Annotated in this window: 104 protein-coding genes, 1 tRNA gene and 6 pseudogenes (2 of these 111 only partly in view); 57 read left to right on the top strand and 54 right to left on the bottom strand. The window is 59.1% G+C overall.

Annotated elements, in window-relative coordinates:
• Window positions 1-1483, top strand: partial view of a conjugative transfer ATPase gene (locus tag BLW22_RS08325; RefSeq protein ID WP_074845409.1) — the 3' portion only. 1271 nt of this gene lie to the left of the window's left edge; the window shows 1483 of its 2754 coding nt (coding positions 1272-2754); its start codon lies off the left edge, out of view; it ends in the stop codon at window positions 1481-1483.
• Window positions 1484-1524: 41 nt separating this feature from the next.
• Here the strand turns inward: BLW22_RS08325 and BLW22_RS08320 are convergent, their stop codons facing one another.
• Window positions 1525-1782, bottom strand: a complete 258-nt coding sequence (locus BLW22_RS08320) for a LasR-specific antiactivator QslA (RefSeq protein ID WP_074845407.1) — start codon at window positions 1780-1782, stop codon at window positions 1525-1527.
• Between the two features lie 160 nt (window positions 1783-1942).
• On the opposite strand from BLW22_RS08320, the gene BLW22_RS08315 reads away from it, so the two are divergent.
• From BLW22_RS08315 to BLW22_RS08295, 5 genes and pseudogenes are all read left to right on the top strand, one after another.
• Window positions 1943-2197, top strand: coding sequence for a helix-turn-helix domain-containing protein (locus BLW22_RS08315; protein ID WP_027603217.1), 255 nt, complete (start codon window positions 1943-1945; stop codon window positions 2195-2197).
• Window positions 2198-2312: 115 nt separating this feature from the next.
• Window positions 2313-3269, top strand: a complete 957-nt coding sequence (locus BLW22_RS08310; RefSeq protein ID WP_074845404.1) for a TIGR03756 family integrating conjugative element protein — start codon at window positions 2313-2315, stop codon at window positions 3267-3269.
• Window positions 3266-4646: pseudogene (locus tag BLW22_RS08305) on the top strand (integrating conjugative element protein). Before BLW22_RS08310 ends, BLW22_RS08305 begins: the two are co-directional and overlap by 4 nt.
• 3 nt (window positions 4647-4649) lie before the next feature.
• Window positions 4650-4955 (top strand): hypothetical protein, encoded by a 306-nt coding sequence (locus tag BLW22_RS08300; protein WP_074845400.1) that lies wholly within the window; start codon window positions 4650-4652, stop codon window positions 4953-4955.
• A gap of 10 nt (window positions 4956-4965) precedes the next feature.
• Entirely contained in the window at window positions 4966-6507 is a 1542-nt protein-coding gene (locus BLW22_RS08295) for a conjugal transfer protein TraG N-terminal domain-containing protein (RefSeq protein ID WP_074845397.1), read from the top strand.
• Here the strand turns inward: BLW22_RS08295 and BLW22_RS08290 are convergent.
• Window positions 6496-6894 (bottom strand): DUF3742 family protein, encoded by a 399-nt coding sequence (locus BLW22_RS08290; RefSeq protein ID WP_074845395.1) that lies wholly within the window; start codon window positions 6892-6894, stop codon window positions 6496-6498. The genes BLW22_RS08295 and BLW22_RS08290 overlap by 12 nt on opposite strands.
• 451 nt (window positions 6895-7345) lie before the next feature.
• Here BLW22_RS08290 and BLW22_RS08285 point away from each other — a divergent pair, with 451 nt between their 5' ends.
• Window positions 7346-7675, top strand: a complete 330-nt coding sequence (locus tag BLW22_RS08285) for a hypothetical protein (RefSeq protein ID WP_074845393.1) — start codon at window positions 7346-7348, stop codon at window positions 7673-7675.
• A 130-nt stretch (window positions 7676-7805) separates the two neighbouring features.
• The gene (locus BLW22_RS08280; protein ID WP_074845390.1) at window positions 7806-8768 is read left to right on the top strand and encodes an ArdC family protein; all 963 of its coding nucleotides are present in this window, start codon (window positions 7806-7808) and stop codon (window positions 8766-8768) included.
• A 133-nt stretch (window positions 8769-8901) separates the two neighbouring features.
• On the opposite strand, the gene BLW22_RS08275 is transcribed toward BLW22_RS08280, so the two are convergent.
• Window positions 8902-9096 carry a DUF7740 domain-containing protein gene (locus tag BLW22_RS08275; RefSeq protein ID WP_074845805.1) on the bottom strand — a complete coding sequence of 65 codons (195 nt, stop codon included), beginning with the start codon at window positions 9094-9096 and terminating at the stop codon, window positions 8902-8904.
• A 231-nt stretch (window positions 9097-9327) separates the two neighbouring features.
• On the opposite strand from BLW22_RS08275, the gene mobH reads away from it, so the two are divergent.
• The 5 genes from mobH to BLW22_RS08255 all read left to right on the top strand — a co-directional run bounded on the left by mobH (window position 9328) and on the right by BLW22_RS08255 (window position 15157).
• A complete protein-coding gene (mobH, locus tag BLW22_RS08270; protein WP_074845386.1) occupies window positions 9328-11052 on the top strand; it encodes a MobH family relaxase in 1725 nt (574 codons plus the stop codon).
• 191 nt (window positions 11053-11243) lie between these two features.
• The gene (locus BLW22_RS08265) at window positions 11244-11678 is read left to right on the top strand and encodes a hypothetical protein (RefSeq protein ID WP_143045107.1); all 435 of its coding nucleotides are present in this window, start codon (window positions 11244-11246) and stop codon (window positions 11676-11678) included.
• A gap of 387 nt (window positions 11679-12065) precedes the next feature.
• Complete coding sequence (locus BLW22_RS34845) at window positions 12066-12239, top strand: hypothetical protein (RefSeq protein WP_159440239.1); 174 nt, start codon at window positions 12066-12068, stop codon at window positions 12237-12239.
• Window positions 12240-12499: 260 nt separating this feature from the next.
• Window positions 12500-13801 (top strand): phosphoribosyltransferase-like protein, encoded by a 1302-nt coding sequence (locus BLW22_RS08260; protein WP_074845383.1) that lies wholly within the window; start codon window positions 12500-12502, stop codon window positions 13799-13801.
• 189 nt (window positions 13802-13990) lie between these two features.
• Window positions 13991-15157, top strand: a complete 1167-nt coding sequence (locus BLW22_RS08255; protein ID WP_074845380.1) for a reverse transcriptase family protein — start codon at window positions 13991-13993, stop codon at window positions 15155-15157.
• A 179-nt stretch (window positions 15158-15336) separates the two neighbouring features.
• Here the strand turns inward: BLW22_RS08255 and BLW22_RS08250 are convergent.
• Window positions 15337-15777 (bottom strand): annotated as a pseudogene (locus BLW22_RS08250) (IS66 family transposase); the annotation flags it as partial.
• A gap of 398 nt (window positions 15778-16175) precedes the next feature.
• Here BLW22_RS08250 and BLW22_RS34365 point away from each other — a divergent pair.
• Complete coding sequence (locus BLW22_RS34365) at window positions 16176-16400, top strand: hypothetical protein (protein WP_143045106.1); 225 nt, start codon at window positions 16176-16178, stop codon at window positions 16398-16400.
• An 80-nt stretch (window positions 16401-16480) separates the two neighbouring features.
• On the opposite strand, the gene BLW22_RS08240 is transcribed toward BLW22_RS34365, so the two are convergent.
• From BLW22_RS08240 to BLW22_RS08220, 6 genes are all read right to left on the bottom strand, one after another.
• Window positions 16481-17074 carry a Cap15 family cyclic dinucleotide receptor domain-containing protein gene (locus tag BLW22_RS08240; RefSeq protein WP_047739076.1) on the bottom strand — a complete coding sequence of 198 codons (594 nt, stop codon included), beginning with the start codon at window positions 17072-17074 and terminating at the stop codon, window positions 16481-16483.
• Window positions 17075-17521, bottom strand: a complete 447-nt coding sequence (locus tag BLW22_RS34360) for a diadenylate cyclase (protein WP_143045105.1) — start codon at window positions 17519-17521, stop codon at window positions 17075-17077.
• A 252-nt stretch (window positions 17522-17773) separates the two neighbouring features.
• Window positions 17774-18283, bottom strand: a complete 510-nt coding sequence (locus BLW22_RS08235) for a Mov34/MPN/PAD-1 family protein (RefSeq protein ID WP_074845373.1) — start codon at window positions 18281-18283, stop codon at window positions 17774-17776.
• Window positions 18271-19887: a ThiF family adenylyltransferase gene (locus tag BLW22_RS08230; RefSeq protein ID WP_074845370.1), complete on the bottom strand. Its 1617-nt coding sequence runs from the start codon at window positions 19885-19887 to the stop codon at window positions 18271-18273. The genes BLW22_RS08235 and BLW22_RS08230 overlap by 13 nt, the downstream gene beginning before the upstream one ends.
• Before the next feature lie 4 nt (window positions 19888-19891).
• Entirely contained in the window at window positions 19892-21031 is a 1140-nt protein-coding gene (locus tag BLW22_RS08225) for a CBASS cGAMP synthase (RefSeq protein ID WP_074845367.1), read from the bottom strand.
• A gap of 287 nt (window positions 21032-21318) precedes the next feature.
• Window positions 21319-21978 (bottom strand): hypothetical protein, encoded by a 660-nt coding sequence (locus tag BLW22_RS08220; RefSeq protein ID WP_074845364.1) that lies wholly within the window; start codon window positions 21976-21978, stop codon window positions 21319-21321.
• Window positions 21979-22262: 284 nt separating this feature from the next.
• On the opposite strand from BLW22_RS08220, the gene BLW22_RS34840 reads away from it, so the two are divergent.
• Window positions 22263-22421 carry a hypothetical protein gene (locus tag BLW22_RS34840; protein ID WP_159440238.1) on the top strand — a complete coding sequence of 53 codons (159 nt, stop codon included), beginning with the start codon at window positions 22263-22265 and terminating at the stop codon, window positions 22419-22421.
• A 364-nt stretch (window positions 22422-22785) separates the two neighbouring features.
• Here BLW22_RS34840 and BLW22_RS08215 read toward each other — a convergent pair whose 3' ends face one another.
• From BLW22_RS08215 to BLW22_RS08190, 6 genes are all read right to left on the bottom strand, one after another.
• Window positions 22786-24627 (bottom strand): tyrosine-type recombinase/integrase, encoded by a 1842-nt coding sequence (locus BLW22_RS08215; RefSeq protein ID WP_074845361.1) that lies wholly within the window; start codon window positions 24625-24627, stop codon window positions 22786-22788.
• Between the two features lie 222 nt (window positions 24628-24849).
• Window positions 24850-24925: transfer RNA gene (locus BLW22_RS08210), tRNA-Gly, on the bottom strand.
• Between the two features lie 60 nt (window positions 24926-24985).
• On the bottom strand, window positions 24986-25546 hold the full coding sequence (gene pgsA / locus BLW22_RS08205) for a CDP-diacylglycerol--glycerol-3-phosphate 3-phosphatidyltransferase (protein ID WP_027603207.1): 561 nt from the start codon (window positions 25544-25546) through the stop codon (window positions 24986-24988).
• 32 nt (window positions 25547-25578) lie between these two features.
• On the bottom strand, window positions 25579-27402 hold the full coding sequence (uvrC, locus tag BLW22_RS08200) for an excinuclease ABC subunit UvrC (RefSeq protein ID WP_074845359.1): 1824 nt from the start codon (window positions 27400-27402) through the stop codon (window positions 25579-25581).
• Between the two features lies 1 nt (window position 27403).
• The gene (gene gacA, locus BLW22_RS08195) at window positions 27404-28045 is read right to left on the bottom strand and encodes a response regulator transcription factor GacA (protein WP_003190387.1); all 642 of its coding nucleotides are present in this window, start codon (window positions 28043-28045) and stop codon (window positions 27404-27406) included.
• Between the two features lie 151 nt (window positions 28046-28196).
• Window positions 28197-28562 carry a helix-turn-helix domain-containing protein gene (locus tag BLW22_RS08190; protein WP_027603205.1) on the bottom strand — a complete coding sequence of 122 codons (366 nt, stop codon included), beginning with the start codon at window positions 28560-28562 and terminating at the stop codon, window positions 28197-28199.
• A gap of 81 nt (window positions 28563-28643) precedes the next feature.
• Between BLW22_RS08190 and BLW22_RS08185 the strand changes: the two genes are divergently transcribed.
• Window positions 28644-28883, top strand: coding sequence for a DNA-binding protein (locus BLW22_RS08185; protein ID WP_065947535.1), 240 nt, complete (start codon window positions 28644-28646; stop codon window positions 28881-28883).
• Window positions 28884-28918: 35 nt separating this feature from the next.
• Here the strand turns inward: BLW22_RS08185 and BLW22_RS08180 are convergent, their stop codons facing one another.
• Both BLW22_RS08180 and BLW22_RS08175 read right to left on the bottom strand, forming a co-directional pair.
• Window positions 28919-29350, bottom strand: coding sequence for a GNAT family N-acetyltransferase (locus BLW22_RS08180; RefSeq protein ID WP_074845356.1), 432 nt, complete (start codon window positions 29348-29350; stop codon window positions 28919-28921).
• Window positions 29350-30099, bottom strand: a complete 750-nt coding sequence (locus tag BLW22_RS08175) for a carbon-nitrogen hydrolase family protein (protein ID WP_065926221.1) — start codon at window positions 30097-30099, stop codon at window positions 29350-29352. Before BLW22_RS08175 ends, BLW22_RS08180 begins: the two co-directional genes overlap by 1 nt.
• Window positions 30100-30722: 623 nt before the next feature.
• On the opposite strand from BLW22_RS08175, the gene BLW22_RS08170 reads away from it, so the two are divergent.
• Window positions 30723-31787: a 3-deoxy-7-phosphoheptulonate synthase gene (locus tag BLW22_RS08170; RefSeq protein ID WP_065926222.1), complete on the top strand. Its 1065-nt coding sequence runs from the start codon at window positions 30723-30725 to the stop codon at window positions 31785-31787.
• Between the two features lie 171 nt (window positions 31788-31958).
• Window positions 31959-32777, top strand: a pseudogene (gene dkgB / locus BLW22_RS08165) (2,5-didehydrogluconate reductase DkgB).
• Here the strand turns inward: dkgB and BLW22_RS08160 are convergent.
• The 8 genes and pseudogenes from BLW22_RS08160 to BLW22_RS08125 all read right to left on the bottom strand — a co-directional run bounded on the left by BLW22_RS08160 (window position 32774) and on the right by BLW22_RS08125 (window position 43150).
• Window positions 32774-33196 (bottom strand): ANTAR domain-containing protein, encoded by a 423-nt coding sequence (locus BLW22_RS08160; protein WP_065926224.1) that lies wholly within the window; start codon window positions 33194-33196, stop codon window positions 32774-32776. The pseudogene dkgB and the gene BLW22_RS08160 overlap by 4 nt on opposite strands.
• 134 nt (window positions 33197-33330) lie before the next feature.
• Complete coding sequence (locus tag BLW22_RS08155) at window positions 33331-36945, bottom strand: transporter substrate-binding domain-containing protein (RefSeq protein ID WP_074845353.1); 3615 nt, start codon at window positions 36943-36945, stop codon at window positions 33331-33333.
• A 1-nt stretch (window position 36946) separates the two neighbouring features.
• Entirely contained in the window at window positions 36947-37576 is a 630-nt protein-coding gene (locus BLW22_RS08150; RefSeq protein WP_027603197.1) for a response regulator transcription factor, read from the bottom strand.
• A 268-nt stretch (window positions 37577-37844) separates the two neighbouring features.
• Complete coding sequence (locus BLW22_RS08145; protein WP_065926226.1) at window positions 37845-38561, bottom strand: MgtC/SapB family protein; 717 nt, start codon at window positions 38559-38561, stop codon at window positions 37845-37847.
• A gap of 16 nt (window positions 38562-38577) precedes the next feature.
• Complete coding sequence (mgtA, locus tag BLW22_RS08140) at window positions 38578-41283, bottom strand: magnesium-translocating P-type ATPase (RefSeq protein WP_065947539.1); 2706 nt, start codon at window positions 41281-41283, stop codon at window positions 38578-38580.
• Window positions 41284-41886: 603 nt separating this feature from the next.
• Complete coding sequence (locus BLW22_RS08135; RefSeq protein WP_065942148.1) at window positions 41887-42231, bottom strand: FKBP-type peptidyl-prolyl cis-trans isomerase; 345 nt, start codon at window positions 42229-42231, stop codon at window positions 41887-41889.
• A 279-nt stretch (window positions 42232-42510) separates the two neighbouring features.
• Entirely contained in the window at window positions 42511-42912 is a 402-nt protein-coding gene (locus tag BLW22_RS08130; RefSeq protein WP_065947540.1) for a type II toxin-antitoxin system HicB family antitoxin, read from the bottom strand.
• A gap of 54 nt (window positions 42913-42966) precedes the next feature.
• Window positions 42967-43150, bottom strand: a pseudogene (locus BLW22_RS08125) (type II toxin-antitoxin system HicA family toxin).
• Window positions 43151-43471: 321 nt separating this feature from the next.
• Here BLW22_RS08125 and BLW22_RS08120 point away from each other — a divergent pair.
• From BLW22_RS08120 to BLW22_RS08110, 3 genes are all read left to right on the top strand, one after another.
• A complete protein-coding gene (locus BLW22_RS08120) occupies window positions 43472-45466 on the top strand; it encodes a flavin monoamine oxidase family protein (RefSeq protein WP_074845345.1) in 1995 nt (664 codons plus the stop codon).
• A gap of 76 nt (window positions 45467-45542) precedes the next feature.
• The gene (locus BLW22_RS08115; protein WP_065927803.1) at window positions 45543-46430 is read left to right on the top strand and encodes a nitrilase family protein; all 888 of its coding nucleotides are present in this window, start codon (window positions 45543-45545) and stop codon (window positions 46428-46430) included.
• Between the two features lie 14 nt (window positions 46431-46444).
• Window positions 46445-47614, top strand: a complete 1170-nt coding sequence (locus BLW22_RS08110; protein ID WP_074845342.1) for a hypothetical protein — start codon at window positions 46445-46447, stop codon at window positions 47612-47614.
• A gap of 49 nt (window positions 47615-47663) precedes the next feature.
• Here BLW22_RS08110 and BLW22_RS08105 read toward each other — a convergent pair whose 3' ends face one another.
• Window positions 47664-47885 (bottom strand): hypothetical protein, encoded by a 222-nt coding sequence (locus BLW22_RS08105; RefSeq protein WP_137213029.1) that lies wholly within the window; start codon window positions 47883-47885, stop codon window positions 47664-47666.
• Window positions 47886-47907: 22 nt separating this feature from the next.
• Here BLW22_RS08105 and BLW22_RS08100 point away from each other — a divergent pair, with 22 nt between their 5' ends.
• Together BLW22_RS08100 and BLW22_RS08095 are read left to right on the top strand one after the other, a co-directional pair.
• Window positions 47908-49404, top strand: a complete 1497-nt coding sequence (locus BLW22_RS08100; protein WP_065947543.1) for a PAS domain S-box protein — start codon at window positions 47908-47910, stop codon at window positions 49402-49404.
• Between the two features lie 131 nt (window positions 49405-49535).
• A complete protein-coding gene (locus tag BLW22_RS08095; protein WP_027603187.1) occupies window positions 49536-49808 on the top strand; it encodes a DUF1652 domain-containing protein in 273 nt (90 codons plus the stop codon).
• On the opposite strand, the gene BLW22_RS08090 is transcribed toward BLW22_RS08095, so the two are convergent.
• Window positions 49771-50964 (bottom strand): MFS transporter, encoded by a 1194-nt coding sequence (locus tag BLW22_RS08090; RefSeq protein WP_027603186.1) that lies wholly within the window; start codon window positions 50962-50964, stop codon window positions 49771-49773. The genes BLW22_RS08095 and BLW22_RS08090 overlap by 38 nt on opposite strands.
• A 76-nt stretch (window positions 50965-51040) precedes the next feature.
• The gene (locus tag BLW22_RS08085) at window positions 51041-51349 is read right to left on the bottom strand and encodes an RcnB family protein (RefSeq protein WP_027603185.1); all 309 of its coding nucleotides are present in this window, start codon (window positions 51347-51349) and stop codon (window positions 51041-51043) included.
• Window positions 51350-51569: 220 nt separating this feature from the next.
• Here BLW22_RS08085 and BLW22_RS08080 point away from each other — a divergent pair, with 220 nt between their 5' ends.
• The 3 genes from BLW22_RS08080 to BLW22_RS08070 are packed head-to-tail and all read left to right on the top strand — an operon-like array spanning window position 51570 to window position 54597.
• Complete coding sequence (locus BLW22_RS08080; RefSeq protein ID WP_027603184.1) at window positions 51570-52127, top strand: helix-turn-helix domain-containing protein; 558 nt, start codon at window positions 51570-51572, stop codon at window positions 52125-52127.
• 11 nt (window positions 52128-52138) lie between these two features.
• Window positions 52139-53485, top strand: coding sequence for a glutamine synthetase family protein (locus BLW22_RS08075; protein WP_074845337.1), 1347 nt, complete (start codon window positions 52139-52141; stop codon window positions 53483-53485).
• A gap of 14 nt (window positions 53486-53499) precedes the next feature.
• Entirely contained in the window at window positions 53500-54597 is a 1098-nt protein-coding gene (locus tag BLW22_RS08070) for a DNA alkylation repair protein (RefSeq protein WP_074845334.1), read from the top strand.
• 42 nt (window positions 54598-54639) lie between these two features.
• On the opposite strand, the gene BLW22_RS08065 is transcribed toward BLW22_RS08070, so the two are convergent.
• On the bottom strand, window positions 54640-55533 hold the full coding sequence (locus BLW22_RS08065; RefSeq protein WP_065947546.1) for a LysR family transcriptional regulator: 894 nt from the start codon (window positions 55531-55533) through the stop codon (window positions 54640-54642).
• 128 nt (window positions 55534-55661) lie between these two features.
• Here BLW22_RS08065 and BLW22_RS08060 point away from each other — a divergent pair, with 128 nt between their 5' ends.
• The 6 genes from BLW22_RS08060 (at window position 55662) to BLW22_RS08035 (ending at window position 63470) form a co-directional block, all read left to right on the top strand.
• A complete protein-coding gene (locus BLW22_RS08060; RefSeq protein ID WP_074845331.1) occupies window positions 55662-57329 on the top strand; it encodes a GMC family oxidoreductase in 1668 nt (555 codons plus the stop codon).
• 113 nt (window positions 57330-57442) lie between these two features.
• Entirely contained in the window at window positions 57443-59065 is a 1623-nt protein-coding gene (locus BLW22_RS08055) for an MFS transporter (RefSeq protein ID WP_065927812.1), read from the top strand.
• A gap of 229 nt (window positions 59066-59294) precedes the next feature.
• Complete coding sequence (locus BLW22_RS08050) at window positions 59295-61244, top strand: DNA topoisomerase III (RefSeq protein WP_074845802.1); 1950 nt, start codon at window positions 59295-59297, stop codon at window positions 61242-61244.
• 119 nt (window positions 61245-61363) lie between these two features.
• A complete protein-coding gene (locus tag BLW22_RS08045; protein ID WP_027603177.1) occupies window positions 61364-61804 on the top strand; it encodes a CBS domain-containing protein in 441 nt (146 codons plus the stop codon).
• An 8-nt stretch (window positions 61805-61812) separates the two neighbouring features.
• Window positions 61813-62676: an NAD-dependent protein deacetylase gene (locus BLW22_RS08040; protein WP_074845327.1), complete on the top strand. Its 864-nt coding sequence runs from the start codon at window positions 61813-61815 to the stop codon at window positions 62674-62676.
• Window positions 62677-63140: 464 nt separating this feature from the next.
• On the top strand, window positions 63141-63470 hold the full coding sequence (locus tag BLW22_RS08035; protein WP_016977362.1) for a hypothetical protein: 330 nt from the start codon (window positions 63141-63143) through the stop codon (window positions 63468-63470).
• Between the two features lie 62 nt (window positions 63471-63532).
• On the opposite strand, the gene BLW22_RS08030 is transcribed toward BLW22_RS08035, so the two are convergent.
• Window positions 63533-64438, bottom strand: coding sequence for a LysR family transcriptional regulator (locus BLW22_RS08030; protein ID WP_027603175.1), 906 nt, complete (start codon window positions 64436-64438; stop codon window positions 63533-63535).
• A gap of 133 nt (window positions 64439-64571) precedes the next feature.
• Between BLW22_RS08030 and BLW22_RS08025 the strand changes: the two genes are divergently transcribed.
• The 3 genes from BLW22_RS08025 to BLW22_RS08015 are packed head-to-tail and all read left to right on the top strand — an operon-like array spanning window position 64572 to window position 67158.
• The gene (locus BLW22_RS08025; RefSeq protein ID WP_032886653.1) at window positions 64572-65270 is read left to right on the top strand and encodes a CoA transferase subunit A; all 699 of its coding nucleotides are present in this window, start codon (window positions 64572-64574) and stop codon (window positions 65268-65270) included.
• A gap of 35 nt (window positions 65271-65305) precedes the next feature.
• Complete coding sequence (locus tag BLW22_RS08020; RefSeq protein ID WP_027603173.1) at window positions 65306-65965, top strand: CoA transferase subunit B; 660 nt, start codon at window positions 65306-65308, stop codon at window positions 65963-65965.
• Between the two features lie 11 nt (window positions 65966-65976).
• A complete protein-coding gene (locus BLW22_RS08015) occupies window positions 65977-67158 on the top strand; it encodes an acetyl-CoA C-acetyltransferase (protein WP_074845324.1) in 1182 nt (393 codons plus the stop codon).
• A 98-nt stretch (window positions 67159-67256) separates the two neighbouring features.
• Here the strand turns inward: BLW22_RS08015 and BLW22_RS08010 are convergent, their stop codons facing one another.
• Entirely contained in the window at window positions 67257-67679 is a 423-nt protein-coding gene (locus BLW22_RS08010) for a PaaI family thioesterase (RefSeq protein ID WP_065927817.1), read from the bottom strand.
• A 156-nt stretch (window positions 67680-67835) separates the two neighbouring features.
• Here BLW22_RS08010 and BLW22_RS08005 point away from each other — a divergent pair, with 156 nt between their 5' ends.
• The gene (locus tag BLW22_RS08005) at window positions 67836-68630 is read left to right on the top strand and encodes a DUF4349 domain-containing protein (protein ID WP_074845321.1); all 795 of its coding nucleotides are present in this window, start codon (window positions 67836-67838) and stop codon (window positions 68628-68630) included.
• Here BLW22_RS08005 and BLW22_RS08000 read toward each other — a convergent pair whose 3' ends face one another.
• A complete protein-coding gene (locus BLW22_RS08000) occupies window positions 68631-69716 on the bottom strand; it encodes a DUF1615 domain-containing protein (protein WP_074845319.1) in 1086 nt (361 codons plus the stop codon).
• A gap of 332 nt (window positions 69717-70048) precedes the next feature.
• On the opposite strand from BLW22_RS08000, the gene BLW22_RS07995 reads away from it, so the two are divergent.
• Window positions 70049-74710 carry an RHS repeat-associated core domain-containing protein gene (locus BLW22_RS07995; protein ID WP_083381353.1) on the top strand — a complete coding sequence of 1554 codons (4662 nt, stop codon included), beginning with the start codon at window positions 70049-70051 and terminating at the stop codon, window positions 74708-74710.
• 1 nt (window position 74711) lies between these two features.
• A complete protein-coding gene (locus BLW22_RS34355) occupies window positions 74712-75095 on the top strand; it encodes a hypothetical protein (protein ID WP_141691296.1) in 384 nt (127 codons plus the stop codon).
• Between the two features lie 423 nt (window positions 75096-75518).
• On the opposite strand, the gene hemB is transcribed toward BLW22_RS34355, so the two are convergent.
• The 3 genes from hemB to BLW22_RS07980 all read right to left on the bottom strand — a co-directional run bounded on the left by hemB (window position 75519) and on the right by BLW22_RS07980 (window position 78153).
• Window positions 75519-76493 carry a porphobilinogen synthase gene (gene hemB / locus BLW22_RS07990; RefSeq protein ID WP_065926960.1) on the bottom strand — a complete coding sequence of 325 codons (975 nt, stop codon included), beginning with the start codon at window positions 76491-76493 and terminating at the stop codon, window positions 75519-75521.
• 118 nt (window positions 76494-76611) lie between these two features.
• Window positions 76612-77451: a PhzF family phenazine biosynthesis protein gene (locus BLW22_RS07985; RefSeq protein ID WP_074845316.1), complete on the bottom strand. Its 840-nt coding sequence runs from the start codon at window positions 77449-77451 to the stop codon at window positions 76612-76614.
• A 3-nt stretch (window positions 77452-77454) separates the two neighbouring features.
• On the bottom strand, window positions 77455-78153 hold the full coding sequence (locus tag BLW22_RS07980; RefSeq protein ID WP_065926958.1) for a glutathione S-transferase N-terminal domain-containing protein: 699 nt from the start codon (window positions 78151-78153) through the stop codon (window positions 77455-77457).
• Window positions 78154-78406: 253 nt separating this feature from the next.
• Here BLW22_RS07980 and BLW22_RS07975 point away from each other — a divergent pair, with 253 nt between their 5' ends.
• Window positions 78407-79108 carry a hypothetical protein gene (locus BLW22_RS07975; RefSeq protein ID WP_027603165.1) on the top strand — a complete coding sequence of 234 codons (702 nt, stop codon included), beginning with the start codon at window positions 78407-78409 and terminating at the stop codon, window positions 79106-79108.
• Between the two features lie 45 nt (window positions 79109-79153).
• Window positions 79154-80209: a permease gene (locus BLW22_RS07970; RefSeq protein WP_074845313.1), complete on the top strand. Its 1056-nt coding sequence runs from the start codon at window positions 79154-79156 to the stop codon at window positions 80207-80209.
• On the opposite strand, the gene mnmH is transcribed toward BLW22_RS07970, so the two are convergent.
• The 4 genes from mnmH to BLW22_RS07950 form a co-directional block, all read right to left on the bottom strand.
• Window positions 80199-81299 (bottom strand): tRNA 2-selenouridine(34) synthase MnmH, encoded by a 1101-nt coding sequence (gene mnmH / locus BLW22_RS07965; RefSeq protein ID WP_065926956.1) that lies wholly within the window; start codon window positions 81297-81299, stop codon window positions 80199-80201. The two genes, BLW22_RS07970 and mnmH, sit on opposite strands and share 11 nt — an antisense overlap.
• Window positions 81299-82333: a selenide, water dikinase SelD gene (gene selD, locus BLW22_RS07960; RefSeq protein WP_065926955.1), complete on the bottom strand. Its 1035-nt coding sequence runs from the start codon at window positions 82331-82333 to the stop codon at window positions 81299-81301. Before selD ends, mnmH begins: the two co-directional genes overlap by 1 nt.
• A 94-nt stretch (window positions 82334-82427) precedes the next feature.
• A complete protein-coding gene (locus BLW22_RS07955) occupies window positions 82428-83177 on the bottom strand; it encodes a TerC family protein (protein WP_065926954.1) in 750 nt (249 codons plus the stop codon).
• Between the two features lie 29 nt (window positions 83178-83206).
• Complete coding sequence (locus BLW22_RS07950) at window positions 83207-83458, bottom strand: hypothetical protein (protein WP_065926953.1); 252 nt, start codon at window positions 83456-83458, stop codon at window positions 83207-83209.
• 134 nt (window positions 83459-83592) lie between these two features.
• Between BLW22_RS07950 and nhaR the strand changes: the two genes are divergently transcribed.
• A complete protein-coding gene (gene nhaR / locus BLW22_RS07945; RefSeq protein ID WP_065926952.1) occupies window positions 83593-84495 on the top strand; it encodes a transcriptional activator NhaR in 903 nt (300 codons plus the stop codon).
• A gap of 4 nt (window positions 84496-84499) precedes the next feature.
• Here nhaR and BLW22_RS07940 read toward each other — a convergent pair whose 3' ends face one another.
• Entirely contained in the window at window positions 84500-85657 is a 1158-nt protein-coding gene (locus tag BLW22_RS07940) for an MFS transporter (protein ID WP_074845310.1), read from the bottom strand.
• A gap of 232 nt (window positions 85658-85889) precedes the next feature.
• Here BLW22_RS07940 and sstT point away from each other — a divergent pair, with 232 nt between their 5' ends.
• The 3 genes from sstT to BLW22_RS07925 all read left to right on the top strand — a co-directional run bounded on the left by sstT (window position 85890) and on the right by BLW22_RS07925 (window position 91000).
• Window positions 85890-87110, top strand: a complete 1221-nt coding sequence (gene sstT / locus BLW22_RS07935) for a serine/threonine transporter SstT (protein ID WP_065926950.1) — start codon at window positions 85890-85892, stop codon at window positions 87108-87110.
• 168 nt (window positions 87111-87278) lie between these two features.
• Window positions 87279-89012: a DEAD/DEAH box helicase gene (locus BLW22_RS07930; RefSeq protein ID WP_074845307.1), complete on the top strand. Its 1734-nt coding sequence runs from the start codon at window positions 87279-87281 to the stop codon at window positions 89010-89012.
• Entirely contained in the window at window positions 89009-91000 is a 1992-nt protein-coding gene (locus BLW22_RS07925; protein ID WP_074845304.1) for a 3'-5' exonuclease, read from the top strand. The genes BLW22_RS07930 and BLW22_RS07925 overlap by 4 nt, the downstream gene beginning before the upstream one ends.
• Before the next feature lie 57 nt (window positions 91001-91057).
• On the opposite strand, the gene BLW22_RS07920 is transcribed toward BLW22_RS07925, so the two are convergent.
• Entirely contained in the window at window positions 91058-91567 is a 510-nt protein-coding gene (locus BLW22_RS07920) for a DUF1993 domain-containing protein (RefSeq protein ID WP_065926947.1), read from the bottom strand.
• Window positions 91568-91740: 173 nt separating this feature from the next.
• Here BLW22_RS07920 and BLW22_RS07915 point away from each other — a divergent pair, with 173 nt between their 5' ends.
• Window positions 91741-92391, top strand: a complete 651-nt coding sequence (locus tag BLW22_RS07915) for a YceH family protein (protein ID WP_065926946.1) — start codon at window positions 91741-91743, stop codon at window positions 92389-92391.
• 58 nt (window positions 92392-92449) lie between these two features.
• Here the strand turns inward: BLW22_RS07915 and BLW22_RS07910 are convergent, their stop codons facing one another.
• Window positions 92450-93268 (bottom strand): shikimate 5-dehydrogenase, encoded by an 819-nt coding sequence (locus BLW22_RS07910; protein WP_074845302.1) that lies wholly within the window; start codon window positions 93266-93268, stop codon window positions 92450-92452.
• Between the two features lie 156 nt (window positions 93269-93424).
• Between BLW22_RS07910 and BLW22_RS07905 the strand changes: the two genes are divergently transcribed.
• The 3 genes from BLW22_RS07905 (at window position 93425) to BLW22_RS07895 (ending at window position 94477) form a co-directional block, all read left to right on the top strand.
• Window positions 93425-93778, top strand: coding sequence for a hypothetical protein (locus tag BLW22_RS07905; RefSeq protein ID WP_027603153.1), 354 nt, complete (start codon window positions 93425-93427; stop codon window positions 93776-93778).
• A gap of 233 nt (window positions 93779-94011) precedes the next feature.
• The gene (locus BLW22_RS07900; protein ID WP_027603152.1) at window positions 94012-94206 is read left to right on the top strand and encodes a hypothetical protein; all 195 of its coding nucleotides are present in this window, start codon (window positions 94012-94014) and stop codon (window positions 94204-94206) included.
• 91 nt (window positions 94207-94297) lie between these two features.
• Window positions 94298-94477, top strand: a complete 180-nt coding sequence (locus tag BLW22_RS07895; protein WP_065926944.1) for a hypothetical protein — start codon at window positions 94298-94300, stop codon at window positions 94475-94477.
• Window positions 94478-94494: 17 nt separating this feature from the next.
• Here the strand turns inward: BLW22_RS07895 and BLW22_RS07890 are convergent, their stop codons facing one another.
• Window positions 94495-95562: an AI-2E family transporter gene (locus tag BLW22_RS07890; RefSeq protein ID WP_027603150.1), complete on the bottom strand. Its 1068-nt coding sequence runs from the start codon at window positions 95560-95562 to the stop codon at window positions 94495-94497.
• Between the two features lie 161 nt (window positions 95563-95723).
• Here BLW22_RS07890 and trhP point away from each other — a divergent pair, with 161 nt between their 5' ends.
• On the top strand, window positions 95724-97043 hold the full coding sequence (gene trhP, locus BLW22_RS07885) for a prephenate-dependent tRNA uridine(34) hydroxylase TrhP (protein WP_065926943.1): 1320 nt from the start codon (window positions 95724-95726) through the stop codon (window positions 97041-97043).
• On the opposite strand, the gene BLW22_RS35890 is transcribed toward trhP, so the two are convergent.
• The 3 genes and pseudogenes from BLW22_RS35890 to BLW22_RS07875 form a co-directional block, all read right to left on the bottom strand.
• Window positions 97040-97795 carry a methyl-accepting chemotaxis protein gene (locus tag BLW22_RS35890; RefSeq protein WP_370671271.1) on the bottom strand — a complete coding sequence of 252 codons (756 nt, stop codon included), beginning with the start codon at window positions 97793-97795 and terminating at the stop codon, window positions 97040-97042. The two genes, trhP and BLW22_RS35890, sit on opposite strands and share 4 nt — an antisense overlap.
• A gap of 102 nt (window positions 97796-97897) precedes the next feature.
• Window positions 97898-98719 (bottom strand): annotated as a pseudogene (locus BLW22_RS35885) (cache domain-containing protein); the annotation flags it as partial.
• A 61-nt stretch (window positions 98720-98780) separates the two neighbouring features.
• Complete coding sequence (locus BLW22_RS07875; protein WP_161985740.1) at window positions 98781-100100, bottom strand: Na+/H+ antiporter family protein; 1320 nt, start codon at window positions 100098-100100, stop codon at window positions 98781-98783.
• A gap of 238 nt (window positions 100101-100338) precedes the next feature.
• Here BLW22_RS07875 and BLW22_RS35880 point away from each other — a divergent pair.
• Together BLW22_RS35880 and BLW22_RS35875 are read left to right on the top strand one after the other, a co-directional pair.
• Window positions 100339-101628 (top strand): annotated as a pseudogene (locus BLW22_RS35880) (methyl-accepting chemotaxis protein); the annotation flags it as partial.
• 102 nt (window positions 101629-101730) lie between these two features.
• The gene (locus BLW22_RS35875; protein ID WP_370671270.1) at window positions 101731-102486 is read left to right on the top strand and encodes a methyl-accepting chemotaxis protein; all 756 of its coding nucleotides are present in this window, start codon (window positions 101731-101733) and stop codon (window positions 102484-102486) included.
• A 158-nt stretch (window positions 102487-102644) separates the two neighbouring features.
• Here the strand turns inward: BLW22_RS35875 and BLW22_RS07865 are convergent, their stop codons facing one another.
• From BLW22_RS07865 to BLW22_RS07850, 4 genes are read right to left on the bottom strand one after another with little or no spacing between them, the layout of a single operon-like run.
• Window positions 102645-103964, bottom strand: a complete 1320-nt coding sequence (locus tag BLW22_RS07865) for a sensor histidine kinase (RefSeq protein WP_074845296.1) — start codon at window positions 103962-103964, stop codon at window positions 102645-102647.
• Window positions 103961-104629: a response regulator transcription factor gene (locus tag BLW22_RS07860; RefSeq protein ID WP_065926938.1), complete on the bottom strand. Its 669-nt coding sequence runs from the start codon at window positions 104627-104629 to the stop codon at window positions 103961-103963. The genes BLW22_RS07865 and BLW22_RS07860 overlap by 4 nt, the downstream gene beginning before the upstream one ends.
• Window positions 104629-104940 carry a PepSY domain-containing protein gene (locus BLW22_RS07855; RefSeq protein WP_027603140.1) on the bottom strand — a complete coding sequence of 104 codons (312 nt, stop codon included), beginning with the start codon at window positions 104938-104940 and terminating at the stop codon, window positions 104629-104631. The genes BLW22_RS07860 and BLW22_RS07855 overlap by 1 nt, the downstream gene beginning before the upstream one ends.
• A complete protein-coding gene (locus tag BLW22_RS07850) occupies window positions 104940-105242 on the bottom strand; it encodes a PepSY domain-containing protein (protein WP_065926937.1) in 303 nt (100 codons plus the stop codon). The genes BLW22_RS07855 and BLW22_RS07850 overlap by 1 nt, the downstream gene beginning before the upstream one ends.
• 194 nt (window positions 105243-105436) lie before the next feature.
• On the opposite strand from BLW22_RS07850, the gene BLW22_RS07845 reads away from it, so the two are divergent.
• From BLW22_RS07845 to codA, 6 genes are all read left to right on the top strand, one after another.
• Window positions 105437-106516 carry a patatin-like phospholipase domain-containing protein gene (locus BLW22_RS07845; RefSeq protein WP_074845293.1) on the top strand — a complete coding sequence of 360 codons (1080 nt, stop codon included), beginning with the start codon at window positions 105437-105439 and terminating at the stop codon, window positions 106514-106516.
• 76 nt (window positions 106517-106592) lie between these two features.
• Window positions 106593-106949, top strand: a complete 357-nt coding sequence (gene queD, locus BLW22_RS07840) for a 6-carboxytetrahydropterin synthase QueD (RefSeq protein WP_074845290.1) — start codon at window positions 106593-106595, stop codon at window positions 106947-106949.
• 96 nt (window positions 106950-107045) lie between these two features.
• The gene (locus BLW22_RS07835) at window positions 107046-107669 is read left to right on the top strand and encodes an NUDIX hydrolase (protein WP_027603137.1); all 624 of its coding nucleotides are present in this window, start codon (window positions 107046-107048) and stop codon (window positions 107667-107669) included.
• Between the two features lie 190 nt (window positions 107670-107859).
• The gene (codB, locus tag BLW22_RS07830; protein WP_065939378.1) at window positions 107860-109122 is read left to right on the top strand and encodes a cytosine permease; all 1263 of its coding nucleotides are present in this window, start codon (window positions 107860-107862) and stop codon (window positions 109120-109122) included.
• Complete coding sequence (locus BLW22_RS07825) at window positions 109119-110324, top strand: PucR family transcriptional regulator (RefSeq protein WP_065926933.1); 1206 nt, start codon at window positions 109119-109121, stop codon at window positions 110322-110324. Before codB ends, BLW22_RS07825 begins: the two co-directional genes overlap by 4 nt.
• Window positions 110325-110351: 27 nt before the next feature.
• Window positions 110352-111587, top strand: coding sequence for a cytosine deaminase (gene codA, locus BLW22_RS07820; protein WP_074845287.1), 1236 nt, complete (start codon window positions 110352-110354; stop codon window positions 111585-111587).
• Window positions 111588-111596: 9 nt separating this feature from the next.
• Here codA and BLW22_RS07815 read toward each other — a convergent pair whose 3' ends face one another.
• The 3 genes in view from BLW22_RS07815 to BLW22_RS07805 are tightly spaced (at most 12 nt apart) and all read right to left on the bottom strand, a layout consistent with a single transcriptional unit that may run on beyond the window.
• Window positions 111597-113747 (bottom strand): lipase family protein, encoded by a 2151-nt coding sequence (locus BLW22_RS07815; protein WP_074845284.1) that lies wholly within the window; start codon window positions 113745-113747, stop codon window positions 111597-111599.
• 12 nt (window positions 113748-113759) lie between these two features.
• Window positions 113760-114542 carry a hypothetical protein gene (locus BLW22_RS07810; protein ID WP_074845281.1) on the bottom strand — a complete coding sequence of 261 codons (783 nt, stop codon included), beginning with the start codon at window positions 114540-114542 and terminating at the stop codon, window positions 113760-113762.
• A protein-coding gene (locus BLW22_RS07805) for a DUF4123 domain-containing protein (RefSeq protein ID WP_074845278.1) crosses the window boundary here: on the bottom strand, window positions 114535-114748 show its 3' portion. The gene runs 623 nt beyond the window's last position; only the last 214 of its 837 coding nucleotides appear in the window; its start codon lies beyond the right edge, outside the window — the gene reads right to left on this strand; it ends in the stop codon at window positions 114535-114537. The genes BLW22_RS07810 and BLW22_RS07805 overlap by 8 nt, the downstream gene beginning before the upstream one ends.

Here is a 114748-nt window from a genome sequence, read left to right as displayed (position 1 = left end):
CGATGAAGTCGCCGCCTGCAACAGCTACCTGCGTTGGTTGCCGATGGCTTACAACCCGGCCCGCGACACGCGCAACTGGTACACCCGACTGATGTTTGCCCAGCACCTGGCGAATCTGATTCCGGTGTGGGGCCGCAACACGGGTACCGGCCACCCGGGCATCACCCTGTTCAATCGTGGCGGCTCTGCGTTGAGCTTTGATCCGCTGTCACGTCTGGACCGGGCCATGAACGGCCATTTGTTGTTGTTCGGCCCCACCGGCGCGGGCAAGTCGGCCACCCTGGTCACCCTGCTGATGCAGGTCATGGCCGTATACCGCCCTCGCCTGTTTATCATCGAGGCCGGCAACTCATTCGGCTTGCAGGGTGACTACTTCGCGACGCAGGGCCTGTCGGTCAACAAGGTCCAATTGAAACCTGGCGCCTCGGTCAGCCTCGCACCGTTCGCCGACGCTTGGCGCCTGGTCGAGCAGCCGGATCAGGTAGCGAGTCTGTCTATCGATGAGCTAGACGATGAGGTGGTAACCAGTCGCGAAGACCAGCGCGATGTTCTCGGCGAACTGGAAATCACCGCCCGCCTGATGATCACCGGCGGCGAGGCCAAGGAAGAGGCGCGCCTGAGTCGAGCCGATCGCAGTCTGATCCGCGAGTGCATTCTCGATGCGGCACAGACCTGTATCGCGTCGGGTCGCCAGGTATTGACCAGCGATGTGCGCGACGCGTTGCTGCGCGTCGCCGCCGACACGCACTTGCCGGAGAAGCGTCGTGAGCGTGCCCAGGAAATGGGCGAGTCCATCGACCTGTTTTGCCAGGGTTTCGAGGGTGAATTGTTCGATCGCGAAGGCACACCTTGGCCCGAAAGCGATGTGACCATTGTCGATCTGGCCACCTACGCTCGCGAAGGCTACGAGGCACAGATGTCCATCAGCTACATCAGCCTGATGAACACCGTGAATAACCTTGCCGAACGAGACCAGTACCTGGGCCGACCGATCATCATGGTCACCGACGAGGGCCATATCATCACCAAGAACCCGCTGCTGGCACCCTTCGTGGTCAAGGGCACGAAGATGTGGCGCAAGCTCGGCGCGTGGTTCTGGCTGGCGACGCAAAACCTTGCCGACTTCCCCACCGCCGCGCAGACCATGCTGAACATGATCGAATGGTGGATTTGCTTGAACATGCCGCCCGCGGAAATCGAAGAAATCGCACGCTTCAAGAAGCTCACGCCTGCACAGAAATCTTTGTTGCTCTCAGCCAGCAAAGAACCGGGGAAATATACTGAGGGAGTAGTGCTGTCGAAGAAGCTCGAAACGCTGTTTCGGGCCGTGCCACCCAGCCTCTATCTCGCCCTGGCCATGACGGAGCCCGAGGAAAAGGCCGAGCGCTGGACACTGATGCAGAACATTGGCTGTTCGGAGTTGGAAGCCGCTTACCGGGTAGCTGAACGGATCGATAGAGCGCGAGGCATAGAACCCGCATAAGGAAATCTATTCGGATATCGCGCTCTAAAGCGAGTGACAGGTTATTGCGATACACCTCGAAGCCGCTGCTGAATTCTCAACAAAAATCCGGCTTCAAAAGCATCCTGGCAGTCACCGACAGGAAAGGTCTTGCGTGTTTGCGCCAGCTCCCACCACAGTGGAATCTCACCGGGCGTATCGAGCCAGACCTGGGCGCATTGCACGCCACGTTCGATCATGGGCGCAAATTCGCTGCCCCACGGCGTCAAAAGACTCGGGCAGCCGTCCGCCGCCGGAATTGAAACGTAATTTTCGTCCATAGACACCTTAGCTTTCGATTTAATTATTAATGCTGGGTCTGTTCCAAGCAGCATAGAAACAAAACTGGCACTTCGCTTAAGGATCAAAAAAGAGCCAGAATCAGGCCAATGTAGACTATATCCCGTGGATTGAGAGTCCCTCAAGGCGCAGTTTGCGCGCATGACTCAAGACTTCGAACAGCTCCGTCTGCAACTCGCGGAAAACATCCGCTCGATGCGGCGCGTGAAGAACCTTACCCAGGAGCAATTGGCGCTCATGGCCGAGGTGGATCGTACCTACGTAAGTCAAATCGAACGAGGGGTAGGCAACCCGTCGTTATTGGTCCTCTGCAAACTCGCCAACATTTTCGAGATCAAAACGGATCAGCTGCTCATTGAGTCTGACGCGCTTGCTCGTACACTGAGCGCTGAATGACCATATGCTGATCTAGAAGGTACCTGTAAACCGACAATCCTGCGTTCGGCTTTCTCACTGACACCCCTCTCTCGATTATTGAACCTGTCCAGGCCATACACCCAGAGCCTGGATCATGTCTGCTGCCTGCCCGCACATTTCGCCCCAGAAGTTACATCCTTTGGTGCTGAGCATTCTGCTGGCATCCGGATCAAGCGTGGCGCTGGATACCGGCAACATTACCGCCTCGGTGCTTTCTCCGGACTGTCTTGAGTATAGGGTCGTCGGCATCTGTTTCTGGTTGCTCTGCACCCCCTTCGGCTGCACCGTGAAAACCTCAACCAAGGTTCGTCACTTCATTCCTGAGCTGGTGGTCTCGAGCTATGCCACCACCGGAGCCAATCCTTGGACCGAGATGGCCGCCCTATCCTCTCCTATCAGTGGTGCGGAAGGAGGCGGTAACCTGATCACGCCGAACACCCAGCGCGATAATCTGCCTCGTTTCAAAAACGTTGATGCCATCGGTCATCCAGGTGGCTGGGCCGCCACGCAACTGGCCTCGCAATCCGGCTACGCCTGCGCCAGCGGCGCCACTGCGTTCATGCCCTATTACCTGAGCACTTTGGACTCACTGGCCTGGCGTCATGGCATCCCAGAAAGCCTTTATCCCGAGTCGCTCGCGCCCGGGATCCGTGAAATCGGTCGTCAGCTCGCGGGCAACATGTGGGGGAACGTCTATCCCCGGCAAGGTTTTTTGGTGCAACCCGACGATTTCAAAGCCGCTGCGGTGATGGTGCAGCGGGCGGGTGATGTCATTACCCGCAACTGGCAACCGCACGTGTATGTCCCGCTCATGCCCGTACCACGCGAGGGGTATTGGCCGCCTGGCCCAATCGTTGAAAACGACGCTTCGACCCACAAATGGCAATTGCTCTCCCCCGTGGTTCAACCCACATGTGCCATCTTCCCCAGCGATTCGGTGCAGAGCGCGGATGGCGGCTACGCCTGGTCGCTGTGGCGTCCCTATAGCTGCTGCAAGCGTGAAGGACAGACCTTCTTGTTCAGCATCGACTTCGAAGGCGGTGCTTCATGAGCCTGCTTCTCACACGATCCTCGTTCGACGCGATGAGTCTGTTGCTCTGTGGACTGCTCGCAGTGGCCACTCATGCTCATGCAGTCGAGGACGATTACCGCCTAGGCACTCAAGGTGAAGTGCTCGACGACCGGGTGATGTACACCATCGGTGGCGGCTCGGCAGCGGGCTCGCCGAGTTCACTCTACCGTCCCAACGGGCTCGGTGTCGGCGGCTCATGGCAAGCCAACATGATGTGCGGAAACATGAGCCTCACCAACACCTTGCAAAACCAGTTGAACGGCGTCACCGAAGGGTTCCAGCAAATCATGGGCAGCATTGTGCAGAACGCGACCCAAGCGGTGATGTCGCTGCCTGCGTTGATCATCCAGCGCGCCAACCCCGGGCTTTATGAGTTATTGAGTAACGGGGTGATGCAAGGGCGCATCGACTTCGACCGTTCCAAACTGACCTGCCAGGCCATGGCCGAGAAGATGGCTGACAAGGTCGGCCAAGCCGGCTGGGGCGCATTGGCCAAGAACCAGGAGATGCAGGGCAACCTCGAACAAACTGGCGGTGATGCGGTGGCCGCGGTGAAAAACACCGAGGCCCGTAACGGCAATAATGGGGTGCCATGGGTCGGCGGGCAGAAGGCTGGAGGTAGCGGACAAACACCCATCCGGGCAACCTCCGATGTGGTGCGCGCGGGCTACAACCTGCTGCATAACCGGTCCGTGGATGACAGCGCCTCGATCAGTAGCAGTGATTGCCTGGGCGGCGCTATTTGCCAGGCATGGACCTCACCCCAAGAGGAATCCGAATGGGCTGTTCGAGTGCTGGGGGAGACCGAAGTCGCGACCTGCGACACCTGCGAGACTCTGCGGGCTACCGCTGGCAGCGGACTGACGCCGCTGATCCAGGAGGCCTACGGTGAACATCTCAAGACCCTGCAAGGATTGCTGTCCGGCTCTCTGCCGCCTACCCCTGACAATCTGAGCAAAGCCTCCAGCCCGATGCTGCCAGTGACCCGTGGTGTGATCGAAGCCCTGCGCGACGATCCTGATCAGGAACTCCTGGCGCGGCGCCTGGCCAGTGAGACAGCCCTGTCCAGCGTGCTCGACAAAGCGCTCCTGCTATTGCGCACGCTGCTGGCAGGCAGCCACGAACCTAACATCGCTTCCGCCGAACCGGCCCAAACGACCTTGACGAAAAACATCGACACGCTGGAGCGCGAGATACGCCTGCTGCAGACCGAGCTGCAGGTACGGCAAATATTGGCTACCAATACCGCCAGCCTCGTGCTCGATCGACATGCTGGAGGTGCCGATGCGTCGCGCACCGTCGAGCGGCGACCCCGAACCTGGCCGACTCAACGACGCTGACGCCAGGCGCAAGTGAGCCATGAAACGCTCACTGCTATTCACTTTGCTTTCAAGTCTAGGGATCGCCGCAGGGATGATCCTAACCGCCGCGCTGATCGCCTGGATCGGCTGCACGCTGGGCAGTTTCGGGGGCTGGCAGCAAGCCTTGGAATCGATACGGCCTTATCTGCGGTGGTGGCGTGTCCTGCTCTACGGCGTCCTCTTTGCACTCTGGTGGGACCTGCTGAGGCGCTACCGGTATCGACCACAGGACCGACTGCGCGTGAAACGCGCCGGGACATTAGGGCTCTTGCTCTTTACCTGCGTCGAGCTCACTCGATTGTGAGGTCACCACCATGCTCATGAGCACCAACAGCTACCTGGAGTTTTACCTCTCCCTGCTGGCATGGATCATCAACAACGGTATCTGGAACGTCCTGTCCGATACTGGGCTGTTCGCCGCGCCCTTTGGTGCAATCATCTTGCAAGAATGGTTGTCGGCCCGTCAGCAAGGCGCGGATGAAGGCAACAAAGGATTGCTCTCGGTACCTCGAATCGAGAACCGGCTTTGGCTGGCCTACATTGTCGTGTTGTTCGGCTGCGCGCCGGTCTTTCCGCTAAACCTCGCTTCAATGGCGTTCGATGATGCAGCCAGCCAGCGCTGCGGCACCAGTGTGGCCAAGCCAGCAGAGACCGCCTGGGGGACCACTTTCAACACCATCGGCGAACGCTCTGCCAACGTGCCAATCTGGTGGTTTCTAGTGCATGCCTTGAGCAAAGGAGTGACCGCAGCGGCCACCGCCTCCATCCCCTGCGCACCGGACATCCGGCAGATGCGCATGGAGATCGACAGTTCTCGCATCGATAACCAGGTACTGTTACAGGAAGTCGCCGACTTCACTCGCGACTGCTACGGCTATTCCCGTTCTCGGCTGTTCACCAACCGTCCTCAGTTGGACAAGGCACAAAGTCATGATGCATCCTGGATCGGCTCACGCTATTTTCTCTACACTCCCGGCTACTACGACACCGATCGCTCACGGACACCACGAGTCAGTTGGCCCTACGATGAAACCCGCGATATTTCCTTGCCACGGTTGGAGAATGGCGCGGGCTATCCCACTTGCAAACAATGGTGGAGTGACAGCGGTATCGGGTTGCAAGCTCGATTAATCGAGCAAGTTGACCCTTCGCTGCTGACTCAACTGAAAGGCTGGTTGACTGGCCGCTCAAGCAACGAGATCGAGGATGCCACCCTGCGCGAACTGGTCAGCCCGCGACAACAATCGATGTCCATGTCGCCCGGACAGGTGTTCCAAGACTATGGCTCCAGTGCTCGCGGCGGGTCGATCAATCAGGGGCTTAATAACCTGGCCACCAACACTGGGCTGGCTCTCGGCTCCTTCAGCAACTTTCCGGCAATGAATGCGCTACGCGCCGCCCTGCCGATGGTGCAGGCTTTCCTGATCATGGGCGTCATCATCAGCTTGCCGCTGATCCTGCTGGTCAGTACCTACCAATTGAAGACCGTCATGACGGTGACGTTCGCACTATTCACGCTGCACATGCTGACCTTTTGGTGGGAGTTGGCCCGCTGGGTCGACTCCAGCATGCTCGATACCTTGTACAACCAGGTGTCGGCGTCCGATCAGGCGCTTTTGTCCCTGCCGACATCCGGGTTTATGGATGGAACCGTGACGGCGCAGGTAATTGAGTACGTGATGGGCGCGATGTTCATCGTGCTGCCTATGCTGTTCCTTGGAGCTATGAGCTGGACAGGATATGCAGTAGGAAACGGGATTCAAGGCATGTTGGCGAACGGCAGCAAAGCAGCAAGTGATTCAGCAAGCAAAGGTACGGATCAAATAGTGGGGGCGGCTAGCCGCTCAATTAGATGATTTGCTGTCGCCGATGTAATGCCCGTTGTCGTCGAAGTCACCGATGTAGAGGTCGGCACCAAGGTAGTCTGGCCCGGGTGCCGCCTCTTTAATATCCGCATCAATGGCAGCCTTGGACACCAGAAGACCAATTACAGCAATCATCGTCACCACAGAAGCGACCAGCCAGAAACCGATAAAGAGCAACCCAAGGAGGAATGCCAGCTTCGTAATTAGAAAGGTCCCGCGAACCAATAGCCCACCCGCAGGTATACCTGTCGCTACCGCACGTTTAGCTACGCGGGACTCAAACTCTTTTAACTTGCGATAACCACGTTTTGCGAACATACAGCATGCATATGCCCAGCGGTGGGCGCGGGAGATTTGAAGTGGCTGCTGACCCGGCATGATTGCGCCCTCTTCTGAGCGTGTTCCTGTGGAAATCGAGCTTACAGCCTACTACTGAAAATCGCCCATGCTTAACCGTTTATCAGGTTGCTCGGTCGAAAAAACTTCACTGGAAGACAGAAGACGCAGCTCGTGCACCCGCGCCTCTATGGCCGTTGACCCATCCAGATCATCCAGCTACATAGAAGGTACGGATCGCTGTTATCGACAGCACCTTCCCAGGTAGCCAGAGCCTTCAAAGCTACGTCACTCCGGTGATGGTTCCCCCCAAGTGCGATTAGCGTTCGGTGGCTCGCACGGTCACGTTTCACGGTGATGAACGCCTACTCCTCTCCCGAGCGCCTTTCGAGCTCGGCTCGTCCCAAACCCTCTTGCTTTTCTTCAACCCACCGCGGGGAAATTCCTTTCCCCTAGGGGACAGGTTTCTTCGCGCTATCAACGGAGGCACACCATGTCCGACTCACTCACAAGCGAAGCACTGAACACTCTGCGCTTGCCCGTTGTGTTCACTCCAGACGCGTGGCAACACGCAGTATTGCTCGATGGTTCAAGTCATCCTGAAAAGCTGCAGCTCGATAGGCTGAGCAACGTCGTACGCGCAGCCTTCAAAGCTCACCTGGCCGATCCAAACACACCCTACGTGGTGTTCGAGGTAGCCAAGTTCGGCTCAGCGAGTGATGCAGATCATGAGCCATTACTGCTACTGAGCCTCAGCCTGCTTCAGGCATCAGACCAACCTAACGCCTTGCTGATAGCGCTTGCGGAAGAGCAACAACGCTAAACGCAAACGGCCATACCCGGCCACTGATCCAACTCAGGCTATACGCAGTCCTGTACCAATCCAATCAACACCCACCGGGGAACCTTCCCCGACGGGCAAGGCGTTCCTCCGGTTTTTCGAGGGAAATGCCATGCGCAATATCTACCAAGACGTGACAGACAAGATCGTTACCGCGTTGGACCAAGGCGTAGCGCCCTGGATCAAACCCTGGTCCTCAAATGGCTCAACTGACGTCGCTCATCACCAACCCTACCCCATCAACGCCATCACCCAGCGCCCCTATTCGGGCATCAATTTACCGTTGCTGTGGGCCGAGGCCAGGTTGCAGGGGTTCACTCAAGATCGCTGGCTGACCTTTAATCAAGCCAAAAAGGCCGGCGGGCACATTCGTAAGGGTGAGCACAGCACCCTGGCAGTGCTCTACAAGCCGATGGAGCGCGAGGAACAGACCGAGTCAGGTCAACCCGTACTGGATGAAAACGGTCAGCCCAAGGTCGCCCACTTTGGCATTCTCAGGACGCACTTTCTGTTCAACATAGAACAAACGGAGGGGCTCGAAACGCTCAACGAAACTTTGCTCGAGACGGAGCCGAGCGTTCCCTTCTTCCCCAACGCTGCTGCGGAAAGTTTGTTGCTAAGTTCGGGCGCAAATATCATTCATCGATTTGCCGACGAAGCCTTTTACCACCCGATCAGGGATCTCATCCAACTGCCGACAAAAGCGCAGTTTCACGACCAAGGTGGATACTACGCCACCGCGCTTCACGAGCTGACACACTGGACCGGACACCACTCTCGGTTGCAGCGCGAAGGCGTGACCTCTCCGTGTCCATTTGGCTCGCCAGGCTATGCATTTGAAGAGTTGATCGCCGAAATGGGTGCCGCTTTTTTATGTGCCTACGCCGGTATACAAGGAGAGCTTCGGCACGAGGGTTACATCGACCACTGGCTAGGCCTGCTCAAGGCTGACAACCGCGCGATTTTCCGCGCCAGTGGCCAGGCCCGATGCGCTTCGGAGTATGTGCTCAACCTGGAGCAGCAACGGAAGCAGACGGTAATGGATGACTCTCGATGCATGAAAGATGGAGCTTGATCGTCACCTCACCGCTGCAAACGCTTCATAGGGTCCAACACGAGTTGGACCCTTTTTCTATGCCCAGAAAAATCCCCACACTGCGGAGCTCTGACGCAAAGAACATGAGGTAATCCCGTACCGCAGTACACCGTTACGTATCCAGATTCTCCGCCAGGTAATCCACCAGATCGAGCGGACTCCGGCTGTCGATCACCTTGTAGATGAGGTCACGTTTGCTGCGCGGTAGCTTCTTGACGACGCTCTTCGCCGAGGCCCTGACGGCTTCGTGTGTTCCATGGATACGTGCTGCGAGCAGCAGTATGAGCGTGGCGTCAGTAAGGTTCATGGCAAGACCCGATAAAATTCGCACCGCAGTGTACCGACACTTTCCTTTTTCGTACCAGCATGCGCATCCAATAAAACGGCACCAGGACAAATCGATATTCCGATTGCCGCAAAAAAGGACACACGGCAAAAGGACCGGTAAGGGTTGGAAGGGAATGGGGAGTCAAGGGTAAGAGCCCTATCCGAAAAGGCTAAAAGGCCACTGACTCTGCCAGTTCCCGGGAGGACTATGATGCTCAGTCTGTTTCGGCACAAAAGGCAAAAGCCTCCTCCGCCACCCACCGTAAACGTCGCCGATGGGTACCTGCCCATCGAATCGTCCCAGAGCTTGTTAGCAGCCGAGCACCGCCGCCAGTTGCTCGATCGCATCTGGCAGTACACCGCCCTCTCCCATCAGCAGTTCAGGCAGCTCTATTTAAATCCGATCCATCGCTACGCCGAGCTGGTCCAACAACTCCCGGCCAGCGAGACGCACCACCATGCTTATCTCGGTGGCATGCTCGACCATGGCCTCGAGCTGGTTGCTTGCAGTTTGAAATTGCGTCAGTCGTATCTGCTTCCCACCGGCGCCGCACCCGAAGACCAAGCCGCCCAGACCGACGCTTGGTCTGCTGGCATCGCCTATGGCGCGTTGCTCCATGACATCGGCAAGATCGCCGTGGACCTGCTGGTCGAACGCCAGGATGGCCGTGTCTGGCATCCTTGGCAGGGATCGCTGGATCAGCCCTACCGTTTTCGCTACCTCAAGGATCGCGACTACCACCTGCACGGCGCGGCCGCAGGCTTGCTCTACACCCAGATTCTCGACTGCCCAATCCTCGATTGGCTCAGTGGATTTCCGCCACTGTGGGCCAGTCTGCTATATGTCCTGGCGGGTCAGTATGAACGTGCCGGCGTGCTCGGTGAGCTGGTAATGCAGGCAGACCGTGTTTCCACCGCGCAGAACATCGGTGGTAACCCGAGCAAGGCACTGCAAGCGCCCATTCATTCGCTGCAACATCACTTGATCAGCGGACTGCGTCATCTGGTTCAACACGAGCTGAAACTCAACCAGCCAGGTGCCGCGGGATGGCTGACCCAGGACGCACTCTGGCTCGTCAGCAAGACGGTCACGGACAAGCTACGAGCTTATCTGCTGTCGCAATCGATTGAGGGCATTCCCTCGTCCAATTTCGCGGTGTTTGACGAGCTACAGTCGCATGGATTGGTTGAGTCCACGCCGGAAGGCAAAGCCATCTGGACCGCGCTTGTGGCACAAGGAGACTGGCAGCAGACCTTTACCTTTTTGCGCCTTCAACCGGCGTTGATTTGGGGGAACGAAGACCGGCCTGAGGCTTTCAGCGGAACGGTGAGCATTGCAGCCCATGACCACTCAACTGATACCCCGGTACCAGTAGCAGCGCCCGACACAGGCAGTGCAGGATCAGGTCAAAGCCAACCGCAGCCGGATCCCTTGGCACGAGAGGATGCCGATTACCTCGGCACGCTGCTGGACATGTTCGAATTGAAAGAGCCTGAAGCCAGAGACGCACTGTCAGAAAGTGCTGTCGAAACTTCAACGCTTCAATCGGATAGCCCAGGCCAGGTATTCCTGAACTGGGTCAAGGAAGGCATTCTCAGCCACAAACTGATCATCAACGACAGCAAGGCCAAAATCCACACGGTGGGTGGCAGCGCATTTTTGGTCACGCCTGGTCTCTTCCAACGTTACGCGCAAGAGTTTCCCGGTATTTCTCAGGGCGCTTGCCAAAAGATCGAAGAATGGCGTTGGGTGCAAAAGCAGTTTGAGAAGCTGAAGGTTCACAAGAAGCGAGACAACGGTCTAAATATCTGGACATGCCAAGTGCAAGGTCCCAGGAAGAAAACGACCTTGAAGGGATATCTGATTGCGGAGCCGACGTCACTTTTAGAATCGATACCGTCAGATAACCCTTTTCTCGCGTTTGATGAAAGCTAACGAGGCTAATCAAACTCTTCACTTTTGTTATATCGAATCTGCTCCGCAGGTCGAAGTCGAGTGCAGTACGGCCTACCCGACGGTTACCCCAGCGCCCCCCTGGTGACCTACAAATCTGGTAACGAATTCTGAGCCCAGCACATGATCCCGTGTGAGACGATCCACGTCGAACTCATTGACGGGTGAACCCCATGATTGCAGCTCTGAGCCGTACTGCTCCGATAGATCGCAAAGACCCACCCAAGCGCGTTTTATACCTGTCATTGGTAGCGATATCCCCTTGCCTGGTACTCGGCGCGTTATGGAAGCAAGGTGACTTGACTATGGTGTCCAGCGCGATGACATTGGCCGCCTCTGCACTCCTTCTGCTCAATTTGGAGAGGATTCAGGACTACGTACGCCCAGAGTGGGCTCGCGAGTACGAAGCCAAGCTGGCTCCCCTGCAAGCACGTCTACTGGAGCAGGATCTGAGTGCCTCGGAGCGCGAGCTTGTCCTTAATCGAATCGAGGATCTCAACGATCGCTACCACCTGGTCACAAGCCCAGCTGTCACCTATCGCTGGATCAAAAGGATGGGCGCTGCCATGGGGAGTATCGCCCAGTTCTTGCGATCAAGCTCGCATTAAGTCCGGATTGCATCGTCCCAATGCTCGCAGCACCTGATTGGCGATAAGCCCAGGTAGCTGCGAACGATCAATCTGGTGGCTGCACGATCTCCTCCAAATCTTCTTCCGATTCGTCACAGAACGCATCTACCGGCCCCGCCTTGTAAGGTCTGACATCATACATACGCTTCTTGATATCTGGATTGAACCACCCTTGTACAAAAATGAAATCCCTTCAACGATCCAGCTGGACAGCTTGCCCGATCCAGCTCATCTGTGAGTGTCTGACCTTGCTCGCATCGATCACAGCACTCAGCATTTGAGTCATGTGAAGGTAGAGCTAACGTGCACCGGCGCTATCGTGTAATACCTGCAGGCCATCCTCTGCACAAACCCAGAACTTCGATCTTGCTCGAGTTCCACCAGCCGATCAAACTCAACCCCGACATCCTGTGCGACTTCGAACAGCCTGAGGTGGTTGAAGCACCACCAATGACATCCTTGCCTCTGGGTGGGTATATGGACGCTCAGCCGGTCAAGATTCTCGACGCAGCTCTCCCAGGCGGCCTTGAAGGCCTGTAACCGCTCTGCTGAGAGCGTCGCGTCGAGTGTGCGCCTCGCTGTGGTGGCAAGAGCAGAGTACCGCGGTTTGTCAGGAGTGATCTCGACTCTCCGACCAAGGCCGGATATGGTGAACCACAGGAAGGACGGCGTTCTGCATGCACTTTGTGCGGATGGGATTCAGCCTACGGGCTTAGCACCATGTTCTCACTCGATCAAACAACCTGTGACACCCCGTGTACCAGTGCAGACCACGTCGGCCGATAGGATCACGTTGAACAATGGACAAGCCAACCGCAATAGCCAGTGATGCTCTCGCTCGCGCCTGGCTGGAGCAGTTCAATCTTGGCGATCGCTCGCGCGCCCAGAAACTGCTAGAGGCGTTTGCCTTCGTATCTCGAGATGACTTCATCGATCAAATGCGTGCCATGCTTCTGCGGGAAGCAGAAGCTACACAGGGTACCGTTGCTCTGTATGCCGAGCGCGAGCTTAGGCATCGCCTAGGTAAGCCGAACCGTTTATTCAGCGAAACCCGACGCTCCGTCAGGCGTGCCACCGGCGCAAAAGGGCCTGACGCGGTGAAGCCAACGAAAGCCTATGACCCCTCGGTTGGCAGCGAAGGCATAGTCGCGCAGATGATTTCTCAGCTTTGCCAGGAGTATCCAAAAAAATTCTTAAACCATCCAGGCCCAGAGCAGATACGCAGAAAACGTGCACGGGCTTTCTGGGTCGTTACGGACCTGATTGGAAGCGGTGATCGAGCATCGAACTATCTTGAAGCGGCATGGTTAGTCAGATCCGTCCGCAGCTGGTGGTCAGGAAAACTGATGAGGTTTGCAGTCATGGCGTATTCCGCCACTGAATCTGGCGAGCGCTCGGTAGCCAGACATCCGTCCAAACCGACGATACATATTGTTCTGCCCTGCCCCACCATCGACATCTGTTTTTCCCTTAAAGAAGCCGAGCAGATGAAGACGCTCTGCACCACTTATGATCCCACTGATGGAGAGCCAGGCCACGGCCCTTGGTTTTGGAGCGGTTCAAGCCTTGGCTACGGCAACACTGGAGCTCTGCTTGTGTTCGCACACGGTGCGCCAAACAACGTACCACTCATGTTTCACAAAGCCTCAAAAGACAAGAAAAAAACCTGGACGCCTTTATTCCCTGCTCGGGTTTCAGCCGGTATCAGCAAGGAAGTGTTCGGGATTGACTTGACGGCCGAGAGCATCAGCGCTCGCTTGGCTAACCTCGGCGATAAGAGCCTGGCCAAGTCGAAGGCGATCTTGAAATCAGATATAGGCACAGGACAAGCTTTTCTGGTGCTGAGTGCGCTGTTGCAGCGTTCCCGCTTGAACGACCGGGCACTCGCCACTCGAACCGGCCTGAAAACGTATGAGCTGACGAATCTTCTCCGAAAAATGACTCAGTATGGCTGGATCGACTCACAACGCAGACTGACCGACCAGGGTTACGGCCAGCTCGCGCATGCCAGAAAACAGGAGCATCTTGCTAAAAAAACCACACCTGTTGGCAATCCGATTCCAGAACCGTACTATCCCTCCTCGTTGAGGCATCCAATCTAGATTCTAGCTCCGGCGTACGTTCCTAGAATGTTGCTGCCATGATGGGTTGGATTCTCAACTCATCACCGGGCGCAGATTACTGCTGCCCTATGTCTTAGCTCCTGCTTACGGTTAAGCGCTCACGCCACAGCCTAGTGGCGTAGCCTTCTGCCCGCGGCGCGAGCACTCACCCTGCGGGTGTCAAAGTAGATGAAGGATTGGACGCCTCAACACTACCGCCGAGACCAAGGCGCAAGTAGCATTGCCCCTCTGGTGATGGACGCTGCGATCGTGACCTCTCAGAAGACGGTCGCTGTTCACCCATCGCTGCCCCCAATACTGACCCTCAAGCACCTCGCCCACCTTACCCAAGTGTCTTATAAGCACCTGCGAGATTACGTTACTCGCGAAGTTGAGTCCTACAAGGTTTTTCGCGTTAGAAAGCGCGGCCGACTGGGCCAGCCCACTTCATTCCGTGTGATCTGCGTTCCACCTCCAAGCCTGTCGGTAGCCCAACAGTGGATCGCGCAACACGTATTAGCTAAAGCCAAGCCTCATGCGGCCAGCACAGCCTTTGCACCGAACTGTCGGCTAATTGACGCGGCCTCGCCTCACTGCACGAGTCGTTGGCTGATCAAGGTCGATGTGAAACGCTTTTTCGAGTCGATCTCTGAAATTGACTGTTACCGGGTCTTCCGCAGCCTCGGCTACCAGCCCTTGGTATCCTTTGAATTGTCACGCCTCTGCACCCGCACCGGTAACTTCAGTCGTATACGCCGCACGATCAAATGGCGCCGAAAAGTCTCCTTGTCCAAGTCAAAGATTCCCAACTATGCATCACGGAACATTGGTCATCTGCCACAAGGCGCCGCAACGAGTCCCATGCTCGCAAACCTTGCGATGAGAGAAGCCGACATTTTGCTGACCGAGCTAGCCGAGCGGCTTGGGCTGACCTACACGCGCTACGCGGATGACCTGACCCTCTCTACAACCGACGTTACATTCGATCGGGAGCAGGCTCGTCGGACAGTGAATGAGGTCTACAGGATCCTCCAGCGATTTGGGCTCAACCCGAATCTCGCCAAGACTACGATCGCCTCACCACGGAGTCGAAAAATCGTCCTGGGCCTACAAGTGCATCAGGAAACACCGAGGCTGACCCGCGCGTTCAGAATGAAAATCCGGATGCACCTACATTACCTAGAGCGCAAGGACGTCGGGCCTTTGACACATGCAGAGCGTCGAGGCTTTTCAGCAGTTGCTGGCATGCGCAACCATCTGATGGGGCTCGCTGCCTACGCCATTCAGATCGAGCCTGACTACGGCAGAGAGGTAAAAGCAAGACTGGAAGCTGTGGAGTGGCCGGTGCTGTACTGATGCCCCACCACCAAACGGGTATGACACCCGACGAAAGATGACAGCCGTGCAGGTTGAAAATTAAACCGTCCATCAAAGTCACCTTCCCTATTCCGGCCAATGCGAATGAACAACTGTTCGCCCTGGGTCTTTGCCCAGTCTTCCGCTGTGTGCGACACCGGCGGCAACTCGATGGGCGGTTGATGTGGCAACAACTTGCCGATTTCACTCGCCCACTGCGTCGGTAGGCGTGTAAGAACGTCCTTCAAATAAGCATGGGGATCATGCCCGTTGAGCCGGGCATATTGGATCGAACTCATAATTGCAGCCGCCCGTTTTCCGCTGCGTAGCAGCCCTGCAAAGAGCCGGTTCTTGCGTCCAAGAACCCATGGTCGGATCTGGTTCTCGCACCAGTTGTTGTCAATGGGGACGGCACCGTCATCAAGGTAGCGCGGCAGTGCTGCCCAGCGTTTCAGGCTGTAATCCAACGCTCTGCTGATAGCCGAATCATCCGGCACGAGGTCCCGCTGGCCGATCATCCAGACATGCAGCTTCTCCATCACCGGTACGGCTTTTCCTTGCCGTATTCGGCGCCGTAAATTTGGCTCCAGGTCGCGGCCTTCGCTCTCGCTTTCGTGAAGCAACTGGCTGATTTCACCTTCACGCGCTGCTTACCTCCGATGGGTCATCCATTAAGCCGCCGGCTAAAGCTCAATGTAGGAGGCTCACTGCTTGTTGCGCAGCCCACCCATAGCCTAGTTTCAGGATGCACTGGACGCTAAGTAGGGACGAAACCCAAGGCCGAACACGTCCTCGAGCATGAAGGCTTCCTTGAATTGGATTCCGGGATTCAGATGGAGGATTTGGTGAATTTCTGTTTTATGGGCATCAGGCATACGTGCACCAAAAATGATTGCTGAGAAAAGCAAATGATGTTCTCCGCCCATTCACCGTGTGTAGCGTTCCTCGTGATCGCTTCACTCAGTTTTTTTGGGTGAAAAGCCTCTTGCACTTTAAAATCGACGAACAGGTGTTCCGATTGTCCGAGCGTGACATCGAGAACCTCCTCGTCGAGCTGCATCCATCGTCGCGAGGAAAAGTGCGTTTCAAGGCTGGCAAGCAGATACACAGTGCGATGCTCGACGTCAAAAATGAGTCGCGAACCTACTTTGTCGAAGACTGCGCCCCCTTCAACCTGGACGATCAGGAAGCGATGGCTCTCGACGATTTGTTGATCTCGTACCTAGGGCCTGTACGTTATTAGGTAGCCACCGGCGATCTTTCTTACGATAGAAGGTGCAAGACAGAGTCGCGTCTATTCAGCCACAAGAGCGAAGTCAGCCACTATCTTCTCGTCAAAGAAAAATGCCCCTGACTTTTCCGACTTGTAAAATAGTTACCTCTCAAAACATTTCCTTCGTGCCCATAAAGCTTCAAAATGGAAGCCCCTTCATAACCACTTCCAGCCGAATCTTTTGAACCTTTAGGAACGATCCTATAAAAGTAATAAAGAACTGGGCGAGCAGAATTAACATCCTTGATAGTTTTTACCACGAGCGTTTCAGAGTCTGAGCTTTCAGAATGAACTTCCATGCTCACCGAAAACAAGCTTTGCTTGATATTGGCGACTGCCTTTTTCGTCCCCTCCGCACCGTCCCACAGATACGTGATATCCATATCCCACATACCATTCAAGTCGGGAAAAACCCAGTCATTCAAAATCGGAAAGCGATTCCATATTTTCCTCCAGAGGAAGCTGCTCAACACGAACAATGCCAATTCTAATAACACGGCCCCGCCAACCACCGCTCTGAGAGCTTGCTGCAGCGTCACCTCGAATCCACAGACAAACATTATAAATATCAATAATGTTACGAAAGCAGCATAGATCTTAGCAACGAGTACAATTGCTTTTAGCGGAGAAAGAGTAGAAAACATTCACACCTCCTGGAAATAGACTTCACTTCCATCTTTAAAAACCACTATCCCAAGCCTTGGCGTGGAAATACCGGTGAATATAACGCCGGGCAAAAGTGACCCGAATAGGGCCGCTAAATACCGACCACCAAATGCCCGACTTCGATTCGGTAAAATCCCAGGAGGAATCGGAGGAGAGAAATACTGCGTTAAGGAAACAATTCGCAGATCGGAATTTAAAATATGAAATCCATCATGCAAGTCATTATTGGGATTTGATATCTCAGCTAGACACCTAACAGAGTCTGTCATGCCATTTACTTCCAGGTCGACACGCATTGGAAATACCGGCAGATTAATACCATCTTCCAATACAATCACACCCAGCCCGGAAAACTCTTGCCCAGAAAGCGCGGTTATATCTCTGAGCAAATCAACCAATCGCTCTAACATTACTTCATCGCCCACGTAGTCGCACAATAAAAACCAATCCAAAGCTTACTTACGGCTCTGAATTACGCACCGAACTTCCCTACCCTATCTATCACCTAGCTATTAAGCACTCGATTTTTTAATAATTTATCAACTCGAGAAATCAGTACTTCGATGATATAAGCCACTCTTCAAGTATTACTGTATAGCTAGCATAGCGTCTCAGCTAGGCGTTCGAATTAACTTTTCTCGGAAGCGTACGGCTGGATAAATTTTCTAGAACCGGCTTCAATTGAGAAACACACTTTCCTCGCCTCGCCTAAAACTGGCAGGCTCGAGAATATTTCGCTTGCCTGCGCCAGACATGTACTCAACATGGATATCCTTACACCCGACGATGAGCGCAAGCAGCGGACGACCATCAACTCGGTCAGCAACCAGTATTTGCCACTCTTTAAGGTCAATTGAGGATGGACTCGGATAATTTTGGGGATGAGTGTGCCACTCCCCAATGTATCGCACCAGACCATTGCTTTCCTTCCACCGTTTCATGGCCAACCGGTGATGAAAGTACGGCATACGTTCAAAGAGAAACCTGAAGCGCTTGTCCCAAAATGAAGGTTCAGTCGCTTCGATAATTTCCAGGTGCTCACCGCGAACGTGGCCAAGTAATATCCCTCCCGCCTCCTTCGAATCCATGCCTTGCTGGATGTAGCGACTAAAAACCTCAAGCGGCTGTTGCCTTAGGTAAACCAAGTGCTCCGTGCCGGGCACAATCCAAGTTTTCACGAATGGCATGCCGGACATCCGGGATATGGCAGCGGCGAACAATCAGGGGTAGCGGGCTCATAGCTCTGATCGGTCAACCGGGTTGAGAGCGATGGCCATGGTTTACCTGCAACCCAAGCCAAAGCGGTGTCCAGTGCCAGGGCTGCGGCTTGAATCGACACCGATGCTGGGAACGGCACGTAGAGTCCCTCACACCCCTGCCCAGCAAAAATTGGCTGCACGCCTCCAACGACAGATAACATAATGCCTCGACTATTTGCCTCAGTAAGGCACCGGTAGCAACCCTGTCCAGTGCGCTGCTTAATCAGAGAACGCACGGCGGCGCCCGCCCCCTCAATCCAAACATGCATGGTTGGGCAGATGGCGACCTTGGCAAGCCAGTGCCCGAACGATTCCTCGCCCGTGGCATCAATGATCAAATCCAGCCCTCCCAAATTCACGTCCTTGGCGTCGCTAATAAAGGTACGCACCTGGGCAGCGGGCATGGATACCATCAGCTCGTCTGCCAGTGCAGCTGCCTTTTCCCGGAACAGATGGTTAAAGCCCAGACGATGCCGCCCGAGGTTTTGAGGCATCAGAATATCGTTATCAATCAGCGTCAATTCACCGGTGCTCGTTCCCGCGCCAGCTTTCACGAGCATCTCAGCGAGGAAGCCACCGATGGTACCGCACCCGATCAACCCGATACGCTTGCCAGCGAGTGTTGCCTGCCCTGGGATATTGCGTTCGCTCAGGTATTTGTCATCGAGGCGAAGCATTTGCAGTGGTTCGATAGGACAATCAAATATGGGCAGTCGTTGATCGATGGAACGCCGATCCTCAGGACGATTGAGCTGAAGGTCAAGTACGAGAAAGCCGTAGCTGTAACCCGTTTTTTCTGACTCAATTACTATCATTATTCCGAACCGCCCCTCGCGATACGCCGCGATAATCTTATCGCGTACCTTGCGTTTACAGGCGTCATCTATTTCATGTAGCCAGTCGAGAATTTGTCCAACTGATTTGGGTGGCCAGTTGTCCTGCAGCGGTCTTGGAGCTGCGCTGGACGTGATCATCGCAACATGCGCTGGGAATTCCTTGATCGTCCTACCCGCACGCGCAAACTTGAGCCGGCTTCGCCCGACATCGTCAGTGAGCACATACATTTTGTTGTCTGATAATTGGAGGATCTCAACCGCGCCGGAGGTACGACGCTCGATATCATGGAAGCAGTAGATACCGTCCCAATATACGAAGAACTCTTCCTGCAGATCCTCTTTCATATTTCCATCCAGAACCTGCTCAAGAACCTCAGTGGCTTGAAGCAAGGACGTACGGATTTGTCCTACTGGATCGTAAATGTCGATCACTTGAGTACCTGGCGCGGCGTAGCAAAGATAACCATCCGGGCCAAGATGCGGCACCAGCCTAGGCAGTGCCTTCGGCACTCCTGTAAGCCATAGCTTGAGAGGCCGCTCAAATGAGCGGTCTATCCATACCTCGCATTGGACAGTCCCCTGAGTGGCCGTCGACAACTCTCCGGCCATCACAAGCCACCCAACGTTCGACTGAGGATCTACTTTAGTAAATCCCCATTCGGTCATATGACGCAGCACTTCGGGCATCGCGTCCATGAATTTAGCCTGCCTTTGTACGCTTTACAGGCTCTGCGGGGCCCGCGAGAGGAGCAATTGCAGCCATGGACGCCGGCAGGCTCTCAGAATTCGGCTTCATGCGATAAGGTGCATTCGGGAACCGGTCACCCAGCATGCTGTGAAGCCAGTGATAAGCAGTTTGTGCATCAGTTGCCTTGATTGAACCTTCCAAGTGATTCGCGAAAACCTGAAAAAGCTCCACGGCTTCGGCAATCGCCTCCTTGGGCATATGCGCAGTGAGCGATGACTCGGGGTCAATGGGGCTCATGACGCCCTTGCGCAGGGCATCAGGAATTCCCTTTACGACGTTCAACAGCGCGTGGTCATCTCGCTTGTCGAAATACTCATACAGCGGGCAAGCTGCTGCCATCAGAAGGATTGAGCTTGGGCCTTTATCCTCCCATTGCTTGTCGCGGAATGCTTTTAGGTAACGCACGACACGGATGAGTTGATCACCCTTTTCCTGGCACTCCCGCTTGAACCAGTTTTTCATAGCCATTGGGTCGGATTTACGCCAGCCCTGCTTTCGATCTGCCAGCAGAATCTTGTCCGAGGGCAGGGTCTTCCAAGTGTCCCTCTCGGAATTGATCGCACTGTCGAATACGGCATGGCCACGGCTTTCCATGCTGGCTTTTATCAGCAGGAAAAGGGTATCCGGGATCACGTACAAAGGAAGGTCGATGTGAGCATAGGGGGAGATAGTTACCCGAACACAGGTATCCTTGCTCTCGGTGTTCCACCCTCTTTCGGCGCACATCGCTTGAAGTACGTCGATGACAGCGTCAAAGAACAAAGTGATAGCGAGCTTGGGGCTGCTCTCTTCACGCATGACACTCAGCGGAAGGTACACACCATCGTCGATATCTGACTGTTGGGGCGGGGTCGTGCAAGGACTGTTGAGCGTTTTGTAGGCACGCGAACCTTGGATGTAGAACCGCGGCTCACAGACCTCACCCTCGAGGCCTTTCTCACGAAGCGCCCGAGGCAGGTCAGCCTTCAAAGCCTCTCTGATATCTTTACGAGCGCCATCGATTTCAGTCAGCGCGTCAGGTGTGAGGTTGAGTTCATCAAGGAAGCAATCTTCCCCGGTAGTAGTGAATAGCAAGGGACTAAAATTCGGCATGAAGCCTCCGCTCAAGCGCTAAATGAACGGTGTCTCCAGCAATTGCTGACCTTCACATCAAGACTACCAAGCGCTTCTGCGCTCCCGAATCTCATCACTGCCACCCTACGCCAAATACGTAATCCAAAGGGTGCAGTCCTTCCCAAGTTGTCAGCTACCATGCTCGATGACACGTGCGAGATGACATAGTGCCACTCCACAACATATAGATCAAGCCAAGAAAAAAAATCCCACATGTAGTGTATTTTGATCCAATGGAATAAAGGACGGCATTGTGAGACACATAGTTAAGTGGCGTTAGACCTAGTGAATGTGACCTGCCCTGCCGTGTTGAGCCCTTCCGTCCACTTACGGTCGGTGAAATAGGTGCCATCCATGACAAAATCGTCACCAGACTCTTTGACGAAGACCCTAGCCGCCCCGGTGTGCACATTCGTATCAGTCGCCACCGGAACCTGGGTGTAGTTGATATACATGTAGTTAAGTTCGAGGATACCGACCTGATCACTGGGTCGGACGGAGACGCTGATCGTCTTGGATTCGGAGTATGGGATGTCCGAAGTGAACTCCATCTTAACGCTGAACAAACGCGCCTTAATCCTGACCTTTCCCTGAACGACGTAGAGCTCGGTCCCATCGCCTTGCCCAAGCCACTTCTGCATGATCCCCCAGTTGGACTGCAGCTTCATGTTCCACTCTCCATCGATGGGCGGGAGCAATTTGCGAACAAAAGGAAGCCTGCACAGCCACACAAAAACAGGGGTCTGGCCTAAAACGTAGAAAACAGCAGCACCAATTCCTACCGCTGATCCCACGGGCCGACGAAGATCGGTTAGCGGCCCAGACAGCAGCTCTGACATATCGTTGTAATGCAGAAACAGGAAGACGACCAGGCATGTTGTAGCGAAGTACCCGAGGGTTTTGGTGATCCCTATGACTTGATACATGCCAGCCCTCAGTTTGCGAGTGTTAGCGCTCTACCCTATACGCTCGCCGACATGCTGTACATGGCATCGAGTGTCGATGCCATGGCGGTCGCAAAACACCTCCTTCCATCCGCCCCCCCTTCGACATGGGCGCTACAGTAAGATCCGTGACAACGAAAAGCGCCATCAACAAGTAAGCCAGGCCGTCATTGGTTGCAGGTTTTCAGAACACCCGGATAACATGGAGTGAGCTGCATAACTCTTGCTCTTCGCGTATAGGCCGTCTGCTTCTAGGTGGCATTCCAATGGATTATCTCTTCGTGGTGGCACAGGATCTCGATGACGACGTTCTGACCGGGGCGGGCGCGGGCGTTATTCAGGGCGAATATCCGTGGGAGGAAATGTGGGAGTATTTTTTCAAGCATGAAAAAGCCCAACCGATGAAGATTGGGCTAAGTCATTGAATAATATGGCCGAGACGGAGTGATTCGAACACTCTCCCTTTAGCACCCCATACATGGGGTAGCTGGATATTCCAAGTTTGTCCGCCAGCCGTGCCTGCCGAACGAATAAAAAACCCGGCACGAGGCCGGGTGGGTTACCCGCCATCCCCAAGACGCAGCCCCCAAATGAGAGGGATGGAGAGCTGACAAGAGAGGGCGGGAGCGAGATGATGCCAAAGGGTGTCTTCCTGCGCAATAGAAGCCTCTTGCCGAACATCTCCGCCGCACCTCAGGCAACGCGTGAAGTTCACGCATTTACGGCAGCCCGAGCTAGATGGACCCAAGCAAGCAGCGACATCCATTATCACAGCAAAAAGACAGCACCTCAGCTTGAACCCAGCGCGCTGCAAACGATTTGTGCGGTCACATCGAAATTCTCCGTAGTAAGCACATCGATTGGCGCGCGACCTTTTAATCGCTCATGAGGCTTACAAAGGGCGCCATAAAGCCTCCATGCATCGACATCCGGAAACCGCGCTAACGCAGCAAGTACCAACTTGTGCCGCAGTGGATCAAGCTGCCAATCGGGAATACGCTGACCGCGATTCCCCAGACTCAGGGATAGCAGGCGCCGAGCCTTGATATCTCGGTTGATCTGATCTCTGGATTTGCCTGCCAGTTTGGCGAAGACAAACAGTGCCAAATTACTCGAAGCTTCATAGGTAGCTAGCATCTCGGCGCGCTGGCGTTGTATTTCAGATACTTGCGGGTCGCGCAGCTGTTCAGTCTGCGTAGGAGCAGGTAGGACTGGTGAATACTGAGCAGCGTTAAGGACCGGTTCGTTGCTGACGGACGTTTTGGAGGCTGGGACAGTCGTCTCTGGGAAGCCACCGCTGTACAGAACGGCGTTTGCATTCGCGCTTTCCAACGAAGGTAATGAAGCTGCGCCCTCTAAACGAATGGTCAGCGGAGAACTTGCCGCTTTCAGTTGTCCCTGCCCCCAAAGGTTCAGACGATTCGCCCAGTCCTGCATCATGGTCCGGCGCTGCTCGACATATTCCGCGTGATTGTAGGCCGCACTCACCTTGTCCGGATCCGCATGAGAAAGCTGAGCATCCACCCACACCTTCGGGTAGCCGATCTCGTTCAGCGCCGTCGAGATCGTCGCCCTCATGCCATGACCGGTGAGTTGATCGGCGTACCCCATTCGGCGTAGCGCGCCATTCAGCGTGTTCTCACTGATGCGCTTGCTGAGGTCGCTTCGATGCGCAAACAAGTAGCGTTGCGCAGGGACAACCTGGTCCTGCAAGTGACGCACGATCTCCAGCGCCTGAATCGACAGCGGCACGATATAAGGCGGTACATTTTGGGTCTGTTTACCTGGCTTCCGCATCGCTAGCTGAAGTTGTTTCACCACTTCCGCCGGTATGATCCACAAGCGCTTCTCCAGATCGAACTGATCGGGTGTTGCCAGCCGCAATTCGCCCGTGCGGACCCCGGTCAGCAGCAACAACCGAAGGCCAAGCCGAGTTTGGTTGGCGCCACCGTAATTTCGAAGAGCAGCCATCAATCCCGGAAGCTCGTCCATACGAAGAAATGGGTTGTGCGTAACAGGCGGTTTGGGGAGTGCGACCACATCAAGGTCTGAAGCCGGGTTGTGTTCCAGTCCCTCGATTTTCACCAACGCATAACGGAACAATTGGTTGAACCAGGTCCGACATTTTTCGGCGGTCGTTAAAGCCTTGCGCTGCTCGATCCTGCTCAATAAATCCAGCAAATCGTGACGATTGATATCGTAGATGGACCGCCCGCCCAGTATGGGCAGGACGTCTCTATTGAAGATTCGCAAGATCTGCGAGAGCGTGCTCTGGCGGCCCTCCTTCAGGCTCAGCCTGCGGAACTCCACCCACTGATTGAACATGGCCTCGAAGGTGTGCTCCTTCGCAGCATGAACAGCAAGCCGCTGTTGTTTACGATGCTCGTAGGGGTTGATGCCTTGGGCAACTAAGGCACGCGCCTCGTCACGTCGAGTACGTGCTTCTTTGAGGGAGATTTGAGGGTAACAACCTAAGGACATGCGCTTCTGCTTGCCCGCCCAGTAATAACGGAAGAGCCAGACTTTTCCGCCTCTGGCCGTCACATTGAGTGTGAGACCATCACTGTCGCCGAGGGTGTAGTCATTACCGGTGATTCGGGCGTGCCGAACTGTCATTTCTGAGAGTGCCATCGCGAGCTCCTGAACAGAGTCAGGGCCAGATGCTCATCTCGTTGCGCAAACTGCTCCAGCATCAAACCGATTCGGTACGCGTCAGGATTCTGGACTCAATCCTGGACTTAAACGCACCGGATAGTGCTGGATTTCAGTGGTTCCCGCCGGAACGAAAAAAGGGCCTAAAGGCCCTGATTTCAATCACTTACAGAATTCAGTGGAACTCTGTAGCGCAATATTTGGAGCGGGAAACGAGACTCGAACTCGCGACCCCGACCTTGGCAAGGTCGTGCTCTACCAACTGAGCTATTCCCGCTTGGTGATGCGCATTCTATAGAATCCTCAGCACCCGTCAACCCCTTGATTCAAAAAAGTTTTATTTCTTTTCAACGGTGGTGCGCAGATGCGGCCAGGCGGCGCGCAGATATTGGAGCATCGACCACAGGGTCAGGCCCGCTGCGATCAGCAGCAAGGCATAACCCGTGAGGACCCAGAACGAGAAGTCCGACGGGTTGGCCAGCAGGATAACCAGCGCGAGCATTTGCGCGGCGGTTTTCCATTTGCCCATGTTGGACACGGCCACGTGGGCGCGGGCGCCGATTTCAGCCATCCATTCGCGCAGGGCCGAGACGACGATTTCGCGGCCGATGATGACCGCTGCCGGCAGGGTCAGCCACAGGTTGCCGTGTTCCTGCACCAGCAGGACCAAAGCGACGGCCACCATGAGCTTGTCGGCCACCGGGTCGAGGAACGCGCCGAAGGGCGTGCTCTGTTCCAGGCGACGCGCCAGGTAGCCGTCGAGCCAGTCGGTGGCGGCGGCAAAGGCAAACACTGAACTGGAAGCCAGATAACTCCATTCGTACGGCAAATAGAACAACAGAATGAAAATTGGGATGAGCAGGACGCGTAGAACGGTGATCAGATTAGGGATATTCATCGGCACAACTGGCTACGAGGTGGAAAGGCATTCTATTCGCTATGCAGATTCGCATAAATCAGCTCAGCGAGCTTTTTACTGATACCGGGTGCTTTGGCTATCTCGTCAATGCTGGCACGGGACAGCTCCTGCAAGCCACCAAAATGTTTAAGCAAGTCGCGACGCCGCGTCGGGCCAACCCCTGCCACCCCTTCCAGGGTTGAGGTTCGCCGGGTTTTGCCACGGCGGGCGCGGTGGCCGGTAATGGCGAAACGGTGGGCTTCGTCGCGAATCTGTTGAATCAAATGCAACGCGGGTGAGTCGCCCTTCAAAGTGAACTCATGGGCGGCATCATTCAAGTACAACGTCTCGAAACCCGCCTTGCGCGTCGTTCCCTTGGCCACGCCCAACAGGATCAGGTCAGGCACCGCCAGCTCATTGAGCACGTCGCGGGCCATGGACAGCTGGCCCTTGCCGCCGTCGACCAGGAGGATATCCGGCAACTTGCCCTCGCCATCCTTCAACTTACTGAAGCGGCGCGTGAGGGCCTGGTGCATGGCGGCGTAGTCATCGCCGGCAGTGACGCCTTCGATGTTGTAGCGCCGGTAATCGGACTTGATCGGCCCTTCCGGCCCGAACACCACGCAGGATGCCACCGTGGCCTCGCCACTGGAGTGGCTGATGTCGTAGCACTCCAGGCGCTGGGGCGGCTCTTCCAGGTTAAGGACTTCAGCCAGGGCGTCAAAGCGTGCGGCGACGTGCTGTCGGTTGGCCAGGCGCGCGCTCAGGGCTTGCTCGGCGTTAGTCACCGCCAGTTGCTGCCAGCGTGCGCGGGTGCCACGCACGCGGTGGCTGATGTCCAGCTCGCGGCCGCGCAGTTCGTGAATGGCTTCGATCAACGCGGGGAAGTCTTCGTGCACCACATTGACGATCAACTCCGACGGCAGGTCGCGCTCGGGGCTGCTCACGTAGTATTGGCCCAGGAAAGCGGCCATGACTTCGGCGACCTCCTCATCAATACCGGTCTGCGGAAAGAAGTTCTTGCTGCCCAGCACTCGCCCACCGCGCACGCTGATCAGGTGCACACAGGCACCGCCCGGATTGACGAAGGCCGCGATCACGTCGACGTCGCCGGTGCCACCTTCCATGCTTTGCTGGTCCTGGACACGGCGCAGCAGCGAAATCTGGTCGCGCAGCTCGGCGGCCCGTTCGAAATCCAGGGTGCTGGCCGCCTGCTCCATGGCGGTGGAAAGCTCATCGGTGAGGGCATTGCTGCGCCCTTCGAGGAACATCACCGAATGGCGCACATCCTCGGCGTATTCGGCCGGCTCAACCAACCCCACACAGGGCGCCTTGCAGCGCTTGATCTGGTACTGGAGACAGGGCCGGGTGCGGTTCTTATAGAAGCTGTCTTCGCACTGGCGTACAAAAAAGGTTTTTTGCAGCAGGCTCAGGCTTTCCCGAATGGCCCCGGCGCTGGGATAAGGCCCGAAGTACTTGCCCTTCGCCTTCTTCGCCCCACGGTGAATGCTCAGGCGTGGGAAGCTGCCATCGGATAAAAACACATAGGGATAGGATTTATCGTCACGCAGCAGAATGTTGTAGGGCGGCCGCCATTCCTTGATCAGCGTCTGCTCAAGCAGCAGCGCTTCGGTTTCGTTGGCGGTGATGGTGGTTTCGACCTGGGCGATACGCGCCACGAGGGCCGCGGTTTTCGGCGCGAGACCGGTCTTGCGAAAGTAGCTCGCCAGACGATTCTTGAGGTTTTTGGCTTTGCCGACATACAGCAGGCGCGCCTCGCTGTCGAACATGCGGTACACGCCAGGGCGGCCACTGCAGGTTGAGAGAAAGGCACTCGGATCAAACGGTGTGGTCATGTCAGGCGCTGGCGTCCACCATGCCGTGGCGCACCGCGAGCAGGGTCAATTCAACATCACTGCTGATGGCGAGCTTCTCGAAGATGCGATAGCGGTAGGTGTTGACGGTCTTGGGCGACAGGCACAGCTTGTCGGAGATCGTCTGTACCTTCTGGCAACCGACGATCATAAGGGCAATCTGGATTTCCCGCTCCGACAGCGCATCAAACGGCGAGTCGCTGGTGGGCTGGAAGGACTTGATAGCCAATTGCTGGGCGATCTGCGGGCTGATATAGCGCTGGCCGGCAAACACCAGGCGAATGGCCTGGACCATTTCCGCCAGGCCCGCACCTTTGGTGAGGTAGCCGGCAGCGCCAGCCTGCAGCAGGCGTGTCGGAAACGGGTCTTCCTCGCACACAGTCACCACCACGACCTTGATGTCCGGATGGCTGCGCAGCAATTTGGTCGTCGCGCCAAGACCGCCGATGCCAGGCATCTTGACGTCCATCAACACCACATCGGGTTTCAACTCCCGGGCCTTGATCAGGGATTCCTCGCCTGACTCGGCCTGACCGACTACTTGCAGGCCATCGATGTCAGCCAGCATTCGTGTAATGCCTGTACGAACGAGATCATGGTCATCGACTACTAGCACCCTAATCAAGCAGACACCTCGCGAAATGGTCTTATAGGTTGCTGAACACCTTAGCAAAAAACCAAGGCACAGACCTAATAGCACGCGTCATATAGAGAGAGATTGATTGGGCGACAGCCATCCGCCGGGCGGCGGATGGCTCAATTTGCTGGGCGAAGGGTCAGGAATCCTGGGGCTGGGGCTTGGGTTTTCCATTCATCGCAATCGAATGCTCGGCCAACGTCGAGGTCAGGCGACGGATCGCAGCCTGGTCTTCCTTGAACATTGCGCGATAGTCCCCGAGGACTTTTTCTTCAATCTGGCTCAGATTCTCCAATTGAATCGGCGTGGCTGCGCCGGTCAACACGTAAAGTACATCCACGCCTCTTTCGGCGACACGAGACAGGTAATCCGCTTTAGGCGCACGCCCTCCACTTTCATATTTACCTTGTGCGTTGGCTTCAACGCCGCCGATTTCACCAAACACTTTTTGCGACAGGCCAAGTCGCTCCCTTTCTTGCCGTAAACGCGAACCGATTCCACTCATTTGGATGTATGATCCTATTTGGCACACCCCAAGAGGTGACACATTCATCTCTTATTAAACAAACTTGAACGGTTTTGAACTATGCCCGGAATCCGTACCGCTGCACAAGCCAAGGCCTGGCTGGAACATCAAGGAAAGTCAGTTCAAGCGTTCGCCCGTGAACATGGCGTAGATCCGGCAACCACCTATCAAGTGCTCGCTGGGCGCAAAAAGGGACGGCGTGGGGAAGCCCATAAGGTAGCGGTCCTTTTGGGCATGAAAGAAGGGATCATCCTTGCTGAGACGGGAGACCTGAACAACGATCAGGAAGTCGGCGCCTGAGGCCAGTATGCGCTTATAAGGAGTGGGTGCACGTTTTAGCTTGAGCGACAAACACGCTCCATACGCCAGAAGCAGTCTTCTTCACCTACGATGCTGAGCCCCATGCGCTGATAGAGCCTCCTGGCCGGGTTGGTCTTGAATACGGTCAAACGCAACAGTCCCAACGTTTGCGCCTTGAGCGCCATCTGCTCCAACACCCAGCCACCCGCGCCCAACCCGCGATACGCCTCGAGCAGATGCAACTCGCGAATATAGAGGGCCCGGCTGTCGCGGCTCAGGCTGATAAAACCCAAGACCCTGTCGTCCCGGCAAATCAGCCAGTTTTCCCGACCGGCCCAGGCAGTATCAAAGCCTTCGTTGGACCACCACAATCCGTACTGCACGTAGTAGCGGGCCATGGCCTCGTGGGTCAACTTCCGCGCAAAGGGAAGGTCCTGGTCCGTTGCAGCGCGCAGGTGAAAAGCCATTAGAGAGCCATCACGTGGCTGACCCACCCCCCGCCATCGCGACGGGCAATCAGCAACGCATCCCCCACGCCAGGTACAGCAGCAAGCAAACGGCCATTGGCGGCCCAGATCGCACTGCGACCGGCGCAGGCCCAGCCACCCGACGGGCCGCCATGATTGGCCATCAACACCAGCAGGCCATGTTCAGCGGCATAGCCTTGGAGCAGCGCACTGTCCGTGGCGTAGCCGCCCTCACTGATCAACACCCCGGCGGCATACACCGTGGCGCCCGCTCGCGCGGCGGTACGGGGATGGCTGGCATGGGAAAAATCTGCGCACACCGCCAGCGCAATCCGCTCATTCCCTCGCTCAAGTACCGCACCGCCCTGCCCTGGGACAAACACAGCCTCTTCGCCGGCATGCAGATGCTGCTTGGTGTAGACCGCCAGGGAGCCATCCGCTCCCAGCACCAACGCACCGATCAGCACGCCCGCCTCTGGCGTCAGTCGGATCGGCATCCCCACCACCGCCGTCAGTCGCAGCTCACGCGCCATCTCGCGCAGGGGCGCCAGCACCTTATCCCCCGGCGCAATCGCCAATTCAGCGGCCAGCGACGGCTCATACCCCGTCAACGACAACTCTGGGAACACCAGTAATTGCACACCCTGTTCCGCCGCCGCGCGCATAAATGCGAGGTGCCGTTCAATATTGGCCGGGACATCGCCCGCGATGGAAATGGATTGAGCAGCAGCAAGAGTGAAGGCAGTCATGGTCGCGTCCAAGCAATCAGTATCAAAGTGCAAACAGCATATCGGCACTCCCCCCATAGCCGTAAGTCCCCCACTGCAATAGAAATTACTGATTGAATCTGCCTGCGTGCCTCGAGTAAGCTCCCCCATACATTTGGAGACACACCATGTTGCAACTCACCCACACTCAGGTTTGCCCTGCTGCCAGCGCCCAGCGCTCGGTGTCGGCTACCCGTGTGAACGGTTCGAGTGCACTGGTCAGCTTTTATTTTGGGTATTGGTTTAGCCACTGGCGCGCCTGATACCTGAAATCGGCGCCCACTCACCAAGGGGTCGCCTACCAGAGAAATCTAACCCCCGGTCGGCTCCCCGACCGGGGGTTTTGTTTTTTCAGGTCCCCATAAACTTTTCAACTTGATCAAGAACACTTAAAGGAATCCCGACATGAACTACGCCACCTATTACCGCTACGACACGTGCACTGCATGGCGATTTAGCCAGCTCCGCTCGGGACAGCCTGCCGCCTCCGATCGGTCACCTATCGGTGGCAAACCAACACACGTCGCCGATACGGCGAATTGTCGAACACCCCAGTAGGCCGAGCGCGCGGGAATAGCCCGCCGCTTGCCCAGGAAGCCTTGAATATGAACTCCTCCGTCGCCGCTCTGCCCCTCTCTGCCTTGAACAGTGCCAATGAAGCCCTGACCCAGCGCCTGCCCAGCTCGCTTGAGCTCAAGCACCAGTTGCCCCTCAGCCCGTTCCTCAACGAACAGATCCACGCCCACCGCCAAGCCGTGCGCGCCATCCTCAATGGCGAAGATTCACGCTTGCTGGTCATCGTCGGTCCGTGCTCGATCCATGACCCGGAATCGGCGATGGAATACGCCCGCAACCTGAAGAAGCTGGCCCTCGACGTCGGCGACCAGATGCTGCTGGTGATCCGCGCCTATGTCGAAAAACCCCGCACGACTATCGGCTGGAAAGGCCTGGCCTACGACCCTCGCCTGGATGGCAGCGATGACATGGCCGCCGGCCTGACCCTGTCCCGCGAGCTGATGCGCGAAATGCTGCGCCTGGGCCTGCCGGTCGCCACCGAGCTGCTGCAACCCATGGCCGCCGGCTACTTCGATGACCTGCTCAGTTGGGTGGCGATTGGCGCGCGTACCACCGAGTCGCAGATCCACCGCGAGATGGCCAGCGGCCTGGGCATGCCCGTAGGCTTCAAGAACGGCACCGATGGCGGCGTCGCGATTGCCTGTGACGCCATGCGCTCGGCGTCCCACCCGCACCGCCACTTCGGCGTCGACAGCCAAGGCCATCCGGCGATCATCCAGACCCCGGGCAACCCCGACACCCACCTGGTGCTGCGCGGCGGGCATCACGGGCCGAACTACGATGTGCAGAGCGTGGCGCGGGTAAGACACGACCTGGCCAAGTCCAAGGTCACCCCGCGGATCATGGTCGATTGCAGCCATGCCAACAGCAACAAGGACCCGCTGCGCCAACCGGCCGTGTTCAACGATGTGTTGGAGCAGCGCTTGCAGGGTGATACCTCGCTGATCGGCATGATGCTCGAAAGCCATTTGTTCGAAGGCTGCCAACCATTGAGCCCGCCGATGAAATACGGGGTCTCGGTGACCGATGGCTGCCTGGGCTGGACCGCCACCGAGCAGTTGCTGCGTGCGGCTGCCGAGCGCCTGCGCGCTTAAGGCTGATGGATCGAGGCGCTGCTGCCGCAGGTACAGCGCCTCATGAGAACCTGCGGCACACAGGCCATTCGTGACGTGCAGGCAAGAGTCCTTTTCGGCGTCGACGGTGTTTCCGACGCAACGACGAGGGGATACTCAACGCCATTGCCTACGGCCCTATTGGAGTTACCGATGTCTACCCTCACGCCAAAAGTCCCTGCCTTCGGCCTCGGCACCTTTCGCCTGCAAGGCCAGGTGGTGATCGATTCCGTCAGCACCGGCCTGGAACTGGGCTACCGTGTCATCGACACCGCGCAGATCTACGAGAATGAAGCGGACGTTGGCCGAGCCATCGCCGACAGCGGCATCCCGCGGGACGAGCTGTTTATCACCAGCAAGATCTGGATCGCCAACTTCGCTGAAGGCCAATTGATCCCAAGCCTCAAGGAAAGCCTGCGCAAGCTCAAGACCGATTAGCTGGACCTGACCCTGATCCACTGGCCATCGCCAGAGAACCAGGTGCCCGTCACCGAATTCATGGGGCAGTTGCTGGAAGCCAAACGCCTGGGCCTGACGCGCCAGATCGGCATTTCCAACTTCACCATCGCCCTGATGAAGCAGGCCATCGCAGCCGTGGGTGCCGAGCACATCGCCACCAACCAGATCGAATTGCACCCTTATCTGCAAAACCGGCAGGTTGTGGATTTCGCAACCGCCAACGGTATCCAGATCACCTCCTACATGACCCTGGCCTACGGTGAAGTACTCAAGGATCCGGTGATCCAGCAGATTGCCGAGCGCCATCAGGCCACAGCGGCGCAGGTGAACCTGGCCTGGGCCATGCAATCGGGCTATGCGGTCATCCCGTCCTCAACCAAGCGTGCCAACCTGCAAAGCAACCTCAAGGCTCTGCAACTGACCTTGAGCGCTGCTGACATGGCGCACATTGCCGGGCTGGAACGGGGCCAGCGCTTGACCAGCCCCAAGGGCATCGCGCCGAAGTGGGACTAAACCCCCGCCACCGGTGTGCGGGATAACTCGCGCAGCCATGGCAACACCCGCAGGCCGGCAGTGGCCTCGGGTGGGTCGATGATGTCCATGAAGTGTTCGAGATTGACGTTGTCCGGCACGCCGGGCAGCCGCACCAGCACCGCCGGCGTTACGCCAGGGTGTGCCCCCACATCCAGGTGATCGTAGACCAATACATGGCGCACCTGGGGCTGGGGCCCACAGGCCTGGGCCGTCAGCCCCGCATTGATGATCAGCACGTCGAAGGGTTCGGCCGGGATGGCCGTGAGTATCTGGACTTCCTCGAAGGTTTGTACCGGCACGATCCGGTGGTACCCCAACTGATTGAGCATTTTTTCGATGTACAACCGTTGCAGGTGTTGTTCATCGGCAATCAGGATGGTCAGTGCTTTGTTCGGCATGGCAAACCCCTGGGCAGGCAGCGCTCGTCAGTGAGCGAGGCCCATTTTCCAGACATATCCCGAAGACAAAATCAGGCATGTTCCCCCTTCTTGTAGGAGTTCTCCCAAATCAACCGAATGGCCAGCTCCCGCAGTCAAGCCTGATTGCCATACCGGCTCAAGCTGTGATGCAACTGTTCGATGGCCGAAGCTACCGCCTCTACCGCAGCGTCCGATGCATCGTTGTCATGCCGCTCACACACGCTCTCCAATGTCTCGCAGCACGTGATCAACACCTGAGCCTTGACCATGCGCGCGCCCCCTTTAACGCGGTGAGCCAAGTCATGGAGCTTGGCGAAATCAGCCGGCGATTTCAGGGACGGCAACAGCGCACGGTCCTCCTCGAGGCTATTGAGCAACGGCGTCAGCAGCTCGTTGAGAGCATCCTTATCACCCTGCGTCAGCATGATCAGTGAACTTAAATCAAACGCCACTTCCACTTCATCCGTTAGCGCGCCAGCGGTCCGTGACGCCAAGGCCAGGCGTAAGTCCTCAAGCCCGGTCGGCTTGAACAGGCAACCGTCCATGCCTGCTTGCCGGCAGCGTTCGGCTTCCTGCGGCAAGGCATTGGCGGTGAACCCGAGGATCAGGCACGGCGCCAGCCCACGCTGGCGTTCCTGTGCACGAATATCACGCGCCAACGCGTAACCGTCCTTGAAGGGCATATTGCAATCGGTGATCACGCCGTCAAAATGCCCGGCCTGCCACAGTGAAAATCCTTGGGCGCCGTCCTCGGCCAAGGTGATGCGATGCCCCAGGAAACTCAGCTGTCGAGCCAGCAACAAGCGGTTGGCCGGGTAGTCATCCACCACCAGGATATTCAACCCGCGCGCTGGCGGAACGTGGGGGACCGGTACATTGGCAGGCACGGCCGAGGTCAGCGCCAGCGTCAACGTCACATCCACCCGCGTGCCCTTGCCCAGCACACTGCTCAAGTGCAATTGACCGCCCATCATCTCGCACAGGTTGCGACTGATCACCAACCCCAGGCCCGATCCGCTTCGCGCCGGCTGTTCGTTGTTGCTGCCCTGGATAAAGGGGTTGAACAAGCGCTGCTGATCTTCGGCACTGATGCCAATACCCGTGTCCTCCACCCACAACCGCAGGTGCAACTGGTCGTCGGTCAATACCGGTGCACCCTGGGCGCCCAGGCGCACCTGGCCGGAGGCGGTGAACTTGATCGCGTTACCCAACACATTGGACACCACCTGCTTGAAGCGCAGCGGGTCAACCAGCACCGGCCGGTCGATCAACGGGTCGAGTTCCACCTGCAGCACCAGGCCCTTGTCCCGCGCCAGCCCCTCAAACACCCGCGCCACTGAGGCCAGCAGTTCGTGCAGATTGTCCGGTTCCAGGCTCAGGGACAGGTGGCCGGATTCGATTCGCGCAATGTCGAGAATATCGCCGATCAACTCCAGCATGCTCCGGGACGCCACCGACGCAACCTCCAGCGCATCGCGGTCAGCCACGCCCTGCTCGGCGTTTTTCAGGGCCAGTTCGATCATGCCGATCACGGCATTCATAGGGGTACGGATCTCATGGCTCATGGTCGCCAGGAAGGTGGTCTTGGCACGGTTTGCGGCGTCGGCCTCCTCCTTGGCTTCCTGCAACTGCCCCAGCAAGCGCTGGCGCTCGCTGACATCCACCCAACCGGCGATCATGCCCACCACGCTGCCATTGCTGTCACGGTACGGGAGCATCCATTGGTAGATGGTCAACACCTCGCCGCCGGGCACCTTGAGCACGCGGTCATGAACCTGCGGCTCGCCCAACGCCATCAAACGCAAATAGTCGGCATGGAACGACTGGGCCTGGGGCGGGTTCCCCGTGTCGGTTTCCACCACGGTCTTACCGATGACGTCTTCCAACTTGAAGCCGAACACATCGAGGTAGGCATTGTTGCAGGCCATCAGGCGCCCCAGGCGATCGCGCACATAGATCGGGTGCGGCGTGCCGTCGATCAACACACTCATGAACCGCATCTGGTCGCTCAACGCACGCTCGGCCTGGGTGCGCTTGCGAATCAGGCTGCGCAGGTAGAACACCCATCCCAGGGTGACCAGCAGCAGCAGCGCGGCCAAGCCAAACCCCTGGAGGATGATGTTGCGGTGACGTATCCAGTAGTTGTCTTCGATGATGATCTCGCTGCGCCAATGGTTGGTCAGCTCGTCCATTTCTTCTGGAGTAATGCTCAATAACGCCTTGTCGAGGATCGAGTACAGCTCCAGTTGGCTGCGGTTGACCCCAAAGGCAATGCGTGCAGGCTCACTCCCGACAGTGCTGGTGATGCGCAGCCGCTTGCGGTAATTGCGGGCGATCATGTAGCGCGCGCTCATCAGTGAAACCGCAGTCGCATCGACACTGCCGTTGACCACCAATTCCATGGCCTGCTCCGGGTTCTCCACGTCGACAAACCCGATGCCTGGGTAGTCCCGGCTGATTTGCCCGGCCAGGCTGTTGCCGCGAATAAGCGCCATGCGTTTGCCAGGCATATCTTCCAGGGTCACCAGATGCTCGTCGTGGGTGCGCACCACCAATACATAGGGACTGGACAGATAAGGGCGAGTAAAGCGGATCTTTTCGGACCGCTCGACACTGGGGGTGACGACCGCCAGCATGTCCACGCGACCGGCACTGGCCTGTTCAATTTGCCGCGGCAGCGAACTGCCCCGTTCCACATCAAACCTCAAGCCTGTACGCAGACTGATACGCGAGAGGACCTCGGAGCTCAATCCCTCGAATTGCTCTTGTTCGTTGAAAAAAGACAACGGCACGAATTTATCGAGCACCGCCACTTTCACCCGCGGGTGCTTCTCCAGCCAGCGCTGTTCACTTGCGCTCAAGCGCAGTTGCTCCGCCTCCAGGAACCCGCTGCCGCCGGCACTCCAACGGCGCAGGATTTCCATCTGCTGGTTGGCCGGAACGGCGGCCAGTGCGCTATTGATGATGCCCAACAGGCGGGTATTGTCCTTGGCGAATGCGAACCCGAAAGGGTTGACCTCCAATGCGGAGAAGTCCGCCATGCGCACGTTATTAAGGTGGTTCTTGTTGATCAGGTAGCGGGTGCTGATGGCGTCACCCAGGTACACATCCGCCTGGCCGAACGCAACGGCGCCAATGGCTTCGAAGGTCGAGGCAAACAAGAGCAATCGCGCATCGGGGTAAAAGGCCTGGACGGCCTCGGGCTGCATGTAGTGGTAGAGCATCGCCAGGCGCTTGCCGGCAAGGTCAGCCTTCAGCGCCTGGTTTTCTCCCGCACGCGTCACCAGCGCGGGTTGGTCATTGGCGTAGGATCGGGACAGCACCAGCTCCGGGTCGGCCGCCTCGAACCCGTTGGCCGATCCCACAAAATCCACGGCCCCGGTCTTCAGGGCTTCGATCACCTCATCACGGGTGTCGTAGCGCTTCACGTCGATGGTGATATTCAGCGCCTGGGCAACCAGTGCCGCAAAATCGGCCGTGATGCCCTCGAGCTCGTCATTGTTGCTCAAGTCAAAGGGCGCGTAGTCGGGGGCCGACACCCCCATCAGGAGCGTGCGGCGCTCGCGTAGCCAGCGCCAGTCGGCTTCGTTCAACACCACCGAGGGATTTTCAAGAGTGGAGTGACCCAGCAGTTTCAGATCGTGGGATTCCTCCAAGGCCATCACCGCCCAGGGCAACAGCCCCATCAGCAGGATGGCCGCGCGTTTCACCCGCCGGGAGGTGAGCATTTCAGATCAGATGATTGCGCTGGGCGAACTTGGACAGATGCACCACCGACGACATACGCAACTTCTCCTTGAGCCGCGTCTTGTACGTACTGATAGTCTTGTGGCTCAACAGCATATCCTCGGCAATATCCTTGTTGCCCAGGCCCAGGGCCAGCTTCTGCAGCACGGTCAATTCGCGATCGGATAACGCCTCCACCAACTCCTGCTCGGTCGATTGCAGGTCGTCGCGACGCACCGAACTGGTGGGCAGGCTGGGGAAGCAACTGTAGCCGGACCTGATCGCCCTGATCGCCTTTTGCAGCTCATCCAGTTCACCGGTCTTGGCAACAAAACCCATCGCTCCGGCGCGCATGCAGCGAGTGGAAAAAAACACCGCCAGATACGAGGTCAGCACCAGGATCCGGCAGGGCAACTCAAGCGCCTTGATCCGGCTGATCACCTCCAACCCACCGAGCTTGGGCATCGCCAGGTCGAGAATGACCAGGTCCGGACGTTCTTCGCGAGCAATCTGCATGGCATCAGCGCCATTACCCGCTTCGTAGATAGTATCGAAACCTTCCTGCCTCAACAGATACTTCACGGTAGCGCGTATAAAAGGGTGATCATCCACGATTAAAGCTTTGTTGCTCATAAGACTCCCCTGGGAAGATCAGTACGCTTACATATCACGCGAGACCCCACTACCTGTGAAAAGTAACAGTTCCGACAAGCGGCACTGATTACTCAGTCAAACACCTCAGGCAGTACAGGCCCCTCCTTTTGAAAAACACAGTAAACATGTGAAGCCACGCCTTGATTCCTGAACAGGCGCAAGCGCGCAACCTTAGCAACCGCGTGTTTTTGCCAATGAAGGGATAATCTCGACTAAATGTAGGACTTTTCCTCAGAACTCTCCAAAGCTACTCGGTGGTGCTGGGGCTCCAGAAGGCCTGCACCACCAGGGTCGACCTGGAAATTCGCGCCACCAGGGCATCCAACTCGTCACCGTCTACCGAGGTCACCGCCAGTGTGGCTTCGATTTCAACTTCCTCAGTGCCGAACGGCCGCACATCGACATCGCTGGCCGGGTAGTTACAGCGCGCCAGTTCGGCTTCCAGCAACGCCAATACCGCGGTTTGCTGGGTGCGCCGGGCAATCACATAGAGGATGTTGGTGACCTCCGCCGACACCACATCCAGCGGTTGGCGGTTGATGTTATTGACGATGGGCCGCAGCAGCGTATTGGCCGCCAGCACAAACAGCGTGCCTAACAACGCTTCGAGGACCAGGTCGGCACCGGCGCACGCCCCCACCGCTGCCGACGCCCAGAGCGTGGCGGCGGTGTTGAGACCGCGCACATTGCCTTCTTCGCGCATGATCACGCCGGCCCCCAGAAAGCCGATGCCCGACACCACATACGCCACCACCCGCACGGCGCCTTCCGCACCGCCGAGGCGGTTGGCCATGTCGACGAAAATCGCCGCACCCACCGCCACCAGTACGTTGGTGCGCAGGCCCGCCGTGCGTTGGCGGTACTGGCGCTCGAAGCCGATCAGGCCACCGAGGATAAACGCGGCGGTGAGGCTGACCAGGGTATCGACCAGGGAGTTGAGGTTGATGTTGTCGATTGCTTGCATGGGAAACCGTCCCTGTTCACTGCCAGCCAAACTTACGGATGTAGTAGCCCTTCACCGCCTGGGTCAGCGCCATATACGCCAGCAGGATCACCGGCAGGAACACAAAGTACAGCGACGGCAGCGCCTGCAATTTGAAGTAATGCGCCAGCGGCCCCATCGGCAGGAAGATCCCCACGGCCATGATCACCGCGGTCATCACCATCAACGGCATCGCCGCGCGGCTTTGCAGGAACGGGATTTTCGGGGTGCGGATCATGTGCACGATCAGCGTCTGGGTCAGCAGCCCCACCACGAACCAGCCGGACTGGAACAGCGTCTGGTGGTCAGGGGTGTTGGCATCGAACACATACCACATGAGTGCGAACGTGGTGATGTCGAAAATCGAACTGATCGGCCCGAAAAACAGCATGAACCGCCCCACGTCCCCCGGCTGCCAGCGTTGTGGTTTGGCGAGCATGTCCTCGTCGACGTTATCGAACGGGATCGCGATCTGCGAGATGTCATACAGCAGGTTTTGCACCAGCAGGTGCATCGGCAGCATCGGCAGGAACGGGATAAACGCACTGGCCACCAGCACCGAGAACACGTTGCCGAAGTTGGAGCTGGCGGTCATCTTGATGTACTTGAGCATATTGGCGAAGGTGCGCCGGCCCTCCAGCACGCCCTCCTCCAGGATCATCAGGCTCTTTTCCAGCAGGATGATGTCGGCGGCTTCCTTGGCGATATCCACCGCGCTGTCCACAGAGATACCAATGTCTGCTGTACGCAGCGCCGGTGCATCGTTGATGCCGTCGCCCATAAAGCCCACCACATGCCCGTTGGCCTTGAGCAGGCGCACGATGCGTTCCTTGTGGCTGGGCGTCAGGCGGGCGAACACATTGGTGGTTTCCACGGCCTTGGCCAACTGGGCGTCGGTCATGTCCTCGATGTCGTTGCCCATCAACAGGCCTTGTTGCTCCAGGCCCACTTCACGGCAGATCTTGGCGGTGACCAGCTCGTTATCGCCGGTCAGCACTTTGACCGCCACACCATGGGCTTTCAGCGCCTTGAGAGCGGGCGCAGTGCTTTCCTTGGGCGGGTCGAGAAATGCGACGTAGCCGATCAGCGTGAGGTTGTTTTCATCCGCCAGGCTGTAAGTGTCGCGCCCCGGGGCCATCGGTTGCGCAGCCACGGCCACCACCCGCAGGCCCTCTTCGTTGAACGCGGCAGTGACCTGGCGAATGCGCGCCAGCAGGTCGTCGGTCAGCGCTTCGTTGACCTCGCCATGGCGCACGCTGTTGCACACCGAGAGGATCTCCTCCACCGCACCTTTGCAGATCAGCAGATGCGGCCGGCCCTGTTCGGCCACCACCACCGACATGCGGCGGCGGTTGAAGTCGAACGGGATTTCATCCACCTTCTGGAACGCGGTGCCGACCTTCAGTTCGCGATGCACCTCCACGTGCTCGAGCACCGCCACGTCCAGCAGGTTTTTCAGGCCGGTCTGGTAGTAGCTGTTGAGGTAAGCCATCTCCAGCACGTCGTCGGACTCCTCGCCCCACACGTCCACATGACGCGCCAGGAAAATCCGGTCCTGGGTCAGGGTGCCGGTCTTATCGGTGCACAGCACATCCATCGCGCCAAAGTTCTGGATCGCATCCAGGCGCTTGACGATGACCTTCTTGCGCGACAGGAACACCGCGCCCTTGGCCAGGGTGGACGTGACGATCATCGGCAGCATTTCCGGGGTCAGGCCCACGGCAATCGACAGCGCGAACAGCAGCGCTTCGGTCCAGTCACCCTTGGTGAAACCGTTGATGAACAACACCAGCGGCGCCATCACGAACATAAAGCGGATCAACAGCCAGCTGACCTTGTTAACGCCGTGCTGAAACGAGGTGGTCGCACGGTCGGTGGCGGTCACGCGTTGGGCCAGCGCACCGAAATAGGTGCTGTTGCCGGTGGTCAGAATCACCGCCGTCGCGGCGCCGGACACCACGTTGGTGCCCATGAACAGGATGTTCTCCAGGTCCAGCGGGTTGCGGGTGTTGGTGTCGTGCTGCTGGGCGAACTTCTCCACCGGCATCGATTCCCCGGTCATCGCCGCCTGGCTGACGAACAGATCCTTGGCGTTGAGCACGCGGCAGTCGGCGGGGATCATGTCCCCGGCCGAGAGCACGATCAGGTCGCCTGGCACCAACTGCTTGATGGGCAATTCAATGCGCTTGGCATCATCCCGGCGCAGCACCGTGGCGGTGTTGCTCACCATGGCTTTCAACGCATCGGCTGCCTTGTTGGACTTGGCCTCCTGCCAGAACCGCAGCAGCGTCGAGAGCACCACCATGGAGAAAATCACCGTGGCGGCCTTCATGTCTTCGGTCAGCCAGGAGATCACCGCCAGCAAGGTCAGCAGCAGGTTGAACGGGTTCTTGTAGCAATGCCACAGGTGCACCCACCACGGCAGCGGCTGCTCGTGCTCGACTTCATTGAGGCCGTATTGCACGCGCAGGGCGTCGGCTTCCAGGCTGCTCAAGCCCTCGGCATGGCTGCCCAACGTACCGAGCAATTGCACGGCACTGCTGTTGGCCGCGACCACCAGGGTTTGCGCCAGGGTGGGCGGCACTTCGCGGCTGACGCTGGCATCGGTGACGGTTTCGAGCATCGCCAGGCGGCGGAAATGCCGGGCGATATGCCGGGTCCGCAGGAAGCCGGCGAAGAACTCTTTCAACAGAGTGAGGTTCATGGTGTGTTACTCCTGCGCGAGGAAAAAACCTTCGTGCAGGTACTGCCTGTCCCACCGCGCCCGCTTCATAGGCACAGTCAGCCCGGCCCGCCTGCCGTAAAAGGCAGGCGCGTCCGTAGCATCCCGAGGTTAACCGGGTGCTGGTCAGCGTCGATGAGAGGGATCGCACAGGGGCCAGGACTGGCCGCTGTCGGGATGCCGCTTCTCGCTAGGTGGCGAGACAACGGCATCGAAAAAATGCGCGTTATCTTGCCAAGTATGTGCCGGTTACCGAGACCGGCCGACAACTGTCACTCGAACAAGTACCCACTGAGGGTCTCCGCTATTGATGAAAACGCGCGAAGCTTACGCCCCGATTTAAGGAGAGTAAACCGTAGGAAAGTTTCCATATGGTGAATAAGAGGATTCTTCAGGGAGGGTTCAGGAACCCCCATCCTGAAGCCGCCGATGCTTGAATGTGAGGTGGCAGGTTCGCCAGATCCCGTAGCAGCTGCCGAGCGCAAGCGAGGCTGCGTCAGCGGTTCGTCTGACACACCGCGAACGCAGCCTCGCTTGCGCTCGGCAGCTGCTACGTACGAGGTGGTGGGCCAGGTTTTTGCGAAATTAATCGTCCCGCGTCAGCACTTCCAACAACTCAATCTCAAAGCGCAGATTGCTGTTGGGCTTGATATGCGCGCCCATCGACCGTTCGCCATAGGCAAGGTGCGCCGGCACAAACAACCTGCGCACCCCGCCGACCTGCATGCCCATCAAACCCTGGTCCCAGCCCTTGATCACCCGCCCGGTGCCGATCACACACTGGAACGGCTTGCCCCGCTCCCAGGACGAATCGAAGACCGTACCGTCTTCCAGGGTGCCGGTGTATTGAGTGGTGATCAGTGCGCCCTTGACCACGGCTTTGCCGGTGCCTGGGCGGATGTCGGTGATCTGGAGTTCGTCGGGGCTCATGGGGTTCTCGTTGAAGGCGTAAAGGCTGGGGTTTTCCCAGAATCGGTGGGGTTTGGCAAGTGCAGGAACAGTCGCAGCCGTGACATTTCCCTTTAACTTGCAGGACGTTTCCGAGAGAATCCCAAGCGCTTGCGCCGCTCAAGCGAGGGAGCTTGCTTCCGTTGGGCTGCGCAGCGACCCCGTTGCTTTAGTACTGCCCCCCACAAAAATCCCGTAGATATAGCGTCGGCCCGACTTGAACACGCCATAAGCCGATACAGAGTGATCGCTTGTGCTTACTTACGCAGAGAGCTCACGCAGCGCTGCCGTCGCCAAAAAACCTGACCGCGATGCATAGCGATGATCCTTTTGCACACGCTCGTCAATCCGCTGCAAGAGGTGTTCCGGCAGAGAGGCATTGAACCGCACTGATTTCCCCAGATAAGGCGTGAGGTCAAAGTCGACTATCGCCCAGACACCACCGGCAAAATCCGGATTACCCAAATGGGCATCAACCTCCAGCGCCTGAGGAAGCTGTTCCTGATCGGCAACCAGGCCTTCGAGGTGCAGAGCCAATGCCTCACGTACATTGTCCAGCGCTTCGGAAAAAGACCCGCCCGCCGAGAAACACCCCGGCACATCAGGGACGGTCACGCTGTAATCCGAATCAGCATCTTTGTGTACTACCACTGGGAATTTCATTGTTCCTCCTCTGACCGAGCCCGTGGGAGCTCGCCCAATTCATCCAGCAGGCAATTATTTGAGACCGGCTGATTTGAAAATACTGTGCAGAGTGCCCTTGGCAATCTCTGACTTGGGATGAGGGACGGTGACTCTTCCCCGCTTCATGGGGTGCTTGAACTGATGATGACTGCCCTTCACTGCCACCTCAAACCAACCATCCGCAACCAGCAGGTCAATCACCTGCTCGACTTCTCATCGCCTCACCCTTGGGTGTGTATATACACCCCACTAAATGGTAATGCGTTTTTTTGCACACACGAGACACACGGATAAAAAATCTTGCGACTTGATGATGACGGCGGGCAAACCCCTTAGCCAGTGAAGTAATATCAATCTTTGTGCTCTGGATCGCTCTCACGCGGAGCGTGGAACAATCAAAACACTCGGGCCAGTTCCCCTTCACCTACAACAGAACACGACATACCCTAGCTAAAAATCACATCCTGCTTATTGTCTCTTCCAGAACCTATATTCAACCTATGAATAGAAAATCAATTCTGAACGAGAAAGATCAAAAATGACCATCGGCTCAAACTTTAATTATCCAGCAGATATAGCTCAACAAAGTCATCGTAAAAAGCGCACTGCAAAGAACAAATGGAGAGCACGGTTCCCTAGCCCGCCAGATTTGTGTTTCGATTACCGAGCATTGGTAGAGCAAAAAAACGGCGTTGCTCAAACGACCGATACTGATCACAAAATTTGCATTATTGGTGCGGGAATTACAGGTTTAACAACTGCACGCGAGCTGCATAGGTGCGGTTTTAAAAATATCACACTAATAGAAAAGTCAAAGCGTATAGGCGGTCGACACCTGACAGCCCTTGGTAGTAATAATACGAATACTGTTGGCCGCCCTCCTTTTGAGATGGGCGCAATGAGAATGCCGTTCTTCAATAGATCAAATGAGCAGCCCAAAGATGGTCGTTCGCTCATGGTTTATTACGCAAATGAATTTGAATTAGTTTACTCCGACTTCCCAAACCCCGGCAGCCCCAGCGTCCACTCAACTGGAATCTACCTGAGAGAAGGGAGCTTGGAAGGAGACAGTGAACCCACAATGCTTATCTGGAAAAACCCAAACGGAAAAACAGCACCACCCGGTGAAATCTTAGGGTCCGTTTTTGCGAAGTGGAAGGCATTTGCTGAACGGATGGCGCTGCACGTTTCCGAGCATTTCGGCTCTGACGCTTGGGAAGACATGTGGGACGCCATAGTAAAAAAATATGAGGGCATGTCATTTCGTGACTTGGTGAAGATGCCAACCATCGATCACTGGCGGCAAAGTGATCCTGGCAACTTTGGCGGAATGGGAATGACCGCACAGGAGTCGGCTGTTTTTTACTCAATCGGCATTGGTGATGGCAGTTGGGGAGCGTTCTATGATGTCTGCTCGATTTACCCAATACGCACGGCGATATTTGGTTTCAGCAGTCATTTGCAACTGATCCACGGCCGTGTGAACTCAGAAGGTGCCCCCATGGCGTCACCTTATCTTGACGTCACAGAGACAGTTGACTCGAGAGGCCTAAAATTTAATAAACCAAATTACATTGGTCTTGGCTCACTGGCCGAGTCCCTGCTTTTTATAAAAGCGCAAGAGACCACCGAATCACTATATGAACACTTACTGAAAAGCCCGTACGGTTTGCTGACCAACAGCGCTGCAACGAAAATAAAAAAACTTGAGAACGGAAAAATAAGGGTTTATTACGACTGGAATACTACACAGCCGAGTAAAACAAAAAGTGAATTTATCGATGTCGATTCACTTGTAATCACCCTTCCATCATGGCTGATAGAAACACAAATTCTTATCGAGAATTTCAGCCAAGATATGCTTCCCTTCGAAACAATCGCAGCCTACAAAACGGCTCATTGGGAAACCAGCTGCAAGGTGTACGCGCCCCTCAAAAAATCCTTCCTCTCATTCAATAAAAACATACCTCAAGCTATTGTAACCGACAGCTTCATACATGATATCTACACTTATCGATACAATGAAAACCACACTTACGACTGTATCCTCTTAAGCTACACGTGGGAGGATGATGCAACAAAGCTTTCGCTGTTCAGCGACGGAGAACTGGTCGACAAATGCATAGAAGAGCTGGACAGGATACTTCTGAAGTCAACAAATATTAAAAAACGCATTTCTCCCTATATAGGACGTGACCAAGCAATCGTTCAGCGCTGGATGAACGATAAACACGCCCTTGGCTGTGCAAAACTCTATCGCCCTGGCACCTACTACGACGCCGTAGGCCTGATGAAATACAACAGGGACTTCTCTCTCACATCCGGGCTTTATCTTTGTGGTGAATCTTTTTCTGTGGATGCTGGCTGGACAGAACCTTGCTTCAGAGGCGCCATTGATACTGTGATCAATATCTGCAACAAGACCCAAGCAAAATTCAATGGAGACTTTTGCATGCAAGATTATCCAGAGTACAAGACAGAGACTAAAACTACATCAAGAGAATCCGGCTACGTCACAACAGGAATTATCTGACTTTTCTTTAAACATTTCTTCACCTCTTATAAACATCCAACCAAAATCCGGTTGCATAACAATAAGAGGTCCCCCCATGAACGAACCAACAAGCCCTGCCCGCGTCGCCGTCATTCAGTTCAACCCACAGGTCGGTATAGCCAACCAAAGCGACAACCTGCGTCAAAGTCTTCTACTGGCGACTGAAGCAGTAAACGGCGGCGCCAATCTGATCGTGCTGCCGGAGCTTTCCAACTGCGGCTATTTCTTCAGCAGCCGCCAGGACGCGTTTGATCATGCAGAGGCAGTGCCGAACGGACCGAGTGTGCGGGAATGGATCGATTTTGCCTGCAAGCACCAGGTGTATCTGGTCGCCGGTCTTAGCGAAATCGATGGTATGCAGCTGTTCAACACAGCCGTATTGCTGGGGCCCGATGGGTTCATAGGCAAATACCGCAAAGCCCATTTATGGAACCTGGAAAAGCTTTGGTTCACCCCGGGGAATTCTGGCTTTCCAGTGTTTGAAACGCCGATCGGTCGTATCGGCCTGCTGATCTGCTGGGACATCTGGTTTCCGGAGGTACCGCGCATTTTGAGCCAGCAAGGCGCCGATATCATTTGCAGCTTGAACAATTGGGTGTGGACACCCCCACCGTTGTTCGATGAGGCAGGAAAGTGCATGGCGTCGTACCTGACGATGACCGCTGCACATGTGAACAACGTATTTATCGCGGCCGCCAGCCGCATTGGTGAAGAGCGGGATGCCCGCTATCTCGGATGCTCCTTGATTGCAGGGACAAATGGCTGGCCAATCGGCGCCGTGGCTTCGGCCAATCGCCAGGAGATCCTGTTCGCCGACATTGACATCACCAGCGCCCGCAGCGCGCCGATCTGGAACAGCCTCAATGATCTGCAACGGGACCGTCGCAATGATCTTTATGATCAGATGCTCGGGTATTCCCAGCACCCTGCCCTGCCTCGCTGAGAGGAGGGCAATCTATGGAACCGTTGTTTGCCAGGAAAACACCAACCCGCTCACGAGCGGATATCACAGTTGTTGTACTGGGACTCGTCGCTACCTTGCTCGCGGTATGGGTTGTATCCAGTCATCAAGGTTCATGGCCAGGATACAACGAGATGGTGACGGCCCTCCCCCAACCCGTAGCGTGGTTGCGGTGGGTAGTGGGGGATATAAGCGAAGTTGCCTTTTACAAGCATGAACTCGCGTCATTGGGCCTATTGAGTGGTGCCTATCTGGCATGGTGGGCAAACAAACGTGGCAAAGCCTGGCAGGGCTTTTCCATTTGCTATGGCACCGGATTGTGGCCTTGGGTGGTGACCAGTTCGTTGATCGGGCTGTTGCTGAGCAACCTGCTGTGGGGTTGGAGCGTTACCGCCGAAACCTGGCAGCCTACGTTTGCGGCGTTTGTTTCATTGCCAGCAGCGATGGTGCTTATGTTTGGCAGCGGTTGGAAGGTCGCCCTCAATGGTGCAGTGCTGGGAGCTTTACTGGTTACTCCACTGTGCTTGTTGATCGTCAATCTGGTGTGTGTGCCACTGGGTTTACCAGCCGTGGTCGGTAATGTGCTGGGCATGGCTATCGGAAGCGTCATCGCATTTGCCCTGTGTCGTCGGGTGCCCTCGCTGGTGCGTTCGGACTCTATCGCTCCAGACCGACCGATACCTGTTACCCCGCCCAGTTACGGAGTGTTCTGGAGCCTGCGCCGAGTGCTGGCGGACTTTTCCGAAGCACCCTTTTTTGGAAATGAGCTGGCCAGTCTTGGACTGCTGGCAGGCGTGTTGCTTGCCTATGCCCTCAACCCCATGAGCCCGGCTTATGGCTCTGGCCTGCTTTTGCACATGGTGGGAGCGCAGGCACTGACGTCGGCTTTTGGCGTAGTGATCTGGCGCCATCAATGGATAAAGCGGGGTTGGTATCCCACCTATGTACCGTTGGTATCAGTGGTGCCGGCAGCAGTGTTGACCCACGGTGGCAGTTGGATGGTGGTGACTTCAAGTGCATTGCTGGGCGCACTGATCGCACCGCCGTTGGCCTGTGCAATTGCGGCGAGACTGCCTGCCCATTTTCATCCGTACATTGGCAATGTAGTTTCAATGGCCTTGAGTACGTTGATGATTGTGCCGATCGTAGGTTGGCTGGCAACTTGAAAGGTGTGGTTAGGGGAACCCCCTAACCACCTTTGAACACAACAATCAATCAAGCCAACGGTATCCGACGCATCGTCTGCGCCATTCGCCCCACAAAGAAACTCAACGCCGCACGGGACAGCTGCTTGGGCGTCACTTCACGGTTTTTCTGCTCGGCCTGTTGCTTCAACTGCTCATCCTCGCGCAAAGGCACCAGGCCACCTGGTGCATTCGCACCCCACGCCGCGCAATTGCCCTGCACTATCCTGACACCGGGCTGTCGTACTTTCATGCGCCTAAAACCCGGAGAAATCATGACCCAGGATGTCCTCGCCAAAGAAACCAACCGCCGCCAGCTGCAGCAGATCATCTCCGGGCTGTCCGATGGGATCATCCTTGTAGAGGTGGACCAGACCATCCTCTGGGCCAATGAAGCCGCGCTGACCATGCACGGGGTGGATGACGTCGCGGCACTGGGCAGCAATGCCCGGGAGTACGCCGAACGCTTCGCCCTGCGCTATCGCAATAATCATCCCTTGCCCCTGGAGAATTACCCCCTCGCCCGCGCGGCGGCAGGCGATGAATTCAGTGACGTGGTAGTGGAGGTCATGCCCACCGCCGATGAAGAAAAAACCTGGGTGCACCGCCTGCGCAGCCTGGTCATCAGCGATTCCCATGGCACGCCTGAATTGCTGGTGCTGATCCTCAGCGACGCCACCGAGTGGGCCAGCGCCGAACAGCGCTTCGAAAAAACCTTCAACGCCAACCCGGCGCCGGCAGTGATCTGCCGCCTCAGCGACCTGCGCTATATCAAAGTGAACCAGGGCTTCCTGGAGATGACCGGCTACACCCGCGACCAGGTGATCGGTCGCTCCGTGTATGAACTGGACGTGCTGGAGCATGCCGAACGCAGGGAGCTGGCCGTTCAGCGCCTGGGGGAAGGCGCGACCATCCCGCAGATGCAGGCCGAGCTGAAACTGCCCGGAGGCGGCAGCAAACTGGTGATCGTCGCCGGCCAGCCGCTGGATATGAATGAGGAAGACTGCATGCTGTTTTCCTTCACCGACCTGGAGCCACGCCGCAAGGCCGAAATCGCCCTGCGCCAGAGTGAAGAGCGGTTCGCCAAGTCGTTTCGCCTGACGCCGGTGCCCACCTTGGTGTGCAACGCCGCCAACCGGCAGGTGGTGGATGTCAACGAAGCGTTCATGACCATTACCGGGTACACCAGCGAAGAGCTGATCGGTAAATCCATCGAAGACATCAACTTCATCGACAGCCAGGAGGCAGCCGCCCAGTTGTTCGCCACCCTGGAGAAAGCCGGCAACCTCGATGGCCAGGACCTCAAGGTGCGCAAGAAAGGCAACGAGGTCATCGACTGCGTGGTCTCGGCGGACACGGTGACCATTCAGGATGTCCCCTGCTACCTGCTGGTGATGATGAACATCACCGAACGCAAGCGCTCGGAACTGGAGTTGGTGGCGGCCATCGAGGAAGTGATGCAGGACGCGTCCTGGTTCAGCCAGACCCTGATCGAGAAACTGGCCAATGCCAAGAGCGTCAACAGCCCCAACCTGCCGAACGTGGCCTTTACCGACCTGACCGCCCGTGAGCGCGATGTACTCGGCCTGATCTGCGAGGGCCTGGCCGACAAGGAGATCGCCTCGCGCCTGAAATTGGCGCCCAACACGGTGCGTAACCATGTGGCCACGGTGTACTCGAAACTGGGGGTGCATAGCCGTAGTGCAGCGATTGTCTGGGCCCGTGAACGCGGGCTGTTTGCCGGTGAACTGCGGGTCAAGAAAACCCGATAAAAGTGCAAATGCACTAGTGCGGCTAGTGCGAATTCGCCTTATCCCGCGCAGTCCCAATCCCTAACCTTCAGGGTGTGAGTACAGGGCTTTCAACCTGTGCCGTCGTAAAACGACACCCTGAAGGAACCCACATGTTTACGCTCTCTCAACTGCGAAATTGCATCGAAGAAGGCCTCGCGCCGCTGACATGCGAGTTCACCCTGTGCCGGGATGCGTCGCTGACCCTCAAAGTCTACGACGCCGACACCGGCCGGGTGGACCTGGTGGTGACGGGGATCAGCACCAACCGGCTGCAGACCCCGCAAGACGTGGAAAAGATGGTGGAAGAACTGCGCTACGAACTGCAAAGCAACAACATGGGCAAGGTCACGCTGGAAGACGCGCCTTCAACGACGAACCAATGAAATAGAACACCCCGCCCGCGACGATGAACGCCCCCAGCATGTAGAACATGTAGTGGGCCGGCAGGCTGGCCAGCACCAGCCCGCACAACACCGGCCCCAGCGCCGCCCCCAGGTTGGACAGGTTCTGTGCGCCGTAGTACATGCCGCGCAGGTGGTCCGGGGCGATCCGGTCGATAAACATGTATTCGGCCGGGAACACGATGATTTCCCCCACGGTAAATACTGCCATCGCCAGCACCCACCACAGCACGCTGGTGGACAGCGCAAAACCAATCAAGCCCAGCATGAACATGCCCAGGCCGGCGATCAGCCATTGGCTGAGGTAACGGTGGGAAATACGTCGACCAATCACGTACTGCAAGGCGATCACCAGCACGGCGTTGGTGGTGAGCACGGCACTGATGACGGTGTAGGTGTATTCAGCACTGGTGGTGGTGACCAGGTACTGCGAGAGGTAGGCGGTGAACTGGCCGAACACCACGGCGCTGAGCACACCCCCAAGGGTGAAGCACACCAGGCGATGGTCACGCAGCAGCACGCGGCCGACGGCCAGGAACGGCACCGGCTTTTGCGTCACATCGATGGTCGCCAGGGTGCGATCGCCCCAGCGCCAGTACAGCAGGAAAAAACCCGCCCCCAACAACGCCGACAGGATGAACGGCAGGCTGATGTCCAGCTTGGCCACCATCGCCCCAAAGAACGGCCCCGCGGCATAGCCGATATTGGTCAGCGTGTACTTGATGGAAAACACTTCGCTGCGCGCATCTTCCGGCAACAAGCTGGCAAAACCGGCCTTTACCGCAATATCGATGACCGCGTAGGCCAGGTTGATCAGGATCAGGCAGCTGTAGAACGCCCAGATGTTCTGCGCCAGCACCGTACCGATAAAACCCAGCCCAAACAGCACGCTCAACCCCAGCAACAGTCGATAACTGTTGATGCGGTCGACCAGAAAACCGCCATATACGCTGAGCAGCGAGCCAAGGATCAACGAGCTGCCGATCACCAGCCCAACCTGGGTGATATCGAGGGCAAATTGGCGGGTGAGGTAGATCACCAGGTAGGGAAAGGTAATCGCCTTGGCCAGCGTCAGCAGCAACGTGGCGGACAACAGCAGGTTCACGGCGCGGGGGTAGTTTCTTATTGTGGCAAGCATCCTGCTCTCTTTCGTCTAAGGTAACGCGGTCTTGATGGCCGGTTACCTTAACGCAAGAGCGAGGAAAAAACGCGGGTCATTTCTTGACGGGCGTGATCTCCAGGATGGTGCCGTTGGTGGTTTTGAGCAGCACGAACCTGTCGCCCACACGGGCCCACTGGCTGTCGGCTTCAGGCTGCTTGAGACCGCGTTTCTTCCAGTCGCTGACCGCCGACTCCTTGCGCATCAGGATGTCCGGGGCACGGTCGCCTTCTTTCAAATCACGGGTATTGATGTTCGAAGGCTGCACGGTTTCCTGGGGAGTGTCGCCGGCCTGCACGACAAAGCTGGCGGTGGACAGGCTGGCGGCGACCAGGACACAGGCAGCGAGGGTTTTGGACTTCATGGGTGCTCCTTCAATGAATGATGCGTACCCAGGTTCCGACCGCAGGCGCATGAAATCATTCAGCCTGTTGAACCTTGATCCCCTGTGATGAGCATAGGTATCTACACAACTTTTCAGACCCTGACAAATCTCCCTGTGGTGAGCGGGCTTACGCGCCCTGCCCATTGCCGCCATGAAATAAATCCTGTAATTTTTCATGAAATTATTAGATATAAATTTCATGAACCAGCAAGAAGAACTCGACGCCCTGGCGATCCTGATCCACGACCTGCGCAAGTACAAGAAGCTCACCCTCGCCCAACTCGCACAGAAAATCGAGCGTTCGGTGGGCTTCCTGTCCCAAGTGGAACGGGGCTTGTCGCGTCCGACCGTGGCGGATCTCACCGCCATCAGCCATGCCCTCGACGTGCCCACCACCTATTTCTACAGCCTGTCCAAACCCAAGGCCGTGAGCTGGGTCACCCGCCCCAACGAACGCCGCACGGTGTATTACGCCAACGGCATCACCGACATCCTGGTGTCCCCCAGCATGAATGGCGCCTTCTCGATGCTCGACAGCCTGCTGGCCCCGGGTGCCAATAGCGGTGAACAAACCATGAGCGACCGCGCCGAGCAGGCCGGATTTGTACTGGAAGGGGAATTGACGCTGTGGGTAGAGGGCGAGGCCGATTCGGTCACCCTCGGCCCCGGTGACAGCTTCCACCTGGCCAGTTTCGCCCACTGCCGCTACGCCAACCTCACCGACCTGCCCGCCCGCGTGCTGTGGGTTTACAACTAGGAGCAACACCCGTGAAAAGCCAAGCCTCCACGTTACTGGCCGAAGTACGGACCTTTCGCCAGAACCATCCCGACGTGCGTTATGTCGACCTGATTGCCCTGGACATCCCCGGGCATTTCTACGGCAAGCGCTACCCCATCGAGATGCTGGAAAAGGTCGCCGCCGGCAGCCCCTTGAAGCTGCCGCAGAACGCCGTGCTGCTGGGGGTTCAGGGCGGGCTGTTCAAGATCGGCGACTACTGCTTCCACGACGGCGACCCGGATGCCAACCGTCGCCTGGTGCCCGGCACGCTCAAGCCGGTGCGCTGGGAGTCGCAGCCTTTGGGGCAGATGTTGATCACCTCGGACGGCACCGAGGCGCCGATCGAATTCGAACCTCGCGAAGTCCTGGCCAAGGTGCTGGAGCGCCTGCACCACAAAGGCATTCACCCGGTGGTGGCCTTCGAACTGGAGTTCTACCTGTTCGACAAAAAGCTCGACAACGGCCTGCCGCAATTCGCCCGTGACCCGCTCAGCGATGACACCGACGACCAACCCAACCTGCATATCGAACGGCTGTCGCGCTTCAGCGAAGTGCTGGACGACATGGCGCAGACCGCCAAGGACCAGGGCATCGACATCACGGTGATCACCGCCGAACTCGGCCCCGGCCAGTTCGAGATCAATTTCGGCCACCTCGACGACGGCCTGCGCGCCGCCGACTGGGCAGCCCTGTTCTGTCGCAGCACCCGCGGCGTGGCGCTCAAGCACGGCTACCGCGCCAGCTTCATGGCCAAGCCTTACCTGCAATTTCCCGGCAGCGGCATGCATGTGCATGTCAGCCTGTACGACGGTGCGGGCAACAATGTGCTCGCGGCGCACCAGCAGCAACCCCTGCGCCATGCCGTGGCCGGTTGTCTGGAATTGCTGCCCCACTGCATGCCGATCTTCTCGCCCAACCACAATGCCTTCCGCCGCCTGGGCGGTACGGTCAACGCGGCCACCCGCGCCTGCTGGGGGTTTGAAGACCGCGATGCGTGCGTGCGCATCCCCGACTCCGACCCGCGCAACCTGAGGATCGAACATCGCCTGGCCAGTGCCGACGCCAACCCGTACCTGGTGCTGGCGGCGATCCTGGTCGGCCTTGAACATGGCCTTGAAGCCGGGCGAGAACCTATCGCGCCACTGAACGAGGACCGCAGCAGCGGCACCGACTTCCCCGTGGAAATGCTCGATGCCGTGCGCGCCATGCAGCATCAGCCGGTAGTGCGCGATAAGCTGGGCGCCGAATTTGTCGACGTGTACTGCGAGAACAAACGCCAGGATCACCTGGCCTTTCAACAAGAAATCCATGCGCGGGAATACCGCTGGTTTCTCTAACGACGGAATAACCGATGACCGACCAAAGCGCCCCGGCCCTCAAGGAAATCTTCAACCTCGAACGCCTGGAACACATCGCCAGCGAGATGACCGCGGTGTACCCGGCGTTCGACGCCAAGGGGTTTCTCAAGCATGCCAAGGCCGGGCTCGCCGAGTTATCGGTGATGCAGCGTATGGCGCGGGTCAGCGAAAGCCTGCACGCGGTGATCCCGCTGGACTATGCCCAGACCCTCAAGCTGCTCTACGCCCTGGCCCCGCGCCTGAACAGCGGGTTTGTCAGCCTGTGCCTGCCGCACTACGTGGCGAGCTACGGCCTGGATGACTTCAAACGCTCCATGGCCGCGCTCAAATACTTCACCCCCTTTGGCTCGGCTGAGTTCGCCATAAGACCCTTCTTGCTCCACGACTTCGAACGCACCTTGGCGGTCATGCAAACCTGGTCGCGGGATGACAACGATCACGTGCGCCGCCTCGCCAGCGAAGGCTCGCGCCCGCGCCTGCCGTGGTCGTTTCGCCTGGCCAAGGTGCAGGCCAACCCCGAGCTGTGCGCGCCGATCCTCGATAACCTCAAGGCCGACAGCAGCCTCTACGTACGCAAATCCGTGGCCAACCACCTCAACGACATCACCAAGGACCACCCGGATTGGGTGCTCAGCCTGATCGAAGGCTGGAACCTGGATAACCCGCACACCGCCTGGATCGCCCGCCATGCGCTGCGCAGCCTGATCAAGCAGGGCAACACCCGCGCGCTGACGATCATGGGCGCAGGCGCCAAGGCCGAGGTGAAGCTCCATCACCTGAGCGTGACGCCGGCGGTGATCACCCTGGGCGAGCGGATCAACCTGTCATTCAGCCTGGAATCCACCGCTGCCACTGCACAGAAACTGGTGGTGGACTATGCCATCGACTACGTCAAAAGCGCCGGGCACAGCGCGGCCAAGGTGTTCAAGCTCAAGGCGTTTACGCTGGGCGCGGGTGAACGGCAGAGCATCCGCCGCGAGCAGCATATTCGCGCGTTGACCACGCGCAAGCACTATCCCGGCAGGCATGCGGTGCATGTGCTGGTGAATGGAGAGCGATTGGGCAGTGCTGAATTCGAATTGAGGGATTAATCCGATTCAACCAACACCACAGATCAATGCGGGAGGGTTTCTTCAGCTGGATTCGCCGAGCAACAGTGGCTGCTCCCGCGCGCACAATTCCACCACGTAGTCCCACAACACCCGCAACCGCACCGACTTGTGCAACTCCCGGCGCGAGCTGATCCAGTAGCTGCGCTGGATCCCCTCCCCCGGTAGCAACGGCACCAGCTCCGGGTCGCCCGACGCCATGAAGCACGGCAACACCGCAATCCCCAAACCGGAGCGGGCGGCCTGGTGCTGGGCGATGACGCTGGTGCTATGGAACACCACCTTGGGGTTGCGGCAGAAGCTGCTGAGAAATTTCAGTTCCTGGCTGAACAGCAGGTCGTCGACGTAATCGATCCATGAATGGGCCGCGAGATCTTCGCGTTTTTCTATCGGAGGCGTGCGCGCCAGGTAGGCACGGCTGGCGTAGAGCGCCAGGCGGTAATCGGTGAGTTTGCGCGTGACCAGTTGATCGACGCTGGGGCGTTCGAGGTGGATGCTGATTTCCGCCTCGCGGTTGAGGATGCTGACGAAACGCGGCACGGCGAGCAGTTCCACTTCCAGGCCGGGATAACGTTCGAACAGCCCGCCCATGCGGCCGGCGAGGAACATCACCCCCAACCCTTCGGCCACCCCGAGGCGGATCTTGCCCAGGGGTGCAGCGGCGTGGGTCAATTCGTCCTCGGCCAGCAGCGCGACGTTTTCCATGGCTTCGGCGTGTTTGAGCAGGGCTTCGCCGGCGGGGGTCAGTTCGTAGCCCTGGGCGTGCTGTACGAACAGCGCGGTGCCGAGGCTCTTCTCGATGGCTTCGATATGCCGGGCCACCGTGGCGTGCGTGGTTTTCAGGCGCTGCGCGGCGGTGAGCAGGCGGCCGCTGCGCTGCAACTCCAGAAAATACCGCAGGTCATTCCAGTCGAACATGTCGCCTCCATTGCATGGCCCGGATAGCGCTGTTTAAAAACGCACAGCAGCTGGGTAAAAACTAACATTTTTAAGACGAAAACTAACAACTAGGATGGAGCCAATAAGAAAAACAAGCGAGACCTCAGATGCCCATTGCAGCTGCTGAATACGATTACGTGGTAGTAGGCGCCGGCCCCGCAGGCTGCCTGCTCGCCAATCGACTGTCCGCCAACCCCGCCCACCGCGTGCTGCTGCTTGAAGCCGGTGGCCGCGACAACTACCCCTGGATCCATATCCCCGTCGGCTACCTGTTCTGCATCGGTAACCCGCGCACCGACTGGTGCTTCAAGACCGAAGCCCAGGAAGGCCTGCAAGGCCGTGCGCTGAGCTACCCACGGGGCAAGGTGCTCGGCGGCTGCTCGTCCATCAACGGCATGATCTACATGCGCGGCCAGGCCCAGGACTACGACGGCTGGGCGGCGGCAGGTAACGATGGCTGGGCCTGGAAAGACGTGCTGCCACTGTTCAAGCAGAGCGAAAACCATTTTGCCGGCAGCTCGGAATTCCACAGTGACGGCGGCGAGTGGCGAGTCGAACAGCAGCGGCTGCATTGGCCGATCCTGGACGCCTTTCGGGACGCCGCGGCGCAAAGCGGCATTGCCACGATCAGCGACTTCAACCAGGGCGATAACGAAGGCTGCGGCTACTTCCAGGTCAACCAGAAGGCCGGGGTACGCTGGAACGCGGCCAAGGCGTTTCTCAAGCCGATCCGCCAGCGGCCCAATCTCACCGTGCTGACCGAGGTCGAGGTAGACCGCGTGGTCCTGGAAAACGGCCGTGCCTCGGCGGTGATCGGGCGTCAAAACGGCCAGCCAGTGAGCTGGAAGGCCCGCAAGGAAATCGTGCTGTGCGCCGGCTCCGTGGGCTCGCCGGGCATCCTGCAACGCTCGGGGATCGGCCCGTCCAGCGTGCTCAAGCCGCTGGGCATCGATGTGCGGCATGAACTGCCGGGCGTCGGCGGCAACCTGCAGGATCACCTGCAGCTGCGGCTGATCTACAAGCTGGAAAACGCCCGCACCCTGAACCAGATCGCCGGTACCGTATGGGGCAAGATGGGCATGGGCCTGCGCTACCTGTATGACCGCAGCGGCCCGCTGTCGATGGCGCCCAGCCAGCTCGGCGCGTTTGCCCGCTCGGGCCCGGAACAGACCTCGGCCAACCTTGAATACCACGTACAGCCGCTGTCCCTGGAGCGCTTTGGCGAACCGCTGCATGGGTTCCCGGCGTTTACCGCCTCGGTCTGCGACCTGCGCCCGCAAAGCCGTGGCCGCATCGATATCCGCTCGGCCAACCCGGCGGATGCGCCGCTGATCCGGCCCAACTACCTCAGCCACCCGGAGGACCTGCGGGTGGCCGCCGACGCCATTCGCCTGACCCGACGCATCGTCGCCGCACCGGCCCTGAGCCAGTTCAAGCCGGTGGAATACCTGCCCGGCGACGCGCTGCAAACCGAAGAGCAACTGCACGAAGCGGCCGCGCGTATCGGCACGACGATCTTCCATCCAGTCGGCACCTGTCGCATGGGCAGCGATAAAGACGCGGTGGTCGACGCCCAGTTGCGCGTACATGGTGTGCCCGGCCTGCGTATCGCCGATGCCTCGGTCATGCCGCGCATTACCTCCGGCAATACCTGTTCACCGACGCTGATGATCGCGGAAAAAGCCGCGCAGCTGATCCTTTCGCCGAACACTGTAGGAGCGAGCTTGCTCGCGAAAAACGCAAAAGCGCCGCTGCCCTCCGGGTTTCCCGCGTAATTGTTGACAACGTTCGCGAGCAAGCTCGCTCCTGCAAGGAACTGAGAAATAGCGGCGCTGAGCCTGGCGCCGACAGTGGAACAACAATAAATAATCACTGTGAGGGCTTCCCGATGTCAGAACATGCTCAAACCCTGGGCTCGGCCACCAACGCGAGCACCGGTAACGAATCAAGAAAAGTCATCTTCGCCTCGTCCCTGGGGACGGTGTTCGAGTGGTATGACTTTTTCCTCTACGGCGCCCTGGCGGCGGTGATCAGCAAGCAGTTCTTTGCCGGGGTCAACGACACCACGGCGTTTATCTTTGCCTTGATGGCCTTTGCGGCCGGCTTTGTGGTGCGCCCGTTCGGCGCGCTGGTGTTCGGCCGCCTGGGCGACATGATCGGGCGCAAATACACGTTCCTGGTGACCATCATCCTGATGGGCGTGGCGACCTTCTGCGTCGGCCTGCTGCCAACCTACGCCAGCATCGGCATCGCGGCGCCGATCATCCTGATCGTGCTGCGCATGCTGCAAGGCCTGGCATTGGGCGGCGAGTACGGCGGTGCGGCCACCTATGTGGCCGAGCATGCGCCGGCCGGCAAACGCGGCCTCAACACCAGCTGGATTCAATCCACCGCGACCCTCGGTTTGCTGCTGTCGTTGCTGGTGGTGCTGGCATGCCGGTACTTCACCGGCGATCAGTTCGAAGTGTGGGGCTGGCGTATCCCGTTCCTGTTTTCCATTGTGCTGCTGGGTATTTCCACCTGGATCCGCATGAGCCTGCACGAGTCGCCGGCATTCCTGAAAATGAAAGAGGAAGGCAAGGCCAGCAAGGCGCCGATCCGTGAGTCCTTCGGTAAATGGGAAAACCTCAAGGTGGTGCTGATCGCGCTGTTCAGCATCAACGGTGGGCAAGCGGTAACGTTCTACGCGTCGCAGTTCTATGTGCTGTTTTTCCTCACGCAGTTCCTGAAGATGGACCCGGCCCTGGCCAATATGCTGCTGATCATCAGCGTGGTGATTGGCGCGCCGTTCTTCGTCTTCTTTGGCTGGCTGTCGGACAAGGTCGGGCGCAAGCCGGTGCTGATGCTCGGCCTGCTGCTGGCCACCGCGCTGTACTTCCCGATCTTCAAGGGCCTGGCGCACTACACCAACCCGGCGATGGACCAGGCCAGCCGCCAGGCACCGATCACCGTGCTGGCCGACCCGGCCACCTGTACCTTCCAGTTCGATCCGGTAGGCAAGGCGAAATTTGACAGCCCGTGCGACAAGGTCAAGACCTTCCTGGTCAAACAAGGCCTGCCGTACAGCAGTGCCGCCGCCCCGGCCGGCAGCCCGGTGCAGGTCAGCGTGGGTGAAGTGCGCATCGACGGCTTCGACGAGGCAGCGCTGCGCGGTGCAGTGGCCCTGGCCGGCTACCCGACTTCGGCGGATGTGGCGCAGGTCAACAAGGTGATGGTGGTGGTGCTGATCGTGGTGCTGATCCTGATCGCCGCCATGTGCTACGGCCCGCTGGCGGCGCTGATGGTCGAGCTGTTTCCGACACGTATCCGCTACACCTCGATGTCCCTGCCCTACCACATCGGTAACGGCTGGTTTGGCGGCTTCCTGCCGACCGTGTCGTTTGCGCTGGTGGTGTACACCGGGGATATCTTCTATGGCTTGTGGTACCCGGTGGTGGTGACGGGGGTGAGCCTGATTGTCGGATTGTTTTGCCTTAAAGAAACGCGGCATGTGGATCTCGACAACAATTAAACCGATCGCCTGAACACAGGAGATCCCTTGTGGGAGGGGGCTTGCTCCCGATAGCGGTGGTTCAGTCACAGTTGCGTTGACTGATATGGCGCTATCGGGAGCAAGCCCCCTCCCACATTTATTTCCGCAACGCTTACACGAATTGCTGTACATCCATACAGATAATAGTTGCTCAAATTCCTCTGACTGAGCATCCTGCAAAGCATCAACCCGATCTGATGTGATGACCATGCGGCTGTACCTCTGTGAAAAACCCTCCCAGGCCAAGGACATCGCGGCCGTGCTCGGCGCCAGTCGCCGTGGCGACGGTTGCTGGTTGGGCAATGGGGTCACCGTCACCTGGTGCATCGGCCACCTGCTGGAAACCGCCCCGCCCGACGCCTACGACGCCAAATACAAACGCTGGGTGCTGGCCGACCTGCCGATCGTCCCGGAAAAATGGAAGATGCTGGTCAAGCCCAAGACCGCCAGCCAGTTCAAGGCCGTCAAGCGCCTGCTGGGGGAAGCCCAGGAACTGGTGATCGCCACCGACGCCGACCGTGAAGGCGAGATGATCGCCCGCGAACTGGTCGAGCATTGCCGCTATCGCGGGCCGATCCAGCGGTTATGGCTGTCGGCACTGGACGATGCCTCCATCCGCAAGGCCCTGGCGGCGCTCAAGCCCGGCGCCGAAACCTTCAGCCTGTACCACTCGGCCCTGGGCCGCTCCCGCGCCGACTGGCTGATCGGCATGAACATGAGTCGCCTGTTTACCCTGCTGGGGCGTCAGTCCGGCTATCAGGGCGTGCTGCCGGTAGGCCGGGTGCAAACACCGACCTTGCGCCTGGTGGTGGACCGCGACCGCAGCATCGCCGACTTCGTGCCCGTGGCGTACTGGGCCATTGATGTGGACCTGCGCCACCAATCCATCACGTTTACCGCACAATGGCGCGCGACCGAGGATGCCTGTGACGACCAGGGCCGCTGCCTTGACCCGCAGTTGGCCCGGGACGCTGCCGACGCCATGAGCAACGCCGCCAGCGCACGCCTGATCAAGCTGCGCACCGAACGCATGCGCGAGGTGGCGCCCCTGCCCTTCGACCTCGGCACCCTGCAGGAGATCTGCTCGAAGAAACTCGGCCTCGGCGCCCAGGAAACCCTGGATATCGCCCAATCCCTCTACGAAACCCACAAGGTCATCACCTACCCCCGCAGTGACTGTGGTTACCTGCCATTGAGCCAGCACAGCGAGGCGCCGAAGATTCTCGCCGCATTGGGCCGTGGGGATGCGGCAGTCCATGAGCTGATGCCGCATATCGATCCCCAACGCCGCTCACGGGCCTGGAACGATGCCAAGGTCAGCGCGCACCACGGCATCATTCCCACCGGCGCCGGCAAGGACGTCGGCCAACTCAACGGCAAGCACCGTGCGGTCTACACCTTGATTCGCGCGCGTTACCTGGCGCAGTTCCTGCCCAACCATGAATACGATCGCACCCAGGCGGATTTCGACTGTGCGGGCCAGGCGTTGCGTGCGGTGGGCAAAGTGGTGATCGAGCCGGGCTGGAAACGTGCCTTGCCCGAAGCCCTGGCACCGGCGAAGGGCCGAGAAGCACCGGCGCCCCAGGCCTTGCCGACACTGGTGCAGGGCCAGGATTACGCCGTGGTCAAGGTCAACCTCAAGGACCTGTGGACCCAGCCACCCAAGCCCTTCACCGAGGGCGACCTGATCAAGGCGATGAAAAACGTCGCCAAGCTGGTGGAAGACCCGCTGCTCAAGCAAAAGCTCAAGGACACCACCGGCATCGGTACCGAAGCCACCCGTGCGGGGATTATCCAGGGGTTGCTCGACCGCGGTTACCTGGTGAAGAACGGCAAGGCGCTGTCGGCCACCCCGGCAGCCTTCAGCCTGATCGACGCGGTGCCCCGCGCCATTGCCGACCCCGGCACCACCGCGATCTGGGAGCAGGCGCTGGACATGGTGCAAAGCGGCGAGATGAGCCTGGAAGAATTCGTCGCCAAGCAGGCGGCGTGGATGAGCAAGCAAGTAGCCCGTTGCAACGGCATGCGCATGACCATCAGCGGGCCGGCCAGCCCGCCGGGCCGAGGTGCTGCGCCGTGGAAAAAGAAGCGCAAGGCGGCCCCTCGCAAGACCGCCACTGGCCCAGAGCGCGCCAGGAAACCGAAAAAAACCGGGTGAAAGGCGAAAAAAACCGGCGAATGACGTTTTTCGACGGGTTTAACGCCGCATTGGACCTTGCCCCGGCGAGTGCCGTCTAGGATTCTGTAGGGGATAACAACAACACCGGAGTGGCCGCCATGAAAACCGTCGCACAATTGCTCAAAGCCAAGGACCAGAAAAACCAGGACGTCCACACCATCCAATGGGACCACACTGTGTTTGAGGCGCTGGTGCGGATGTCGGAGAAAAACGTCGGCGCCTTGCCGGTGGTCAAGGAAGGCACGGTGGTGGGGATCATCAGCGAACGCGATTACGCACGCAAAATAATGCTCAAGGGCCTATCGTCAGTCACTACAAAGGTCCATGAGGTCATGAGCTCGCCGGTGATAACCGTCGATACCCATAAAAGTGTCGAAGCGTGCATGAACATCATGACCGACAGTCACCTGCGCCACCTGCCGGTGGTCGAAGACGGCAAACTGCTGGGCCTGCTCTCCATCGGTGACCTGGTCAAGGAAGCCATCGCCGAACAGGCAGACCTGATCAAGCAGTTGGAGCAGTACATCCGCGGCGAATAGGGGACCCCATGCTCGATACCCTGGAACATCAACAGGACCACCTCGACACCCTGCACCGCGCCATGGCCGAACGGCGTTTCCTGGTATTGACCGGTGCGGGCATCAGCACGTCGTCGGGAATCCCCGACTACCGCGACAGCGAAGGCGTGCGCCGGGGCAAGGCGCCGATGATGTACCAGGAGTTCCTCGCCACTGCCCAGGCGCGGCGGCGCTATTGGGCACGGGCGATGCTGGGGTGGCCGAGGGTACGTATCGCCCAGCCGAACAACGCTCACCGGGCACTGGCGACCTTGCAACAACGCCAGCACATCAGCGGCCTGATCACGCAAAACGTCGACACCTTGCATGACCAGGCCGGTAGCCATGACGTGATTGAATTGCACGGCAGCCTGCACCGGGTGCTGTGCCTGGATTGCCAGTTGCACAGCACGCGCGACCTGATCCAGCGCCAGATGGAAATCGATAACCCGTACCTGGCGCAAGTCCATGCGGTACAGGCGCCTGATGGTGACACCCTGCTTGATCCCGCGTTTGAAGAGCGCTTCCAGGTCCCCCGCTGCCCCCATTGCCAGGGTGAGCGACTGAAACCGGACGTGGTGTTTTTTGGCGAGAACGTCGTACCGGCGACGGCAGCCAGGGCGATGGCGGCGGTAGCCCATGCCGAGGGGCTGCTGGTGGTAGGTTCATCGCTGATGGCTTACTCCGCATTTCGCCTGTGCAAGGCAATGGTCGAACAGGGCAAACCGGTGATCGCCATCAACCTGGGCAAGACCCGGGGTGATGAGTTGTTGCAGGTAAAGATCGAAACCTCGTGCGAACAGCTTCTGCCCTTGTTGGCAGACCGCCTGCAGTCAACCCCTCCTCAGCCATAGCGACCGTCCAGCGCAAAAAATGACGCTCGAGTCACGCATTTGCCGTATCTCCCCATAGCCACGACGAATTATGTAGTGATCAAAAATAATCACTACATAACCGTTGACGTAACCTTTTTGTCCTTGCATGATCTAGACGTCTCCCGGATCGGGAGCGTTGGTAGCAAGCGTTTTGAACAAGCTCGTCTGACCGCCGAGCTGTTTTTTCCGGATGTGCACTGCCCACAAGGCAGATTGATGAAGCTGACCGACCCGAAAGGATCGGTACAAGGCGCTCAAATGCGGCTTGTCTTCGTTATGAAACCATTGCGTAGCAGTTCATCAGCAAGACTACATGCATCAGGTTCAAGACCCTGCCCGTATTCGGCAGACCGTCACTGACGCCCGGTTTTCCAAGCCGGAGACAACTAAGCAGTTTTAACGGAATCAACTGATAGATCGCCAACTGGTCAAGGGGCTTACACATGAATCTGAACAACCAACCAACTATCGATGAATTGGCTGAGATGTTCGCAGCGCAGAAAGACACACTCGACGACCATATCCTGTGGATTGGCAAATCGGGCGAAGTGCAAATCGACTGCCTGGCGCCCCACACCGAAGAAGCCGAGTTCGACCGCAATAACCGTGAACTGGCGGCGCGCCTGAAGATGTACCGCCGTGGCCAGGGTTATGTCGGCAAGAAGGCCGCGGCCGATCGCAACTTTATCGAGCAAGTATTCCACACACTTAATACCGAATGGCAGAACCTCAAAGGCCAATCGCACGTTAAAGTGATTGATAGATACTGCTGATAACAGTGCCACTTTAAATTTAAGCCCGCTGGTTTATTCGAGCGGGCTTTTTAATAGCTGTTTTATAACACCGCCGGAAACCTGCCCTTCCCCGCCTCATCGCGAAAAATATCAAACAACACCTGCGCCGCCGCCGACAGTTCATGCCCAGGCTTGGTCAGCACCCCAATCGGCCGCTCGATCACCGGATCGGTCAAGGTGATGCAATGCGCGCCCGCCTCCTGCATCTGCTGCGCACACAAGGCCGGTACGGCGCTGACACCCAGGCCGCTGGCGACCATCTTGCCCACGGTTGCCAATTGATGGCTTTCCAAGGCCACCGGCAGCTTCATCTTCAAGGCCCCCAGGTGCTCCTCCAGCATCACCCGCACCGTGGAAGGCCGCTGCAACGTGATGAACGGGTGCTCCAGCAAGGTTTTCCAGTCGACCTCGGCACACTGTGCCAGCAGTGAATCACCGGGCACCACCGCAATGAAGCGGTCCAGGTACAACGGCGTAAAGGCCAGCGACGAGCCTTCCGAGGGTTCAAACGCGACGCCCAGTTCCACATGGCGGTCGCGAACCATCTCCAGCACTTGCTCATTGATCAAGTCATGCACCGTCACGTTCACCTGAGGGTAACGGGCGCGGAATATCTTCAGGATCGGCGGCAGCAGGTTGCCGGCAAACGACGGCATCGCCGCCACGGTCACCCGCCCGCGTTGCAGGGTGAACAGCTGACGTAGTTCGTCTTCGGCATTGTCCCAATCGGCCATCAGCCGACGGGCCAGGGGCAGCAGGGATTCGCCCTCGGGCGTGAGGGCCACGTTGCGCGTATTGCGGCTGAACAAGCGCCCGCCCAGCCCTTCCTCCAAGCCCTTGATGGTCAGGCTCAACGCCGATTGAGAAAGGTGCAGGCGCTCGCAGGCGGCGGCAAAACTCAGGCTTTGGGCCACGGCCAGAAAGGCACGCATCTGTTTAACGGTCATGACGCTACTCCGGGCGGCGGGTTGACTATGCTGTTTTCTAAATCAATCAACCTTAAAAAACAACTTAACAAATCAATCTGTCAGCGCAACACTCGATTCATTGGCTGGCCCACAAACAATAAAAGAGGTGCATATGGCAGGTTTCGATAAACGCGTGGCGTCCTACGAGGAAGCACTGGCAGGCCTGGAAGACGGCATGACCGTGCTCTCCGGTGGTTTCGGCCTGTGCGGCATTCCGGAAAACCTCATCAATGAGATCAAGCGCAAAGGCACCCGTGACCTCACCGTGGTTTCCAATAACTGCGGCGTCGACGGCTTTGGCCTGGGCGTGCTGCTGGAAGAAAAGCAGATCAGCAAGGTGATCGCTTCCTACGTCGGTGAGAACGCCCTGTTCGAGAAGCAGTTGCTCAGCGGCGAAATCGAAGTGGTCCTCACCCCCCAAGGCACCCTGGCGGAAAAAATGCGCGCAGGCGGCGCCGGTATCCCCGCCTTCTTCACCGCCACCGGCGTCGGTACTCCGGTGGCCGAAGGCAAGGAAACCCGCGAATTCAACGGTCGCCCGTACCTGATGGAAGAATCCATCACCGGCGACTTCGCCATCGTCAAAGGCTGGAAAGCCGACCACTTCGGCAACGTCATCTATCGCCACACCGCCCAGAACTTCAACCCGCTGGCCGCCACCGCTGGCAAGATCACCGTGGTCGAAGTCGAGGAAATCGTCGAACCGGGCGAGCTGGACCCGGCGCAGATCCACACCCCTGGCATCTACGTCGACCGGATCATCTGCGGCACGTTCGAGAAGCGCATCGAACAGCGCACCGTGCGCAAATAATCCGCCTCCAGCCCGAACAATAAGGACTCATAAAAATGGCTCTTACCCGCGAACAAATGGCTCAACGCGTCGCCCGCGAAATGCAGGACGGTTTCTACGTCAACCTGGGCATCGGCATTCCGACCCTGGTGGCCAACTACATCCCCGAAGGCATGGAAGTCATGCTGCAGTCGGAAAACGGCCTGCTCGGCATGGGTCCGTTTCCTACCGAAGACACCATCGATGCCGACATGATCAACGCCGGCAAACAGACCGTGACGGCGCGCATCGGCGCCTCGATCTTCTCCTCCGCCGAATCCTTCGCGATGATTCGCGGCGGCCACGTCGACCTCACCGTGCTCGGCGCCTTTGAAGTGGACGTACACGGCAACATCGCCTCGTGGATGATCCCCGGCAAACTGGTCAAGGGCATGGGCGGCGCCATGGACCTAGTGGCCGGTGCGGAAAACATCATCGTGATCATGACCCACGCCTCCAAGGACGGTGAGTCCAAGTTGCTCAGCCAATGCAGCCTGCCGCTGACCGGCGCCAACTGCATCAAGCGCGTACTGACGGACCTTGCGTACCTGGAAATCGAAAATGGCGCTTTTGTCCTCAAGGAACGCGCACCTGGCGTCAGCGTTGAAGAGATTGTGAGCAAGACCGCCGGTAAACTGATCGTCCCGGACCACGTTCCAGAAATGCACTTCCAGTGAGGACAGATTCCATGCAAGACGTCGTGATTGTTGCTGCCACCCGCACCGCCGTGGGCAGCTTTCAAGGTTCGCTGGCAAGCATTCCGGCACCGGAACTGGGCGCCGCCGTGATCCGTCGCCTGCTGGAGCAGACCGGCCTGGACCCGGCTCAAGTCGATGAAGTCATTCTCGGCCAGGTACTCACCGCGGGTTCCGGCCAGAACCCCGCGCGCCAGGCCTCGATCCTCGCCGGCCTGCCCCACGCCGTGCCGAGCCTGACCCTGAACAAGGTCTGCGGCTCGGGCCTGAAAGCCCTGCACCTGGGCGCCCAGGCCATCCGTTGCGGTGACGCCGAGGTCATCATCGCCGGCGGCATGGAGAACATGAGCCTGGCACCCTATGTACTGCCTGCTGCGCGCACGGGCTTGCGCATGGGCCACGCCAAGATGATCGACAGCATGATCACCGACGGCCTCTGGGATGCGTTCAACGACTATCACATGGGCATCACCGCCGAGAACCTCGTGGACAAATACGGCATCAGCCGTGAAGCCCAGGATGCTTTCGCCGCCGCCTCCCAGCAGAAAGCCACCGCCGCCATCGAGGCCGGGCGTTTTGTCGATGAGATCACGCCGATCCTGATTCCCCAGCGCAAGGGCGACCCGATTGCCTTCGCCGTCGATGAGCAACCTCGCGCCGGCACCACCGCCGAATCCCTGGCCAAGCTCAAGCCGGCGTTCAAGAAAGACGGCAGCGTCACCGCCGGTAATGCTTCCAGCCTGAATGACGGCGCTGCTGCGGTGCTGCTGATGAGTGCCGACAAGGCCAAGGCCCTCGGCTTGCCGGTATTGGCCCGTATCGCCAGTTACGCCAACGCGGGTGTCGACCCGGCAATCATGGGCATCGGCCCGGTCTCGGCCACCCGCCGTTGCCTGGATAAAGCCGGTTGGAGCCTGGGCGACCTGGACCTGATCGAAGCCAACGAAGCCTTTGCCGCGCAATCCCTGGCGGTAGGCAAAGAGCTGGAGTGGGATGCGGACAAGGTCAATGTCAACGGCGGCGCCATCGCCATCGGCCACCCCATCGGCGCTTCAGGCTGCCGCGTGCTGGTCACCCTGCTGCATGAAATGATCAAGCGCGATGCCAGGAAAGGCCTGGCGACCCTGTGCATCGGTGGCGGCCAGGGCGTAGCCCTGGCCCTCGAACGCAGCTGATAAACGAGCAACACGGAAAAGGCCCGGCTCCACGAAAAGCCAGGCCTTTTCTTTATGCGGTTTCCCTGAACAAACACAGTCCCTCCCCTATAAGATCTTTATTGCCTGTCAGCGAGAGGCACGGCAAACACCGCATTCGCCCGCGCCACCACCTTCTCTCCCACCTGCAGGCTCACCGTGGCAAACGCCATTTGCCGCCCTCGCTTGTGATGTTCCAAACGCACGGTAATCCACTCCCCCACCTGCACCGCCCCCAGGTAATCCACGGTCATGCTCGCCGTAATCAACGGCAACGGCGGCTCACTGGAAAACGCCATGGCATAGCCCATACCGACATCCGCCAGGGTCGCCAGCACCCCGCCGTGCACCGTTCCACGCCCATTGGCATGGCGATTGTCGGCGCGCAGGCCGATTTCCAGTTGCAGGCCGTCACCTCGGCAGTACGCCGGGCCAAGCAAATCCAGCAACGGGCTGCTGCGCGGCAGCGGGACAAAACCTTCGGGCACGGCGTGGGCAATCATGACGAGTCTTCCTTGGGGTCGAATTTGAGGTGTACGCCACACGCCCAACGGCAGCCATCACCATCAGCCTTGCAAATCCTGCACGATACTTTGCGTTAATTCGCCGGACCCGCTTTAATCGCCGCCAATGTCCCCCCCACATCTCAAGGAACTGCAATGCGCCATCCGGACGGCCCCCTTCAATCGCTTCGCGCGCCCCTGTTGATCCTGCTGGCCGGCCTGGCCCTGGTCGGCTGTTCACCCAAGGACCACTCCCGCGCCACGGTGATCAATGGCGAACAAGGCCGGGCCGGTGCGCAACTGGCCTATGAGCACGAACTGACCCTGGCCCTGCCCGGCGCCCTGCTCGCGCCGCGCATGCAGGCCACCCGTGAGGCCTGTGAATCGGCGCGGTTTGGCGCGTGCAATATCCTTGGCATCACCGAAGACAGCAACGGCGGCGAGATCATCCTGCGGATCGCACCTAGCGGCGTCGAACCGATGGTCACCCTGGCCGCTGAGGGCGGCAAACTCGGCCAGCGCATCACCACCGCCGAAGACCTGGCCGACGCGGTCGCCGATATACGTCGCCGCCAGGATCGCCTGCAAGCCCAGCAACAGCGCCTCGATGAACTGGCCAAGCGCAAGGACATCAGCGTCAGCGACCTGATTGCCTTGAGCAAGGAGCAGGCGGGCGTTGAAAACGAACTGCAGGAACTCGCCCAGGTTGCCGCCGGCCAGCAACGTCGCCTGGATACCAACCGCGTCACCCTCAACTTCCGCTCTGCCGACGGCGCGAACCAACCGTCACGCTTCAGCCGGATGTTCAGCAACCTGGGCACTAACCTGGTGGACGGCACCGCAGACGCCCTGGAACGCGCCAGCTATGTGCTGCCGTTCGTGATCCTGGCGTTTCCGGTGGTGTGGTTGTGGGTGTGGCTGTGGCGCAAATTTGTCCGGCGCCGCAGCTGATCAGCGCTTCATGCAGCGCTGGTACCGCTCATCCACGCGCTTGGCAAACCACGCCGTGGTCAGGTTGCGGGTGATCTTCGGGCTTTTGAGCTCGATGCCCGGCAGGATCGCACGGGGCATCGGCTTGCCGGCGGCCTGGTCGGCCAGGGCAAACACGCGCTTGTAGAGGGTGGTGTCTTCAAAATCCAACTGTTCGCCCTGTTCCAGCTGGCTGCGAATGCTGGGATTGCGCATGTCCAGCTTCGCGCCCAATGAGCGCACCGCCAGTTCGGTGGTGCCGGGCAGCAATGAGCCGTAGCGAATCAAATCCCCGTCCAGCGCCAACTCAGTGCCCGACGCGCGGCTGACAGCCGCCTGGAACGCCGCATTACGGCTGGCGTACCAACCCGCATTGAAGTCGGCAAAGCGGTACAGCGGCTGGTCATAGCTCACCGGGTAACCGAGCAGATGGGCGATACCGAAGTACATGCCGCCGCGCCGGGTGAAGACTTCCCGACGAATCGTGCCATCCACCGTGTAGGGATAACCCCGCGCCTGCTTCTGGGCGAAGTCGATACTGACCTGCATGGGACCGGCGGTGTGCACCGGATTGAAACCGCCAAACAGGGTGTTGCCCAGGGGCACCACGCTGATGAAGTCATCGAAGATGCCACTCAGGTCCTTCTCCGTGCGGGCGGCATTCAAGCGGTCGGCATAGGACTGGCCGGTGGGCGAGCGCAGCTGCAGGGCGCTGCGCACCACAAAAGCGGGCACATGCACCTTGGCGGCACGGCGCAGGATTTCATCCTGGGCGATCTTGCCCATATTGGGTACGGGCGGGTCGACCTGATAGGTGGACTCCTGCTCGGTCACCGCCAATACGGCACAGATATTCTCGGTACTGGGGTAGATCTTTTGAGTGTCAAAGGCAGTGTAGATGTCCTGGGCCCAGCCGTTGCGGTCTGGAACCTTCGCCGGGAGCAAACGCACGATCTCGGCCTTCACCTCGGCCTCGCTGCGCGCTGGTTGCTGCGGGCCGCGTGACGTGGAACAGCCGGCCAGCACCACCAATGAGGTGAGGCAGAGGATCAGGCAACGTGGGGACATGGGGCTTCCTTGAGGACGATGGGCCAGGCGTTGCGGATATGGACCGGTAAGTCTAACGCGGGTTCGCCAACTCACCTTCTCGCCAGCCAGGGTTGAACCTGGCGTTCGCGCAGCGCTGAAGGCTTTTTGATACGTCGCCAAAAAGGGACGATAGCCGCTGAAAGCTCCCACGTAACGGCAAGATAAGCTCTACAGCCCCAGCCTGAAAACCGCTGCAAAGTCCCTCGCCTGAATACACAGTGCGAGGGATTGCAGATGGTGGTTTTCGTTAAAGCCCTGGTTGAAGGAGCGGCGTCTTGAACCCGGCCATCGGCAGGCTGGCCCTGACCCCGATGGATGTGAAGACGGTCGACGTTGAAAGCGTCTTCCGTGACTTTCGCGAATGCCTGAATACGTTCGATGACTGGGCGCAAAGTTTCTGGCGCTTCTCGGCGCTGGAGGTCGAGCAGGTCTTCAAGGTCGGCGATGAGGTGGCGCTGGTCGCACCGATCAATCGCTCAATCATCCCCAGCAGCACCGTCGCCACGTGCCCGGCCAATGGCACCCTGACGCTGGTGCATATGTTCCAAAGCACGCGCTTCGTGCCCATCGGCGACACGCCGGTGATGCTGCAGCGCGTCGATCCCAATGGCGGCCCCTTGGGCGAGCCGATCCACAAGACCATCGGCCCCAGCGGCCTCCTCGAAATCACCGAGTGTGATCGCAACCAGCCGTACCGGATCACCTTCTATCCCAACGTTTCCAAGGACCACGTCAAGGCGCTGTATGGGTCTTATCAGTCGGTGATCGCGGGGTTGGAGGCTCGCCTGCGTGAAGAGTGGACCCGCACTTTCCAGGATCAGTGGAAAGACTATGCCGAAGCCAAGCCCCTCGATCGGCGCCGAATGCTGGAAGCAGCGTTTTTCAGCGGCCTTGGAAAAGCCCTCTTCAATGTGTGGGACAACGTTACGCAGCTGTATGACCTGCTGGCGGACCTCAAGCCCAACGGCGAAAAGCTGTTGGCCTACCTATCCCAGGCCGAACTCGATGAGCTGCTGAAGCTCGGCAACGACACGATTGCCAATGGTTTGCTGGTGCTCAGCGATGAGCCGCTGTTGTTTATCTACCTGTCGGCGATGGTCAGTTGGATGCGCCTGCTGCCACCGCCGCAGATGACTGAACTGTGGGGTGAGATCACTGGCGAGGTCCTGATCAATCTGCTGTTGATTCGTGTATTGGGTGCGATGGGGGTGGTGGCGCGGCTGGGGGCTCAAGTGCTGAGCGCTATCAAATCCAAGCGCGCGCGGGAGTTGTTGGAGTTGCTGGCCAAGCAGCTTGTAAAGCCGGGGTTGGAGCCGCATGCCGAAGCGCTGAAGCCTTTGCTGCTCGGTGGCCCCGCGACAGCGATCAAGGCTGTACCGGTTGCGCCGTTGAAGGCGGGGGAGCATGTGGTTTCGAACCCGGTGCCGGCGGTTCGCAGGAAAACTCAGCAGACGGTGTTGGTCCGCCAGGAGCCTGTGGATGATGTACCTATTTCGGGGAAGAACCCGAACGGGAATGCGGCGGCCCCTTCGGATAAGACCGTCACCAACGGCTGCCCGGTGTCGATGGTTACCGGGGAGGAATTGCTCACCCTCACCGATGGTGTTTTAGACGGGATCTTGCCGTTCGAGTGGACCCGGCTGTATCGCACCAGTGCGGTGGAAGTGGATGGCGGGTTGGGGTTTGGCTGGAGTCATTCGCTGGCGCATCGGCTTGCGGTGTCGGGCGATTCGGTGGTGTGGACGGACCATGAGAACCGCAGTACTTCGTTTCCGATGCCGACTGTTGCTCGGCCAGCAATCACCAATAGTTTGGCCGAAGCCGCGATCTATTTGGGCGCGTCGCCGGATGAACTGGTGCTGGCCCAGGCGTCGCGGTTTTATCACTTTCGCGACGGTGTGCTGGTCTCGATCAGCGACGCGTACGACAACCGGTTGTGGATTGCTCGGGATTTTCTGGGGCGTATCGAGCGGCTGGATAACGGTGCGGGGTGTGCGCTGTTCCTGCGCTATGAATCGGACCGCATCGTGGCGGTGGACTACCAGGTGCAGCGGGCCGAAGACCGTGGTCCGTATGTCTGGATTACTGAGCAGAGCATTGTTTCCTACGCCTATGACGATGCTGGCCGACTGGTCTCGGCGACCAATGCGGTAGGTGAAAGCGAGGTTTATCGCTACGACGATCAGCACGTGATTCTTGAGCGTGGACTGGCCGGTGGGGCGAGTTTCTTTTGGGAATGGGAACGGGCGGGCAAGGCTGCGCGATGTGTTCGGCATTGGGCCAGTTTTTCCCAGATGGATACGCGGTATGTCTGGGGGGACGACGGCCGTGTCACGCTGCACAACGCCGATGGCAGTCAGGAAGTGTATGTCCATGACGACCGGGCGCGGCTGGTGCGGCGGATTGATCCGGACGGTGCCCAGCATTTCAAATCCTACGACGCTAAAGGCCGGCTGACGGTTGAGCAGGATCCGCTGGGGGCGGTGACGGCGTATCAGTATGACGAAGCCGGACGTTTGGTGGCGTTGTTTCCGGGGGATGATGAGCCAACAACCTACGAGCATGACAACGGGTTCGTACGGGTTGTAAGGCGGGGTCTGGCGGTCTGGAAGTACGAGCGCAATGACCAGGGCGACGTCATTCGTAAGATCGATCCCGACGGACATGTCACCGACTACAGCTATGACAAATACGGGCAACTGATTGGGGTTTGGTACCCGGACCACAGTTGTCAGCGGCTGGTGTGGAATGAGCGGGGGCAACTGGTTGAGGAGCAGTTGCCCAACGGCGGGATCAAGCGTTATCGCTATGACGATCTTGGCCGGCAGCTTGCCCGCGAGGATGAGCATGGCGCGCTGACCCAGTATCAGTGGGACAGCGTGGGTCGCTTGGTTCGCGTGGTGCTGCCCGGTGGGGCGTGTCGGGAATACAGCTACAACCCCTACGGAAAAATCACCGCCGAACGCGACGAATTGGGCCACGTCACCCGCTACGAATACGCCGACGGGTTGCACCTGATCAGTCGGCGCATCAACGCTGATGGCACTCAGGTCAAGTACCGCTACGATAACGTGCGGTTATTGCTGACCGAGATCGAAAACGAAGTCGGCGAGACCTACCGACTTGCTTATCATCCCAACGGACTGATCCAGCAGGAAACCAGGTTTGATGGGCAGCGTACGGCCTACGTCTACGACCTCAACGGCAACCTGCAGGAAAAGACCGAACACGGTGACGATGGAAGTCAGCTCGTTAACCGTTACGAGCGAGACCACGCCGGACGCCTCGTCAGAAAAACCCTGCCCGACGGCAGCCTTGTTGAATATGCCTACGACCGTCAGGGCAACCTCCTCAGCGTCGACGACGGCCACTGGGCGCTCGCCTACGAATACGATAGCCAAAACCGCCTCACCGCCGAACACCAGGGCTGGGGCACCTTGCGCTACGGCTACGACGCCTGCGGCCAGCTTCAACACCTGCGCCTACCGGACAACAACCGCTTGGTGTTCAACCACGGCAAAGGCGGCCACCTCGCCACCGTCGAATTAAACGGCGCGCTGCTGACGTCTCATCTGTTCAAAGCCGGCCAGGAACACCAGCGCCAACAAGGCCAACTCCTCAGCCACTACCACTACGACGACCAACACCGCCTGCACGCCCACGCAATCACCCAGCAACAAGATCACCTCTACCAACGTCAATACGACTACGACAAAACCGGCAACCTCACCCGCCTGCTCGACACGCGCAAAGGCGAACACCGCTACCACTACGACCCACTAGGCCGCCTCACCCGCGCCGACCACTCCCAAGACCTGCAGGAACGCTTCGGCCACACACGCGCCGGCAACCTGCTGATGCAAGACCGCCCCGGCCCCGACATCGTCGCCGGCAACCGCCTGATGATCCAGGGCGACCGCCACTACGACTATGACGCCTTCGGCAACCTCATCCGCGAGCGGCGTGGCAAAGGCCATCAACTCGTCACCGAATACCGTTACGACTGCCAGCATCGGCTGATAGGCATCACCCAACCCAACGGCCAAACCGCCAGTTACCGCTACGACCCGTTTGGGCGGCGCATCAGCAAAACCGTTGACGGCCTAACCACGGAGTTTTTCTGGCAAGGCGACAGGCTGATTGCCGAACACCATGCGGATCGCCATCGCAGCTATCTCTATGAACCCGACAGCTTTCGCCCGCTGGTTCTGTTGGAAGGCTTCGGCCCAATAGATACCAAGCCCTATCACTACCAACTCGACCACCTCGGCACGCCGCAAGAACTCACCTCTCCAGACGGCGACATCGTCTGGTCCGCGCATTACCGCGCCTACGGCCAGATCAGCCGACTCGACAAAGGCACAATCGACAACCCGCTACGTTTTCAGGGTCAGTACTTTGATCAGGAAAGCGGGCTGCACTACAACCGCCATCGCTACTACAATCCGGATATTGGGTGTTACCTGACGCCTGATCCGGTGAAGTTGGCGGGTGGGCTCAACGCGTACCAGTACGTGCCGAACCCTATGGGGTGGGTGGATCCGTTAGGTCTGAGTACCTGTCCAGGCGGGGATAAATGCAAGCCGAACCCCAGTGCTGAAGTTCCAGCGGGAAAAGCACAGGTTAATGAAGGCAGCCCACTCAGTCCCACAAGCTCCAACTCTCCACCTACACTGGGCTACCATAAGGAGACCTTTGCCAATAAACCTGTAAAGCCGGAAGAAACCATTCAGAAATGGGATGAATTTCTAGGACCTGGCCCTCACACAAACACCAACCCACGAACTGGGAAGCCCGACCGCGACAGAATTGTTTCCAGCGACGCAAAAAGAAGTATTCGTTACGGGGCCCATGAAATGAATAGCAAGCCAAGCAAGCATCACTATCATGAGGAGACATGGACGTTCGAGATAAAAACCAACACCATGAACGTTGACAATACTGTTGTACGCGTTCCCCTGACGAAGAAGTGAAATGAAGATACAAATAACTGATATTTTTTCTGACAAAGGCACTGTGAGAGTAAAATTCAACTCACCTTTTGGAAATGCCACAGCTTTATGGAGCGGAACCAAGTTAAAAACTGGTGAAATTCTGGATGTAGAGTTAGAACTTGATGAAATATTTTCATGGGGACAAAACATCATGTCCTCATCTGTAAAAACACCACAGATCGCTTCTGCGAATGGGGCTCATAAAATTATCGGCGAGCTTATCCAAGATGCAGACCAAAGTTGCTCAATACTAAAAATCGGCGATTCAGTAATTTTGATTGAAATTGACAAGCCAATCACCGGCAAGCCCAGCTTTGTTGAAGTGATAACAAATGACATTCTTCTTCACCCAACAAATGTTTGAGCATAAGTTCACTTACTCACAGCCGTAAATTACATATAAAAAAATGCTCAACCAGCGGAAATCAATCGGAGAGAGCTATAAAAAATACACATTTTTGAACATGCAACATAAAGAAAATCAACAACAATACTAGATACAGACGGAAACCCAATCACCGCCTGCACGGACTATTGAAACGAAACATCAACCTAAACTTTCAATCCTCCGCAGCCTTCTATTCAAAAGCCAGGAAAAATATATAAAATTCAGACCAGCGATTACCTCCCCTTCATCCAATCAAACAATTCAAACTTCACAGAATGTAGTTAGTCAGGCAGATGAAGTATTTAAGGTAGATCGTGGGCATGGGGCTGCTACGCAGCCCAACGCGAGCAAGCTCGCTCCCCACAAGTGTTCGCTCACCAGGGGTGGGTTACGTTGCCCTTAGATCCCAGCCAACGCCAAGTCCATCGCGAAGTAGGTAAAGATCAAATCCGCACCCGCACGCTTGATCGACCCCAAGGTCTCACGCACGACCCGATCCTCATCGATCGCTCCCGCCTGGGCGCCGAACTTGATCATCGCGTATTCGCCGCTGACCTGGTACGCCGCCACCGGCAGGCGCGAGGCTTCGCGGATGTCGCGGATGATGTCGAGGTAGGCACCGGCCGGCTTGACCATCAGTGCGTCCGCGCCTTCCTGTTCGTCCAGCAGCGATTCGCGCACGGCTTCGCGGCGGTTCATCGGGTTCATCTGGTAGCTTTTGCGGTCGCCCTTGAGCGCACTGCCGCCGGCTTCGCGGAATGGGCCGTAGAGGGCCGAGGCGAATTTGGTGGAGTAGGCCATGATCGGGATATGGGTGAAGCCGGCTTCATCCAGCGCACGGCGGATGGCCTGGACCTGGCCGTCCATGGCGGCCGAGGGGGCGATCACGTCGGCCCCGGCGCGGGCGGCGGCAACGGCTTGCTTGCCGAGGTTGACCAGGGTCGCGTCGTTGTCGACATGGGCACCGTGCATCACGCCGCAGTGGCCGTGGTCGGTGTATTCGCAGAAGCACGTGTCGGACATTACGATCATGTCCGGCACCGCGTCCTTGATGATCGAGGACATCCGCGAGACCAGGCCGCGTTCCTTCCAGGTGTCGCTGCCGTTGGCGTCCAGGTGGTGGGACACGCCGAAGGTCATCACCGACTTGATACCGGCACGGGCATAGCGCTCGATCTCGGCAGCCAGCTTCTTTTCCGGGATGCGTTGCACGCCGGGCATGCTGGTGATCGGCACGAAGTCGTCGATTTCTTCTTCGACGAAAATCGGCAGCACCAGGTCGTTGAGGGTGAACTCGGTTTCCTGGAACAAGCCACGCAGCTCCGGGGAGCGGCGCAGGCGGCGTGGACGGGCTTGGGGGAACTGGCTGGTCATGGCTGTCCTGAAAAAGTGGCGGGAAATCTTTGGGGCGAAAGCTTATGCCCCAAGGCCCCGGCAGCACAAATGCCCAGGGGCCAACAGTGTATTGCGGGGGCCGTAATAATGTATTGATCTAGAGCTGTAGACGACCTTCGATACACACCGTAACGGCGCCGCCGACCCAGATTTCATCACCCTGGCGCTCGACGCGAATACGCCCCGCACGCCCCATGGCCGTGCCCTGGCTGACCACGTAGCACTCAGGTGCGAGTCCTTCGCTGAGCAGCCATTGTGCGACGCCCGCATTCAGGCTGCCGGTGGCAGGGTCTTCCTGGGCCCCGTCGCCTGCGACAAAGGCACGCACCTCAAACTGCGCGTCCACGTCGTCAGCCGGGTTGCAAGGAGCAATCACCCCGACGGCCAGCCCAAGCAGCTGCGAATAGTCCGGCTGCAAGGCCAGGACCTGATCACGGTCAGCCAGCATCACCGCGAGCCACCCCGCGCCATTGTCGACCCACTGGCTGCGCACAATGGCCCCCGGCGCCAGGCCCAATCCCAGGCGAACGCGCTCCAGCAGCGCGGAGTCCACAGGGCCGGAGCGCATTAACGGCGGTGCAATAAACGCCAGTTCATCGCCTTGACGCCGAATACGCACCAGGCCGATTCCACACTCCTGGATAATCTCCTCGCCTTGGGGTACCCCACCCGCCTTGAGCCACGCATGGCAACTGCCCAGCGTCGGGTGCCCGGCGAACGGCAGCTCCTGCAAGGTGGTAAAGATCCTCACCCGGTAGTCCGCCCGAGCATCGCGCGGTGTCAGCAAAAACGTGGTTTCACTGAGGTTTGTCCATTTGGCGAAGTCAGCCATCTGTTGGTCGCTGAGGCTGTCAGCACCCAGCACGACGGCCAGCGGATTGCCCTTGAGCGACACGCTGCTGAATACATCCAGTTGTTTGAAATCGAAAGTCGGCATGCTTCAGCTCGGAATATTCAGGCCACGGATGACCGCCGGCCGGGCGACAAAGCCGTCCAGCGCGCGCAGTACGTTAGGGAAGTCGGCAATGCCCACCAGATCGCCCGATTCATAGAAACCGATCAGGTTGCGAATCCAGGGGAAGGTGGCGATGTCGGCGATGCTGTAGTCGTCGCCCATGATCCAGGTGCGGCCGAGCAGGCGCTTTTCCAGCACGTCCAGCAGGCGACGGGATTCCGCGGCGTAACGGTCGCGGGGGCGCTTGTCTTCGTAGTCCTTGCCGGCGAACTTATTGAAGAAGCCCAGTTGGCCAAACATCGGACCGATGCCCCCCATCTGGAACATCAGCCATTGAATCGTTTCATAACGTGTCGCCGGATCTTCGGAAAGCAACTGGCTGGATTTTTCCGCCAGGTAGATCAGGATTGCGCCTGACTCGAACAGCGCCAACGGCTGCCCCGCCGGGCCGTCGGGGTCGATGATCGCGGGGATTTTGTTGTTGGGGTTCAGGGACAGGAACTCGGGGGAAAACTGGTCCTGGGTCTCGAAACTGACCTTGTGCGCCTCATAAGGCAGGCCCAGCTCTTCGAGCATGATCGAGACTTTTACCCCGTTGGGCGTGGGCAACGAGTACAGTTGCAGGCGCTCCGGATGCCGGGCGGGCCATTTGCTGTTGATCGGGAACGCGGCGATCGGGTTCATCGGGAAACTCCCTGGCGGAAAGCCCCCATGATAATCATCTGTCCCACGTCCTGCATGGGTCATCAATGCGCAACATCAGCGGGCTATTATCCCCCGTGGGCGAACCAATACGCCCGCGTGCACTCTTAAGTGCGCTCAAACGGTGAATGGAGGCACCTCGCTGTACCGACACGGAATACCCGCAGGACGCCCCAGGCGTCATTGGGGCCAGGCTTGTCCGCCTTAACGTGACGCACGAAGACTCGAACCCATAATGACGATCAAGCCTCTGCGCCTTGTGCAACGACTGCAACACTACGCCTACATCCTGTTGCCCCTTTTGCTGGTGAGCGGCGCCATGGTTGCCGCCCTCGACGCCCGGGAAAGCCGCGCCCAACCGGTGGACGGCGTGCAAACCCTGGTGTTCCTGCGCCACGCCGAGAAACCGGCCGGCGGCCTGGGCCAACTCAATTGCCAGGGGTTGAACCGAGCAATGAACTTGGCCACCCTGCTGCCGGAAAAATTCGGCAAGGCCAACTTCGTGTTTGCCGCCAACCCGACGCGCAATGTCGAGGAAGGTGAGCTGGACAATTCCTACAGCTATATTCGCCCGTTGATGACCATCAGCCCCAGCGCCATCAAGCTGGGCCTGCCGGTGAACATCAAGTTCTCGGCCAACGACACCAGCGACCTGGCCGACGAACTGGTGGAAGACAAATACCACAATGCCACCATCTACACCGCGTGGTCCCACGGCTACCTGCCGGAGCTGATCAACAAGGTGGCCAGCGAGGCCTCCGGCGAAAAACACACGATTACCGACGACTGGTCCGGCAGCGACTACGACACGCTGTACGTACTGACGCTGACCTGGCACAACGGCAAAGCCTCGTTGCTCAGCCGCAACTACAAGCAGGGCCTGAACGACGGTGAAGAAACCTGCCCGCAGCCAACACAGGTGAGTGCCGATAGCTGAGGGCGTATGATGCACCGCTATTGACTCATTTGCGGACCCTCCCCCATGCCCAACCTCGCCCCCACCCAGCCCGTCCGGGGCTGGTCGTTCTGGTGGAAACCTGCCCTCTTCCTATTGGTGGCCTGCGTCGGCCTCTACTACGTGAAGTGGTCGCCCTACTACTTCAAGGCGTTTGTCGCCGCTGACAACCACAGCATCGGCGCCTCGATCCTCAACGATCAACAAAGCTCGCCATTGGCGGCAGCGCTGGCCTACGCCCAGGTGTATTTCCTGGCGATCTGGAAGGCTGCCGTACTGGCGGTGATCCTCGGCTCGCTGCTGCAAGTGCTGATCCCCCGCGACTGGTTGCTGCGCCTGTTTGGCCGTGCCGGCCTCGGCTCGACCTTGCGCGGCGGGCTGTTCGCCTTGCCGGGGATGATGTGCAGTTGCTGCGCGGCGCCCGTCGCGGCCGGTATGCGCCGCCAGCAGGTGTCGGTGGGCGCGGCATTGGCCTTCTGGATTGCCAACCCGGTGCTGAATCCGGCGACGCTGGTGTTCATGGGTTTTGTACTGGGCTGGGGCTTTACCGCGTTGAGGCTGGTGGCGGGCATTGTGCTGGTGGTGGGTGTGTCACTGGTGGCACAACGCATCGCACGGCCGGACCAGGTGCCGGAAGTTGCCTTGGACGCGGTGGCCGAGGCCAGCCAGGTCGAAGCGCAACCCTTCTTCAGTCGCTGGCTGCGTACCCTGTGGCAGCTGTTCTGGAGCACCATACCGATCTATATCCTGGCGGTGCTGGTGCTCGGTGCCGCACGGGTGTGGCTGTTCCCCCACGTGGACGGCGCCATGGCCAACAGCCTGGTGTGGCTGGTGCCCCTGTCGATTGTCGGCACGCTGTTTGTGATTCCTACAGCGGCAGAGATCCCCATCGTACAAACCATGATGACCCTGGGCATGGGCACCGGCCCGGCCGTGGCCTTGCTGATGACCCTGCCCAGCGTGAGCCTGCCGTCGCTGTTGATGCTGCGCAAGGATTTCGATGCGCGGGTGCTGGTGACGGTGGCCGGGTTGACCATGCTGGTGGGCGTGGTGTGCGGGTTGATCGGCGCGCTTATCCTCTGAGGGCGCGCTCGCGCAGATAGGCCGTGACTGCGCCCTGCTCTCCCGCAAACTCGATGCGTGCGCCTTTGCTTTCACGCTGGAAGGCGTACATCGGGTCGTAATACTCGCGCAACAGCCCTTCAATCCAGGCGCGATGCAGGTCCACGGCGCCGCTGCGCAGCTGTTCCGCCAGAGCATCCTGCATGATCGCCTGCAACCGCTGGAAACGCTCGCCGCCCAGGCGCTTGTGGATATTGGCCAGGCCCTGGGTCAGGCGTTCGGCAAACAACGCCTGCCCCTGCTCACCAAATACCGCGATGAATTCTGCGCAAAGGTCAATCACGTAATCGCGCAGGATGCGCTCGACACGGCCTTCGACGCTGTCTTCCAGCCACACCATCGGAAAGGTCTGCATGCCCTTGTGCAACGGCAACGGCAGCGCGCAGCTGCCGATCATGCGGCTTTCATCCTCGACCACGAACTGCTCGATACCGCCCGCGCGTTTTTTCAGCAGGTCCACCGCCAGGCGGTTTTCGAAGTCGATAGTGGAGGGTTGCGCCGTGGCGCGTTTGCCGAAGCTGGAACCGCGGTGGTTGGCATGGCCCTCCAGGTCCAGGGCGTTGCGCAACTGGCCCAGCACCTCGGTCTTGCCGGTGCCGGTCATACCGCCCAGCAACACGAAATCACAGTGGGCGGCCGCCTGGTCAAGGGTATCCAGCAGGAAGGTCCGCATGGCCTTGTAGCCACCGCCGACCCGGGGGTACTCGATGCCGGCTTCGGTCTTCAACCATTGCTGCACGATCTGCGAGCGCAGCCCGCCACGGAAGCAATACAAGAAACCGTCAGGATTGGCCTGGGCAAACCGTGCCCATTGTTCGATGCGTTCAGCCTTGATCGCCCCCGACACCAGCTCATGCCCCAGCACAATCGCGGCTTGCTGGCCCTGCTGCTTGTAGCAGGTGCCGACGCGTTGACGCTCGTCATCGGTCATCAACGGCAGGTTGATCACGCCAGGGAACGCGCCCTTGGCGAATTCGACCGGTGCACGGGTGTCCATCATCGGCCGGTCGTTGAGGAAAATGTCGCGGTAATCGGTGATGTCAGTTGCCATCAAACCACCTCTACCGCGTGGGTCTGTCGCTCAACCAGTTCGCCGATGGGCTCAAGGTTCAGGCCCAGCTCGGCGGCGACCGCATGGAATTCTGCGTCGCCTTCAGGCGCGACCGCGATCAGCAGGCCACCGCTGGTCTGCGGGTCGCACAGCACGCGTTTGTGCAATTCCTGCAGACGCCCGACCTTGCTCGAGTAGCTGTCGAAGTTGCGCAAGGTGCCACCCGGCATGCAGCCCTGGTCCAGGTAGTCCTCGATCCCGGGCAGACGTGGGACTTTGTCGTATTCGATACGTGCGGTCACGGCGCTGCCGTCCGCCATCTCCACCAAATGGCCCAACAGACCGAAACCGGTGACATCCGTCATTGCCGTCACACCGGCCAGCTTGCCGAAACGGCTGCCGGGTTTGTTGAGGGTGCACATCCAGTCACGGGCCAGGCCGATATCCGCCTCACGCAACTTGCCCTTCTTTTCGGCGGTGGTGAGGATGCCGATACCCAACGGTTTGGTCAGGTACAGGCGGCAGCCCACGGTGGCGGTGTCGTTGCGCTTCATATGGCGCTTTTGCACGATGCCGGTGACGGCTAGGCCGAAGATCGGCTCGGGCGCGTCAATGGAGTGCCCGCCCGCCAACGGGATGCCGGCTTCGTCGCACACCGAGCGGCCGCCACGGATCACTTCACGGGCGATCTCCGGCGCCAGCACGTTCACCGGCCAGCCAAGAATGGCGATGGCCATCAACGGGTCGCCGCCCATGGCGTAGATGTCACTGATGGCATTGGTGGCGGCGATGCGGCCGAAATCGAAGGGATCATCGACAATCGGCATGAAAAAGTCAGTGGTGGAGACCACGCCACGCTCATCGTCGATGGCGTACACCGCCGCGTCGTCGCGGGAGGTGTTGCCCACCCACAGGTTGGGGTCAAGGTTCTGCGCGCCGCTGCCAGCCAGGATCACTTCCAGCACCTGGGGCGAAATCTTGCAGCCACAACCCGCGCCGTGGCTGTACTGGGTAAGGCGAATCGGCTCGTTCATGGTGGACCTCAAGCTATCAAGTGGGCGGATTCTAACAGACAGCAAAAGGCCGGCTGGGCTCTTGTGAGCACAGCCGGCCTTTGGGGTTGCAGCGTTACTGCCGGGCAGCGAGCAGACGCTTGTGACGGTTGCGCCGAGCGATGTTCAGGCACTCGATGGCCGCCGAGAAGGCCATGGCCGCGTAGACGTAGCCTTTAGGCACATGGGCGCCGAAGCCTTCGGCGATCAGCGTCATGCCGATCATGATCAGGAAGCCCAGGGCCAGCATCACCACGGTCGGGTTGTCGTTGATGAACTTGGCCAACGGCTCGGCCGCCACCAGCATCACGATCACCGAGGTCACCACGGCGATGATCATGATCGGCAAGTGCTCGGTCATGCCCACGGCGGTAATGATGCTGTCGATGGAGAACACCAGGTCAAGCAACAGGATCTGCCCGATGGCTGCGGCAAAGCCGATGGCCACGACATTGCCGGTGCTGGTCTTCTCTTCGGGCTCAGGGTCCATGCTGTGATGGATCTCGGTGGTGGCCTTCCAGACCAGGAACAGGCCACCGGCGATCAGGATCATGTCCTTCCATGAGAACGCCTGGCCGAGCACTTCGAACACCGGCGTAGTCAATTGCACGATAAACGCAATGGTGCTCAACAGGCCCAGGCGCAACACCAGCGCCATGCTGATACCGATGCGTCGCGCCTTGGCCCGATGTTTCTCCGGCAATTTGTTGGTGAGGATCGAGATAAAGATCAGGTTATCGATGCCCAGCACGATTTCCATCACGATCAAGGTGGCCAGGGCAATCCAGGCGGTAGGGCTGGCGGCCAGTTGTAAAAGGTAATCCATAGGTCAGTCCTGACGTTGTGCTGGGGAGATTAGGTTTCTTTGGTGTTCGATTCAGACTCGTTTTCTTCCTGATCGTCCTTTTTTTGTGGATTGATCAGGCCATTTGTCGCTTCACTCAACGCCTGCTCGGCAGCTTTCTGGGTGTCATCGATGGCTTGCTTGGCCGACTCGGTGGCTTTGCCCATGACCTGTTGCGCGCTTTTTTCGACCTGATCGCAACCGCTGATCATCACCAATGAAAGCGCAAGCAACGATGCCGCGCTCAGGAAATTGAGTTTCATCATGTCTTCCTCGTTAGAACCATTGGGTCCAAATAGTGGCCCCGCGATAGCGAGGCATTCTATGCAGGCAAACAGTTCAGGAAAATTCGTATTTTCCTCGCGTATACTTCGGTTTTTACGAAGCGACGATCATCATGCTCAATTACCGACAGTTGCATTACTTCTGGGTAGTGGCCAAGACCGGCAGCATCGTGCGCGCCTGCGAGCAACTGAACCTCACGCCCCAGACCATCAGCGGGCAGATCAGCCTGCTGGAGCAAACCTACGGGATTGCGCTGTTTCAGCGGGTAGGCCGCCAGCTTGAACTCACCGAAGCCGGGCGCCAGGCCCTGCCCTATGCCGAACAGATGTTCCAGACCGGCAATGAACTGGAGGCGATGCTGCGCGCGCAGCCCGATGAGCAACAGATCCTGTTTCGGGTCGGGGTGGCGGATGTGGTGCCCAAGTCCATCGTGTACCGACTGATCGCGCCGACCATGGAATTGAGCGAGCCCCTGCGCATTACCTGCCGTGAAGACAAACTCGAGCGTTTATTGGCCGACCTGGCGATCCAGCGCCTGGACCTGGTGATCTCCGACAGCCCCATGCCCTCGCACCTGGATATCAAGGGCTACAGCCAGAAACTGGGGGAATGTGGCATCAGTTTTTTCGCCACCCAGGCATTGGCTGACAGGTACGCCGGTGACTTCCCACAGTGCCTGCACGGCGCGCCCCTGTTGATTCCCGGCGCGGAAACCGTAGTACGCAGCCGTTTGCAGCGCTGGTTTGCCGAGCAGCAGATCCTGCCCAGGATCATCGGCGAGTTCGATGACAGCGCCTTGATGCAGGCCTTTGGCCAATCCGGCAGCGGGATCTTTATCGCGCCCAGCGTGATCGCCGATGAGGTGGTGCGCCAGTACGGGGTGGCGTTGATTGGCCAGACCGATGCCGTCACCGAATCGTTCTACGCGATCTCGGTGGAACGCAAGGTCAAGCACCCCGGCATCGTGGCGATAACCGAAGGTGCACGGCGAGAGTTGTTTACCGCCCTGCCCTGAGCGTTCAGGCGTTGGACGCGGCCGCTGGCCTGGCGGTCATCAGCCACAGCGCCAGCAGGATCGACACCAGGATAAACCCGGAAGCGGCAAAACCCAGGCTGCCGAGGCCGAGGGTGTCGATCACATGCCCGCCGACCATGGCCCCCAGGCCAATGCCCAGGTTGGCCCCGGCGATATTCAACGACGCCGCAAACGCCGGCGCATGGGGTGCGGCCTTCATCAACCGCACATGGCTGACCAGGAACAGCGCCGCCTGGGTCACGCCCCACACCGCCATCGCCGCCGCCAGGCCGACCGTGGAGTGGATCGCAGGTACCAGCGCGACCATGCCGGCGATCATGAAACCGCAGAACACCGTCGAGGCAATCAGCGGGTGACGGTCCACCGCACGCCCGCCCAGGGAGTTGCCGATCAGCCCCACTGCGCCAAAGCCCATCAGGCACCAGCCCACCAGCGTGCCGTCGAAACCGGCCAGGCGCTCAAGGATGTCCGCCAGGTAGGTATACGCCGTGAACATGCCGCTGAACACCAGGACCGACAACAGGATATGGCCTTGCATCAGCGGGTTGCGCAGGATCTTGAACTGCGAGCGCAACGACACCTGGTCGTTCTTCGGCTGGGTCACCGGCAGGTAGATAAACAGCAGCAAGGCCTTGGCCAGCGCGACCACGGCGAGGATCGCAAACGCGGCGCGCCAGCCGAACATATCGGAAATCAACGTGCCCACCGGGATACCGAACACCGTGGCGCAGACGATGCCGAAGCCGATTTTTTCGATGGCGCGCCCGGCGTATTCGGGGCCGACAATATCCACCGCCGTTTCACTGGCCAGGGCCCAGAACACCGGCAGGCCCAGGGCCGGGATCAAGCGCGCCAACGCCATCACCCAGATATTCGGCGCCAATGCGGCCACGGTATTGGCCACGCCGAACAGGAGCAGGATGCTGATAAACAGACGCTTGCGGGGGAAACGGGCGCAGTACGCGGTCAGAAACGGACCAAAGGCCGCCACGGTAAAGGCAAACAAGGTCACCAGCAGGCCGGCCTGGGACACGCTGACGTTGAGGTCCCGGGCGATGGACGGCAACAGGCCGACGATAACGAATTCTGTGGTCAGCACGGTAAAACCGGCGGCCGACAGCAGCAGGATGGGAAACAGCATGAAAACTCCAGAAACGACGACATCAACGACAGCCCGAAGGGCCCGCTGACGGAGAGGAAAGGTGAGAGGGGAGAATCTTAACAGAGTATGTCCGGCTTTTGCGAAGCCCCGGTGACCCAATGCCGCAGCGGCCGGGACAGGTCCAGCGGCATGCTAGACTTCGCGCCCTGCTTCCTACAGCTCTTTCCGCCTGCATTGCTGCGCCCTTAAAAAAACTAGAGACAACCTTTATATGACTGCTGCCCCTTCCCTTTTCCAACGCCTGGCCCGCATCAGCCTGGTCACGCAAATCGTCATCGGCTTGATCGCCGGTATCCTGCTGGCCCTGCTCTTGCCGGAGGCGGCCAAGGCCGCCGGGTTTATCGGCAAGGTATTTGTTGCCGCGCTCAAGGCCGTGGCGCCGATCCTGGTGTTTGTGCTGGTGATGGCGTCGATCGCCAACCATAAACACGGCCAGGAAACCCATATCAAGCCGATCCTGTTCCTGTACCTGCTGGGCACCTTTGCCGCCGCCGTGGTGGCGGTGATTGCCAGCATGTGGTTTCCCTCATCGCTGGTGCTCGCCACCCATGACGCCACCGTGAGCGCTCCCGGCGGCATCGGCGAGGTCTTGCAAAGCCTGCTGTTGAGCGTGGTGGACAACCCCATCAGCGCGCTGATGAACGCCAACTTCATCGGCATCCTGGCCTGGGCCATCGGCATGGGCATTGCCATTCGCCATGCCGGCGAGACCACCCGCACGGTGCTCGACGACCTGTCCAACGGCGTGACCCTGATCGTGCGCGTGGTAATCCGCTTCGCCCCGCTGGGTATCTTCGGCCTGGTGGCTTCGACACTCGCCACTTCGGGCTTCGGCGCCCTGCTCGGCTACGCCCACCTGCTGGTGGTACTGATCGGTTGCATGCTGTTCGTGGCACTGGTGGTCAACCCGGCCATCGTGTTCTGGAAACTGCGCCGCAACCCGTTCCCGCTGGTGCTGATGTGCCTGCGCGAAAGCGGCATCACCGCGTTTTTTACCCGCAGTTCGGCGGCGAATATCCCGGTGAACCTGGCCTTGAGCAAACGCCTGGGCCTGCATGAAGACACCTACTCGGTGTCGATTCCACTGGGTGCCACGATCAACATGGCCGGTGCTGCGATCACCATCACCGTGTTGACCCTGGCGGCCGTGCACACCCTCGGCATTGCCGTGGACCTGCCGACTGCCGTGCTGCTCAGCGTGGTCGCGGCGATCTGTGCCTGCGGTGCGTCGGGTGTGGCCGGCGGCTCGCTGCTGCTGATTCCCCTGGCATGCAGCCTGTTCGGTATCCCCAGCGAAATCGCCATGCAGGTGGTGGCCGTAGGCTTCATCATCGGCGTGTTGCAGGATTCGGCGGAAACCGCGCTCAATTCGTCCACCGATGTGCTGTTTACCGCGGCGGCGTGCCTGGGCAAGGAAGAGCAGTCGGTTTAAAACAGCCAGCGTAAGCAAGCCCGGCGCCGTTCTTCAATGAAGAACGGCGCCGGGCTTTTTTTGTATGGGCTGGTCGGGTTTTCCGTGCCACGTGCTGGCTCGCAACCACGACAAACATTATGTAACACTGCCAACAGATGCCTCGGTCGATAAGGATTGTTCACCGCCATGCTCGGACAGCACCCCCTGATTCAAACACTGTACGACTTCGTATACGCCGAACAGGCCGCCAACTGGCAAAAACTTCAAGAGGTATGGGAACGTCCCTTGAAGGACAAGTTGCTGCAGGGCTGGACACAGGGCTTCGTTCGACTCGAACGTGGCGATACAGCCAAATTACTGTGGGCCTACCTCGACGACAACGAATCGCGCTTTCGTGCAGGTGACTTGCTGCGTCTGCATCTGGGCGATGCCCAAGGCCCGCTGCTATGCCAGGCCATGAAGTTCGAAAAGGAAGAGGATGATCGCTGGCTTCTCAGTTCGGATCAGGCAATGCTCATTTGGGAGAGCTATCAGGAAGGTGTTTGCTACGCGGACCCTGATGGCATGGACCTGACGCCGAAATATCTTCAAACCTTGCAGGATATTGAGAGCGACATACACGGTAACAACGCGATTCTTCCTTTGCTCGGCGATGCTCCCAATATCGGCTTCCATGACGCGGACCTCGAATACGCCGAGCAGATCGCGCTCAAAGAGGGCTGCAACCAGAAACAAGCCGAGGCCGTGGGTTTTGCCTTCGGTGCTGAACAGGTCGCCTGCATTCAAGGTCCACCCGGTACCGGCAAGACCAGAGCCCTTGCCCTGATTGCTCAGTTGCTGGTCGAGCGCGGCGAACGGGTGTTCATCACTTCGCATACACACATGGCCATCAACAACGCTCTGAGTAAGATTGCTGCGCGCGATGTGCCGACCGTCAAGGTCGGTGGCCGCCGGGAAGACCTCGACAAACACGTGGACTGGGCAGCCGAACCGGCCAGATGGGAAGGGATGCCAGAGGCAGGTCAAGGTTATGTGATTGGCGCCACGCCTTTTGCAACGTGTTCCTCATTGTCCAATTACAATTTCGACACGGTGATCTTCGACGAGGCCAGTCAGATCACCGTACCTCTCGCCCTGATGGCGATGCGCAAGGGCAAACGCTTTATTTTCATCGGCGACCAGAAACAACTTCCCCCCGTACTGCTTTCTCGCTCGGTTCTGTCAAAAGAATCCATGTCTGTGTTCGCCCGCCTGACGGCTCAGGATGCCGATCACACGGTAATGCTTGAAGAAACCTACCGGATGAATCGCTGGCTGACCCAGTGGCCCAGCCAAATGTATTACGGCGGGCGATTACGCGCCGCCGGGCGAAACAAGGACCGTCTCCTGTCGCCCATTCATCAGGCAGATGTCAGCGAAGCGCTTGATCCGCAAACCTGCGCGGTGTTCATCCCGACGCAGGACGCAAAAGCGCGGAACCGCAACCCAGCAGACGCCAGGTGCGTCGTCCAGTTGTGCCGGCAAGCGAACGACATGGGGCTGCCACTCCATGAAATCGGCATCGTGACGCCCTACCGTGCTCAGGGTCGAGCCATTCGCAAGGCGCTGGCCAAACAGTTCGGCAGCGAGGCCGCCAGTACAATCGTCGCGGATACTGTCGAGCGTATGCAGGGTCAGGAGCGGGAGTTGGTGATCCTGTCCCTGTGCAGTGGCGACGAAGCGTTTATCAGTGCAATCGGGACATTTTTCTTTCAGCCTGAGCGCCTGAACGTTTCCATCACACGCGCGATGACCAAGCTGATCATCATCGGGCCGGAGCTGCAGCACGGGATCATCTGTTCCAGCGAAACAGCACAGGCCTGGGCTGAGCAATACCGCCAGTTGATCAGCCAATGCCATAAGGTAAATGTCCCGCTATGACTCTTTTCATACCCGAATGGCAGCGCAGCAGCGGCTCCCAGCAACAGTGCAAGCGGGTACTCAAGAAGCTTGAGGATGACTACGTCGTCCGCAAATGCCTGACCCAAGACAGTTGGGCACCGGATTTTTTCCTACAGCGCGGTGAGCTTGAGTGGCTGGCGCTGATGGTGTGCGAGTTGCCGTACGATACGCTGGACCCGGACCAGCTGTTTTTGACCGCAGAGCAGACAGCATTCAGCCAGATGCTGGAGAAACTGGGAACATTCGAAACCCAGGCCGGTATCCCGGCCATGCGCAAGATGGTGGTGATGTGGGGCTGCGACTCCGAGCAAAGTAAAATCCTCTGGTCAAGGCATTGCGAAGGTCGGGGAATCTGGCTGATGTCGAAGAAGACGTTCCTTGAGTCCGGTGCAGAACAACTGCCCAAGCTGCTCAAGGCACTGTCTTCGGAAACCCGGCAGACCCTTATGGGCCGTTACTTTTCCGAGGCCGAAATAGCCGGGCTCCGCTCAACACGCCGTCAGTTTTCGCGCGACAACAGTGCCCGCACGCTGCGCTACTTTCTGGACCCTCAGCAAGAGTGGGCCAGCAAGCTCGACCTGGACCTTCCGGATGAGCAAACGGAAATGGCGGGGGATTTTTCCGTGCGGCTGATCAATGGTGTAGCGGGCAGCGGCAAAACGCTTATTGCTGCCAGTCGCGCCTATATCCTGGCCAGGAAATTCCCTGACCAGCAGGTTCTCATGCTGATTCACAACGTTCCTGTCGTGAAAGATCTGAAACACCGCCTGCAGCGCGTCTATGGGGAAATCCCCAAGAACCTCACCATCATGACGGCGCTGGGCTGGATCTCAAGGCAATGGAGGGCGCTGTTTAAAGAAACACTGAAGATGCCTAAGTTCACTACCGAAGCCATAGGCCTTATTCAGCATTTTCGCGACACGGAATACCGGGAACTGAAACCGGACAATAACCAGTTGCTTGATGAGTTCAACTTTATAAACGACAACGTCGTCATCGACGAGCCTGATTATCTCAAGGCAGAACGGACAGGCCAGGGCTTTGCGCTGCGCAAAGAGGAGCGACAACAGGTCTGGGCGCTGTACGAACGGGTGACCAAAGCCCTGTTCAATCAGCATGGGCTGCGTTTATGGAGCTCGCTCCCCCGTGATCTGTGCCTGGCCAATCGCCCAGACACGCTGGAAGCCTATCAGCACATTCTGGTGGACGAGGCGCAGTTCTTCGCACCGTCGTGGTTCCAACTGATCAAACTCACCCTGGAAAAAACCGAGGGAACGCTGTTTTTATGCGCTGATCCGAATCAGGGCTTTCTGAAGAGCCGCCTTAGCTGGAAACGAGTCGGCCTGGATGTGGCGGGCAAGACCAAAAAGCTGCGCAAATCGTATCGCACCACCCAGGCCATACTAAGCGCTGCCAGCCAGATGTTGGCCGATATTACACAGACCGATCCGGACGAGTATCTGCAACCAGACTTCGACGGTATGGAAGCAGGTACACCGCCGCTGTTTGTTCTGTCTCCCTCTCCACAGGATGCCGTTGTCCAGGCCTGCAATGAAATTGGAGCGCATCGGAACAGCTATGAATTACCGTTGTCGGCAATGTTGCTGCTGTATGGCAAGGGCATAGACAAAGCGTTGTTAATGAAAACCCTGAAGAAGAGTTTCGGCACCGAGCGAATCTGGGACATGAATGATCCAGACGTCGTCCCCGGTCATGATGAGACGCTGCGAATCGCGACGGTTGAAAGTGCAACCGGACTGGAAGCCAACGTAGTGTTTCTGGTTGGGCTGGAAAAATTGCTCAGGATTATCGAGCAGAAGGCTGGCATCACGGCGGACGAGCTGGAACGGAATGCTCGCAAGCTGTATATGGCGATGACTCGCGCAGGCCAACGGCTTGTGCTGATCTCGTCTACCCCGCTACCGGAGAAAATTGCGGGGGTGTTTGTCCACACCGGGATGGAATAAAAAACGCCCAGGGTCATTCGACGAAGAACGGCTCCGGGCGTTTTCCGATGCCTGGGCTTAGAAAGCGCCCATGTAGTCACGCTTGCCCACTTCTACACCGTTGTGACGCAGCAAGGCGTATGCGGTGGTGACGTGGAAGAAGAACTGCGGCAGGCCGTAGGTCAGCAGGTAGGACTGGCCGCTGAAGCGCTTCTCTTTCGGCGTGCCTGGGCGGGTGATGATCTCGATGCCTTCCTTGCCGTCGACTTGCTCGGGCTTGATGGTGTCGACAAACGCCAGCACCTTGGCGATCAGCGCTTGCAGGTCGGCGAAGGTGACTTCGGTGTCTTCGTATTTCGGCACTTCGATCTCAGCCAGGCGTGCGGAAACACCCTTGGCGAAGTCGACGGCGATCTGCACCTGGCGCACCAGTTGGAACATGTCCGGGAACAGCCGCGCTTGCAGCAAGGCGTTGGGTTCGATGTTCTTGGCGGTGGCGTGGGCTTCGGCTTTGTTCAGCACATCGCTCAGGGCGCTGAGCATTTGCTTGAAGACCGGGATGGAGGCGGCGTACAGGGAAATAGTCATGGCAGTCTCATGGGTAGTGGCAGGGTTGGAACCAGCGGCGATTATAGACACGCCAGGCGCTTGTCTTTTATTTTTTCCGGCTTAGGCTAGGCGGGGGCGTTCTCAATTAGTTTCCTCGCCGCGCTGGGGAAACTAATTGAGAACGCCCCCATTCACTGCATAGGGAAAGCGCGATGACCGCCGAGCACGACACCGACACCCCTGAGCCGCGCCTGAACAGCACGGAAATTCGCGTCCTGGGTTGCCTGATCGAAAAACAGGCGACCAACCCGGAAACCTATCCCCTGACCCTCAACGCCCTGGTCCTGGCCTGCAACCAGAAGACCAGCCGCGAGCCGGTGATGAACCTGAGCCAGGGCCAGGTTGGCCAGAGTCTGCGTGCGTTGGAAGGCCAAGGCTTCACGCGCCTGGTGATGGGCAGCCGTGCCGACCGCTGGGAGCATCGCGTGGACAAGGCGCTGGAACTGGTGCCGGCCCAGGTGATCCTGACCGGGCTGCTGTTCTTGCGTGGGCCGCAGACGGTCAACGAACTGCTGACCCGCAGCGGGCGCATGCATGACTTCGAGGATGCCGAGCAGGTGGTGCACCAGCTGGAGCGCCTGATTGCCCGCGGGCTGGCGCTGCTGGTGCCGCGTCAGGCGGGGCAGCGGGAAGATCGCTATACCCATGCGCTGGGGGATCCGGCGGACATCGAGGTGATTATCGCGGCGCGGGGAAGCCCGGTGGAGCGCTCTGCCGGCGCAGTCTCGCTGGATCGTATCGAAGAGCTTGAAGCACGAATTGCAGCTCTGGAGGAGCGATTGGCACAGCTGGAACAGGCCTGACACGGTCAAACATGTGGGAGGGGCTTGCCCCCTCCCACATTTAGAGCTGCAGTGGCCTTCAGTTGCGGGCGAAGGCTACTGCTGCCTGGAACTGTTCATCCGTAGGCCGCACGCCGGTATAAAGCACAAACTGCTCCAACGCCTGGATCGCAATCACCTCCAGCCCAGTGATTACCCGCTTGCCTTTGGCCCGTCCACGCACGATCAGTGGCGTTTCGGCGGGGATCGCCACCACATCGAAGACAGTGTCCGCTGCATCCACGGCATCCGCCTCGAACGCCAGGGCATCCGCCTCGGCCCCGCCGGTCATGCCGATGGGCGTCACGTTGATCAGCATCTGCGGGCGCAAATCGCCCAGTTCCGCCTGCCACTCATACCCCAGGTTATGCGCCAACGCCCGGCCCGCCGCTTCGTTACGCGCCACGATCACACCATTGGCGTAACCGCCATCCCGCAAGGCGCTCGCCACGGCCTTGGCCATACCGCCACTGCCACGCAGGGCGAAGGTCGAATCCTGCGGCACGGCGTGTTTCTTGAGCAATTGTTCGACGGCGATGTAGTCGGTGTTGTAGGCCTTGAGATGGCCATTGGTATTGACGATGGTATTCAGGGAGTCGATGGCTTGAACCGAATCGTCCAGTTCGTCCACTAAGGCAATGGCGGCCTCCTTGAAGGGCATGGACACCCCGCAACCCCGGATGCCCAACGCACGGATACCACCTATCGCGCCGGGCAAATCCTGGCTGCTGAAGGCTTTATAGTAGAAGTTCAGCCCCAGCTGTTCGTACAGGTGGTTATGAAAACGCAAGCCAAAATTCCCAGGGCGGGCCGACAGCGACATGCACAGTTGGGTGTCCTTGTTGGGGTGCATCTGCATGGATAACTCCTTTGAGTAAGCAAATCGGTACAGACCTTACACAACCTTTACCTAGCGGCCGTGCTGTTTTTCAGAAATACGTTGTCTTAAAAGTATCCCCGCGACATTACTTGAGTCTATTGATTGCAGACCACAAGCGCAGGGGCTAACCGAGGAATGACCATGATTCGTACAATCCCCAAGATCGCCTTGCTGGTAGGTGCACTCGCTATGGCAGGCCAAGCCTCCGCCCATGGTGGTGGATGGGGTGGCCCAGCCGTCTTGGGTGCCCTGGTCGGCGCCGCCGTAGTGGGCTCCGTGGTGGCCAGCCAGCCCCGTGAGGTCTATGTGCAGCAGCCGGTCTACGTGCAACCACAGCCGGTGTATGCCGCGCCCCCGCCCGTCTACTACGCACCACCGCCACCGGTGTACGTGCAGCAGGAGGTCTATTATCGCCCGGCGCCGGTCTACTACGGCCCACCGCGTGGCTACTATGGCCCGCCCCACGGCTATTACCGCCGCGGCTGGTAAGTCTCAACCGTCAGCTATGCAACAGGCCTCGCCCACCCGCGGGGCCTTTTCTTGTGGGTAACGTCCGGATTTATCCTGCCAAGGTCGCTCTGAGGACAATGGCCGGGCTGCAATCCCACATGATTAAGGTCGAAAGTCTACTTGCCCGAACGGGGCTCACGCTGTCATGTTTGTGTCACGACACACTCCCACTATCAATCCTGTCCACTCCATAACAACAAGGACGACTGACCATGCCCACACAAAATCCGCACCGCACCGCTGGCCTGTGTACGTCCAGCAAGGTCTACAGCGCCCTCACGGAGCTCAAGCACCTGGAAGGCCACCGCAGCGCCAAGTTCCTCGCGCTGCTGGCGGAAAACCTGGTGCACAAAGGCCTGCTTAATGAGCAGGAAGTGGTGAGCATGCTCGATCAAGTGGTCGACTGAGGCCTTTTGTTGATGTCGACTATCGAGCCAGATGATTTTTCCTGAGCGCCTGTGCCCCGTAAGGTGACCTCCATAGCGATTGGAGGTCCTTATGCCCACTGTTCAAATCATGTCCGTCATCGGCAGCGCCGTCCCTGCCCCGCTTCGAGAGCTGGGTTTATTGGCTTGCTGGTACGTGGTGCGCGACGGCGAAGCCATCAGCGGCCCGCTGACGACTAAAGACGCAGCGGAGAAGCAGTTACAAGCTACAAGCTACAAACTTGAAGCTTGAAGCTTGAAGCTGCCCCTCTACGGCAACGGCAACTTGACCCGCGGCTTGCTTTCGACAAACAACGCCCAACTGGACATGAACAACGCCGCCACCAGCGGCCCGATCACAAATCCGTTGAGGCCGAATACCGACAGGCCGCCCAGGGTCGAGATCAGGATCAGGTAGTCCGGCATCTTGGTGTCCTTGCCCACCAGGATCGGGCGTAATACGTTGTCCACCAGGCCGATCACAAACACGCCGAACAGGCCCAGCACCACACCCTGCCAGATCGAACCGCTCAACAGGAAGTAGGCGGCCACCGGCCCCCACACAATGCCCGCGCCCACGGCCGGCAGCAGTGACAGAAACGCCATCAACACCGCCCACAGCAACGCACTGGGAATGTCCAGGAACCAGAAGATCAAACCACCCAGCGCCCCCTGGGTCACGGCCACCAGCACGTTGCCCTTGACCGTGGCGCGCACCACCCGATTGAACTTGAGCTGCAACCGACGCTTCTGCGGCTCGGCCAGCGGCACCGCCGTGCGGACCTTGCGCACCAGTTCCGGGCCGTCCCGCAGCAGGAAAAACAGCAGGTACAGCATGATGAAAAAACTCACCAGGAAATCAAACGTGCCCTGACCGAAGCTGAACGCCTGGGTCGCAAAGAACTGGCTGCCCTGCATCGCGCTCTTGACGATCTTCTCGCGCAGCCCTTCCAGGTTGCCCATGCCGAAGCGGTCCAGCAGGTGCTGGAAGTACGGCGGCAGGAAGTTCTTGAACTGCTCGATATAGCCGGCCACGTCCAGCTTGCCACTCTCGACGTTTTTGTACAGCGTGGCGCCCTCTTGCACCAGCAATGCGCTGGTAATGATCACCGGCAGGATCGCGATCACCAGGCACACCATCAAGGTGGCCAGGGACGTCAGGTTGCGGTTCCAGCCGAAGCGCTGCTGCAGGCGACGCTGCATCGGCGCAAAGATGATGCCGAGGATCACCGCCCAGAACACTGCACCGTAGAACGGCAGCAATATCCAGATAAAGGCGACGGTCACCAGGGCCAGCAGTAGCAGCAGGGTCTTGAATTGCAGGTTGGTTTGATTCATGTCCGATCCATGTCAGAAAAGCAGGCCGCGCGTGTGCGTCCAGCTGCTTAGTCCACCGCAAATCCCGGGAGTGCCATCTTTGTTGCGGTAAGCGTAGACCCAGATCAATAAAGCCCGGCACATGTTGGGCTACGCTCGCGGCCTTTTGCGATCCGATCCCCATGCCTCTCGTCCTTGCCCCCGAACTGCTCGCCCCCGCCGGCACCCTGAAAAACATGCGCTACGCCTTCGCCTACGGCGCCGATGCAGTCTACGCCGGCCAGCCGCGCTACAGCCTGCGGGTGCGCAACAACGAGTTCGACCACGCCAACCTGGCGCTCGGCATCCAGGAAGCCCACGCGCTGGGCAAGCGGTTCTACGTGGTGGTGAACATCGCGCCACACAATGCCAAGCTCAAGACCTTCCTCAAGGACCTCGCCCCGGTGATCGCCATGGGCCCGGATGCGCTGATCATGTCCGACCCGGGCCTGATCATGCTGGTGCGCCGACACTTCCCGATGATGCCGATCCATCTGTCGGTGCAGGCCAATACGGTGAACTGGGCCAGCGTGGAGTTCTGGCAGCAGCAAGGGATTTGCCGGGTGATCCTGTCACGGGAGCTGTCCCTGGAAGAAATCGGCGAGATTCGCCAGCAGGTGCCGGCCATGGAGCTGGAAGTGTTTGTCCACGGTGCCTTGTGCATGGCCTATTCCGGGCGCTGCCTGCTCTCGGGCTACATGAACAAGCGTGACGCCAACCAGGGCACCTGCACCAATGCCTGCCGCTGGAAATACCAGGCCACCCCGGCGGTGGAAAACGCCACGGGCGATATTGTCCAGGTGTATCAACCGGAACCCACACTGGGGATCGGCGCGCCCACCGACCAGGTGTTCCTGCTGCAGGAAGCCAACCGCCCCGACGAACAGATGCCCGCCTTCGAGGATGAACACGGCACCTACATCATGAACGCCAAGGACCTGCGCGCCGTGCAGCATGTGGAGCGCCTGACCCACATGGGCGTGCATTCGCTGAAGATCGAAGGCCGCACCAAATCGCATTTCTACTGCGCCCGCACGACCCAGGTGTACCGCCAGGCAATCGATGATGCCGTGGCCGGCCGTGCGTTTGACCGCAACTTGATGACCGACCTGGAATCCCTGGCCCAACGCGGCTACACCGAAGGTTTCCTGCGCCGCCACGTGCACGACGAATACCAGAATTACCAGAACGGCAGCTCAGTGTCCGAGCGCCAGCAGTTTGTTGGCGAATTGACCGGCGAGCGCCGCGGCGAGTTGGCCGAGGTCAAGGTGAAGAACCGCTTTGCCGTCGGCAATCATCTGGAATTGATGACCCCCGCCGGCAACTTTCACTTTGACCTGTCCAGTCTGCACAACGCCAAGGGTGAAGCCATCGAAGTGGCGCCGGGGGATGGGCACACGGTGTATGTGCCCCTGCCAGCGCAGGTGGATCTGCGCTTTGGGTTGTTGATGCGCGATCTCTAGATCCTGAACTGCCCCACCAACTGCCCCAACCGCTGGCCCAGGTCCGCCAGACTGCGCGAGGTCTGGGCGCCCAACTGGGTTTCATCGGCCACGCTGTCCACCGCCACGGCAATCTGATGCACGCTGCGGTTGATCTCTTCGGCGACGGCGGTCTGTTCTTCGGCAGCGCTGGCAATCTGCGCGTTCATCGAGTTGATGGTGCCGATCAACTGGGCCATGGTGTCCAGGGACGCCCCGGCTTCGTTGGCCTTAGCCGAGGTGCCGTCGCCGGCATCGCTGGAGCGGCGCATGGCATCCACGGCCGCTTCGGTGCCTTTTTGCAGGCGGTCGATCATGCCCTGGATTTCCTGGGTGCTGGTTTGCGTGCGGCTGGCCAGGGCGCGCACCTCGTCGGCGACCACGGCAAAACCGCGCCCGGCCTCCCCTGCCCGCGCGGCCTCGATCGCCGCGTTGAGGGCCAGCAGGTTGGTTTGTTCGGCAATCGAGCGGATCACGCCGAGCACGCTGACAATCGACGACACGTCCTGCTGCAGGCTGTCGAGGGACACACCGCTGCTGCGGATGTCATTCACCAGCGCATGGATCTGCGCGATGCTGCCGTCCACCACGCGCTTGGCGGCCTGGCCTTCGGCGTCGGTCTGTTGCGCGGCCACGGAGGCGCCCTGGGCACTGCGCGCCACTTCTTGCGCTGCGGAGGACATCTGATTGATGGCGGTGGCCACCTGGTCGGTCTCGTGACGCTGGCGTTCCATGGCCTGCTCAGAACGCTGGGCCTGGTCGGACACCTGGCTGACCAGGCCGGTGAGTTGGGTGGTCATCTCGGTGATCTGGCGCACCAGGCCATGGATCTTGTCGACAAAGCGGTTGAACGCACCAGCCAGGTCGCCCAGCTCGTCCTGGCTGGTGATGGCCAGGCGGCGGGTCAAATCGCCTTCGCCGGCAGCAATGTCGTCGAGGTTGGCTTTCATCAAATGCAGCGGGCGCAAAATGGTGTTGGCCAGCAGCATGCCGGCAGCGGCGATCACCAGCAACACCACCACGGCCACGCCGAGGATGCTCAGCAGCACGCCTTCCATGCGCGTTTTCACTTTGGCTTCGACCACCGCCACCTGGGCTTCGATGCCATCCAGGTTCACCGAGGTACCGATGACCATGTCCCACTTGGGCAGGTATTCGGTGTAGCCCATCTTGGGCACCAGTTCGGTCTGGCCGGGCTGGGTCGAGCTGTATTGCAGGTAGTGGGTGCCGTCCTTGCCGACCTTGACCAGGTCGCGGTTGACGTAGACACCGTTGGGATCACGGTTGTCCTTGAAGCTCTTGCCCACGCCGTCGGGGCTGTTGCCCTTGAACAGGCGGATGGTCTCGGAGTCGTAGCCGAAGAAGTAACCGTCCTTGCCGTAGCTGGTGTTGGACAGCAGCTTGACCACCTCGGCCCGCGCCGCCGTATCGCCGGGGGCGGCCGCGTCATAGAGCGGCTTGATGGTGGTCATGGCCACTTCCACATAACTTTGCAGGGTGGCCTTGGCGTTGTTGAGCAGGCGCTGGCGGGTTTCATCCACCTCATTGCGCGCCTGGCCCTGGAGGATCCACACGGTGGTCAGGCTGATGACCACGGCGAACAGCAACACCGGCACAACGGCGAGGGACAGGACTTTGGCCTTCAGGCTCAGACGCATGGCTTTTCTCTCTTATTGGGCGACTTGAGAGGTTATCGGCCAGCGCCGGTGAATCTGTAGATCAGAGCGTCATCGCCGCCAACCAGCCAAACGCCAGCAATGGGAGGTTGTAGTGCAGGAACGTCGGCACCACGGTGTCCCAGATATGGTGATGCTGGCCGTCGATATTCAGGCCGGAGGTCGGGCCCAGGGTGGAGTCCGAGGCGGGCGAACCGGCATCACCCAGCGCCCCGGCGGTGCCGACGATGCACACGATGGCCAGCGGGCTGAAGCCCAGTTGCACACACAGCGGCACGAAAATCGCCGCCAGGATCGGTACTGTGGAAAACGACGAGCCGATGCCCATGGTCACCAGCAGCCCCACCAGCAACATCAACAACGCCCCCACCCCACGGCTATGGCCGATGAACGCCGCCGAGGTTTCCACCAGCGAGCGTACGTCGCCGGTAGCCTTGAGCACTTCGGCAAAGCCTGACGAGGCGATCATGATGAAGCCGATCATCGCCATCATCTTCATGCCTTCGGTAAACAGGTCGTCGGTGTCGCGCCAGCGCACGATGCCCGAGACCGAGAAGATCAGGAACCCGGCCAAGGCGCCGATAATCATGGAGTCCAGCCACAACTGGATGATGAACGCCGAGGCAATCGCCAGGCCCGCCACCGCCAGGGTCAGCGGGTTGTACTGCACCGCCACTTGCTCGACCCGCTCGATTTTCTCCAGGTCATACACGCGCTTCTTGCGGTAGCTGATAAACACCGCCACCAGCAGCCCGACCACCATGCCCAGCGCCGGCAGGCTCATGGCGTGGGTGACGTTGACCTGGCTGATGTCCACGCCGCTCTTGGCCACGTTGGCCAGCAGGATCTGGTTGAGGAAGATATTGCCGAAGCCCACCGGCAGGAACATGTACGGCGTGATCAGGCCGAAGGTCATCACGCAGGCGATCAGGCGGCGGTCCAACTGCAATTTGGTCAGCACATACAACAGGGGCGGCACCAGCAACGGGATAAACGCGATATGGATCGGCAGGATGTTCTGCGACGCAATCGCGACCACCCACAGCAGGCCGATCAGCAGCCATTTGACGTGGTTGCCGCCGCTGGCTTGCTGACGGTCGACCAGCAGCAAGGCCCTGTCCGCCAGGGCGTGGGCCAGGCCGGACTTGGCAATCGCCACGGCGAAAGCGCCGAGCAAGGCGTAGGACAAGGCCACGGTCGCCCCCCCTCCCAAGCCACCGTTGAACGCCTTGAGCGTGGCCTCGATGCCCAGGCCACCGGTCAGGCCGCCCACCAGGGCGCCGACAATAATGGCGATGACCACATGCACGCGGGACAGGCTGAGCACCAGCATGGTGCCGACCGCGGCGATGACTGCGTTAATCATGGTTACCTCAAGCAGAAACATACAAAACAGGCATGCCCGCGCCCGGGCGGCCATCGGATGGCAGCCGGCGTGCAGGCTTGAAGGAGGTCTTATTAGAGGGCGCGCACTGTGCAGCAGGTCGCGCCCCATGTCAAAAAGCGACGCCGCTTTCAGGTTTAAATTGATCGTTTGAATAAAGAAAATTCCAGATCGGCCGATAACCGTGCTCTATGTGTTTTCAGGTAAGGATGTACCGATGTCCCTCAGACAGCTCTCCATTCAATGGAAAATCACCCTGCTCGCCGGCCTGTGCCTGCTGGGGATCGTGACCCTGCTGGTGGGTTTGTCGTTGTACCGCATGGCGCAGAGTTCCGAGCAGGTCAAGGCTTCCAGCATGCAGATGCTCGATGAAGCGGCCCAGGCTCGCATCGAGGCCCAAGGTGAGGTGCAGGCCGCGGGCATCCGCCGGCAATTCATGGACGCCTATCAATATGGGCACGGGTTTTCCCGCCAGGTCCTGTTCCTGCGTGAGCAAGCCGAAAAACGCTTCCTCGACGCCTTCGACACCCGCGAAGACCTGACCCGCCAGGTCAAGGCCGCATTGCAGGCCAACCCGGAACTGCTGGGCCTGTCCCTGGTATTCGAAGCCAATGCGCTGGATGGCAAGGATGAGTTGTTTGCCGACCAGGCCGAACTGGGCAGCAACGACAAGGGCCGCTTCGCCCTGTACTGGTCGCAGCCGACGCCGGGCACGCTGACATCGATGGCACTGCCGGAAAGCGACATGTCCGACACCCGCGTCGGCCCCAGCGGCGAACCGGCCAACGCCTGGTTCACCTGCCCGCGCAGCACCCTCAAGCCGTGTGTGATCGAACCGTACTTTTATGTGATCGACGGGCAAAACGTGCTGATGACCAGCATCGTGTTTCCGTTGACGGTCAATGGCAAGGTGATCGCTTCGCTGTCGGTGGACATCAACCTCAACAGCCTGCAGGCCGTGAGCCAGCAGGCCAGCCAGAAGCTGTATGACGGCCAGACCCAGGTCAGTATCCTCAGCCCCACCGGTTTGCTTGCCGGCTACAGCGCGGACGCCAGCCAGTTGAGCAAACGCCTGGATCAGGTCGATACGCAAAGCGGCGCGCAATTGATCAGCGCCCTGGCCGGCGGGACACAGACCCGCAGTCTGCGCACCGACCATCAACTCAAGGTGCTGGCGCCGTTCGCGCCGATTCCCGACGGCAAGCCATGGGGGGTGTTGCTGAATGTACCGGAAAAAGTCCTGGTGGGGCCGGCTGAAGCACTGAAGACCCAGATGGACGCCGATAATACCCGCGGCACCCTGCTGGAACTGGGCTTGGGCCTGCTGGCTGCCGTGATCGGCCTGATCCTGGTCTGGCTGATGGCCCGCAGCGTGACCCGACCGATCCTCGGCGTGGCCCATATGCTTGAAGACATCGCCAGCGGCGAAGGCGACCTGACCCGCCGCTTGCCGTATGACAAACAGGACGAACTGGGCCAGCTCGCCGGCTGGTTCAACCGTTTCCTCGACAAGCTGCAACCCATCATTGCCGAAGTCAAACGCTCGGTGCAGGACGCCCGTGGCACCGCCGACCAGTCCGCCGCGATTGCGACGCAAACCAGCGCCGGCATGGAGCAGCAGTACCGCCAGGTCGACCAGGTGGCCACCGCCTCCCACGAAATGAGCGCCACAGCCCAGGACGTGGCCCGCAGCGCCGCCCAGGCGGCCCAGGCCGCGCGGGATGCCGACCAGGCTACCCGCGACGGCCTGACAGTGATCGACCGCACCACCACCAACATCGGCCAACTGGCGGCCGATATGAGCACCGCCATGGCCCAGGTCGAAGGCCTGTCTGCCAACAGTGAGAAGATCGGCTCCGTGCTCGAAGTGATTCGCGGCATCGCCGAGCAAACCAACCTGCTGGCGCTCAACGCGGCAATCGAAGCCGCCCGCGCCGGTGAGGCCGGCCGGGGGTTTGCCGTGGTCGCCGACGAGGTACGCAACCTGGCACGGCGGACCCAGGAGTCGGTGGAGGAAACCCGCCTGGTGATCGAGCAATTGCAGAGCGGTACCGAAGAGGTCGTCGGCTCCATGGGCAACAGCTATCGCCAGGCCCAGGGCAGTGTCGAACAGGTCGGCGAGGCCGTTACCGCCCTGCGCCAGATCGGCGATGCGGTCACGGTGATCAGCGACATGAACCTGCAAATCGCCAGCGCTGCCGAAGAACAAAGCGCGGTGGCCGAAGAGATCAACCACAATGTGGCGACCATTCGCGATGTGACCGAGTCGTTGTCGGAACAGGCCAATGAGTCGGCGCGGGTGAGCCAGGCGTTGAACAGCCTGGCCAATCAGCAGCAGGGGTTGATGGACCAGTTCCGCGTCTGAGTGATCGCTCCTACGCGTGGATACCGTCTTATCCAACACCACACACATCCGTAGCAGCTGCCGAGCCTTGGCGAGGCTGCGTAGGCCGCGACTCGAGCTTGAATCGGCAGCTGCGGATTTGCGCGGTGTTGGATAAGACGGTATCTACGGGGGTGTTTTCAGATCTGGCGGCGTGGCAATTCGATCAGTGCCTTGAGCCCGCCCAGCTCGCTCTCCTGCAACTGCAACATCCCGCCCCACACCTCGACAATGTCGCGCACGATCCCCAGCCCCAGGCCATGGCCGTCGATCTGTTCGTCCAGGCGTGCACCGCGGCTGAAGACCTGGTCACGCTGGGCCTCGGGAATCCCGGGACCGTCATCTTCCACCGCCAGCAGGTAAGCATGCGGCGTCTCGCTGACGCTCACGCGCACCTCCGCATCCGCCCATTTGCAGGCGTTGTCCAGCAGGTTGCCGAGCAGCTCCAGCAGGTCTTCGCGGTCCCAGGGCAGTTGCAGACCCGGCGCGACGTGGTAACTGAGGTCCAGGTGTTCGCCATGGATCATGTTCAACGTGGCGAGCAGGCCGGGCAGTTCTTGTTCACAGTCGAACAAGGCACCCGGCAGGGTTTCGCCGGCCAGCCGGGCGCGATTGAGTTCACGGTTGAGGCGTTGTTGCACCTGCTCCAATTGTTCGCGCAGCAGTTTGCTCAGTTCGGGGTGATCCTTGAGCGCCTCGCTCGAGGCGGCGCTCAACAGCACCGCCAGCGGGGTTTTCAGCGCATGCCCAAGGTTGCCGAGGGCATTGCGCGAACGTTTGAGACTGTCTTCGGTGTGGGCCAGCAGGTGGTTGATCTGGGCGACCAGTGGTTCCAGTTCCAGCGGCACCTGGGTGTCGAGTTGCGAGCGTTGGCCTTGTTGCAGTTGGGCGATCTGGTTACGCGCGTTTTCCAGCGGGCGCAAGGCGCGACGTACGGTGACTCGCTGCAAAAACAACACCAGCAGCAGTGCCGCCAGCCCCAGCACCAGGCCGATCCGACGCATCAGGCGAAAACTTTCCCGCACCGGGGTGTAGTCCTGGGCCACGCTGATGGAAATCGATTGGCCAAAGCGCTTGTAGTCCGAACGCAGCACCAGCAATTGCTGGCCTTCGGGCCCCAATTGCAGGTTGCCCTTGAGCCCGGCCTCGGGCAGTCGGGGCAATTCCTGGTCCCACAGCGAACGGGAGCGCCAGTGAGTGTCGGCAAAATCGATACGGAAATAATGCCCGGAAAACGGCCGCTGGTAGGCCGGCGACAGGCGCTGCTCATCCAGTTGCACACCGTTGGGCCCGCGTACCAGGGCGACCAGCAGGTTCTCGGCATCGTTGCGCAACCCCGCTTCCAGGTAGCGTTGCAAACCGGCCTCGAACAACCACAGGCTGGTTTGCGCCAGTACCACGCCGACGATCACCATCACGCTGATCAGGCCCAGGCTCAGGCGGCGCTGAATCGACTTCATGCAGGGCTGGCGCCAAAGCGGTAACCCTGGCCCCGCCGGGTTTCGATCACGCTGCGGCCGAGTTTGCGGCGCAGGTGGTTGACGTGCACTTCCAGCACGTTGGAGTCGCGCTCGGTCTCGCCGTCGTACAGGTGCTCGGCCAGGTGGCTTTTCGAGAGGATCTGTTCGGGGTGCAGCATGAAGTAGCGCAACAGGCGAAATTCTGCGGCGGTCAGTTGGATCTCGTCGCCATCGCGCAGCACGCACTGGCGGCCTTCGTCCAGGTGCAGGCCGGCAGCTTGCAAGGTGGGTTGGTTGGCCTGCCCGTGGGAGCGGCGCAACAGCGCCTGGATGCGCAGGTGCAGCTCTTCGGGGTGAAACGGTTTGCTCAGGTAATCGTCGGCACCGGCCTTGAGCCCTTCGATGCGCTCGGCCCAGGAGTCGCGGGCGGTGAGGATCAACACCGGGGTGGTCAGCGCGGCGGCGCGCCATTGCGCCAGCACCTCAAGGCCGGGCAAACCGGGCAGGCCGAGGTCGAGGATGATCAGGTCGTAGGGTTCGCTGCGGCCCTGATACGCGGCGTCACGGCCGTCGGCCAGCCAGTCGACGGCATAACCCTGGCGCTGCAGGCCGGCCAGCAGTTCATCGGCCAGGGGTACGTTGTCTTCCACCAGGAGCAGGCGCATCAGTCTTCCTCATCTTTGATCAGTACACCGTTGGTGGCGTCGAGTTTGATCTCGCGCACCACGCCGTCGGTGGTCACCAGTTCCACTTCGTAGGCATATTGGCCGTGCTTTTTCTCAAGCTCGGCTTCCAGCAGGCGCGAGCCGGGATACCGCGCCATGGCCTGCTGCAACAGTTGCTCCAGAGGCAGGATCACCCCCTGCTGGCGCAGCGCCAAGGCTTCGTCCTGGTTGAGGTCGCGGGCCTGCAAGCCTGAGCAGAACACCACCAGCACCAACGCCACTCGACTGCCGGCGCGTAAATTTACCTTCATTACGTATCCTGATGATTCTTGAGAACCTGCCCGGTAAGCGCGTCCAATTCGACCTCCCATTCAATGCCGTCGGCATCTTGCAGTTCGACTTCATAGACATACTTGCCGTAAGCCTCGTCCAGGTCGGTGTCCAACAGCGTTGAACCGGGGTGCAGGGCCTGGGCTGTGGCTTCGAGCTGGTCGAAAGCGACAATTGTAACAGTGGCGGGCACGATCAGTGGTTTGTCGGGGTCCACGGCTCCGGCCTGAGTCGCCGTGGAGGCGATGATAGCGGCGGCGACCAGAGCAGTGAGGCGTTTCATGATGAGTCTCCGTTACACGATGTTTTTCCTACGCCGGCCACGGTAGCGGCTGCAACTTAACTGAAACTGAATTGCCACCATGGCAATTTCCAGCAGGCGCGACGGGCTACGATGTTTATTCAGGACTCACGCGGTATCGTTAACGTTTTTCGCGAGCACGCTTGCGCCTACACCTCGCTTCAACAGAGACCGGTATGACAGCCATCCATATCAAGTTCCCCGCCCTGACCCTCAAGGCCGGCAAACGCGCCTTTGCGCACATTCGCGAACAGGGTTTCAAGCCTGCGGATGTCGGCATCCTTCCCGGTGCGGCCGGCGGCCCCAAGGCGCTGGGGATCCAGGGCCTGGACCTGGCGCTGTTCGGCGACTGGCTGCCGCGCGCACCGCGGGAGCGGGCGTTGATCGGCGCATCGATCGGTTCCTGGCGGTTTGCCAGCGCCTGCCTGCCCGACCCGGTGCAAGGCCTGCTGGACCTCGGCCGCCTGTACAACGAACAACGCTTTGCCAAAGGCGTGACCATGGCCGAAGTCAGCCGCAGCTGCCAGCGCATGCTCGACGACCTGCTGGCCGGCCGCGATGCACGGGTGCTGGACAACCCCGACTACCGGCTGAACATCATGGTGGTCAAGAGCCACGGCCTGCTCGCCGATGACCACCGTGGGCGCCTGGGTTTGGGCCTGTCATCGGTGATTGCCGACAACCTGCGCGGCCGTGCGCGGCTGGCGCGGCATTTCGAGCGGCTGATCATCCACGACCCGCGCCAGGCACCGCCGGTGCACCCGCTGAAGGATTTTCCATCGCGCTTTCTTGAGCTGGACATGGGTAACCTGCGCCAGGCGCTGCTGGCGTCCGGGTCGATCCCCATGGTGATGCAAGGCGTGCGCGACCTGCCCGGAGCCGGCACCGGCACTTACCGCGACGGCGGCCTGCTGGACTACCACCTCGACCTGCCCTACCACGGCGACGACATCGTGCTGTACCCGCACTTCACCGACCGGGTCATCCCCGGCTGGTTCGACAAGGGCCTGCCATGGCGGCGCAGCAACCCACAAGGCTTGCAGGATGTGTTGCTGCTGGCGCCGTCCAGGGACTACCTGGCCCGCCTGCCCCACTGCAAACTGCCGGACCGCAGCGACTTCAAGCGCTTCATGGGCGACGACCCGAGCCGCAACAAGTACTGGCAAACCGCGATGAGCGAGAGCCGGCGGCTGGGGGATGAGTTTCTGCAGCTGGCCGATAACGGTGGCCTGGGCGAGCGCTTGCAGGCGCTTTGACCCAGCGGTATGCGCGGCATGGGATCAAGCTGTTAAACTCGCCGCCTGCCAGATACCTGACCGAGCTGAAAATACTGTGGAAATCTTCAAAGAGTTTACCTTCGAGTCCGCCCACCGCCTGCCCCACGTACCGGAAGGCCACAAGTGCGGGCGCCTGCATGGGCATTCGTTCAAGGTGGCGATCCACCTGAGCGGCGACCTGGATCCCCATACCGGCTGGATTCGTGACTTCTCGGAGATCAAGGCGATTTTCAAGCCGCTCTACGAACGCCTCGACCACAACTACCTCAATGACATCCCAGGCCTGGAAAACCCCACCAGCGAAGTGCTGACCAAGTGGATCTGGACTGAACTCAAGCCGCTGCTGCCGGAGCTCAGTGCGATCCGCATCCACGAGACCTGCACCAGTGGCTGCATCTATCGCGGCGAGTAAACCTGCGCTGTTAAAAAACCACCCTTGCGGTGGTTTTTTTGTGCCTCCCGTAGCACCCTTCCACCCTTGCCCTTCTTCGCGACCGAGGAGATGTCCATGGAAACTACCTGGCTGGCCCAGGCCAAACGCTTGCAAGCATTGGCCTCCACGGGGCTGCACTTTTGCACCGATGATTTCGAGCGCGAACGCCTGGAAGAAATCGCCGAGATTGCCCACAGCATGCTGGCACAGCTGGGCAACGTGCCGCTGGAGCGCATCACCGGGCTGGTGTCGGATTTCGCCCAGCGCTATTCGACGCCGATGATCGACGTACGTGGCGCGGTGATCGAGGGTGAGCGGATTCTGCTGGTGCGCGAGGCCACCGACGGTTGCTGGGCGCTGCCCGGTGGTTATGCCGATATCGGGTTGTCGGCGGCGGAAAACATCATCAAGGAAATTCGCGAGGAAGCCGGGCTGAGCGTTACTGCGCGGGCACTGTATAGCGTCACCCACAAGGCCAAGGGGCTGTACCGGCCGGATGTGCGGGATTTCTACAAGTTGTATTTCCTGTGTGAACGGGTGGATCAACTGGCGCCGGTGGCCGGGTTCGAGACCACCGAGGTGGGCTTTTTCAGCCTGGACGAGCTGCCGCCGCTGTCCCGTGGGCGCACCATCGAAAGTGATCTGGAGGCGGCGTTCGCCTTTCATCGCGGCGAGACCACGCAGACGCTGTTCGACTGATCCAATTTGTATCACTGCTGCACCGCTTTCGTGCCCGACTGGGCACAACGAACACTCCCGCCTGCGTTCCCCGCCTGTTTGGCTATAAATACTGTGCACAGTGCACAGCGACAACCGTGCGCCTGTCACTGCCGGTGATTTGGCACGCCCGGTGCAACAGGCCTGCGTCACTCATTCAGGGAGCACGCACATGACGCAGCAAGAACCGGGCAACGATTACCCCTTAAGCGAAGTCCCCATGCATGCGCGCAAAGGCCTGGCGTCGACCGCCATGGTGCTGCTGGGCTTTACCTTTTTTACCGCGACCATGTTTGCCGGCGGCAAGCTCGGGGTGGCGTTCAGTTTCACCGAGATGCTCGGCGTGGTGGCCTTGGGTAACCTGCTGTTGGGTATCTACGCCGCAGGCCTGGGTTACATCGCGTTCAAGAGCGGGTTGAACTCGGTGTTGATGGGCCGCTTCTGCTTTGGCGAGGTGGGCAGCAAGCTCAGTGACTTGATCCTCGGGTTCACCCAGATCGGCTGGTACGCCTGGGGCACCGCCACGGCGGCCGTGGTGCTGGGCAAGTATTTCGAGCTGAGCCAGGGCAGCGTGCTGGCGTTGATGGTGCTGTTCGGCCTGGTGTTTTGCGCCACGGCCTACGTGGGCTATCGCGGGCTGGAGATTCTTTCCTACATCGCGGTGCCAGCCATGGGCCTGTTGCTGTTGCTGTCGATGTGGGTCGCCACGGTGAAAGTCGGCGGGCTGGATGGGCTGCTGGCGGTGGTGCCGACCGGCGAGCTGGATTTGTCCACGGCGATCACCCTGGTGTTCGGCACGTTCGTCAGCGGCGCCACCCAGGCCACCAACTGGACGCGGTTTTCCCGCTCGGCCAAGGTCGCGGTGCTGGCCAGCCTGATCGGGTTCTTTATCGGCAATGGTTTGATGGTGCTGATCGGCGCCTATGGCGCGATCGTCTACCAACAGCCCGACGTGGTCGAAGTGTTGCTGCTGCAAGGCTTTGCCATGGCGGCAATGGCCATGTTACTGCTCAATATCTGGAGCACCCAGGACAACACCATCTACAACTTCGCCGTGGCCGGCTGCAACCTGCTGCGCACCAAGCGGCGCAAAACCGTGACCTTGGCGGGTGCGGTGATCGGCACCTTGCTGGCGTTGCTGGGTATGTACGACATGCTGGTGCCGTACCTGATCCTGCTGGGCACGGTGATTCCGCCGATTGGCGGGGTGATCATGGCGGACTTCTTCTACCGCTGGCGCGGCCACTACCCGCGCCTGGCGGATGCGCGCCTGCCAGCCTTCAACTGGGCCGGGCTGGTGGCGTACGCAGTGGGTACCGTGCTGGCGTTCAACTCGCCGTGGGTCGCGCCGTTGGTGGGCATCGCTGCCGCGTCGCTGACCTACGTCGCGCTCACCGCCGTGCTGCGCGTGCCTTTGGCTGATGCCCGGGCATGAGCCTGACCATTGCGGATGTACTGGCGTTGCCGGGACTGGAATCCATGCGCCTGCGCGCCGGCGCTGCCGCCCTGGATAACGTCGTGCGTTGGCCTTATGTGGCGGAAAACAGTGGGATCGCCGAGTGGGTGCTGGGCGGTGAATTGGTGTTCGTCACCGGCATCAACCACCCACGGGATGAGGCCAACCTCCTGCAACTGCTGGACGAAGCCTGCCAGCGCCAAGTGGCCGGGTTGGTGATCCTGACGGGAGCGGCGTATATCCAGGCAATTCCCCAGCGCTTGCTCGACGCCGCCGAAACCGCCGGCATGCCGCTGATCGAACAGCCCTACTCGCTGAAAATGGTACTGGTGACCCAGGCGATTGGTTCGGCGCTGATCCAGTCCGAGCAACTGGGACGCTCGCGGCACGACGTGCTGGAGCGCTTGCTGAGCGGGGATTATCAATCCCTGGATTTGCTGCTGCATCGGGCCGTGCAATTGAATATGCCACTGGCCGGGCATTGGCAGGTCGCCCAACTGCAATTGGAAGGCAGTGAGTTGCTGTTTGCCCAGGGTGACGCGGCACAGGTGGAGGCACAGCTGGCGCGGCAACACGACGGTATCAGTCGGCGCTTGCGTCAATTATCGGCGGTACTGCCGGTACTGGGGCGCGCCGGACAATGGACCCTGCTGCTGCCGGCACCGGATGCCGTCACGGCCTTGGCCAACCGCCAGCAACTGGCCAACTGGCTGAACCCGCTCAACCTGCGCCTGGCGCCGCTGAAATTGTTTATCGGCCTGAGCGCCGCTGCACACCCACCCGCGCGCCTGGCCCAGGCGCAGGACGAAGCACGCCAGGCATTGGTGGCGGCACGACGCTTCAGCGAGCGTGCCGGGCTGTGCGTGTATGACGAACTGGGCGTGCTCAAGCTGCTCAGCGGTGTGCGTGATCGCGCCCTGCTCGACCAGTTCCTCAATGAACGCCTGGGCCCGCTGCTGCGTCACGACCTGCACCACGGGCCCAGCCTGATGCCGACCCTGGAAGCCTGGTTTCACGAGAATGGTAACCTTGTGGCTGCCGCCCAGCGCCTGGCCTTGCACCGCAATACCCTGACACACCGTGTCCAGCGCATCGAAGCCCTGTGCGGTCTGACACTGGATAACGCTTATGACCGCCTGGACATCGGCATCGCCCTGATGATCTGGCGGCTGTCTGCCTGATTGTTTTTAGCCAAGAGGAACTTGCCCATGCACATCATCAACGCCCGCCTGCGCAACCGTGAAGGCCTGCATGATCTGCACCTGGAACACGGCCGGATCGCCAGCATCACCCCACACACAACAGCGCCGGCAGTGGGGCCCAATGACTTGGACGCAGCCGGCAACCTGGTGATACCGCCCTTCGTCGAACCGCACATTCACCTCGATGCCACCCTCACCGCCGGCGAACCACGCTGGAACATGAGCGGCACCCTGTTCGAAGGCATCGAGTGCTGGGGTGAACGCAAGGCCACCATCACCGAGGAAGACACCAGGACCCGCGCCAAAAAAACCATCCAGTCCCTCGCCGCCCACGGCATCCAGCATGTACGTACCCATGTCGATGTCACCGACCCCGACCTCACGGCGCTCAAGGCCATGCTGCAAGTGCGCGAAGAAAGCACGCACCTGATCGACCTGCAAATCGTCGCATTTCCCCAGGAAGGCATCGAGTCATACCGCAACGGCCGCGAACTGATGGAAGAAGCTATTCACCTGGGCGCCGATGTGATCGGCGGCATCCCCCACTTTGAATACACCCGCGACCAAGGCGTGAGTTCGGTGAAGTTCCTGATGGACCTGGCCGAACGCACCGGCTGCCTGGTGGATGTGCACTGCGACGAGACCGACGACCCGCACTCACGCTTCCTCGAAGTACTTGCCGAAGAAGCCCGCAGCCGCGACATGGGGGCCCGCGTCACCGCCAGCCACACCACGGCCATGGGTTCCTACGACAATGCCTACTGCGCCAAACTGTTCCGCCTGCTGGGGCACTCCGGGATCAGCTTCGTCTCTTGTCCCACCGAAAGCATCCACCTGCAGGGTCGCTTCGACAGCTTCCCGAAACGCCGTGGTGTCACCCGGGTCAACGAGCTGCTGGAGGCCGGCATGAACATATGCTTTGGCCAGGACTCCATCGTCGATCCCTGGTACCCGCTGGGCAACGGCAACATCCTGCGCGTGCTGGAAGCCGGTTTGCACATCTGCCATATGCTCGGCTACCGCAACCTGCAAAGCGCCCTCGACCTGGTGACCGACAACAGCGCCAAGGCCATGGCCCTGGGTGACCGTTACGGCCTAGAAGCCGGGCGCCCAGCCAACCTGCTGATCCTCTCGGCCGACAGCGACTACGAGGTGATTCGCAGCCAAGGGCTGCCGCTGTACTCGATTCGCCACGGCAAGGTGTTGATGAAACGCCAGCCGGCGCAGGTAGAGTTTGTCTAAGCACCCAGGTCAGACGATTGAGTCGAGATCCAGCGGCTGTGCCCTCCCCAGCTCACTTTGCGCAGCGGGAGGGATGCTCGCGACCTGAGGCAACGCCTGATTTTCACGATGGCGGAACCAGCGCTTGAGACTGGGTTGCAGGTTGGAGGAGTGGCTATGGCTGCCGTAGACATCACGCGCGTCAAGACGACGCCAGCGCAGGGTTTGCAGGCGTTCGCGACTGGTGTGCAGGCGGTCGATCTCAGCGTTCAGCGGCTCATGGTATTCATAGGCACGGTCGTTGGCCGGGCGCTGTCGAGCCAGTTCACGCCGCTTGTCTTGCAGTTGCTTGCGCATGGTCGCAAGGGCGTGGTCGAGCAGTTCAAACTCCCGTTGGGTCACCAGAGGACCGTTGCTATCCACCGCTTGTTGCCAGCGACGCAACGTCGCCCAGGCGGCCGGGATGTAGCTGGCGGTCATGAAATGCTGCTTGTATTGCACCAACTGTTTGATCAGGCCTTCGCGATCGGGCATGTCACCGCGCGTTTGCCATGCCCGGTTGCGGCCGGCTTCTTCAATGGACTCGCAGCCCGGCTTCCACAGCACGGACGAATGCGTACCGTCCGGGAGCATGATCGGCATGAAGTGCTGTTGATCGCCGTGGTGTTGGTAGGGGTTGCCGCCAATACGCACCAGGCCGGCGGCGAACAACAGGCCCCCGGCCGTGGGGGCGCTGAATAGCGTGACGGCACCGGGGATCCAGAGTTTGGCGGTGGTGTTCATCCAAGGGGCCGGGACGCTGGGGACCGGGTCGTTGTGGTTGACGATGCGGTGGTGGACCAACGTGGAAGCGCCGGCAGTGAATTCGGCATCGGCGGCGCGGGGGGCGCCGTAGGTGTAGAGGAGGATGTTGTAGTGAGCGTCGGAAATTCGGCGCAGCCCCTCAGCCAGAAGCAACGCGATGGCGCCGCCAAGGCTGTGACCACATATAACTATTCGTTGCCCGACATGAAACTGGTCGAGGTATCGCAGCACGAAGTTACGTACCGCTCGGTAAGCCTGATAAAACCCCTCATGCGCCTTGCCTACGCCATCGATGAAGGGTACTTGATGGGCGTTGGCATCTCGCAATCCATCAGATGGGCTGGCGGTGCCACGCACCGCAATCAGGATGACCTCATCGTGGTGGGTTATGAAAGCCTGGGTATCAGTACCGCCTTTTTCGTCATCAAAGAAGTGCAAATGCGCAGGGTGTTCCTGTTTTTCCTCCAACTCCGGACGATTTTGCGGATACAGCTCAGGATCGAAGGGCAGAATTTCAAAACGCCGAGAGTAAGGGACATCCTCATAAAGCGGATAAAAACGTCGCACTTGCTCCGGATCAACTCGCCAGGCCTGATGAAACCCAGATAGTTGTTCAGCAAACAAATTTCCAACGCTGGGATCCAGTGGAAAGCGCACTTGATCAAATGGTTTGTCCGGGGGCTCCTGGCCAAAATCGCAGTAACTCAACGCCGCAAACAGTGCCAATTGGTACAGATTCAAAGCACAGAAGCGGTCTTCCGTGGATAGCATTGGACGTAGTGCTCGCAGTGGACGTACTTCGAGAACGGTGTGATTGCTCGGGAACAACACCACCCCTGATAAGGAGGGTTGGGACGGACCGAACCCCAGATCAGCCATCATTTTTAGTGCATGGCGTTTGGGGCGGTAAGCAGTGGGTGTCACGGCAGGTAGATGGGAGCCCTGACGAACCAAGTCACTCACCTCAACCTGATAAAAGTGGTCAGCTTTCTGCCGCGCAGAATTGCTCTCGGTTTGCTCACCGCTGGATTTTGAAAACTTCGTTTGTTCAGCTCTGACCTGAAGGTCGGTGATAGGTAACGGATACTTTTCTCGCCTCTGCAATGTCGAATAGTAGCTCCCCAATTCTTGATACATAGCATCGAAAACCAACACTACAGGACCACGGCAGTGCCCCTCTAATCGTACAAAACCATCGCCATTCAACCGGCCCGCGTATCGCTGCCCTGCACTGTCAACAATTTCGTACTTGAGCCCTCCATAAGCTTTCCCGTCGCCGGACTCGTCCACCAGACAAAAACTCAGCCAGTCTCCACGCAGCGTACAAGCGGGCATTTTTTCGTTAAAAAACGGTTTTTTCCATTGTTCCATCGTCATGCCTGAACATCCTTATTCACTGCAACTTGGATATATGTCACATACACGCCCATCGGGCATTTTGAAGGATTTGAAATCTTTAGTGTTCCCCTCACAAAACGCGTACTGGTCCTCAAAACTTTTGCCTCGACAGCGTTTCCATCCTTGAGGAAAACGAATCCAGTTATCGCCCATATAAGGTCGTTCCTCACTAATGAGGCTCAGCTTTATCAGTACTTTTTTCCCACCCAACTCATCTCGCGAAAAAACACCGTTCGAGTGAGCTTTATATCTTTGCTCTGTAGCGCCCAGCGAATTACAGTTCAGAACCTTTCTGATCGCATGTATCGGCCCCACAGTCCGAAACAACCACTGACATTGCCAAGACAGTTCTTGAACTCCCGACTCCGGCATTCCAGGCCTATCACCCTCCAGACGATCCCGAATCGAAATCCCCGCGATATCCCCCCCAACATCCGAATCCCGCGTACCCCACTTAGCGTAAAAATCAAACTCCACATTGCGTAATACCAGCGGACACCCCTGTACCGTTTCACTCAGCGGTAACTCATAACTCGCCCGACTTGCCACCGGTTTGTACTCGGTAAAAAAAACCTTCCGCTCCGGCCTCTTGCCTCGGCGCCTTGGCAAGGTGCAGGTCTCACCCGTTGCGGGCCCGTAGTTGGCGGCAGTTTTAAGTTCAAATTCCGCCGGTAAATCCACCTCCAACGTAAAGCGATCAACCGGCTTCATCGCACATCCCGAAAGTCCCGCCATCGCCAGCGCAAGCAGCACGCCCCATACACGCTTACTCATCCTTGTTCTCCAACATGAGCCACTGCTGCTTAACTCGTTCAAAGTGATCCTGCGGTGTTTCTCCAACCGTCGGCTGCCAACGAATCCCACTGCTGCGGGTGGCCTCTTCCAGCCGTCGCACGACCAGAAACTCCAGCTGTTCCGGCTGGCTCCATCGCCAACTGCGAGCCTGTTCCAACACTTGGGTCAGCCAGACCCTGGGGTCT

Source organism: Pseudomonas marginalis (assembly GCF_900105325.1).
In the GTDB taxonomy this organism is placed as follows: Bacteria; Pseudomonadota; Gammaproteobacteria; order Pseudomonadales; family Pseudomonadaceae; genus Aquipseudomonas; species Aquipseudomonas marginalis.
The sequence above is the reverse complement of the archived record's forward strand: the minus strand, read 5'-3'. Positions and strand labels throughout refer to the sequence as shown.

Excerpts from the sequence above, each read along its gene's own strand:
- BLW22_RS08060 (WP_074845331.1), top strand. The coding sequence starts at position 55,662 with ATGCCCATTGCAGCTGCTGAATACGATTACGTGGTAGTAGGCGCCGGC.
- BLW22_RS08120 (WP_074845345.1), top strand. The coding sequence starts at position 43,472 with ATGACCATCGGCTCAAACTTTAATTATCCAGCAGATATAGCTCAACAA.
- BLW22_RS07910 (WP_074845302.1), bottom strand. The coding sequence starts at position 93,268 with ATGCAGATGCACCCCAACAAGGACACCCAACTGTGCATGTCGCTGTCG.
- BLW22_RS08260 (WP_074845383.1), top strand. The coding sequence starts at position 12,500 with ATGGACAAGCCAACCGCAATAGCCAGTGATGCTCTCGCTCGCGCCTGG.
- BLW22_RS07995 (WP_083381353.1), top strand. The coding sequence starts at position 70,049 with ATGGATGTGAAGACGGTCGACGTTGAAAGCGTCTTCCGTGACTTTCGC.
- BLW22_RS08095 (WP_027603187.1), top strand. The coding sequence starts at position 49,536 with ATGTTTACGCTCTCTCAACTGCGAAATTGCATCGAAGAAGGCCTCGCG.
- BLW22_RS08065 (WP_065947546.1), bottom strand. The coding sequence starts at position 55,533 with ATGTTCGACTGGAATGACCTGCGGTATTTTCTGGAGTTGCAGCGCAGC.
- BLW22_RS08115 (WP_065927803.1), top strand. The coding sequence starts at position 45,543 with ATGAACGAACCAACAAGCCCTGCCCGCGTCGCCGTCATTCAGTTCAAC.
- BLW22_RS08050 (WP_074845802.1), top strand. The coding sequence starts at position 59,295 with ATGCGGCTGTACCTCTGTGAAAAACCCTCCCAGGCCAAGGACATCGCG.
- BLW22_RS08100 (WP_065947543.1), top strand. The coding sequence starts at position 47,908 with ATGACCCAGGATGTCCTCGCCAAAGAAACCAACCGCCGCCAGCTGCAG.
- BLW22_RS08320 (WP_074845407.1), bottom strand. The coding sequence starts at position 1,782 with ATGGACGAAAATTACGTTTCAATTCCGGCGGCGGACGGCTGCCCGAGT.
- BLW22_RS08160 (WP_065926224.1), bottom strand. The coding sequence starts at position 33,196 with ATGCCGAACAAAGCACTGACCATCCTGATTGCCGATGAACAACACCTG.
- BLW22_RS08000 (WP_074845319.1), bottom strand. The coding sequence starts at position 69,716 with ATGTCCCCACGTTGCCTGATCCTCTGCCTCACCTCATTGGTGGTGCTG.
- BLW22_RS08085 (WP_027603185.1), bottom strand. The coding sequence starts at position 51,349 with ATGAAGTCCAAAACCCTCGCTGCCTGTGTCCTGGTCGCCGCCAGCCTG.
- BLW22_RS07825 (WP_065926933.1), top strand. The coding sequence starts at position 109,119 with ATGAGCCTGACCATTGCGGATGTACTGGCGTTGCCGGGACTGGAATCC.
- BLW22_RS08275 (WP_074845805.1), bottom strand. The coding sequence starts at position 9,096 with ATGAACCTTACTGACGCCACGCTCATACTGCTGCTCGCAGCACGTATC.
- BLW22_RS08005 (WP_074845321.1), top strand. The coding sequence starts at position 67,836 with ATGCGCCATCCGGACGGCCCCCTTCAATCGCTTCGCGCGCCCCTGTTG.
- BLW22_RS08295 (WP_074845397.1), top strand. The coding sequence starts at position 4,966 with ATGCTCATGAGCACCAACAGCTACCTGGAGTTTTACCTCTCCCTGCTG.
- sstT (WP_065926950.1), top strand. The coding sequence starts at position 85,890 with ATGACTGCTGCCCCTTCCCTTTTCCAACGCCTGGCCCGCATCAGCCTG.
- BLW22_RS07970 (WP_074845313.1), top strand. The coding sequence starts at position 79,154 with ATGCCCAACCTCGCCCCCACCCAGCCCGTCCGGGGCTGGTCGTTCTGG.
- BLW22_RS07980 (WP_065926958.1), bottom strand. The coding sequence starts at position 78,153 with ATGAACCCGATCGCCGCGTTCCCGATCAACAGCAAATGGCCCGCCCGG.
- BLW22_RS07845 (WP_074845293.1), top strand. The coding sequence starts at position 105,437 with ATGACAGCCATCCATATCAAGTTCCCCGCCCTGACCCTCAAGGCCGGC.
- BLW22_RS07815 (WP_074845284.1), bottom strand. The coding sequence starts at position 113,747 with ATGACGATGGAACAATGGAAAAAACCGTTTTTTAACGAAAAAATGCCC.
- BLW22_RS08230 (WP_074845370.1), bottom strand. The coding sequence starts at position 19,887 with ATGGACGCGATGCCCGAAGTGCTGCGTCATATGACCGAATGGGGATTT.
- BLW22_RS07905 (WP_027603153.1), top strand. The coding sequence starts at position 93,425 with ATGACCATGATTCGTACAATCCCCAAGATCGCCTTGCTGGTAGGTGCA.
- BLW22_RS08315 (WP_027603217.1), top strand. The coding sequence starts at position 1,943 with ATGACTCAAGACTTCGAACAGCTCCGTCTGCAACTCGCGGAAAACATC.
- BLW22_RS07975 (WP_027603165.1), top strand. The coding sequence starts at position 78,407 with ATGACGATCAAGCCTCTGCGCCTTGTGCAACGACTGCAACACTACGCC.
- BLW22_RS35890 (WP_370671271.1), bottom strand. The coding sequence starts at position 97,795 with ATGGAACGCCAGCGTCACGAGACCGACCAGGTGGCCACCGCCATCAAT.
- BLW22_RS07895 (WP_065926944.1), top strand. The coding sequence starts at position 94,298 with ATGCCCACTGTTCAAATCATGTCCGTCATCGGCAGCGCCGTCCCTGCC.
- BLW22_RS08135 (WP_065942148.1), bottom strand. The coding sequence starts at position 42,231 with ATGAGCCCCGACGAACTCCAGATCACCGACATCCGCCCAGGCACCGGC.
- BLW22_RS07915 (WP_065926946.1), top strand. The coding sequence starts at position 91,741 with ATGACCGCCGAGCACGACACCGACACCCCTGAGCCGCGCCTGAACAGC.
- BLW22_RS08300 (WP_074845400.1), top strand. The coding sequence starts at position 4,650 with ATGAAACGCTCACTGCTATTCACTTTGCTTTCAAGTCTAGGGATCGCC.
- BLW22_RS08290 (WP_074845395.1), bottom strand. The coding sequence starts at position 6,894 with ATGCCGGGTCAGCAGCCACTTCAAATCTCCCGCGCCCACCGCTGGGCA.
- BLW22_RS07810 (WP_074845281.1), bottom strand. The coding sequence starts at position 114,542 with ATGAGTAAGCGTGTATGGGGCGTGCTGCTTGCGCTGGCGATGGCGGGA.
- BLW22_RS08310 (WP_074845404.1), top strand. The coding sequence starts at position 2,313 with ATGTCTGCTGCCTGCCCGCACATTTCGCCCCAGAAGTTACATCCTTTG.
- BLW22_RS08170 (WP_065926222.1), top strand. The coding sequence starts at position 30,723 with ATGAACTCCTCCGTCGCCGCTCTGCCCCTCTCTGCCTTGAACAGTGCC.
- BLW22_RS07865 (WP_074845296.1), bottom strand. The coding sequence starts at position 103,964 with ATGAAGTCGATTCAGCGCCGCCTGAGCCTGGGCCTGATCAGCGTGATG.
- uvrC (WP_074845359.1), bottom strand. The coding sequence starts at position 27,402 with ATGACCACACCGTTTGATCCGAGTGCCTTTCTCTCAACCTGCAGTGGC.
- BLW22_RS08240 (WP_047739076.1), bottom strand. The coding sequence starts at position 17,074 with ATGTTTTCTACTCTTTCTCCGCTAAAAGCAATTGTACTCGTTGCTAAG.
- BLW22_RS34840 (WP_159440238.1), top strand. The coding sequence starts at position 22,263 with ATGGATTATCTCTTCGTGGTGGCACAGGATCTCGATGACGACGTTCTG.
- trhP (WP_065926943.1), top strand. The coding sequence starts at position 95,724 with ATGCCTCTCGTCCTTGCCCCCGAACTGCTCGCCCCCGCCGGCACCCTG.
- BLW22_RS07850 (WP_065926937.1), bottom strand. The coding sequence starts at position 105,242 with ATGAAACGCCTCACTGCTCTGGTCGCCGCCGCTATCATCGCCTCCACG.
- codB (WP_065939378.1), top strand. The coding sequence starts at position 107,860 with ATGACGCAGCAAGAACCGGGCAACGATTACCCCTTAAGCGAAGTCCCC.
- BLW22_RS08070 (WP_074845334.1), top strand. The coding sequence starts at position 53,500 with ATGACCGACCAAAGCGCCCCGGCCCTCAAGGAAATCTTCAACCTCGAA.
- BLW22_RS07930 (WP_074845307.1), top strand. The coding sequence starts at position 87,279 with ATGCTCGGACAGCACCCCCTGATTCAAACACTGTACGACTTCGTATAC.
- hemB (WP_065926960.1), bottom strand. The coding sequence starts at position 76,493 with ATGACCAGCCAGTTCCCCCAAGCCCGTCCACGCCGCCTGCGCCGCTCC.
- BLW22_RS08235 (WP_074845373.1), bottom strand. The coding sequence starts at position 18,283 with ATGCCATTCGTGAAAACTTGGATTGTGCCCGGCACGGAGCACTTGGTT.
- BLW22_RS08090 (WP_027603186.1), bottom strand. The coding sequence starts at position 50,964 with ATGCTTGCCACAATAAGAAACTACCCCCGCGCCGTGAACCTGCTGTTG.
- BLW22_RS08055 (WP_065927812.1), top strand. The coding sequence starts at position 57,443 with ATGTCAGAACATGCTCAAACCCTGGGCTCGGCCACCAACGCGAGCACC.
- BLW22_RS08025 (WP_032886653.1), top strand. The coding sequence starts at position 64,572 with ATGGCAGGTTTCGATAAACGCGTGGCGTCCTACGAGGAAGCACTGGCA.
- BLW22_RS08015 (WP_074845324.1), top strand. The coding sequence starts at position 65,977 with ATGCAAGACGTCGTGATTGTTGCTGCCACCCGCACCGCCGTGGGCAGC.
- mnmH (WP_065926956.1), bottom strand. The coding sequence starts at position 81,299 with ATGGCAACTGACATCACCGATTACCGCGACATTTTCCTCAACGACCGG.
- BLW22_RS07900 (WP_027603152.1), top strand. The coding sequence starts at position 94,012 with ATGCCCACACAAAATCCGCACCGCACCGCTGGCCTGTGTACGTCCAGC.
- BLW22_RS08130 (WP_065947540.1), bottom strand. The coding sequence starts at position 42,912 with ATGAAATTCCCAGTGGTAGTACACAAAGATGCTGATTCGGATTACAGC.
- BLW22_RS07890 (WP_027603150.1), bottom strand. The coding sequence starts at position 95,562 with ATGAATCAAACCAACCTGCAATTCAAGACCCTGCTGCTACTGCTGGCC.
- BLW22_RS08040 (WP_074845327.1), top strand. The coding sequence starts at position 61,813 with ATGCTCGATACCCTGGAACATCAACAGGACCACCTCGACACCCTGCAC.
- BLW22_RS08185 (WP_065947535.1), top strand. The coding sequence starts at position 28,644 with ATGCCCGGAATCCGTACCGCTGCACAAGCCAAGGCCTGGCTGGAACAT.
- pgsA (WP_027603207.1), bottom strand. The coding sequence starts at position 25,546 with ATGAATATCCCTAATCTGATCACCGTTCTACGCGTCCTGCTCATCCCA.
- BLW22_RS07940 (WP_074845310.1), bottom strand. The coding sequence starts at position 85,657 with ATGCTGTTTCCCATCCTGCTGCTGTCGGCCGCCGGTTTTACCGTGCTG.
- mobH (WP_074845386.1), top strand. The coding sequence starts at position 9,328 with ATGCTCAGTCTGTTTCGGCACAAAAGGCAAAAGCCTCCTCCGCCACCC.
- BLW22_RS08215 (WP_074845361.1), bottom strand. The coding sequence starts at position 24,627 with ATGGCACTCTCAGAAATGACAGTTCGGCACGCCCGAATCACCGGTAAT.
- BLW22_RS08155 (WP_074845353.1), bottom strand. The coding sequence starts at position 36,945 with ATGCTCACCTCCCGGCGGGTGAAACGCGCGGCCATCCTGCTGATGGGG.
- BLW22_RS08110 (WP_074845342.1), top strand. The coding sequence starts at position 46,445 with ATGGAACCGTTGTTTGCCAGGAAAACACCAACCCGCTCACGAGCGGAT.
- BLW22_RS08285 (WP_074845393.1), top strand. The coding sequence starts at position 7,346 with ATGTCCGACTCACTCACAAGCGAAGCACTGAACACTCTGCGCTTGCCC.
- BLW22_RS08255 (WP_074845380.1), top strand. The coding sequence starts at position 13,991 with ATGAAGGATTGGACGCCTCAACACTACCGCCGAGACCAAGGCGCAAGT.
- BLW22_RS08175 (WP_065926221.1), bottom strand. The coding sequence starts at position 30,099 with ATGACTGCCTTCACTCTTGCTGCTGCTCAATCCATTTCCATCGCGGGC.
- BLW22_RS07955 (WP_065926954.1), bottom strand. The coding sequence starts at position 83,177 with ATGGATTACCTTTTACAACTGGCCGCCAGCCCTACCGCCTGGATTGCC.
- mgtA (WP_065947539.1), bottom strand. The coding sequence starts at position 41,283 with ATGAACCTCACTCTGTTGAAAGAGTTCTTCGCCGGCTTCCTGCGGACC.
- BLW22_RS08145 (WP_065926226.1), bottom strand. The coding sequence starts at position 38,561 with ATGCAAGCAATCGACAACATCAACCTCAACTCCCTGGTCGATACCCTG.
- nhaR (WP_065926952.1), top strand. The coding sequence starts at position 83,593 with ATGCTCAATTACCGACAGTTGCATTACTTCTGGGTAGTGGCCAAGACC.
- BLW22_RS07925 (WP_074845304.1), top strand. The coding sequence starts at position 89,009 with ATGACTCTTTTCATACCCGAATGGCAGCGCAGCAGCGGCTCCCAGCAA.
- BLW22_RS08010 (WP_065927817.1), bottom strand. The coding sequence starts at position 67,679 with ATGATTGCCCACGCCGTGCCCGAAGGTTTTGTCCCGCTGCCGCGCAGC.
- BLW22_RS08030 (WP_027603175.1), bottom strand. The coding sequence starts at position 64,438 with ATGACCGTTAAACAGATGCGTGCCTTTCTGGCCGTGGCCCAAAGCCTG.
- BLW22_RS08035 (WP_016977362.1), top strand. The coding sequence starts at position 63,141 with ATGAATCTGAACAACCAACCAACTATCGATGAATTGGCTGAGATGTTC.
- selD (WP_065926955.1), bottom strand. The coding sequence starts at position 82,333 with ATGAACGAGCCGATTCGCCTTACCCAGTACAGCCACGGCGCGGGTTGT.
- BLW22_RS07855 (WP_027603140.1), bottom strand. The coding sequence starts at position 104,940 with ATGAAGGTAAATTTACGCGCCGGCAGTCGAGTGGCGTTGGTGCTGGTG.
- BLW22_RS08220 (WP_074845364.1), bottom strand. The coding sequence starts at position 21,978 with ATGTATCAAGTCATAGGGATCACCAAAACCCTCGGGTACTTCGCTACA.
- BLW22_RS08190 (WP_027603205.1), bottom strand. The coding sequence starts at position 28,562 with ATGAGTGGAATCGGTTCGCGTTTACGGCAAGAAAGGGAGCGACTTGGC.
- BLW22_RS08180 (WP_074845356.1), bottom strand. The coding sequence starts at position 29,350 with ATGGCTTTTCACCTGCGCGCTGCAACGGACCAGGACCTTCCCTTTGCG.
- BLW22_RS08105 (WP_137213029.1), bottom strand. The coding sequence starts at position 47,885 with ATGAAAGTACGACAGCCCGGTGTCAGGATAGTGCAGGGCAATTGCGCG.
- BLW22_RS07920 (WP_065926947.1), bottom strand. The coding sequence starts at position 91,567 with ATGACTATTTCCCTGTACGCCGCCTCCATCCCGGTCTTCAAGCAAATG.
- BLW22_RS08280 (WP_074845390.1), top strand. The coding sequence starts at position 7,806 with ATGCGCAATATCTACCAAGACGTGACAGACAAGATCGTTACCGCGTTG.
- BLW22_RS34355 (WP_141691296.1), top strand. The coding sequence starts at position 74,712 with ATGAAGATACAAATAACTGATATTTTTTCTGACAAAGGCACTGTGAGA.
- BLW22_RS08265 (WP_143045107.1), top strand. The coding sequence starts at position 11,244 with ATGATTGCAGCTCTGAGCCGTACTGCTCCGATAGATCGCAAAGACCCA.
- BLW22_RS08225 (WP_074845367.1), bottom strand. The coding sequence starts at position 21,031 with ATGCCGAATTTTAGTCCCTTGCTATTCACTACTACCGGGGAAGATTGC.
- BLW22_RS07835 (WP_027603137.1), top strand. The coding sequence starts at position 107,046 with ATGGAAACTACCTGGCTGGCCCAGGCCAAACGCTTGCAAGCATTGGCC.
- codA (WP_074845287.1), top strand. The coding sequence starts at position 110,352 with ATGCACATCATCAACGCCCGCCTGCGCAACCGTGAAGGCCTGCATGAT.
- BLW22_RS08045 (WP_027603177.1), top strand. The coding sequence starts at position 61,364 with ATGAAAACCGTCGCACAATTGCTCAAAGCCAAGGACCAGAAAAACCAG.
- BLW22_RS07985 (WP_074845316.1), bottom strand. The coding sequence starts at position 77,451 with ATGCCGACTTTCGATTTCAAACAACTGGATGTATTCAGCAGCGTGTCG.
- BLW22_RS08080 (WP_027603184.1), top strand. The coding sequence starts at position 51,570 with ATGAACCAGCAAGAAGAACTCGACGCCCTGGCGATCCTGATCCACGAC.
- BLW22_RS07860 (WP_065926938.1), bottom strand. The coding sequence starts at position 104,629 with ATGCGCCTGCTCCTGGTGGAAGACAACGTACCCCTGGCCGATGAACTG.
- BLW22_RS07950 (WP_065926953.1), bottom strand. The coding sequence starts at position 83,458 with ATGAAACTCAATTTCCTGAGCGCGGCATCGTTGCTTGCGCTTTCATTG.
- BLW22_RS35875 (WP_370671270.1), top strand. The coding sequence starts at position 101,731 with ATGGAGCAGCAGTACCGCCAGGTCGACCAGGTGGCCACCGCCTCCCAC.
- BLW22_RS08150 (WP_027603197.1), bottom strand. The coding sequence starts at position 37,576 with ATGAGCAACAAAGCTTTAATCGTGGATGATCACCCTTTTATACGCGCT.
- BLW22_RS08020 (WP_027603173.1), top strand. The coding sequence starts at position 65,306 with ATGGCTCTTACCCGCGAACAAATGGCTCAACGCGTCGCCCGCGAAATG.